We start from the raw sequence: 115,343 nt of genomic DNA, 5'->3' as shown, positions 1-115,343 counted from the left end.
TGTTAAAGAGCAGCGTGAATCACAAACGGCTTATAGGTTAATAGACTGTGTGAATGAAAATGGGCGCAATGGATATGATTTATTATATGTACCTAAAAAATAGAGTTAGTAGAGGAAGGAAGTTTTGACTCCTTCCTTTTTCTATGTGTAGATTGTCGAAAATTTTACCGAATATCTGTTCGTTTTTTTAGGTTTTTTATGGGCGTTCGTGGTAAAATAATAATACAGATTTTTATGAGGAGGTCGGATTTTACTTGGAACATCAATTTGAAATTATATCAGCGTATTCCCCGCAAGGTGATCAGCCGGTAGCTATAGAGAAGCTTGTAGAGGGAATTAATAGTGGAAAGAAAAAGCAAGTGTTGCTTGGAGCGACAGGAACGGGTAAGACATTTACGATTTCAAATGTCATTAAAGAAGTGCAAAAGCCAACACTTGTTATGGCTCACAATAAAACGTTAGCAGGACAGCTATATAGTGAGTTGAAAGACTTTTTCCCGAATAATGCAGTTGAGTATTTTGTTAGTTATTACGATTATTATCAGCCAGAAGCGTATGTACCACAAACAGATACGTTTATTGAAAAGGACGCGCAGATTAATGATGAAATTGATAAATTGCGTCACTCAGCAACGTCTGCATTATTTGAACGGGACGATGTAATTATCGTTGCGAGTGTTTCGTGTATATATGGTTTAGGTTCTCCTGAAGAATACCGCGAGTTAGTTGTATCACTTCGAGTTGGTATGGAGAAGGACCGTAATCAATTGCTTCGTGAACTTGTTGATGTACAGTATGGACGTAATGATATTGATTTCAAGCGTGGTACATTCCGTGTGCGTGGAGATGTAGTTGAAATCTTCCCAGCATCACTTGATGAGCATTGTATTCGAATTGAATTTTTCGGCGATGAAATTGATCGTATTCGTGAAGTAAATGCGTTAACAGGTGAAGTATTAGCAGAACGTGATCATGTAGCAATCTTCCCAGCATCTCACTTCGTTACACGTGAAGAGAAAATGAAGGTCGCTATTGAAAATATTGAAAAAGAATTAGAAGAGCGTTTAAAGGAGTTAAATGATAACGGTAAGTTGCTAGAAGCACAGCGTATAGAGCAACGTACACGTTATGATTTAGAAATGATGCGCGAGATGGGCTTTTGTTCAGGTATTGAAAACTACTCCCGTCATTTAACACTTCGTCCAGCAGGTGCAACGCCGTATACGTTATTAGACTATTTCCCTGAAGATTTCTTAATCGTTATGGATGAGTCGCACGTATCAGTGCCGCAAGTAAGAGCGATGTATAACGGTGACCAGGCGCGTAAGCAAGTGCTTGTGGATCATGGATTCCGTCTGCCATCGGCTTTAGATAATAGACCGCTTATGTTTGATGAGTTTGAGGAGAAAACGAATCAAGTTATTTACGTTTCAGCAACGCCAGGACCGTACGAGTTAGAGCAGTCGCCAGAAGTAATAGAACAAATTATTCGTCCAACAGGGCTTTTAGATCCACCAATCGATATACGACCTATTGAAGGTCAAATTGACGATCTATTAGGAGAAATTCAAGATCGTATTGCAAAAAATGAACGTGTACTAATTACGACTTTAACGAAGAAAATGTCAGAGGATTTAACGGATTACTTAAAAGATGTAGGAATTAAAGTGAACTATCTTCACTCTGAAATTAAAACGTTAGAACGTATTGAAATTATCCGTGACCTTCGCCTTGGTAAGTTTGATGTACTTGTCGGTATTAACTTATTACGAGAAGGATTAGATATTCCAGAAGTATCACTTGTAGCGATTTTAGATGCTGATAAGGAAGGGTTCTTGCGTTCAGAACGTTCGTTAATTCAAACGATTGGTCGTGCGGCGCGTAATGAAAACGGCCGCGTTATTATGTACGCAGATCGCATAACGAGATCGATGGGAATTGCAATTGAAGAAACGCAGCGTCGTCGTACTATACAAGAAGCTTACAATGAAGAGCATGGTATCACGCCGAAAACGATTCAAAAAGGTGTTCGTGATGTAATCCGTGCAACGACAGCGGCTGAAGAGACAGAAACATACGAAGCAACTCCTGCTAAGAAAATGACGAAAAAAGAGCGCGAAAAGACAATTGCGAAGATGGAAGCAGAGATGAAAGAAGCAGCAAAAGCGTTAGACTTCGAGCGTGCAGCTGAACTAAGAGATTTACTATTAGAATTAAAAGCGGAAGGGTGAAAAGAGTGAGTAAGAGCAAGGATTTTATCGTTGTAAAAGGTGCTAGAGCACATAACTTAAAAAATATTGATGTAACCATTCCGAGAAATCAGCTTGTCGTTGTAACGGGATTGTCTGGTTCGGGGAAATCATCATTAGCATTTGATACGATTTATGCAGAAGGGCAGCGCAGATATGTAGAATCGTTATCTGCGTATGCGCGCCAGTTTTTAGGACAAATGGATAAGCCGGATGTAGATACGATTGAAGGATTGTCACCGGCGATTTCAATCGATCAAAAAACGACGAGTCGTAATCCACGTTCAACTGTCGGAACAGTGACGGAGATTTATGATTATTTACGTTTATTATTTGCACGAATTGGTACGCCAATTTGTCCGAATCATGGGATTGAAATTACATCACAAACAGTCGAGCAGATGGTAGACCGTGTTCTTGAATATCCTGAGCGTACGAAATTGCAAGTGTTAGCGCCTATCGTGTCTGGGCGTAAAGGAGCGCATGTGAAAGTACTTGAAGATATTAAGAAGCAAGGGTATGTTCGTGTACGTGTTGATGGTGAAATGCTTGATGTGTCTGAAGAGATTACGTTAGATAAAAATAAGAAGCATTCCATTGAAGTTGTAATTGACCGTATTGTTGTAAAAGAAGGAATCGCAAGCCGTCTTGCTGATTCACTTGAAAGTGCATTAAAGCTTGGCGGAGGCCGAGTGTTAATCGATGTAATGGGAGAAGAGGAACTTCTATTTAGTGAACATCATGCTTGTCCGCATTGTGGTTTTTCAATCGGAGAATTAGAGCCGCGTATGTTCTCATTCAACAGTCCATTCGGAGCATGTCCTTCTTGTGATGGACTTGGTTCAAAGCTAGAGGTAGATTTAGAACTTGTTATTCCGAACTGGGATTTATCATTAAATGAACATGCGATTGCTCCATGGGAACCGACAAGCTCACAATATTACCCACAGCTTTTACAATCTGTATGTAATCATTACGGCGTTGATATGGATGTGCCTGTGAAAGATATACCGAAAGATTTATTTGATAAAGTGTTGTACGGAAGCGGTGAAGAGAAAGTTTATTTCCGTTATGTAAATGAATTTGGTCAAGTAAAGGAAAATGAGATTTTATTTGAAGGTGTTATTCCAAATATCGAACGTCGTTATCGTGAAACGAGTTCTGATTATGTCCGTGAGCAAATGGAAAAGTATATGGCAGAGCAAGCTTGTCCGAAGTGTAAAGGTGGACGCTTAAAGCCTGAGAGTTTAGCTGTTTTCGTTGGTGATAAAACGATTGCTGATGTAACGAAGTATTCTGTTCAAGAAGTACAGGAATTCTTCTCGAATGTGGAGCTAACGGAGAAACAACAAAAAATTGCTCATTTAATTTTAAGAGAAATCCAAGAGCGCGTTGGGTTCTTAGTGAACGTCGGTTTAGATTATTTAACGTTAAGTCGTGCCGCAGGAACTTTATCAGGTGGTGAGGCGCAGCGTATTCGTTTAGCGACGCAAATTGGTTCTCGTCTTACTGGCGTACTTTACATTCTTGATGAGCCTTCTATCGGTTTACATCAGCGCGATAACGATCGTCTTATTCGTACGTTGCAAGAAATGCGCGATTTAGGTAATACATTAATCGTTGTTGAGCATGATGAAGATACAATGATGGCTGCTGATTATTTACTTGATATCGGACCGGGTGCAGGTATTCACGGTGGGCAAGTTGTATCGGCAGGGACACCAGCTGAAGTGATGCAAGATGATAATTCGTTAACAGGAAAATATTTAAGCGGTAAAGAGTTTATTCCAGTTCCACTTGAAAGACGTAAAGGTGACGGACGTAAAGTGGAGATTGTCGGCGCAAAAGAGAATAACTTAAAGAATGCAAAAATGTCATTCCCACTCGGTACGTTTGTAGCGGTAACAGGTGTATCTGGATCAGGTAAAAGTACGATGATTAATGAAGTACTATATAAATCGTTAGCGCAAAAGTTATATAAAGCGAAAGCGAAGCCAGGTACTCATAAAGAGATTAAAGGTCTTGAACATTTAGATAAAGTAATTGATATTGATCAATCGCCAATTGGTCGTACACCACGTTCTAATCCAGCGACGTACACAGGTGTATTCGATGATATTCGTGATGTGTTTGCACAAACGAACGAAGCTAAAGTGCGCGGATATCAAAAAGGACGTTTCAGCTTTAACGTAAAAGGTGGCCGTTGTGAAGCGTGCCGTGGAGATGGAATTATTAAAATCGAAATGCATTTCTTACCAGATGTATACGTTCCGTGTGAAGTTTGTCACGGTAAACGTTACAACCGTGAAACGTTAGAAGTGAAATATAAAGATAAGAATATTTCTGAAGTGTTAGGGATGACAATTGAAGATGGAGTAGAATTCTTCGCCAATATTCCTAAAATTAAGCGTAAACTTCAAACGCTTGTAGATGTTGGGCTTGGTTATATGAAATTAGGGCAACCAGCTACGACTTTATCTGGTGGGGAAGCGCAGCGTGTGAAATTAGCTTCTGAATTACACCGCCGTTCTACAGGTCGTACGTTATACATTTTAGATGAGCCAACGACTGGTTTGCATGCACATGATATCGCGCGTCTTCTAGAAGTGCTGCAACGCCTTGTTGAGAGCGGTGAGACGGTACTTGTAATTGAACATAATTTAGATGTGATAAAAACAGCTGATTATATTGTTGACCTTGGACCAGAGGGCGGAGATAAAGGTGGACAAATCGTTGCTTCTGGCACGCCAGAGCAAGTAGTAAAAGAAGAGCGCTCGTATACTGGTAAGTATTTAAAAGAGATTTTAAATCGTGATAAAGCAAGAATGAAAGAGAAAATAAAAGAAGTAGAGTTATCGCAATAAGTGTATGAATAAAACCGGGTGGAAATGACACTCGGTTTTTATTGTATAGGGGGAGATGATGGAGTTTTTAGATGTGTTGCGAAAGAAGAATATGAAGGTAAGAAAGTTCCAAAAGTGGGGTGTATATTTTCGGAAGCGCTGGGAGAATAACTTTGCAAACCATTTAAGTGATGAAGAAAAAGAAGACATTTTTTTTTACGGAGATAAGTATGTATGTGGATATCTTTGGCACATATTTAGTTATGAGAAAAAGAAGTGCTTAGAAGGAATAGAAGCAGAGAGCGCGTTTCATAATGAAGTGAAAAAGGAGTGCTACATTTTCTACCAACACTGTGATGAGGTACTATTAATAAAGGATGCGAGTTTATTACATATGGATGATACATTGTGTGAGACAGATGATGCGTATAAAGGTGATATCTATATTGTAGATAAAGATTTCACCTGGACTTTTGTAAAAACTCATGAACATAGATGGTGTGGTCCCTATTTCACAAAGAAATGTTGGTAGGTATACAAGCGTGAAGAGTAGAATAAGTTGGTATAAGTATTTGTATGATACTTGCGTTTATTGTCTATTAGCGTATGATGAAATATATATGTTAAAAGGATGTGTAAGAAAATGAGATGGATTGTATCACTTCTTGTAAATAGCGTTGTGTTAATCGCTGTATCGGGACTTTTAAAAGGGATTGCACCAGACGCGTTTTACGTAGCAAATATACAAACTGCAATTATTGCGAGTATTATTTTGGCTGTTTTAAATGTGTTCGTAAAGCCGTTTTTAATTTTAATTACGCTACCAATTACTGTTGTAACTTTCGGCTTCTTCTTAATTGTTATTAATGCGATTACGTTAAAAATAGCAGATTCATTATTAGGAGATGCTTTTAATATATCAGGATTTGGTGTAGCGATTGTTGCGGCAATTTGTATTTCAATTTTTAATATGATTATTGAAAAGGCAATTGTGGAACCTCTATATGAAAAAAAGAGAAAATGACAAAAAGAAAAACATTTCATTATTCGTATGAAATGTTTTTTTCTATTTATCAGAAACCGTATTTCTTGTTTCCAGAAAAAAATGGTACAATATCCGGTAGAATGGAATTTTACATCAAACGAGACTGAACCCGCAGCGGAGTGGAGGTTTATACATATGCCAAAAGTAAGGACAAAAGATTTAATTGAACAATTTCAATTGGAGTTAATAAGTGGTGAGGAAGGAATTCATCGTCCGATTGATACAAGTGATTTATCACGACCTGGAATTGAAATGGCAGGATTCTTTACATATTATCCAGCTGATCGCGTGCAGCTTCTTGGAAAAACGGAGCTTACGTTCTTTGATACGTTAACGACAGAACAAAAACAAGAGAGAATGAAAGCGCTTTGTACCGAGGAGACGCCATGTATTATTATAACTCGTAATCAAGATGTACCAGATGAGTTATTACAAGCATCACGTGAATCAGGCATGCCTTTATTACGTTCTTCTCAAACGACAACGAGATTATCAAGTCGTTTAACCAATTATTTAGAAGGTAAGCTAGCACCAACAACTGCTGTTCATGGTGTATTAGTGGATATTTACGGTGTTGGTGTTTTAATTACAGGTCAAAGTGGTGTTGGTAAAAGTGAGACAGCTCTTGAACTTGTGAAGCGTGGCCATCGCCTTGTTGCGGATGATAGTGTAGAAATTCGCCAAGAAGATGAAGACACATTAGTAGGAAGCTCACCAGATTTAATTGAGCATTTATTAGAAATTCGTGGTCTAGGTATCATTAACGTTATGACGTTATTCGGTGCAGGGGCAGTGCGAAATTATAAGCGTATTACACTTGTTATTAATCTTGAAATTTGGGATCAAAAGAAAAATTATGATCGCTTAGGTCTTGATGAAGAGAAGATGAAAATTATTGATACAGAACTTACGAAGATTACACTTCCGGTTCGTCCTGGTCGAAACTTGGCTGTTATTATTGAAGTAGCAGCGATGAACTTCCGTTTAAAGCGTATGGGAGTCAATGCAGCACAGCAGTTCTCAGAACGATTAATGAGTGCGATTGAGTTAGGGAATCAGGAGTAAACATTGGAGAGGGAGGTCATACATATGCTGTTAGGTTCTGTACCGCAGCTTGACCGCGTAGCTGTCCAACTTGGGCCGTTTCCTGTTTATTGGTACGGGATTATTATCGGTACAGGTGTGCTATTAGGTCTTTGGCTAGCAACTCGCGAGGGAGAAAGGCTAGGTATTCCAAAAGATACATTTGTTGACCTTGTATTAATTGCAGTACCGATCGCTATTCTATTTGCGAGAATGTATTATGTTATTTTTGAATGGGAATATTACGCGCAAAAACCGAGTCAAATTATTAATATTCGTCAAGGTGGCTTGGCGATTCATGGTGGTTTAATCGGAGCGGTTATTACCGGAATTCTTTTTGCAAAGCGACGCGGGGTTTCATTCTGGAAGTTGGCGGATATTGCTGCGCCAAGTATTTTACTAGGACAAGCAATTGGCCGATGGGGAAACTTTATGAACCAAGAGGCACATGGTGATGAAGTAACGAGACAGTTTTTAGAAGGTCTTCATTTACCAGATTTCATTATTAATCAAATGTATATTGAGGGTGTGTACTATCATCCGACGTTTTTATATGAATCATTATGGAATTTTGTAGGTGTAATTTTACTACTTGCATTAAGAAAAGTGAATTTACGCCGCGGGGAATTATTCTTCACATATTTAATTTGGTATTCAGTAGGACGCTTCTTCGTAGAAGGCTTACGTACAGATAGTTTAATGCTAGGACCACTTCGCATTGCACAAGTAATGTCAATTGGACTTGTTGTTATTTCTATTATTTTCATTATTGTGAGACGAAAAATGGGGCAAGCTGATAAAAGATATTCGGAAAATTAGAGAAAAGTAGCATCTTATTGTAAGATGCTGCTTCTTTCATATTCAGGAAAGCGAAAGGACTAAGGCAATGAGAATAAATACAGTGTTATTTGATTTAGATGGAACTTTAATTAATACAAACGAACTTATTATTTCTTCTTTTTTACATACTTTACATACATATTATCCAAATCAATATAAGCGTGAAGATGTGTTGCCATTTATCGGTCCATCTTTGCATGATACTTTCAGCAAGATTGATGAAAGTAAGGTTGAAGAGATGATTACAAGCTATCGCGAATTTAACCATGATCATCATGATGAATTAGTAGAAGAATATGAAACTGTATATGAAACAGTTCGAGAGTTGAAGAAGCAAGGTTATAAAGTTGGTATTGTTACAACGAAAGCGAGACAAACCGTTGAGATGGGATTACAGTTGTCAAAGCTTGATGAATTTTTTGATGTTGTCGTGACAATTGATGATGTAGAGCATGTGAAACCACATCCAGAGCCACTTCAAAAAGCGCTTGAATTATTAGATGCAAAACCAGAAGAGGCATTGATGGTTGGGGATAATCATCATGATATTGTCGGTGGTCAAAATGCGGGGACGAAAACAGCTGCGGTTTCATGGACGTTGAAAGGTAGAGCGTATTTAGAAGCTTACAAGCCGGACTTTATGCTAGATAAAATGAGTGATTTGCTACCGATTTTGTCTAATATGAACCGTTCATAAAGGTCCAAGTAAGTTAGTAGAGGAGCGAGCTAAGTGCGACGGACAACGCGCTATCCTGTTTCAGGAGGAAATTCATTATGGAATGTGTATAAAACAGTGTCTTTTTGGAAGGTAATGAAAAACTTTATTATTATCCAAATTGCGCGTTACACGCCATTTTTATCTGTGAAGAATTGGTTGTACCGTACTTTTTTACGGATGAAAGTAGGAAAGAAAACATCATTTGCACTTATGGTAATGCCGGATATTATGTTCCCAGAAAAGATAACTGTGGGAGAGAATTCGATTATTGGTTATAACACAACGCTTTTAGCACATGAATATTTAATTCGTGAATATCGACTTGGGGAAATCATCATTGGAAATGAAGTGATGATTGGAGCGAATGTAACAATATTACCAGGTGTGAAAATTGGAGATGGTGCGACTGTCTCAGCTGGCACACTTGTTCATAGAGATGTACCGAGCGGAGCTTTCGTAGGTGGAAATCCAATGCGTATTATTTATACGAAAGAGCAAATGACCGCAAGAGAAGGTTCATGGTGAAAATGTAACATTTCTCTTCTTTTTTTATGAATAAAAAGGAAATAATTGAGTAGAATATACTGTTTTGTTTTTTACGGAATCGTTTATACTTATAGATAGAAGAATGTGTGAACGAAGAAAACAAAAAACTGGAGGATATATGGGGAAAAATCAAAGAATATATAAGGAGAACGGACAAGTTATCTCTTTTAATCAGCTAGCGGACTTCTTTTATAAAAAAGGGATGAGAGCTTACAAAGGGCAAAAATTGCAAGATGCAATTAAATATTTTCGAAGAGCGGCACAAAGTGAGAAGGAGCCGTTTATTTTATGTCAATTAGCATCAGTATTATCTGAGGCTGGTGAATATCAAGAATCGAATCAAATCTTCTTAAAGTTAGTTAGATCTAATCCAGAACTTGAACAGTGCTATTATTTTATTGCAAATAATTATGCATATATGGGGTTATTTCAACAGGCGAAGAAATATGCGGATCGCTATTTAGAATTTGCAAAAGAGAAGGAATTCGTAGAAGATACATTAGAACTTCTTGAGATTATGGAAGAAGAAGCAATGGGTGCGGAAGAGATTGAAGATGAAGATGATTTAATTGTTATGCAGGAAGAAGCGAATCGTTATATTCGTAATGGACAATTGGAAGAAGCGATTGCTACATTAGAAATTGTTACGAAAGATTATCCGGAATTTTGGTCAGGTCATAATAATTTAGCCATTGCACATTTTCAATCTGGTAATGTAGACAAGGCACTGAAGTTAACAGAAATGATTTTAGAGAAAAACCCTGGTAATATACATGCGCTTTGTAATACGCTTATTTTTCTATATTCAATTGGAGAGCATAAACAAGTAGAAGCGTTAGCGGGACAGCTAGTTTCAGTATATCCGATTTCATTTGAACATCGTTTGAAACTGGGAACCACACTTGCAACGATTGGTTATTTCGAGCATGCATATAAATGGTTCAAATTATTAAAGCGTCAAGGATACGAGGGAGACGTTAGTTTTTATTATTGGTTTGCATATTCTGCTTATATGGTGAAAGATCAGCAACTAGCTGAAAAAATGTGGCAACATGTCGTGGAATTGCACCCTGATAAAAAAGGAAAAGAGCCCTGGAATGCGCTGAATTTAGCAGATGAAGGACAAAGTTTGCTATTTGAAGAATTACGAAAATCATTTCAGCAAAGTGCGACGTTAGAAGAACAAATGCTGGCTTTATATTTAATGAATGAATTGTCAACGCCGGAGAAGGTTGGATTCTTCTTTGATATAACGCAAGCGAAGAACGGTGTTCCCATCGTATCACAACTTGCAAATTACTTCTTTTTACTTAATAGTCATAAGAGTATTCCAGCTGATTTACAACAATTTGAGCAGTGCGTACGAATCGCGGATGCATTATACAATTATACGAAAAAAGATGATGAATTAATTGAAGAGTGTTTACACTTTTGGTTTTGTACGTTCATACGTTTATATACATCTGGAGATATATTTACAAATGTGTACGGCTGGTCAGCTGCGATTGAATACATTGTACGCGGCGAACAAGGAAATAAAATGACACAGTCGGAGCTTGGAGATGTATATAATGTATCTGTAGCGACTGTCCGAAAGTATGTGCAAGCTGTTAAGCGTACGCACACATAAGATAAGCAAATCATTGGGAAAAAAATGATGCTAACAGTATAATGAGGGTAACTTAATTGTGTAGGAATGGATAGGAGTGAATAGTGTGTCAGAAGAAAAAATTTATGATGTCGTTATTATTGGTGCAGGACCAGCTGGTATGACAGCTGCAGTATATACATCTCGTGCAAATTTAAGCACATTAATGCTTGAGCGTGGTATTCCAGGTGGCCAAATGGCAAACACAGAAGATGTAGAAAACTACCCAGGTTATGAGTCTATTTTAGGACCAGACTTATCAAATAAAATGTTTGAGCATGCGAAGAAATTTGGTGCTGAATATGCATACGGTGATGTGAAAGAAGTCATCGATGGTAAAGAATACAAAACAATTATTGCTGGTAAAAAAGAATATAAAGCACGTGCAATTATCGTTGCAAGCGGTGCAGAGTATAAAAAAATTGGTGTACCGGGTGAAACAGAACTTGGCGGCCGTGGTGTATCATATTGTGCAGTATGTGACGGGGCATTCTTTAAAGAAAAAGAACTTATCGTAATTGGCGGCGGAGATTCTGCTGTTGAAGAGGGTGTATTCTTAACGCGCTTTGCATCAAAAGTAACGATTGTTCACCGTCGTGACACGCTTCGTGCACAGAAAATTTTACAAGACCGTGCTTTCCAAAATGAAAAAGTAGATTTCATTTGGAACCATACTATAAAAGAAATCAACGAAGCAAGTGGTAAAGTAGGAAGTGTAACACTTGTCGACGTAAACAGTGGAGAAGAGAAAGAAGTCAAAACTGACGGCGTATTCGTATACATCGGTATGTTACCATTATCAAAACCATTTGTTGAACTAGGTATTACAAATGAAAATGGTTACCTTGAAACGAACGAACGTATGGAAACGAAAATTCCTGGTATTTTTGCAGCTGGTGATGTTCGTGAAAAAATGCTTCGTCAAATTGTAACTGCAACAGGTGACGGTAGTATTGCAGCACAAAGTGCTCAACATTACGTAGAAGAATTATTAGAGGAATTAAAAACTGTATCAGAAAAATAAGGGATAATATACCTTGTGAGAAGAAAGCTACCGACAGGAGCTTTCTTCTTTTTTTGTTTGAAAATGTCAAAATTTTGTCAAAAAATATTAGGATTATAAGCTTTCTTATTGATATACTGGACTTTACGGAAAAAATCACTATAAGAAATGAGGAATTTATTCAGTATGGAATGGCGTAATATATATCGTGGATTTTGTATGGGCGTTAGTGATTTAATTCCTGGTGTGAGCGGCGGTACAATCGCTGTTGTGTTAGGGATTTATGAACAATTGCTTGCGGCAATTAGTGGATTCTTTAGTCGTGAATGGAAAAAACATTTAGGATTTTTAATTCCCCTTGCAGCTGGTGTGGCAGCAGCATTTTTAACGTTAAGTCACGTTATTAAATATTTACTTGCAAATCATTATGAACCGACTCAATTTTTCTTCCTCGGTTTAATTATTAGTATATTACCGATGTTAATGAGAGAAGCTGATGCAAAGTCATCGTTTAAAGGTAAGCACATTGTTTTATTAATAGTTGCAGCAATTCTTGTTGCGATTACAGCTTTCTTTAAACCAGATAAGGCAGCAGATCCAATTACGACGTTAACAATTTTAAATGCAATTGGTTTATTTTTCGCAGGATGGATGGCTAGTATGGCCATGCTGCTTCCTGGGATTAGTGGATCGTTTATTTTATTAATTATTGGTGTGTATCCAACAGCAATTAACGCTTTAACTACACTTAATTTACCTTTAATCGTGGTTATCGGTGCTGGTGTTATGGTCGGATTTGTTGTAAGTAGTAAAGGCATTAGTTTTTTATTAGATCGTTATAAAAGTATGACATTTGCGGCAATTATTGGACTTGTAATCGGTTCGATTGTAATTGTGTTCCCTGGGATTCCGACTGGCGGATTTTCAATTATAAGTTCGATTATTACCTTTATTTTAGGATTTGCGATTGTTACTTATTTCGGTAAGAAATAAAGGCTTTAATCCCCTTGGCGATAAAAATCGTTAAGGGGATTTTTTATGCTATTCATTGAAAGTCTAAGCATTTACATTGCTTGTTATAGAAAGCTTTTTTAAAATTGTTGAGTAGCATATGCTTAACGAAAGAGGACTGGCTCCTTCGTTGTAGCAAACTGTTTTTGATAGTATAATGAAAGAAGTATGCAGTGAGGAATTTTACTGCAAGTAGCTGAGGTGAAGAAACATGCAAAGAGTGACAAACTGTGTGTTAATTAGAGATAATGAAGTACTCTTACTCCAAAAACCTCGCCGAAATTGGTGGGTTGCACCAGGCGGGAAAATGGAGCGTGGTGAGACTGTAAGAGATTCCGTTGTTCGCGAGTATCGTGAAGAAACAGGTATTTATTTGAAAAACCCAGCGTTAAAGGGGGTCTTCACCTTTGTCATCCAAGAAGGTGATAAAGTTGTTTCTGAATGGATGATGTTCTCCTTTTTAGCGACAGATTTTGCAGGAGAAAACAAACTAGAGAGCGAAGAAGGCATCATTGGTTGGCATACATTTGACAAAATTGATGATTTAGCAATGGCGCCAGGAGATTATCACATTATTGATTACTTAATTAAAGGAAATGGCATAATCTACGGTACATTTGTATATACCCCAGATTTTGAGTTGCTTTCATATCGATTAGATCCGAGTTAAACCGTCAAGGAGAGGATACGATGACAGAGAATAATGATATAAAAATGGTAATTATTACAGGGATGTCTGGAGCTGGAAAAACAGTAGCTTTACAAAGTTTTGAAGATTTAGGATATTTTTGTGTAGATAATTTGCCACCGATGTTATTGCCAAAGTTTATTGAACTTATGGCGGATTCAAAAGGGAAAATGAATAAAGTGGCACTTGGTATTGATTTACGTGGCCGCGAGTTTTTCGAACATTTATGGGGAGCGCTTGATGATTTATCAGAACGTACATGGATTATTCCTCATATTTTATTTTTAGATGCGAAAGATAGTACGCTTGTAACTCGTTATAAAGAAACGAGACGTTCGCATCCACTTGCACCAACTGGTTTGCCGTTAAAGGGAATCGAAGCAGAGCGCGATTTATTAACAGATATGAAGGCACGAGCGAATATTGTGCTTGATACATCGGATTTAAAACCGAAAGAATTACGTGAAAAAATTGTTCACTTGTTCTCAACAGAAACTGAGCAAGCATTTCGTGTAAATGTTATGTCATTTGGATTTAAGTACGGTATTCCAATTGATGCAGATTTAGTATTTGATGTTCGTTTTTTACCAAATCCATATTACATTCCACATATGAAGCCATTAACAGGACTAGATGAAGAAGTTTCTTCGTATGTACTGAAATTTAATGAGACACATAAGTTTTTAGAGAAGTTGACGGATCTGATTACTTTCATGTTGCCTCATTATAAAAGAGAAGGCAAAAGTCAACTTGTAATTGCAATTGGATGTACAGGTGGACAGCATCGTTCTGTTACGCTTACAGAATACCTTGGGAAACATTTGAAACCAGAGTATAGTGTTCATGTATCTCATCGTGATGTGGAGAAGAGAAAGGGCCATTAAGGGATGAAAAAAGAGAGAAAGCCTAAAATTGTTATCATGGGAGGCGGAACTGGACTCTCTGTTTTATTAAGAGGATTAAAGCAATATCCTGTTGATATTACAGCAGTTGTTACAATCGCTGATGATGGTGGCAGTTCAGGTAGATTACGTGATGAGCTAGAAATTCCACCTCCAGGTGACATCCGTAACGTACTTGTTGCGTTATCGGATGTAGAGCCACTGGTGGAAGCTTTATTTCAGCACCGTTTCACAACAGGGGACGGACTGAAAGGTCATGCGTTAGGAAATCTATTGTTGGCAGGTATGACCTCAATTACAGGAGACTTTTTCCATGCAATTACGGAAACAAGTAAAGTATTAAATGTCAGAGGACGTGTATTACCAGCAGCGAATCAAAGTGCGGTACTTCATGCGGAACTTGAAGATGGAGAAATTGTAACAGGCGAATCAAAGATTCCTTATTACGGAAAGAAGATTAATCGTGTCTTTTTAACTCCAGAAGATGTAGAGCCATTGCATGAAACCTTGGCTGAGATTAAACGAGCTGATTTACTCGTTTTCGGTCCAGGAAGTTTGTATACAAGTATATTACCCAACTTAGTTGTTAATAAAATTGGGGATGCTGTTCTTGCTGCAAAGGCGAAGAAGGTGTATGTATGTAACGTTATGACACAAGCGGGTGAAACGATGGGATATACTGCTTTTGATCATGTGCAGGCTTTACACGATCATTTAGGGCAACCATTTATTAATACTGCAATTGTAAATAACCGTGATATTCCTTGTGAATTACGTAAGTTATATGAGGAAGAAATGTCTACACCAGTTGTAGTGGATGAAGAACGTTTTGCTGAAAATAATATTGATGTCATTCAAGGTGGATTAGCGAAGTATGATGATCGTGTTGTAAGGCATGATACGTTAAAGTTAGCTTCGATTTTATATTCATTGTTATAAATATGCGTTGCCTCGTTTGAGGTAGCGCTCCTCATTCATATAGGACAAGAATTTTGTTCCATAATAATCGTATAAGGAGGTGTTGACTGTGTCATTTGCATCAGAAACAAAGAAAGAGCTGACGAACCTTGAAATGAAGGAATGCTGTGAAAAAGCTGAATTATCAGCGTTACTTCGAATGAATGGATCGCTTTCTTTTTCAAACCGTCGTCTATCTATTGATATTCAAACAGAAAATGCGGCAATTGCAAGAAGAATTTATACGCTTTTGAAAAAGGGATATGACGTAACGGTAGAATTGCTTGTTCGTAAAAAAATGCGATTGAAGAAAAATAATGTATATATCGTAAGGCTTGTTGAGAAGTCTCGCGAAATATTAGCCGATCTTCATATCGTGCGAGATGACTTTTCATTTATTCGAAATATATCACAAGAATTGATTGAGAAGAAGTGTTGTAAACGATCGTATTTACGCGGTGCATTTTTAGCAGGTGGTTCAGTAAATAACCCAGAAACATCATCTTATCATTTAGAGATCTTTTCGTTATATAAGGAACATAATGATGCTATATGTGAACTGATGAACGGATTTGATTTAAATAGTAAGACGCTGGAAAGAAGAAAAGGGTACATTACGTATTTGAAAGAAGCGGAGAAAATTACGGAATTTTTAAATATTATTGGTGCTCATAATGCGCTTTTAAGATTTGAAGATATTAGAATCGTACGTGATATGCGTAATTCCGTAAATCGTTTAGTGAACTGCGAAACAGCTAATTTAAATAAAACAATTGGTGCAGCGCTAAGGCAAATTGAAAATATCCGCTATATTGATGAGACGGTTGGTCTTGATATATTGCCAGATAAACTACGAGAAATTGCGCAGCTACGAAGAGATTATCAAGATGTAACATTGAAAGAGTTAGGTGAGATGGTATCCGGGGGGAAAATTAGTAAATCGGGTATTAATCATCGTTTGCGTAAAATCGATGAAATTGCAGAGAAATTACGCGCGGGGGAAACGGTAGCAAAAAAATAAGAGGTTAAAGGGGAAATGGAGCTGTGGTTCAAAAACGAGTTCAGGTTTCATTAAAAAACGGTTTACAAGCACGTCCGGCTGCGTTGTTTGTACAAGAGGCAAATCGCTTTCATGCAGATATCTTCATCGAGAAAGATGGAAAGACAGTAAATGCAAAGAGCATAATGGGGATTATGAGCTTAGCAATTGGAACTGGAAGCATGATAACAATTACAACAGAAGGTTCAGATGCAGAAGAGGCTTTAGAAGCATTAGCTGCATATGTACAATAAAGAGCTATCGCGTATATGCGATAGTTTTTTTGTTTTGTTGTTTGTGCGGATTAGCGGGGAGGGGTATTTAGCTGGTTTGTCCTTGTCGGAGATTGTCGGTAAATCGATATGTTGTGTCGAACCGTTGATATATTAAAAAAATCGTTGATATAATTTGAGTTTTGTTCGATATAATTGAAAAATCGTTGATATATTTAGAGGGATACTGGATAGGGTATACAGACGGAGGTATATGATAATAAAAAAGCGCCCAATTATAGGGCGCTTCCGCTTTTAGTTGTATCCAGCTCCAGCGGCTAGAATGGTCGGTGGCTTCGCTTCTTCCGCCGAGGTAAAAAGCACCTCTTTGTCAGAAGCTCCATCCTCCTCCCATTCTGAACGAGCCGCTTCCGCTTTTAGTTATTAACGATTTGTAAAGATCTTATCGATTAAACCGTATTCTAAAGCTTTTTCTGCTGTCATGAAGTTGTCGCGGTCTGTGTCGCGTTGTAGTACTTCAAGTGGTTGACCAGTGCGGTCAGCAAGAATTTGGTTTAGTTTTTCACGTAAGAATAGGATACGTTTTGCAGCGATTTCGATTTCAGTCGCTTGACCTTGTGCTCCACCAAGTGGTTGGTGAATCATTACTTCACTGTTTGGAAGTGCATAACGTTTTCCTTTTTCACCTGCTGCAAGTAAGAATGCACCCATAGATGCTGCCATACCGATACAGATTGTTGATACTTGTGGTTTAATAAACTGCATTGTATCATAGATTGCCATACCTGCTGTGATAGAACCACCAGGGCTGTTGATGTAGATGTGAATATCTTTTTCTGGATCTTGAGATTCCAAGAATAAAAGCTGGGAAACGATTGAGTTAGCTACGTTGTCATCAATTGCACTACCAAGCATAATGATGCGGTCTTTTAATAGTCGAGAGTAAATATCGTAAGCGCGTTCTCCACGATTTGTTTGTTCAATTACTGTAGGAATTAAATTCATCTGTTATTTCCTCCTTCTAAAGCTTTCTTAGTCTTATAATACAATTATGGTCAATAAAGGTCAAACGAAACCACTTTAAATCAAAAAAATATGTAGTTGTATCATGAAATATTCGCTATGTTTTCGAAATTCCCTGCTTATGTATCTTCAACATCATAACCGAATTCCATAAATTTAAACGTTATGAAAAGTGGAGAAAAAAAGAAAAGAACGCCTTTTAACTGAAGCGTTCTTTCGATAGTTAGTCTTTTAAAAGATAGGTAACTCTATTTAAAATCTTTTCGATTTGTTTCGCGTTTTTACTATACATTTCGCTTGCTGATTTCGACTTTGTTTCTAGGGAAAATAGTTCAAGATCAGCATGACATTTTTTTAAAGATGCTAATAATAAAGGTTTGTTTTGAGGAGAAGGCATTTGGAGTTTGTCATTGTAAATGTCGATAGTAAGTTGTCCGTATGAATCCACTTGACCGAGAAAGACATTTTCAATAACAACACCGAGCTTTTCTAGTTCAGAATGTAGCCAAGCGCGGTTATGTCCACTAGAGGATAAAGGTTCATCTAAGACATTGCCATCCATAATAACAGTTTGCGGTTCTTTTTCATTCGGTACTTTTAATCCAAGGTCTTTTGCAGTAATGGGCTGAGAATCTTTCTTTAATAATACATTTAATTCTCCGCTCGGTTCTAAGACAGCAAATTCGACTTCAGCTATACTGAATGCACCATTTCCTCTAAGAAGCTCAAGTAACTCATCACTTGTATATTTTTCTTTCTTTAAATTATCCTCAAGTACTTTTCCATCTTTTATTAACACTGTAGATTTTCCTTCAAAGAAATCTCTAGCAGTTTTGTTTTTCAAGGAAAGAATTCCAACGAAAAAAGGTACGGAGGCGAAAATAAGTATAGCAAAGACACCATGGAAAAACTTTTGGTCAAGCCCTGTAGATATTTGAGCGGCGATATCACCGATTGTCATTCCTGCTATGTATTCAAAAAAGGAAAGCTGAGAGATTTGCCTTTTTCCTAAGCACTTTGTAATAGTGAATAAAATGATTAATATGAATACAGAGCGAATAATGACAAGTGTCCATTCCGGCAGGTGAGACATAGTCATTTCCTCCAGTCTACTTAAAACCCTTTATATTGAGGTTCTTCACGTTCTAATACTGAAACTCTATCCTTTAAATCAGTGATGACACTGTCCATTTCTAACATACATTCATGAAATACGCGTTTTGCTTCGTCATCTGTGGAATTTAGCGAAAGAGAGCTTAAACTTGCTTGAGCGCCCCTTACACTAGCAAGGCAAGTTTTTACGCTAGCAATAACAGTCATACAAACACCCCCTTATCCTTTCGGTTTGAATAGCAATGCGCCAATGAAGCCGAAAATAATAGCTGCAGATACGCCGGCGCTCGTTACTTTAAACATGCCGGTAATAACGCCAACGATACCATGTTTTGCAGCTTCTTCCATTGCACCGTGAACGAGTGCATTTCCGAAGCTTGTAATAGGTACAGTTGCCCCGGCTCCAGCGAAATCAATTAATGGTTCATACAAATTGAATCCATCTAATATAGCTCCAGCAACGACGAGTGTTGCCATTGTGTGAGCGGGTGTTAGTTTTACAACATCAAACATAAGTTGTCCAATTACACAAATAAGTCCACCAATGACAAAAGCCCAGAAAAAAATCATTGCGTTGCACCTCCAAATTCAATTGAAACGGCGTGAGCGATACACGGAATCGTTTCTTCTTGTTGGAATGTAAGTGGAGATAGTAAAGCACCTGTCGCAACGACAAGTATTTTTTTGAACTCTCCTCTTTTCATTCGATTTAATAAATGACCGTATACGACGGTTGCGGAACATCCTGGTCCACTAGCACCGGCTATGACAGGCTGTCCTTCTCTATAAATGAGGAGTCCGCAATCTTGAAACTGTTCGCTCATTACTTTTGTTCCGTGTTTATGTAGTAAGTCATAAGCAATTTCGCGTCCTACATGTCCGAGATCGCCTGTTACAATTAAATCGTAGTAAGAGGCATCAATTTGACGTTCGCGTAAGTGAGCTTCAATTGTGTCGACGGCAGCTGGAGCCATTGCACCTCCCATATTAAACGGATCCGTTAATCCCATATCAACGACTCGTCCGATTGTGGCAGATGTTACCCTAGGGCCGTGCCCAGTATCGCTTAAAATAGCGGCTCCTGCTCCGGTTACTGTCCACTGTGCAGTAGGCGGCTTTTGTCCACCGTATTCGGTAGGATAGCGGAACTGTTTTTCTACAGCGGTGTTATGACTTGAGGCACCAGTTAATAAATATTTTGCGCCCTTTGCGTTTACGATACTTGCCCCAAGTGCTAAACCTTCCATGGAAGTAGAACAAGCCCCGAATAATCCGAGATAAGGAGTGCCCAGTGTGCGGCAAGCAAAGCTTGTAGGGGTAATTTGATTAATTAAATCTCCTGCGAGTACGAATTGAATATCGTCTTTACGAAGTTCTGCTTTTTCAGTAGCCCGGCTACAAGCTTCTTCGAATAAAATTTTATGTGCTTTTTCATAGGAATCTTGTCCGAGCCATAAATCTTCATGAAGGATATCGAAGTCTTCTGGGATTTTCCCTTTTGCCTCAAAAGGTCCACCAACGACTCCTGTTGAAATAATAACGGGTTTGTTTTCAAATACCCACGTTCGGTGTCCTTGTAACATTTATAGCCCTCCCCATTGAACGAGAATCGTTTTAATAAGTGCGATGACAAAAGCCGAAAATACACCAAATAAAATAACAGAGCCAGCTAATTTAAACATGTTACCGCCAACACCAAGAACAAATCCTTCCGTTCGGTGTTCGATACAAGCTGCAATAACGGAGTTTCCAAATCCAGTAACAGGTACAGCTGTACCAGCACCAGCAAACTGCCCAAAACGATCGTATATACCAAATCCAGTTAGTAACATAGAAATGAAAATAAGAGTTGCGACGGTTGGATTTCCTGCCGAACGTTCAGTGAAATCAAAATATGTGATGTAAAAAGTAGAAATGAGTTGTCCGATGAAGCAAATAAAACCACCAACGAAAAAGGCTTTTATACAATTTTTTAAGACAGGTCGTTTCGGTTCGCGTTCTTGTTCGAATTTTTTATACTCCTGTTGTACAGGGGTTAAGTTTTTATCTTTACTAGACATTGCAATCCTTCCTTTTCTTTTAAAAAGCGTTAAGTGTTAGACTCCATTTTTTTACCAATGAGTTTTAATTGCTTATTAATCTCATCTTTAGATACTTTTTTTTCCTTAATCTTTCTTTCGAGCTTTTCGAGTAACATAAAGATTTTTTTATCTGTACTTACACGAACATCGAAAGTAGGGTGCTCATCACTTAGCTGCTTTTGAAGCTTTTTACGAAGCGGTTTTAATCCAAACCTTTCGTGATGCTCAGGTGTAACTGCTATGTAGAGATCTAAATTTGAATTCACTGCTGTGCTTTTTATAATTTCATCCATAGCGAGAGCTCTTTTCTTCGCTCCTTGTGATATAGATTGATTAAAGGATTCCGTACTCGTCTTTGTTAACTTTGGACCTTTTTCTTTCTCCGTTTGTTTTGCTTCTTCTTTCACTTTTTTATCTAAAGGACTATTATCACATCCGGTAAAAGAGCTAAATAGAAGTGCAAATAATGCGGTTATGAGGCCGAGTTTTCGCATAATTATCATTCCATTTCTATTGCAATATGTAATGTGATAGAAAAAGGATGACTGCATATCATCCTTTTTCTATTTCACAGCAAGATTGGTTCGTTATTGCTGTGAGTATTGTGGTTCTTCCTGTTGGACTTCTTCAACACGTGGGTTTAAAGAATCGATAATCGTTTGTGTTTGCTGCGCAGCTGTTTGAAAAAGTTGCTTAGCTTGTTGGTTATCCGTATCAAGAGCGAATCCCTCTAAGCTAGCTTGTGCACTTTTTAATCCAGAAACAGTTTGCTTTAGTTTCGTAATTACAGTCATTGAATGAAGCCCCCTTTGGAATATCAATTCATAGGTTATAATTTGTGAGTTGGGGAGAATTTATGATTGGAAAATTTAGGGGTGGAATAGATTTTATATGCTTTTAGCTAAGATGTATAAGGTATTACGGGGATATTTTTATTGATTTAGATGGATTTTATTGCTATTATTATGAGAAGAAAATGAAGTGTTTTCTATAATCATGCGCCCGTAGCTCAGTCGGATAGAGCGGTGGTTTCCGGTACCACGTCTGCCGGGGGTTCGAATCCCTCTGGGCGCGTCAAAAAGTCCTAACTTACGTTTTGTAGGTTAGGACTTTTTTTATTTCCCTCTTGTTATATCTGATAATAAGATTTACTATTAGTACTTGATAATAATTTTTATAACTTATTATTTTCTTTCAATATTATTCAAATTTCGGTTGTAAGTTGTAAATATCATTAATACATATAAATTAATAATATTTTGGAATGGGCGTCTGCGTGAGGATTCTCCTTTTACCAAACTTATTGTACAATAGAAACAAGGGGGAGATTAGTTTGAAGGCAAGTCTTTTACAAGAACAAAGCTTACGTTTGGCAATGACACAAGAGTTAAGGCAAGCGATTACAATGCTTCAGTATAATGTACAAGAATTATCGGAGTTTTTGTATGAGCAATCGTTAGAGAATCCCCTTATTGAGTTAGGTGGTTTTGAGAGGGAGAAGAAAAAGAGCTCTAACAACAGTAAAAGTACCAGCAAACAAGTCGAGAATCAGATGGAAATCTACAGTGTGGATTCTACAACGATTCAGCAACATTTATTAAATCAAATACAGTATTATAAAATAGATGAAGAAGAGCGGAAAGTGGCTTCTTTCATTATTATGAACATGGATGGAAACGGGTATTTACAAGAAACGAATGAAGAGTTAGCAGAGCTCCTTTCTGCGCATATTCATGTAGTTGACCGCTCTGTAGAGCTTGTCCAATCACTGGAGCCAGCAGGGGTAGGGGCGCGTAATATTCAGGAATGTTTAACCTTACAATTGAAGCGCTTACAAAGAAGGGATGGATTAGCGGAAGATATTGTAGAGGAGCACTTTGCTTATTTCGTGAAGAAGGATTGGCGAAAGCTCGTTCATGTGCTGAAGTGTAGTAATGAAGAATTACAATCGGCGGTGAACTGTATTACATCATTGCAGCCGAAACCGGGCCTTGCGTATTCTTCGGATAAACCACTGTATATTGTGCCTGACATGGCAGTGAAAAAAGAAGGCGATCGCCTCGTTTTACAGATGAATGAGAGAAATATGCCGAGAATTGAAATTCACTCTGAGTACAGTGCGCTTCTTAATAATAGTGAAAGTGAAGTAGCATCTTACGTTTCAGAAAAGTATCAGCATGTGCAATGGATTATGCGCAGTTTGAAACAGAGAAAACAAACACTTCTGCAAGTGATGACGATTATTATGGAAAAACAACGTGATTTCTTTTGGGAAGGTCCAGCGTATTTGAAGCCGCTCGCTTTAAAAGAGGTGGCGGAAGAGCTAAGTGTGCATGAGTCTACGATTAGTCGTGCAACAAGAAATAAGTATGTGCAAACGCCACACGGTTTATTTGAGATGAAATCGTTCTTTAGTAATGCAGTTTCGACGACAGAGGATGAGGCAGTTTCAACGAAGCGAGTGAAACAGTTTATTCAAACGCTTGTGGAAGCAGAGAATAAGAAAAAGCCACTCTCAGATCAAAAGATTTCAAAATTATTAGAAGAAGAGCATGAAATTGTTATTTCTCGAAGAACGGTGGCGAAGTATAGAGAACAAATGCATATCCCAGCTTCGTCATTGCGAAAAACAATCGGATAGGTGAAGAAGATGAAAGTTGTGCTGTATACAAAAAAGAATTGTGGTCTTTGCGTGCAGGCGAAACAAGTTTTGCAGGAAGTACAATGTGAATATTCTTTTCAAATCGAGGAAATAGATATATATGAAGATAATGACCTTTTAGAAAAATATCATTTAATGATTCCGGTTGTAGAAATAGACGGAAAACAAGTAGAATATGGTAACATTCACAAAGGTGTCATAATAAACTATATAAAGAATGCAGTTAAGAGTTGAATAAGTTTCTATCTCCTGTTACAATAATACACGTAGCAGGGATTATTTTTTTAACCTATGTGGGACACAAAATGTCACTACGGGACGTAAAGTGACCACCAAGGAAAAATGAACCAATGTAGTGAGGAGAAAAGATATGCGCTCATGGATTCAGAACACAAAAAAATTATTACCTGATCTGCTACCTGTTATGCAAACGAGAATGCAAATTCTTCAATACATTAGGCTCATGCAGCCGATTGGAAGAAGAAACTTATCAGCAAGCCTCGGTATGACAGAACGAGTATTGCGAAGTGAAGTTCAAGTTTTGAAAGAACAAAACTTAGTTCACGTCGCTTCTTCTGGAATGACTTTGACAGAAGAAGGAACAGCTTTAGTTCTTGCTTTGGAAGACTTTATGAAAGAAATTTCCGGGTTAAAGGTTTTAGAAAAGCAACTTAAGGAAACATTAGACTTGGATGAAGTTTTCGTTGTCCCTGGTGATAGTGATGAATCACCTTGGGTCAAACTGGAGATGGGCCGTGCTTGTGTGACTTGTATAAAAGACCGTCTGACAGCGAATAATATCGTTGCTGTGGCTGGAGGAACTACGCTAGCTGCTGCTGCGGACATGATGCAACTTGATTGTAAAGATTTACATATGCTATTTGTCCCAGCACGTGGTGGAATCGGAGAAGGTGTTGAATTAGAAGCCAATACCATTTGTGCCAAGATGGCGCAAAATACGATGAGTAATTATCGCTTATTGTATGTTCCAGACCATGTTAGTAGCGAAGCATATGCGTCTATTGTGACAGAGCCTTCCGTGAAAGAAGTTCTTGAGTTGATTCGATCTTCCAATATCGTCATTCATGGAATAGGTGATGCGTTAACAATGGCACGTCGCAGAAGTACTTCGGAAGCAGATTGGTTAAAGATTCAAGCAAGCGAAGCAGTTGGTGAAGCTTTCGGTTACTACTTTAATGAAGAAGGAAATGTTGTTCATAAAGTAAGAACAGTTGGTATGCAATTAGAGGATTTACAAAATGTATCTCACGTTGTTGCAGTCGCTGGAGGTTCTTCAAAGGCAAAAGCAATACAGGCTGTAATTAAACAAGGGCACACTTCAATTCTAATTACAGATGAAGGTGCAGCAAAACAGTTAACAAAGGGTTTTACCCTTTAATATAATCCCCCAAGGAGGAAATTCAAATGACTAAAATTGGTATTAATGGATTTGGACGTATCGGACGTAACGTATTCCGCGCAGCTCTTAACAACTCTGAGGTAGAAGTAGTAGCAATCAACGACTTAACAGATGCTAAAACATTAGCTCACCTTTTAAAATATGACACAGTTCACGGAACTTTAAATGCAGAAGTATCTGCTAACGAAAACAGCATCGTTGTTAACGGTAAAGAAATTAAAGTTATCGCTGAGCGTGACCCAGCTCAATTACCATGGAGCGACTACGGAGTAGAAGTAGTAGTAGAATCTACTGGCCGTTTCACTAAAAAATCAGACGCTGAAAAACACTTAGGTGGATCAGTTAAGAAAGTTATCATCTCAGCTCCAGCTTCTGACGAAGATATCACTGTAGTTATGGGTGTTAACCACGAACAATACGATGCAGCTAACCACAACGTAGTATCTAACGCTTCTTGTACTACAAACTGTCTAGCTCCATTCGCTAAAGTATTAAACGAAAAATTCGGCGTAAAACGCGGAATGATGACAACAATTCACTCTTACACTAACGACCAACAAATCTTAGACTTACCACACAAAGATTTACGTCGTGCTCGTGCAGCAGCTGAAAACATGATCCCAACATCTACTGGTGCAGCTAAAGCTGTAGCATTAGTATTACCAGAACTTAAAGGTAAATTAAACGGTGGCGCTGTACGTGTTCCAACTGCTAACGTTTCTCTTGTTGACTTAGTTGTTGAACTTGACAAAGAAGTAACAGTTGAAGATGTAAACGCAGCATTCAAAGCAGCAGCTGAAGGCGAATTAAAAGGTATCCTTGGATACAGCGAAGAGCCATTAGTATCTATCGACTATAACGGATGTACAGCTTCTTCTACAATCGATGCATTATCTACAATGGTAATGGAAGGTAACATGGTTAAAGTACTTTCTTGGTACGATAACGAAACTGGTTACTCTAACCGCGTAGTAGACTTAGCAGCTTACATGACTTCTAAAGGTCTTTAATTCTTAATTATATAAGCAATCAATGACAAAACGAGGGAGAGGGTTTGTTCCCTCTCTCTCTTCTTTCGTTTTAAAAGCAAATGTGTTAAGCTTTTGAATGGGTTTTGTCAATCCTAACTAGTAGTCGGAGGGAAATCCAATGAACAAAAAATCAATTCGTGACGTAGATTTAAAAGGTAAGCGTGTATTTTGCCGCGTTGATTTCAACGTACCTATGAAAGAAGGCAAAATTACAGATGAAACTCGTATCCGTGCAGCTCTTCCTACAATTCAATATTTAGTAGAGCAAGGTGCGAAAGTTATTTTAGCAAGCCACTTAGGCCGTCCAAAAGGTCAAGCGGTAGAAGAATTACGTCTTACTCCAGTAGCAGCACGTTTAGGCGAGCTTCTTGGTAAAGATGTTAAAAAAGCAGACGAAGCATTCGGACCAGTTGCACAAGAAATGGTTGCAGCAATGAACGAAGGCGACGTATTAGTTCTTGAAAACGTACGTTTCTATGCGGGCGAAGAAAAGAACGATGCAGAACTTGCGAAAGAATTTGCAGCACTTGCTGACATCTTCGTAAACGATGCATTCGGTGCAGCTCACCGTGCTCACGCTTCTACAGCAGGTATCGCAGACTACCTACCAGCAGTATCTGGTCTATTAATGGAAAAAGAGTTAGATGTATTAGGTAAAGCACTTTCTAACCCAGAACGTCCATTTACAGCTATTATTGGTGGTGCGAAAGTAAAAGATAAAATCGGTGTAATTCGTCATCTATTAGACAAAGTAGATAACTTAATCATCGGTGGCGGACTTGCTTACACGTTCGTTAAAGCTTTAGGTCATGAAATTGGTCTATCTCTATGTGAAGACGACAAGATTGAACTAGCTAAAGAATTTATGCAACTTGCAAAAGAAAAAGGCGTAAACTTCTACATGCCAGTTGATGTTGTAATCACTGAGGAATTCTCTGAAACTGCAACAACTCAAATCGTTGGTATCGACTCTATCCCTTCTAACTGGGAAGGCGTAGACATCGGTCCTAAAACACGTGAAATTTATGCAGATGTAATTAAAAACTCTAAGCTTGTTGTATGGAATGGACCAATGGGTGTATTCGAAATGACTCCATTCGCAGAAGGTACAAAAGCAGTAGGACAAGCATTAGCAGATGCAGAAGATACATACTCTGTTATCGGCGGTGGTGACTCTGCAGCAGCTGTTGAAAAATTCGGTATGGCTGATAAAATGAGCCACATTTCTACTGGCGGCGGTGCGTCATTAGAATTCATGGAAGGTAAAGAGCTTCCAGGTGTAGTTTGTCTTAACGACAAATAAGTAGCAGCCAAAGAAAAAGGACGGTGCAAAGCATGCGTAAACCAATTATCGCAGGTAACTGGAAAATGAATAAAACTCTATCTGAAGCAGTTAGCTTCGTAGAGGAAGTTAAAGGTCAAATCCCAGCAGCTTCAGCTGTTGATGCAGTAGTTTGCTCTCCAGCTCTATTCTTAGAGCGCCTTGTAGCAGCAACTGAAGGAACTGATTTACAAGTAGGTGCACAAAACATGCACTTCGAAAAAAATGGTGCATTCACTGGCGAAATTAGCCCAGTAGCACTTAGCGACTTAAAAGTAGGCTACGTAGTACTTGGCCACTCTGAGCGTCGTGAAATGTTTGCTGAAACAGACGAATCAGTAAACAAAAAGACTCTAGCAGCATTTGAACATGGTTTAACACCAATCGTATGTTGTGGTGAGACTTTAGAAGAGCGCGAAAGCGGAAAAACATTTGATCTAGTAGCAGGTCAAGTGACAAAAGCACTTGCAGGTTTAACAGAAGAGCAAGTTAAAGCAACTGTTATCGCTTATGAGCCTATCTGGGCTATCGGTACAGGTAAATCTTCTTCTTCTGCAGATGCAAATGAAGTATGTGCGCACATCCGTAAAGTTGTTGCAGAAGCTGTTTCTCCAGAAGCTGCAGAAGCTGTTCGTATTCAATACGGCGGTAGCGTAAAACCAGAAAACATTAAAGAGTATATGGCACAATCTGACATCGACGGCGCTTTAGTTGGCGGTGCTAGCTTAGAGCCTGCTTCGTTCTTAGGTCTTCTGGGGGCGGTAAAATGAGAAAGCCAACAGCTTTAATCATCCTTGACGGTTTCGGACTTCGTGAAGAAACTCACGGGAATGCTGTAGCACAAGCTAAGAAACCTAATTTTGATGGTTACTGGAACAAATTCCCTCATACAACGCTTACAGCTTGTGGTGAGGAAGTAGGTCTTCCAGAAGGTCAAATGGGTAACTCTGAGGTTGGTCACTTAAATATTGGTGCTGGCCGCATAGTATATCAAAGCTTAACACGCGTAAACGTTGCAATTCGTGAAGGTGAGTTCGATCAGAACGAAACATTCCAAAATGCAATTAAAAGCGTAAAAGAAAAAGGTACTGCTCTTCATTTATTCGGTTTACTTTCTGATGGTGGTGTGCACAGTCACATGAACCATATGTTTGCTCTTCTTCGCTTAGCAGCAAAAGAAGGCGTGGAGAAAGTTTATATCCATGCATTCTTAGACGGCCGCGATGTTGGACCACAAACAGCAAAAGGTTATATCGATGCAGCAAATGAAGTAATTAAAGAAACAGGAGTAGGACAATTCGCGACTATCTCTGGTCGTTATTACTCCATGGACCGTGACAAGCGTTGGGATCGCGTAGAAAAATGTTACAGTGCCATGGTGAATGGTGAAGGCCCTACTTATAAATCAGCAGAAGAGTGTGTAGAAGACTCTTATGCGAACGGTATCTATGATGAATTCGTATTGCCGTCTGTAATTGTTAACGAAGATAACACGCCAGTTGCAACAATCAATGATGATGATGCAGTTATCTTCTATAACTTCCGTCCAGACCGTGCAATTCAAATTGCTCGTGTATTTACAAACGAAGACTTCCGTGAGTTCGATCGTGGTGAAAAAGTACCTCACATTCCAGAATTCGTATGTATGACACACTTCAGTGAAACTGTGAATGGTTACGTGGCATTCAAGCCAATGAACCTTGATAACACTTTAGGTGAAGTTGTTGCGCAAGCGGGATTAAAGCAACTTCGCATCGCGGAAACCGAAAAGTATCCGCACGTTACATTCTTCTTTAGCGGTGGTCGTGAGGCTGAATTCCCAGGAGAAGAGCGTATCTTAATTAACTCACCGAAGGTTGCAACGTATGACTTGAAACCTGAAATGAGCATTTACGAAGTAACGGACGCTTTAGTAAATGAAATCGAAAATGATAAACATGATGTTATCATTCTTAACTTTGCAAACTGTGATATGGTTGGCCATTCTGGGATGATGGAACCAACAATTAAAGCAGTAGAAGCAACTGACGAATGTTTAGGAAAAGTTGTAGAAGCGATTCTTGCAAAAGATGGTGTAGCACTTATTACTGCTGACCATGGTAATGCCGATCAGGAGTTAACTGCTGATGGCGAGCCGATGACAGCTCATACAACTAACCCGGTTCCTTTCATCGTTACAAAAAATGATGTAGAGCTTCGTGAAGGTGGTATTTTAGGAGATATCGCTCCAACAATGCTTACACTTTTAAATGTGGAACAACCGAAAGAAATGACAGGTAAAACAATTATTAAATAATTTGCTTATATAAAAAGGAGAGAATTTATTATGTCAACAATTATTGATGTTTATGCTCGCGAAGTCCTTGACTCTCGTGGTAACCCAACTGTAGAAGTAGAAGTTTACACAGAAAGCGGTGCTTTCGGACGCGCTATCGTACCAAGTGGTGCATCTACTGGTGAGCACGAAGCAGTAGAATTACGTGACGGTGACAAATCTCGTTACCTTGGTAAAGGTGTTGTTAACGCAGTAAACAACGTTAACGAAATTATCGCTCCAGAAATCGCTGGTTTCGATGTAACTGACCAAGCTGGTATCGACCGTGCTATGATCGAATTAGACGGCACTCCAAACAAAGGTAAACTAGGCGCTAACGCTATCCTTGGTGTATCTATGGCAGTAGCTCACGCAGCAGCTGACTTCGTAGGTCTTCCATTATACCGTTACCTTGGTGGATTCAATGCAAAACAATTACCAACTCCAATGATGAACATCATCAACGGTGGTTCTCACGCTGATAACAACGTTGACTTCCAAGAGTTCATGATCTTACCAGTTGGTGCTCCAACATTCAAAGAATCAATCCGTATGGGTGCTGAAGTATTCCATGCACTTAAAGCTGTATTACATGACAAAGGTCTTAACACTGCAGTAGGTGACGAAGGTGGATTCGCTCCAAACCTTGGTTCTAACCGTGAAGCTTTAGAAGTAATCATCGAAGCTATCGAAAAAGCTGGTTACAAAGCTGGCGAGAACGTATTCTTAGGAATGGACGTTGCTTCTTCTGAGTTCTACAACAAAGAAACTGGTAAATATGACCTTGCAGGCGAAGGCCGTACTGGCTTAACTTCTGCAGAAATGGTTGATTTCTACGAAGAGCTTTGCAAAGACTTCCCAATCATCTCTATCGAAGATGGTTTAGACGAAAACGACTGGGATGGTCACAAATTATTAACTGAGCGTATCGGTGATAAAGTACAATTAGTTGGTGACGATTTATTCGTAACTAACACTCAAAAACTTGCTGAAGGTATCGAAAAAGGTATCTCTAACTCAATCTTAATTAAAGTTAACCAAATCGGTACTTTAACTGAGACTTTCGAAGCTATCGAAATGGCTAAACGTGCTGGTTACACAGCAGTTGTATCTCACCGTTCTGGTGAAACTGAAGATGCTACAATTGCTGACATCGCAGTTGCAACTAACGCTGGCCAAATCAAAACTGGTTCTATGAGCCGTACTGACCGTATTGCTAAGTACAACCAATTATTACGCATCGAAGACGAACTAGGCGAAATCGCTGTTTACGATGGTATCAAATCTTTCTATAACATCAAACGATAATTGTAGAAAATAACGACAGACCGTGAGAAATCACGGTCTGTTTTTTTTATGCTAAAATTGTTCGCCCGTCATAAGTGACATGAAATGTTTGAAGAAGCGGTTATAATCAAAATCAATTGCGATTTGATGACTCGGCCAATCAATAAATGGCTTAGATTCTCCTAAAGAGCGAAATTCTCCAATGCTTGCCCCCTGCGCATAAGATTCTGTCATGACAACGATAGGTGATTTGTGATAGGTAAACATAGAGTTATCAAGTAAAGCGAGTATTGGCATTGTGTCATGGAAGGGGCTACCCTTTAAATGTGGTAGGGCGTCTTTATAATATCCGTAGTAATAATGATCGAATAAAGGTTTGACAAGTGGGGCTTTTCCTTTTGTTTCAATATACTCCGCCATCTCGGGTGTAATGACGGAATATTGGGTGACGTTTAATGGGTATATGTACATGTTAGCTGTAGATTGGAGGACTATATTAGCAGCAGTAGGATCGCCATAAAAGTTTGCTTCGGAAATAGGGGTAACATTACCAGGGTGTAAAAAGGCACCGCCCATTACGTAGTAAGATTTAACTTGCTTCATTAACTGTTGACATACGATGAATAAAATTGCTAGGGAGGTAAGTCTTCCTAAACTTACAATGATTAATTCATCTTTATACTGCTCAATAAGAGGAATAACTTCAAAAAAATTCTCCATTTCTCCGTTAGTCACATTTACCTTTGGAATAATTGGCCCGAGCCCCTGTTTCCCATGTACATCCGTAAAAAACGCAGGTGGGGCACCAGTAAGAGGACGTTCTGAACCACCGAATATCTTGATATTTCTATTCTTTGTTTCGTTATTAAAAAAATGAGCATTTTGTACGGCTATTTTTTTCGGGACATTGCCGTAATCAGCAACAATACCGATAATTTCTATTTCATCAATAAAGAAAGCTAAGAGGAGAGCCATCGTATCATCAATCCCAGGATCACAAAAAATGAGAACTTTTTTTGGCATATGTTCACCACCTATCTTGTTTATCCCTTACAAACCCGCTTGATGAGGGCTAACAATCAGTATGGATGTGGGAATCCTCATGGATTAAAGTTTCACTTTATATATATGTAAGCTTAAGGATAAAAAGATTATTTTATTGAAATAATAGTCTTATAAATTCAGAAAATAAAAACTTTTTATATTAGGTCAAGGTTTTTGACGTAATTTTCGTTTGGAAATGCAGTCATATCAAGGTTGTAAGCGTATAACACAGGCTGTTTTTGCTGTCAAGTTGATAAATTGCAGCTTTTTACAATTTATACTATGATAAAGATATTAACAGAAGATCGTATAAACATGAGGGATGATGAACATGAAATTTACAAAGATTCTTGTCCAAATTGCTGCTCTTTACGTGTTTTATATGGTTGGAACTTGGGTGCAAGAAATGCTAAATATTCCAATTCCAGGAAGTTTGATTGGGATGTTCCTCTTACTTGTTTTACTTAGCCTAAAAGTTCTTCCAGTGAAATGGTTCGATTTAGGAGCAGAAACACTCGTTGCTATTATGCCGTTTTTATTAATTCCGCCAACGCTTGGCTTAATGAATTACGGTGCTTTTTTTATGAGTAAAGGAATTTCTCTTTTCATTACAGTTGTAGCGAGTACATTTTTAATTATTATTGTCGCAGGACATACAGGACAATATCTTGCGAATAGGAAGGAAAGAGAGTCGCGATGAGCCAAATATTAATCGGAATCGGTTGGGTTCTTTTTACGGTGCTATTATATCAATTATCTAAAAAAATCTATAAATTATTTCCAACACCATTCACCATTCCAATGCTTGTAGCAACAGGATTAATGGCTTTCCTATTTATCGTGCTTGATATACCATATCAACATTATATGGAAAGTGGTGGTGGCTGGATTGCAAAGCTACTTGGACCCGGTGTTGTAGCATTTGCAATTCCTCTTTATAAACAACGTCATGTTCTGCAAAAGTATGTTGTACCGATTGCCGGCGGGGTATTAGTAGGTACAACAGTTGCAATCGCTAGTGATTTTGCCATTGCTTCACTTATGGGAACAGATAAAAGCTTAATCTTATCGTCTTTACCAAAATCGGTGACAATGCCAGTTGCGATGAGCGTTTCTGAACAAGTTGGTGGTGTACCTTCCTTAACAGCAGCTTTCGTTGTTATCGCAGGTATTACTGGAACGATTACAGGACCTCTCTTATTAAAATGGAGCCGTGTTACAAACTCAGTTGGTAAAGGTATCGGATTTGGATGTGCTTCTCATATTATGGGCGTTATGAGAGCGATGAAAAATAACGAACATGAAGGTGTTATTGGATCGGTAACAATGACATTAACAGCAATTTTGACATGTTTACTTGGACCGTTATTTGCAATGATGTTTATGTAATGGAAGAAAAGCGGGAGCGACTCTATAGCTCTCGCTTTTCTATAGGATTTATGCTACAGTTACAATAACTGAATCTTTGTAGGAGGTACGCCAAGTGCATACGTTATTATCCGTTTTACTTATTACTGTATCAATTTTAATGATTGTTATGGTACTTATGCAGTCTAGTAATAGCTCAGGCCTTTCAGGTGCAATTTCAGGCGGTGCAGAGCAATTATTTGGTAAGCAAAAAGCACGTGGAATTGAAGCAGTATTAAACCGTATCACAATTGTTTTAGCTGTATTGTTCTTTGTATTAACAATTGCTGTTACGTACTTAAACTTATAGAATTGAAAGAAGAAGCGTTAGTAAGATGTACTAATGGTTCTTCTTTTTTGTTTTGCCATTTGAAAGATGTTTCTAATTAGATTATAGAAATATAAATATGGTACACTAGATATAGAAAGAATACGACTAGATTACAGAAGAGAAAGAGGAGAAGTACATGATGAAATTAGCATCTCCGAAACCATTTACATTTGAGGGTGGAGACCGCGCTGTTTTATTACTACATGGATTCACAGGGAACTCAGCTGATGTACGTATGTTAGGGCGTTTCTTAGAGAAGAAAGGCTACACTTGTCATGCGCCAATTTATAAAGGGCACGGTGTACCACCAGAAGAGCTTGTTCATACAGGCCCTACAGATTGGTGGCAAGATGTAACGGAGGCATATCAGCTTTTAAAAGATAAAGGTTTTGAGAAAATTGCTGTTGTTGGATTGTCACTTGGCGGCGTATTTTCTTTAAAATTAGGTTATACAGTACCGGTTTTAGGTGTAGTACCAATGTGTGCACCGATGTATATTAAGAGCGAAGAAACGATGTACCAAGGTATATTGGCATATGCCCGCGAATATAAAAAGCGTGAGCAAAAGTCACCAGAGCAAATCGAACAAGAAATGTTGGAATTCCAAAAGACACCGATGAATACATTAAAAGCATTACAACAATTAATTGCTGACGTACGTAACAATGTGGATATGATTTATGCACCAACATTTGTTGTACAAGCACGTCATGACGAAATGATTAATACAGATAGTGCTAACATTATTTATAACGGTGTAGAATCTACGTTAAAAGACATTAAATGGTATGAAGACTCTACGCATGTCATTACACTTGATAAACAACGTGATGAGCTACATGAGGATGTATATAACTTCTTGGAGCAACTAGATTGGTAAGATCTAGTTGCCTCTTTTTTTCATAAGGAATTTTTTGTGAAAACTGTAAAAATCATAAGGGGAGTATTGAAGTTTCGCTTTATACATCCCCTATCTTTCGGATACACTAAATAATATAAGGTTTTAAAGGAGGTATTTTTGCTTGGAAGAAATCACACAAGAACATATTGATAAGTTGTTATTATTTATGAGAGAAGAAGCGTATAAACCGCTAACGATACAAGAGTTAGAAGAGGCATTTGGAATTGAAGGTTCTGAGGGCTTTAAAGATTTTGTAAAAGCACTTGTAATGATGGAAGAGAAGGGACTTGTTATTCGTACACGTAGTAATCGATACGGTCTTCCTGAAAAGATGAATTTAGTACGAGGTAAGTTAATTGGACATGCACGTGGCTTTGCTTTCGTTGTGCCAGAAGAGAAGAAAACTGGAGACGATGATCTTTTCATCCCTCCTACAGAATTAAACGGTGCACTTCATGGCGATACAGTATTAGCACGCCTTAGTTCTCAATCGAGCGGTTCACGTCAAGAAGGTTCAATTGTACGCATTTTAGAGCGTGGAACGAAAGAACTTGTTGGTACATATACAGAATCGAAAAACTTTGGATTTGTTATACCTGACAATAAGCGCTGGACGAGTGATATCTTTATCTTGAAAAGTGCATCAATGGGTGCTGTAGAAGGTCATAAAGTAGTTGTGAAAATTACGAGCTATCCAGAAAACCGTTTAAGCGCAGAAGGTGAAGTTATTCAAATTCTAGGTCATAAAAATGATCCAGGAGTAGATATTTTATCTGTCATTCATAAACATCATTTACCTTTAGCATTCCCTGAAGAAGTGATGGAGCATGCAAACAGTGTACCAGAAACGATTTCAGAAGAAGATTTAAAGGATCGTCGTGATTTACGTGATCAAATGATTGTAACGATTGATGGTGCAGACGCGAAAGACTTAGATGATGCTGTTACAGTAACGAAGCTTGAGAACGGTAACTACAAGCTTGGTGTTCACATTGCGGATGTAAGTCATTATGTTCAAGAAGGTTCTCCAATTGATGTAGAAGCAGCGGAAAGAGCGACGAGTGTGTATCTTGTTGACCGTGTAATTCCGATGATTCCACATCGTCTATCTAACGGTATTTGCTCATTAAATCCGAAAGTAGACCGTCTGACATTATCTTGTGAAATGGAAATCAACAACTTAGGTGATGTTGTTAAACACGAGATTTTCCAAAGTGTGATTAAAACGACAGAGCGTATGACGTATGCTGACGTAAGAAGCATTTTAGAAGATGAGGACGAAGAGTTAATTAAGCGTTATGAGCCATTAGTACCGATGTTTAAAGAGATGGGTCAATTGGCACAAATTCTACGTGAAAAACGTATGCGCCGTGGTGCAATTGACTTTGACTTTAAAGAAGCGAAAGTATTAGTAGATGAAGAAGGAAAACCGACTGATGTTGTTATGCGCGATCGTTCTGTATCAGAGAAGTTAATTGAAGAATTTATGCTTGTTGCGAATGAAACAGTAGCAGAGCACTTCCACTGGATGAACGTACCGTTTATGTACCGTGTCCATGAAGATCCGAAAGAAGATAAGCTTGAGCGTTTCTTCGAGTTTGTAACGAACTTCGGATATGCGGTAAAAGGACGTGCGAATGAAGTACACCCTCGTGCGCTGCAACAAATTCTTGAAATGGTTCAAGGACAGCCTGAAGAAGTAGTTATTTCAACGGTTATGCTTCGTTCTATGAAGCAAGCTCGTTACGATGCGGATAGTTTAGGGCATTTCGGTTTATCAACTGAGTTCTACACACATTTCACATCACCAATTCGTCGTTACCCAGATACAATCGTTCATAGATTAATTCGTGAATACATTATTAATGGTAAAGTCGACAATGAAACGCAAGCAAAATGGCGTGAAAAATTACCTGAGATTGCAGAGCACTCTTCTAATATGGAACGCCGTGCTGTTGAAGCAGAGCGTGAAACAGATGAGATGAAAAAAGCAGAGTATATGGTTGATAAGATCGGTGAAGAGTATGACGGTATGATTAGCTCTGTAACAAACTTCGGTTTATTCGTAGAGCTTCCAAATACAATTGAAGGTCTTGTACACGTTAGCTACTTAACGGATGATTACTACCGTTATGACGAGCAGCATTTCGCTATGATCGGAGAGCGTACAGGAAACGTATTCCGCATCGGTGACGAAATTACAATTCGTGTTATTAACGTAAATAAAGACGAGCGTGCAATCGACTTTGAAATCGTTGGCATGAAAGGTACACCTCGTCGTAAGTTCAAAGATCGTCCAGTCGTTATCGAGCAGCCAAGAACAGGCAGAAAGAAACGCGGTGGACGTAGCGAGCGCAGTAATGAGCGCGGCGGTGAACGTGGCACAGGTAGAAAGTTTGACCGTGGTGGCAAAGGTAAAAGCACAGGAAGAGGATCCGCATCAGCAACAGCATCCACGTCTGCTAGTCAGCCAGGGAAAAAAGATGGTAATGGCAAGAAGAAAAAAGGATTCTTCGAAAACGTACCAGGATTCAAGAAGAAAAAGAAAAAGCGTAAGTAAGAAAAGGATGGCTTCGCTTTGATGAAAAGCGAGGCTTTTTCTTTTTTTATTAGTGGCTTGAGAGCGAGCCACTTTCGCTTTCTAATGGAATCCAGCTACAGTGGCTAGAATGTTTGGCGGCTTCACTTCTTCCCGAGAGGCAAAGAGCGCCTCAAGGTCAGAAGCTCCATCCACCTCACATTCTGAGCGAGCCACTTTCGCTTTTTATTAACATTTGTTACAATAGTAAAAATAGAGGAGGGACGTTATATGCCAAAGGGTACAGGTAAGGTTATTGCACAAAATAAAAAAGCATTTCATGATTATTTCATCGAAGAAACATACGAGGCAGGGCTTGTCCTTCAAGGAACGGAAATTAAGTCGATTCGCGCTGGTCGCGTGAACTTGAAAGATGCGTTTGCACGTATACATAACGGTGAAGTATGGGTTCATAATATGCACATTAATACATACGAACAAGGGAATCGTTTCAACCATGATCCACTTCGTACGAGAAAATTACTTCTTCATAAAAAAGAAATTGATAAGCTAGCGGGCGCTGCAAAAGAAACAGGTTACGCATTAGTTCCACTTAGAATCTATTTGAAAAATGGATTTGCAAAAATGGCACTTGGTTTAGCAAAAGGTAAGAAACAATATGATAAACGTCACGATTTAAAAGAGAAAGAAGCGAAACGTGAAATTGCACGCGTGTTCCGTGATCGCCAAAAGATGTAATACAGATATTTACATTTGTAAAACGGCGCGCGTATGATATAATAACTTATGTAAGGTTGTTGCACATTGAAAAACAGCTCTTAGTAGCTATCACGATATTTTCTTCGTATGCTCCATTTTTATCATGGGGACGTTACGGATTCGACAGGGATAGTTCGAGCTTAGGTTGCGAGTCGAGGGGATCGGCCTCGTTAAAACGTCAAAGCCTATAATTGGCAAACAAAACAATCTTTCTTTAGCTGCTTAATTGCACTAAAGGTTCCTCCCTCCATCGTCCATGTGGTAGGGTAAGGGACTCAAACTAAGTGGACTACGCCGGAGTTCGCCGTCTGAGGGCGAAGGAAGAGAACAATCAGACTAGCAACTTGGAAGCCTGTCGATAGGCCGAAGAGTTCGCGAAATGCTAATATATCGACTACACTCGTAGAAGCTTAAGTGCCGATATTTTTGGACGTGGGTTCGACTCCCACCGTCTCCACCAATACATATTTGGTGGTTTTTTTATTTTGTATGATATGAACCATAACTTTGCCAGATTGGCGAGGTTATGGTTTTTTTGTTTGTGGTTTTATAGAATGCTGAAGTTGATGGGACGGTATCCTTGAAACAGAGAATAAAAAAATGGTTATTGATGATAAGTAGGGAGGTACTATAGCTGCTAGTAAACGCCCAACTGGTGAGTTTGTATTAAAATTTTAATTTATTACAATCTTCATATGTTTTGTGTTTTTAACCATACCTATTGTAAGATTATATAGAGTTCTCCTAATAAGCTGTTTTAATGGATTATTTAGGAATCTTAAATTTATAAATCTTAAATTGTTTTTTCGGGATAATTTTTTATCTAAATAAGTTATATTGAAGTAGAGGTGAACCATCGGTGAGGCAGGTGTTAGTAATTAAGAATGAAAGGTCTTTAGCGAAGAAAATCGTAAGCGGTCTAACGCAAGAAGGCTATTTCATTTTAAAACTTCACAATGAAAACGAAGGTTTAAATATAATATATGAACAAGATTGGGATATTATCGTATTGGATTGGGATTCATTAAGTATATCGGGACCGGAAATTTGCAGACAAATACGACTTGTTAAAACGACACCGATCATTATTGTGACCGACAATATTTCTAGCGAGGATTGCGTGGCAGGGCTACAAGCAGGTGCAGATGATTATATAAGAAAACCATTTGTGAAAGAAGAATTAGTAGCAAGGGTTCAAGCTATTTTAAGGAGAAGTGATTGTAACCAGCAAAATGAGACGAATTTTTTTCAGTTTAAAGATCTCTTTGTTGATGCATCTAGCAATATTGTGAAAAAAGGTGGCGAAAATCTCTCGCTTACTAAGCGCGAGTACGATTTACTTGTATTTTTAATCAAGAATAAAAATACAATATTGAGCCGTGAAATGCTTTTGAATCAGGTTTGGGGATATAACGTAGTAGTAAATCCAAATGTAGTAGATTTATATATTGGGTATGTAAGAAAAAAGTTAAAGTGCGATAAGAAAGAAAGATATATTCAAACGATACATGGTAGAGGTTATTCAATGATTGAATGATAAAATAAGGTAATAGAAAAAAGAGTAAAACTGTTTCATTCAGTGAAGTGACCCCTAAAAGTTAGACACGGTTATTTGATTAGGCAGCTTGATAAAAGTGAGTCCGGTATTGTACCGGGCTCATTTTTAATTTTGCCTTAATCCGTTTCGTATTATAATAATCTATATATTTTTCTAATTCTATTTTAAAGTGCTCTACATTTTCAAATTCTTTTATGTAGAGGAACTCCGATTTCATAATCCCAAAGAAATTTTCTATTACTGCGTTGTCGTAACAGTTGCCTTTTCGAGACATACTCTGGACGATAGCTCTTGATTCTAGTGTACGGACGTATTGTCTCATTTGATAATGCCATCCTTGATCCGAATGCATCAGTAGCTGGTGCGTTTCAGGTAAACGTTCCAATGCTTTCTCTAACATGTCTGAAACAAGCGAATACGTCGGTCTAGAACCAATTGTATAGGTAATAATTTCACCATTATACAAATCTAATACAGGTGATACATACAGTTTTTCTCCAAACAATTTAAACTCTGTGATGTCTGTTACCCACTTTTGATTCGGTGCATCTGTATGAAAATTACGCTCTAAAATATTAGGTGCAATTCTACCGACTTTTCCTTTATAGGATTTATATTTCTTCATACGCACAACACACTTTAACCCAAGCTCTTTCATAATGCGCTGAACCTTCTTGTGGTTCACTTTCTGGCCACGATTCGTTAATTCATCACGAATGCGACGGTAACCATAACGACCTTCATTTTCCTCATAAATCGCTTTAATCTCAGCTTTCAAATCGGCATCTACATCTGGACGATTCATTTTCTTTACTAAATCATAATACGTGCTTCGAGGAATAGTAGCTAGCTCCACGAGTGCCTTCACCGAATATTTATGCCTTAATTCATAGACTACTTGCGCTTTGTCTTGTTTTGTGATTTTTCCTTGTTTTGAACTAAGGCATTTAACTTTTTTAAGTACTCATTTTCCATCTCAAGCTGTTTAATGCGTGCTTCAAGTGCTTCGACTGACCCTTCAGCTAAATGTTGTTTTAATTGTTTATTTGAATCTTTTTTCATGGATGGACGCCCCTTTTTCTTAGATTGAAGGGCATCAATTCCTTGTGTTTCGAGCTGTTTTTTCCAAACAGAAATCGTTGAAGGGGCAGGAATATTAAAGATAGCTGCCGTCTCAAATAAGGACATACCGTTTTCAATCATAAAGTTTAGTACGTCTAGTTTAAATTGTTGTGTGTAATTTGTACATCGTTTTAGAAAAGCTTCCAGACCATTCTGTTTATATTGGTTTACCCAATTCAAAATGATTGTGTCACTTATACCGAGCGATCTACCCATTTCTCGATAACTTTCATTTCCGTTCAAATAACGTAGAACGATTTGTATTTTTTCATCAGCTGTAAATTTAGCCATAGAAAAACTGCACCTCCAATTGTTAGACTGTGTCTAACAATTGGGGTGCAGTTCACAGTTTTACTCTTTTTTCTATTGAATCTAATAATCAAATAGTTTCTTAGAAGTATTAAAAGACGTAAAAAAATGGATTATAAAAATATTAGCTATTAATGAGCGTGTTTTGTAGAGGAAATCATGATTAATCAACACGCCTGAATTCACATATTACTTTTGGTGCCTGATTTTATGAATTCACACCATTCACAAGATTTTCACAGAATTAATGACTATACTAATTAACAGGATGTTCAAATGAAAATGATTATCAATAGCGATTCAATTGAATAAAAGTTAATTTCTAATTCAATCTATGGATGTCATCATTTTCGAAATAAATTACACTATAAGGAGTATACATATGAAAAAATCTATGCTTTTAAAATTAGTGAGTATTCTAGCAATTTTTACTTTAATGTTAGTAGCTTGCTCAAATCCAAGTAATGATACTAAAGAGTCAAAAGCTAATAAAGATAATGGTAGTGATAAGACAAAAACGGTTGAAATCACTGATGCTCATGGAACTGTTAAAGTCCCTGTAAACCCAAAGAATGTAGTTGCTTTGGATAACAGAACTTTTGAAACTTTATCTGATTGGGGAATTAAATTAGCGGCTGCTCCAAAGGATATCATGCCTGCAGATTCAGCATATAAAAAGGATGATTCAGTTCAAAACATTGGAAATCACCGTGAACCAAATCTTGAAATTATTGCAGCTGCAAATCCTGAACTTGTAATCGTTGGTCAAAGATTTGCTGGTCATTACGAAGAAATCAAAAAATTAGTACCAAATGCAGCTGTTATTGATCTTAATGTTGATGTATCTGAGAAGGCTACTAAGCCTGGCGAAAACTTAGTAAAAGGACTTAAAGATTCTACAGTTACTTTAGGGAAAATCTTTGATAAAGATAAAGAAGCTAAAAAATTAGTAGCTGATTTTGATAAATCTATTGAAAACGCAAAATCTGCTTATAACGGAAAAGATAAAGTTATGAGTGTTATCGTTACTGGTGGGAATATCGGTTTTGCTGCGCCGCACTCTGGTCGTGTTTGGGGACCAATGTATGAAATTTTCGGTTGGACTCCAGCATTAGAAGTTTCAAATTCTACTGCAGGTCATAAAGGTGACGACGTTTCTGTTGAAGCTATTGCACAAACAAATCCTGATTGGATTTTCGTATTAGATCGTGATGCTGCAACATCTGATGCAGCCACTTCAGCTCCAGCTAAGGATGTTATTTCTAAATCACCTGCTCTTCAAAACACAACTGCTGTTTCTAAAAACCAGGTTATTTATGCACCAGAAGATACTTACACAAATGAATCAATTCAAACTTATATAGAGTTATTTGGAAATATTTCAAAAACTTTAGCTAAGTAGTGTAAAGGAGTACGAAGCAGTGTCAAAAAATATAATTTCTAGGGTTGAGAATATTTCTCAACCCCAGTTTTATAATCACAATAAATTATGGACAAAACCTTTTATAATAGCGATTATAGTTGTTCTAATTTTAGGGATTATATCACTGTTTACTGGAGTTTATGATATACGTGGACAAGAGGACGGAATGGAGATGTTTTTCATCACTCGTGTTCCAAGAACAGTTGCATTAATGCTTACTGGAGCTGCAATGGCGATGGCAGGGCTCGTAATGCAACTCATTACACAGAATCGCTTTGTTGAACCTACTACAACAGGGACTATTGAATGGTCAGGCTTAGGCCTGCTTTTTGTGTATTTACTATTTCCTGCCCCAACTTTAGTTCAAAGAATGACTGGTGCAATCATTTTTTCTTTTATAGGAACTATGATTTTTTTTCTATTTTTAAGAAGAGTTAAGCTTCGTTCGTCTTTAATTGTCCCGATTATTGGATTGATGCTTGGAGCAGTTATTTCTGCAGTGTCTACTTTTTTGGGACTCCTTTTTCAAAAGACGCAAAGTATTGAAACTTGGTTCGTAGGTTCATTTGCGAACGTTCAGGTAGGAAGATATGAATATTTATGGCTGATTGTTATCATTACTTTTCTTATTTTTATGTATGCTAATAGATTGACTTTAGCTGGACTAGGAGAAGATGTCGCAACAAGCCTTGGAGTTAATTACAATAGAATTGTTCTTTTTGGGACTGCTCTTATATCTGTTGCAGTTGGAATTGTTGCAGCTGTTATTGGACACTTACCTTTCTTAGGATTAATTGTGCCAAATATCGTTTCAATGTTTAGAGGTGATGATCTTAGGAGTAATTTACCTTGGGTTTGTGTGATCGGAATGGGGTCAATAACTGCCTGTGACATCATTTCTCGAACAATTATACAGCCTTTTGAATTACCTGTTTCTTTAATACTTGCAACAGTGGGAGCAGTCGTGTTTATTACTATTTTATTGAGACAAAGAAAACCAAGGAGGCTACGATGATCACATTAGAATATAGAAAAAAAGAAAATGTCGAAATCGATTCTAGCCTTCATAATGAAAGTAGATCAGCTAGCGCTTTTCGGTCTAAGAAGGAAGCAAGACGTTATTGGATTTTACTGATTACATTGATTGCTTTAGGTCTCCTTTCTTCATATGGACTTTTAGTTTATAACAATCCAGTTCCGATAGATTCACCTTCTTTTATCCCAGTCGTTAAGAGAAGGATAGTAGCTATTGTTGCAATGATTATCGCTGCAGTTTGCCATAGCTTGTCGACAGTTGCTTTCCAATCTATTACGAATAATAAAATTATTACTCCATCGCTTTTAGGTTTCGAATCACTTTATTCAGCAATTCAAACGAGTACAATATTCTTCTTTGGTGCTAGTGCATTAATAAATTTTAATGGAATTGGATCATTTTTATTCCAAGTTGTTGTTATGGTCTTCATGAGTTTGATACTTTATGGATGGTTACTTTCCGGTAAATACGGGAATTTACAACTTATGCTTTTAGTTGGAATTATTATTGGTACCGGGCTAAATTCAGTGTCAACTTTCATGAGAAAACTACTTGCGCCTTCAGAATTTGATATTTTACAAGCAAGATTATTTGGTTCTGTTAATCATGCAGATCCTGCATATTTTCCTATTGTAATTCCTATGATCATAATTGTAGCAGTATTAATTTTGGCTCATTCTAAGAATTTGAATGTTTTGTCACTAGGAAAAGATGTTGCTACTTCTTTTGGTGTTAAATATCAACCTAGTGTAATTTATACGCTTGTATTAGTAGCTATTTTGATGTCCATTTCAACAGCTCTAATTGGACCACTTACTTTCTACGGCTTTTTAGTAGCAACTTTGAGTTATCAGGCAGCGTCAACTTATGATCATAGATACATTTTTCCGATGGCTTTTGCTATAGGATTTTTAATAATGACGAGTGCATACTTTTTAATGTATCATGTATTCCATGCTCAAGGTGTAGTTTCAGTTATTATTGAATTATTTGGTGGAATCATATTCTTAACTATAGTTTTAAGGAAGAGGGCTTTATGATAAAAATTGATAATGTTAAAAAGTTCTATACTGATAAGGTGAAGATAGGACCTTTGGATATTGAAATACCAAAAGCAGGCTTTACTTCTTTAATTGGACCAAATGGCGCTGGAAAGTCTACGACACTTTTGATGATTGGAAGACTTTTAGATATGGATGAAGGTCAAATTCAGGTAGCAAATATGGATGTTTCTGAATCCAAATCAAAAGACTTAGCAAAAATTTTGACTATATTGCGACAAGAAAATCATTTTGTAACTAGGCTTACTGTTAGACAATTAGTTGGATTTGGGCGCTTTCCTTATTCAAAGGGAAGATTGACTAAAGAAGATGAGGTTATCATTTCTAAATATATCGATTTCTTAGATTTAACTAGTTTAGAGAATAGATATTTAGATGAGCTTTCTGGTGGTCAAAGACAAAGGGCATATGTAGCGATGGTATTGTGCCAAGAGACGGAATATGTACTTTTGGACGAACCTTTGAACAACCTTGATGTTGCTCGTTCTGTTCAAATGATGGAGCATTTGAGACGTGCAGCTAATGAATTTGGACGAACAATTTTGACTGTCATGCATGACATAAATTTTGCGGCTAAATACTCTGATAAAATTTGTGCTATGAAAGATGGACAAATTGCTGCTTTTGGAACAGTAGAAGAGGTTATGGATCCAACACTTTTGACAGATATTTTTGAAACAAAAATAGAAATTATTAATGGTCCTTATGGGCCAATAGCAGTTTATTAGTTATAAAATGTCTTGCGTAGATTATGCAAGACACTCTAGTTGAAGTTGCTGTCTATATTTTATAGGCAGCAACTTTTTTTATGTGATTACTCATAAAATGCAAAAGAATGCTTCACCTTTTCAAGTATGTACCAAACGAAAAAAATATCTCTGTATAACTTTTTAAAAGAATTCAGTTTGTTTTTGATATGTAATATTGCATATCAGAGTGTATTGATAAAAGTGTAAGGTGTCACTATAATGAGGGCATAAAGATAAACCACATTATCGTAGCAAGAAAAAGGAGGAAATAATATGGAAATCGCAATGGCAGTTTTAAAATTTGTAGGTGGCGTAATCCCGTTAATTCAAGAACTTTTAAAAGCATTTATGTAAGTTTATTAATTAGCTATCATTTATCAATCATTATCATATTTTACTAAAAAAAGAACGGGGTGATTTTTCTGAATATTAAGAAAAACACTAAAAGAAGAAAGTTCCTTGCATGTTTATTAGTTAGTTTATGCACTATTAATTATTCATCTATTTCCTTCGCAGAAACACAAGCAAGCAATGTAACTGATGTAACTAAAAATGCTAGTGGCATTGATACTGGTATAGCAAATCTTAAATATAATAATCAAGAGGTTTTAGCTGTAAATGGTGATAAAGTAGAGAGTTTTGTTCCGAAAGAAAGTATCAATTCAAATGGTAAATTTGTAGTAGTGGAACGCGAGAAAAAATCACTTACAACGTCACCGGTCGATATTTCAATTATTGATTCTGTAGTGAATCGCACGTATCCAGGAGCTGTACAACTTGCAAATAAAGCTTTTGCAGACAATCAACCGAGTTTATTAGTGGCTAAGAGAAAGCCTTTGAATATTAGTATAGACTTACCTGGCATGAGAAAAGAAAATACAATCACTGTTCAAAATCCGACATATGGTAATGTAGCTGGAGCAGTAGACGATTTAGTATCTACTTGGAATGAAAAGTATTCTACAACACATACGTTACCTGCAAGAATGCAGTATACAGAATCTATGGTTTATAGTAAATCACAAATCGCAAGTGCTCTTAATGTTAACGCTAAATATCTTGATAACAGTCTAAACATTGATTTTAATGCGGTTGCAAATGGAGAGAAGAAAGTGATGGTAGCGGCATATAAGCAAATATTTTATACGGTAAGTGCTGAACTACCTAACAATCCATCCGATCTTTTTGATAATAGTGTTACTTTTGACGAGTTAACTCGTAAAGGTGTAAGTAATTCGGCTCCACCTGTTATGGTTTCAAATGTAGCTTATGGTAGAACCGTTTATGTAAAATTAGAAACAACATCTAAGAGTAAAGATGTACAAGCTGCTTTTAAAGCCTTACTTAAGAATAACAGCGTCGAAACGAGTGGACAGTATAAAGATATTTTTGAAGAAAGTACCTTTACTGCTGTAGTATTAGGCGGAGATGCGAAAGAGCATAACAAGGTTGTTACTAAAGATTTCAATGAAATCCGAAATATCATTAAAGATAATGCTGAATTAAGTCTTAAAAATCCAGCATATCCAATTTCATATACAAGCACTTTCTTAAAAGATAATGCAACTGCCGCTGTTCATAACAATACAGATTATATTGAGACGACAACTACAGAATATTCAAGTGCTAAAATGACACTTGATCATTACGGTGCTTACGTTGCTCAATTTGATGTATCTTGGGATGAATTCACATTTGACCAAAAGGGTAACGAAGTACTAACACATAAAACATGGGATGGTAGCGGAAAAGACAAAACGGCTCATTACTCTACAGTTATCCCTCTTCCACCGAACTCAAAAAATATAAAAATTGTAGCAAGAGAATGTACAGGTCTTGCATGGGAATGGTGGAGAACAATTATTAATGAACAAAACGTTCCATTAACAAATGAAATAAAAGTTTCAATTGGAGGAACAACATTATATCCAACTGCTAGTATTAGTCATTAGTTATAAAAAAAGCGCCCTATAAGTAGGGCGCTTTTTACTCTTTCCAAAATTGTTCTAATAGAATGACAAGCATGGTACCCACAAGTAAGCCATTACTTAAAACATATTGTAAGGAAGAAGGAACTCCGCTAAATGCACTTTCTGGAAGAAACAATATTCCCAAACTGATTAATAATGAAATTCCTAATATAGTTAATCGGCGTTGATTTAAATCTTCACGTAAAATGGATTGAAATGAAATGCCTATTACTTGGACAAATGTAGCTAAAAGTGCAGCATTAGCAATAGGTCCTGGTAGCAAGGATATAAAGTTTACAATTGAGGGAATAAAAGAAATTCCTGCTAATATAAGACTTGCTATAAGGAACGACTTCACTTTTCTTTGTCCTGTTAGTTGGATAAATCCTGCTGATGCAGGTAATGGTACAATTCCAATTGTAGAGAACAACGACGAGATAATATGTGATATACCTCCGACCCATACACCACGGTTCAGTGTTTGCTTTTCATTTTCTTTAGATAATGGAGCCACTTGTTTTACAGCCGAAATAGCAGCGATTGTATTTGCAACTAAAAGAAATGTAAATAAAGTTGCAGTTAGAGTCATTCCAATATCGAATCTAGGTGTGCCCCAAGCAAATATCTCTGGTAACTTAACTAGCGTTGTATGCGAAGGGATATGAGATGATTTTCCTAATACTGCATACAAAAGCCAACCACATGAAATTCCAAGTAACACAGCGTAACTTTTCATCCATCCTTTCCCTTTAATTGATAAGAAAGTAATAAGGGCAAAAACAAAGAGAGCAATAGTAGCTGTTGTATAGTCTGGATGGGTTGCAGATCCTTGTAATCCTATCATTCCTTTTAGTAACACACCACTAAGCTGAAGAGATAATATTAAAAGAAAGGTTCCTGTAACCAAGGGTGTAAATAAGCGTAAGATTCGATGAACAAGCCCTGTTATACCAAGAAAGAAGAGTAATATACCTGCAATAATTAATCCGCCTTCTAAAAGTTGCAATACGTCTTTTGCACTTTGTCCCTGATGCATAGCGACTTGTCCCAATATGACAAATATACTTACCCATGAACCGGCTGGCCCGTCCGCAATGGGGTAACGATGCCCAAACCACGCTTGTAGAAACGAACTTACTCCCACGACTAAAAAAGTCCGCTGCATTAATGTTGAGACATCCTCTATTGGTAAATGGAATATGCCACCAATAATGATAGGTAACGCAATTGCATTTGCTAATAAAAATACAAACCATTGTAGAATACTAAAACTCGTATCAAAGTGTTTTTTATTCATATTATTCTCCTTTGCCGAAAAAGAATCTCATAGTAAAAATCCATCCTTTCTACACAGTTAGATTAAAAAGGATGGATTTATTAAATCTATAAAATTATTTTAATTATATAGATAGATTTTTAATTATTTACCATGTACGGAATGGTAAGAATTTCCCATTAAGTGTAATCACGATACGAGGATCGCCACCTTTTGGATCTTCTTGTGTATCCACACCTAGGTTGAAGTTAATCGCACTCATTACACCTTCGCCCGCTTTTTCTAAGATTAACTCTCTAATAGTTGGTGCATATTGTAACATCATTTCATATAAACGATATGCAATCGGGTCCGTAGGAGGCATTTCCATCACTTGGCCGCGAAGTGGAACTACTGTCAATGCTTGAACTACTTCTTCATCTAATTCTAATAGTTTACCAATTTTTTCTGCTTCTGGACGTGTCATTGTAGCTTGTCCTAATAACGCTGTTACAACCCAAGTCTCAGAGTTTTCACTTACTTTTGCAATTTCTTCCCAAGTTAACCCTTTTTTAATTTTTGCCGCTAAAATTTTTTGCGTAGCTTCTTGTCTATTCATATCTAATACTTGTTTTTTCATATCTCATAACTTCCCTTCATATACGTGATAATTATTATTTTGTTTTACTATTTAACGCTTTATATCCATCAACCACTACATCTAATTTACCTGTGTGAGGGTCAATAACTAAACCATGTACAGGAACATCTTTTGGGATAAGTGGATGATTTCTTACTAAATCAACATTAGCTTGCGTTGAGTCGCAAACATCATCGAATCCGAATAACCATTTTTCAAGGTCAATACCAGCATATTCAATTGCTGATAAAATTTCTGATGAAGCTACTCCGCGATCTAATATTTTTTGAAGTGTTCCTTTTGGATTCGTTTGGCTCGCGCCACATCTATGGTGTCCAATAAGGAAGATTTCATCTGCATTTAAATCGTATACTGATGCTACAACACTTTGCATAACACTATCGAAAGCAGAAGCAATTTTACCACCTGCATTTCTGATAACTTTTGCATCACCATCGTGTATATCTAAAGCTTTTGGAAGTAGCTCAATTAAACGAGCATCCATGCAAGAAACAACAACCATACGTTTTTTAGGCATTTTTGTCGCTTCACGAGGAGCGTATTCCTTATTTTCTACAAAATGTTCATTGAACGATAGAATTTCTTGTAATAACATATTTGTAACCTCCTTTAAATCTAGATGTATTTTTTTGTTGTGTCCTCTGTGTTATAAGTAAATATAGCTGATAAATAATGTGATGTAAGAGGATAAACTAAGTATAGTGAATTGTATCGATAAGCAGAATAAGTTGGCGAAACACTTTCGGGCTTTCTACTTTCACGGTGAAAGGATTGGTTTATATCATTGATCAAACAGATTTTGAGATACTGAAATTATTAGGAGAAAACTCAAGAATACAATGGAAAGAACTTGGCCAAAAAATACATATGACGGGGCAAGCTGTAGGAAATCGAATTCGAAGATTAGAGGATTTAGGGATTATTGAACAGTATACAATTGCAATAAACCGAATCAAATTAGGACAAGTAGTGACTGCATTTGTTACTTTGTTCGTAACAACAGCTAATCACCAAGAGTTTATGAATTTCTTTCAAGGAGAAGAAGGGATTTCTGAAGTACACCGTATAAGTGGTGAGGGGTGTTATTTATTAAAAACACATTTTGCTTCCAACGAAGACTTAGATAACTTTCTAGGACGACTATTAAAATACGGGAACTATCGTGTTAACTTATCAATAGGAAAGTTGAAATAAGGTTTCTTTTCTTTGGAGGAGATAGTAACGTTATTTGCTAAACTTTATTTGTATAGAGATAATGAAGTCGTTTAATGTTTATCTTAAATAGTCAGAGCCTTACTACAATTTATGTGTAGTAAGGCTTTTTAAAGTTGTTATATTCAACAATTAAGCTGAAGTGTTGAGGGGGGATATGAGACGATTTCTTTCAAGAGAATCATAAATGATTTTGTCTTAAGGAAGATCTTGCAACTCAGTACAGGATCTTTAATTAAACGTTTTTAAAAGCTAAATTGTGGTTTCATATCCCCTTTATAAGGTTCATGTTCAACGAATATAGTTATATCCTTACCAGCTTGGTCTTTACCAGTTCTTTTATACGTAAATTTATTCTTATTTAGTTCAGTAAGTTCAAGAGCAGCACCATATTTATTATTTCCAATTGAAACATGGGCTCTTATTTTATTTTCATGTACAACATCGAAGTAGCCATAATCACCGCGGCTTTGACCTGTTTCGCTATTGAAGAACTCATATTTATTAGATTTGTCATCAAATTTTGCTAGACTTATAAAATTCGAATTAAATTGTGTTACATCGTTACCAGCTTCGTCTAATACCTTTGTTCCGTGCCAAAGGGTACCGCCTAAAATTTTATCTCCATCAACATTTTTAACAATATCTCCTGTAGTCGTGTTCAGCTGCTTGTCCGGATCAGTGAAAGAAAGTTCTTTTTCTTTATATGGAACATGTTCAACGAAAACTTCTACATCTTTACCGTTAGCGTCTTTCCCCATTCGTTTATAAGTAAATACATTTTTATTTAGTTTTGTCATGTCAACGACAGCTTGATACTTCATTGATTCTGAAATTAATATTCTCTTCTTCCCATCATTTGTGACAAAGAAAGTTCCTTTATCGCCACGACTTGCACCTGTTTTAGCATCAAAAAATTCATATCTGCCTGACTTCGCATCATATTTTGCAAGACCAATGAAGTTTGCATTCTCTTTTGTTAAGTCATTCTTATCTTTGTCATACACTCGTGTACCTTGCCAATTTGTCTTGCTAAGAATATTAGCCATTTTTTGCCCTTTAGTTAATTTATTTTCCTTTTTTGTTTCTTTAGCAACTTGTTCTTGTTTTTGTTTACTATGATTTTCTTCAGCTTTAGTACCAGCACACCCTGTTAATGCTAATGTGAATCCGAGCAGTACGGATGATAGTGCTTTTGTTTTTTTGTTCATGTTTTATCGTCTCCTTATTTTAGTACGGTTTGCGATTATAGTAGCAGTGCGTCATATATGAACTTAGTTGCTACGTTTCTTATGTTAATACCCGACTATAAACTGCCTCTAAATAAAACATTAAAAAAAGATAAACTAATTCCTAAAAAATGTTCATATTTATAAAAAATCGCTAGCTTGTTGTAGTGCCTACGAGTAATCCAACAAATACATTGTAATGAAGAAGGAAAGTCGTTAACAATAATGTAATTCCTAATGGAGCCAATCGATTGTATTGCAAAATTTTCGAGCTAAACTGTAGGGGAAATGAAGATTTTATAGAATTCGTTTCGTATAGGAAGGGGATGTCCATGTTTGATTCAACAGATTTTAAGATTATACAATTACTACAAGAAAACGCTAGAATGAACTGGAAGGAAATTGGGGAGATAGTACATTTGACTGGTCAGGCTGTCGGGAAACGAATTCATAAATTAGAAGAGGCAGGTGTCATTCAAAAATATACGATAAATATCAACAGGGCTAAGCTAGAAGGATCTATTATGACCTTTGTTACACTATTTTTGCATGCACCGCACTATCATAATCAAATTCAAAAATTTTTTGAAAAAACGGACGTAATTACTGAAATGTATCGTATAAGCGGCGATGGGTGCTATGTCATGACTCTTCACACATCTTCGCATCAGCAATTAGAAGAGACTCTTGCAGATGTTTTACATTATGGTGATTATCGTATAAATACTGTCATTAAGACAATGGAAAAAAAGAAAGAATAAGATACTTATCCTTTCTTTTTTTTTGAACTGTAATTTTTTATTTGCTCTTGTTTATAAAACAGTTTGCTGACATGACTGTTGCATAAATATCACCAAACTCTAATGCACTCATGAACGATTGATGAGCGTGTACTGCGGGGATTAGATTTCCTTGAAATTCTAAATCTTTTGTTGTACAAGCATCTTCAATTACAATACATTGAAATCCGAAGTCACTGGCAGCGCGTACTGTTGCATCAATACATACATGAGTCATCATACCGCAAATGACTAGTTGATCTATTTTTTCTGTCTTTAATGTTTCTAATAAATTTGTTCTTAAAAAACTGTTAGGGTGATGTTTTTGAATGACTCTTTCGTTAGCAATCGGTTGTACATCATCATAAATTTGAACACCTACTGTATCGGGTAAGAAGAAAGTAGCCCCTTCGTTGTTCGCAATATGTTGTACGTGAATAACTGTTTTATGCTTTTCGCGAAATACTCTCAAAACTTCTTTCGCTTTTTGTGCGGCTTTTTCAGGTTGATGTAATTCCATATTGCCACCTTCAAAGTAATCATTTTGTATGTCGACTAATAGTAACGCTTCGTTCATAGTTAATCCCCCACATATATTTGTACAGTACGTTGTTTGTACTGTACCGTTATTATATAAAGTGTAGGTATGCGGAAGTAATAGCGTTATGAAACGATTTTAACGTATATAGTTTCATTATGAAAAAGGTGAAAGTTGGTATAGGCACAAATGGATTTTGTGGAATTCACGGCAAAGTTATAGGTAGAGTGGCGTTGTAGGATAAAAACCATAACTTTGCTGGAGGATCGGGTTATGGTTTTTTTTATGAGGAAATGCGATTTTAAGTTTTTGCTGAAGATGTTTTTCTAGGATATGCTGTGAGTGATTGAAGTGAGGTAGTGTCGGATATTGTCGACCGATCGATATATTAGAAAAATCGTTGATATATTGTGAGTTATGATAGATATATTGGAAAAATCGTTGATATATTGCTAGTTGTGATAGATATATTGAAAAAATCGTTGATATATTTGTAAAGGGGTGTTTGAGGTGATTGTGAAAGAAAGAAAAATACCGATTTATATAAGACAGTTAGAAGCGCTTCTTAGAAGGTTACCTGTACATCATCCGAAACGAAATATAATTGGAGAAAACTTGGCAAAACACATGGCGGGGTATAAAGGGGAGCAAGCGATTGATTATCCACTTAGTTTTATTTCTGAGAAAGAGTACAGTGTTTTACATGATGTTCGCTTATCTAATCATGATCAATACTTTCAAATTGATACTATTATCATTTCCACAAAGTTTCTTCTGTTTCTTGAGATAAAAAATATAGCAGGTACATTAATATTTGATACAAAGTTTAATCAACTTATCCGAATAACAGAAGGAAATTCAGAGGGATTTCCAGACCCTGTTTTACAAATAAAAAGGCAGGAAATACAACTTAAAAAATGGTTAAGCTTACATGGATTTTCTTCTAGTCTTCCAATCGAGTCCCTCGTTGTTATTAGCTCGCCTCGTACCATTATAAAATCTTCAGATGACAATCTTCTTCATACAATTATTCATAGTGCAAATCTACCTCATAAAATAAAGTGGTTTGAAAGTAAATATAAGAAAAAAGTTATAGATAATGTAGATAGGCTCATTCATCAAATAATAGCGGAGCATTCTCCACTTCAACAAAATATACTTGAGCAATATAAAATAGAAAAAGAGGAGTTGCTAAATGGAGTACAATGTGAGAAATGCTTAGTTATTCCAATGGTTAAAGTTAAGAAGGGGTGGCGTTGTACAAGTTGTAAAGATTTTTCAAAAGTGGCACATGAGGGTGCTATACGAGATTATGCATTGCTCATTAGTACGACATGTACGAACGGTAATTTGAAAGAGTTTCTCCATGTTTCGTCAGGTATGGTTGTAAACAGAATTCTCCACACACTAAATCTGGCCTATACTGGCAACAACAAAGGACGAATATATGATTTAACTTCTTTCCAATCGTAATTTTGCTATAATAAATAAGTACTCATACGAAGGGGAGTTTAAAGATAAAATGAAGTCGTTTAATATCGATCATGTTATAGCTAGTATTTTGCAATGGATATTAAATATAGCTTTAATTATATTATCCATTGTGTTATCGATTTTCTTAGTGAATGAGACGATCACGTTTGTGCAGTATATTTTTTCGTCAAAAGAGTATACGTCTTATAAATTGGTTGAAAGTATCATCGTCTATTTCTTATACTTCGAGTTCATTGCATTAATTATTAAGTATTTTAAATCGAATTATCATTTCCCGTTACGTTATTTTATTTATATCGGAATTACGGCTTTAATTCGGTTGATTATTGTGTCTCATGAGGAACCGATGGAGACGTTATTATACGCAGGAGCAATTCTTGTTTTAGTTATTGCTTTATACATATCGAATATGAGAGATTTGAGAAAAGAGTAGTAGTGCAGACGTAAGTTTGCACTACTTTTTTACATCTTGACCTTCAAGTTGCTTGAAAGTTTACAATGAAATTAGGGCGTTTGAAATCGAAAAAAATTGAGAAATTAAGTGAAGAGGTTTCTTTTACTTGGAGGTTATAGGAATGAATCAGGAATTGAAGTTACGTCCATTAGAACGAGAAGATTTAAAGTTTGTACACGAACTGAATAATAATGCCCATATTATGTCGTATTGGTTTGAAGAGCCGTATGAGGCATTTGTGGAGCTGCAAGACTTATACGATAAACATATACATGATCAAAGCGAACGCCGATTTATCGTTGAGAAAGACAATGAGATGGTTGGATTAGTTGAGTTAGTAGAAATCGATTATATTCATCGTAGAACAGAATTCCAAATTATTATTGATCCAAATTATCAAGGATATGGTTATGCAGCAGAGGCGACGCGTTTAGCGATGGATTATGCTTTCGCTGTATTAAATATGCATAAGATATATTTAGTTGTGGATAAGGAAAATGAGAAAGCAGTCCATGTTTATAAAAAAGTTGGATTTATGGTAGAAGGTGAGCTTATCGATGAGTTTTTCGTTGATGGTAACTATCATAATGCGATAAGAATGTGTATGTTTCAGAAGCAATATTTTGAAAGCAAGTAGTTGAAAGATTCGGAAGTAATGTTGACGCTTCGTAAAACCATATGCTAAAATCCCTTTTAAGTATTAAGGAAGGTGCAGAACATGCTTTATATAAAATTTGTAAAACTCATTAGAAAACTTTGCTCCGCACAAATGTATACGGTGAAGCGTTGTACGGAGCTTAATCAAGGGGCATAAATCCCTATATTCATCGACTGAATAACTTTTCTAAAAAAGTATAGTTTATCTATGCTTATTTGGTTATGGTTTTTCAGTTGATGTATAAAATAGATTAAGGGGCCATAGACAATGCTTTGTCTATGGCCCTTTGTGTATATTATTCCGATGAGCTTTTACTGTAAATTGGAGTAGTATGGGAAAAACCACGAAGCAGAGGGCTAGTGTCGAATGATGCTATCTCTCTGCTTTTTTTAATTTCAGGAAAGAGGAATAAAAATGAGTTTACTTAAAGTTGAAAGTTTATCACATAGTTTTATTGATAAAGTATTATACGAAAATGCTTCTTTTGATTTGCATAAAGGCGAGCATATGGGAATTGTTGGACAGAATGGTGCAGGGAAAAGCACATTAATGAAAATATTGGTGGGAGAAATTATTTCTGATAAGGGAGACATAAAGTGGCAACCCAATATTCAAATTGGACATCTTGATCAATACGCAGAAATTGATGAGGGTTATACCATTTCACAATATGTAAAGAGAGCCTTTTATGATTTGTATGAAATGGAAAAGAGAATGAACAAGTTATATGAAGAAAGTGCGATGACTGGAGATGAGAATCAACTATTGAAAGCAGCTGAAATACAAGAACAGCTTGAGGCTCGTGATTTTTATTCAGTAGACAGCGTAATAAATAAGGTGGCAGCCGGTTTAGGTATTGATGCGATTGGGATGGATCGTGTTATTGGTGAATTAAGCGGAGGGCAGCGTGCAAAGGTAATTTTAGCAAAGCTTTTATTAGAAGAGCCTACTATTTTATTACTAGATGAACCGACGAATTTTCTCGATAAGGAGCATGTGGAGTGGCTTGCTAATTATTTAATGAATTTTGAAGGAGCGTTTATTGTCGTATCACATGATTTTGATTTTCTGGAAAAGGTAACTTCTTGCATATGTGATGTAGAGTTCGGAACGGTTAAGAAGTATTACGGAAAATACTCAGATTTTGTAAGACAAAAGGAGCATTTGCGAAAAGATTATATTCGCCAATATTATGCACAGCGAAAGAAAATTGAAAAAACGGAAGAGTATATTCGTAGAAATATTGCTGGGGTGAATTCAAAAATAGCGCAAGGTCGTAGAAAACAATTGGAGCGTATGGAAAGAATTGCGCCACCAAGTTTTACTCATAAACCGTCTATTCATTTTCAGGAACTTCCCATTTCAGTTCAGACAGTTCTTGAAGTAAATAACCTTGAAGTTGGTTACGATTTCGCTCTCTTACCAAAGTTAAATTTTTCAGTAATGGGTGGGCAAAAACTTGTTATTACAGGTTTCAATGGAGTAGGGAAATCTACTTTATTAAAAACAATCGTTGGAAATATTGCTAGCATTTCTGGAGAGTTTCACTTTTCAGAGCAAATAAAGATTGGATATTATGAGCAAGATTTAAATTGGAGCAATGATTCTTTAACGCCGCTTCAAATTATTTCAGAACAGTTTCCTAAACTGAATATGAAGGAAATACGCCATCATTTAGCTGCGTGTGGTGTGAAGGATACGCACGTTTCGCAAGAAATTCGGACGTTAAGTGGTGGTGAACAATCGAAGGTGAAACTGTGCGGATTATTACTATCACCTTGTAACTTCTTAATTTTAGATGAGCCGACAAATCATTTAGATGCAGAAGCGAAGGAAGCTTTGCAAAAGGCGCTAATTCAGTTTAAGGGCAGCATTATACTCGTATCTCACGAAGCAAGTTTTTATCTTGATTGGGCAGATAGCATCTTTGATATAGAGACAGGATTAGTTAAGGGGGTGTGAAACATATGAGTGAAAACAATTGGAAAACGAAAATTATATTATTTTTGACCGCTCAAACTATTTCGTTGTTCGGTTCCTCTCTCGTGCAATACGCGATTATATGGTATATCACCCTTACAACATCATCAGGAGTGATGTTGACTATTTCAACTGTTTGCGGTTTTCTACCACAAATTGCGATATCTTTGTTTGCAGGTGTTTGGATTGATCGTTATGACCGTAAAAAGATGATTATGTTATCGGATGGGGTTATAGCGATTGCGACGTTAGTTTTAGCAAGTTTATTTTTAACAGGATATAAAAGTATTTGGTTACTTTTTATTGTGTTACTCATTCGTTCAGCTGGAACAGGAGTACAAACGCCAGCTGTGAATGCATTAATTCCGCAAATCGTTCCGAAAGAGTATCTTATGAAAGTAAATGGAATAAATAGCAGTATTACATCTTTAATTATGTTTCTTTCTCCAGCAGTAAGTGCTGCGATTCTTTCTATTGCCAGCATTGAAACAACATTTTTTATTGATGTTATTACAGCCATGTTTGGAATTAGTATTATGTTTGTTATTCAGGTCGAAGGACATGTGAATGTAGAGAGTAAGCAAAAATCTAATCTACAAGGAATTAAAGAAGGGTTCTCTTATTTAAAAGAAAATGTATTTATTAAAAGGCTAATCCTTTTATTGATTATCGTCATGATTTTAATAAGTCCAGCTGCTTTTTTAACGCCTTTAATGGTAACTCGTTCTTTCGGGGCCGAAATGTGGAGACTTACTGCGAGTGAGATGACCTTTAGTGCGGGTGCGGCAGCTGGTGGCGTATTGATTGCGGCGTGGGGTGGTTTTCCTAATCGTATGCATACAACAGCGCTAGCTTGTGCATTATATGGACTGCTTATGATTGGACTCGGAATAGCACCGATATTTACTATGTATTTAGTATTTAATTTTTTAATTGGTATAACAATGCCGTGCTTCAATACACCAGTTACTGTGTTATTGCAGGAGAAAGTAGAACCATCGATGCACGGGCGGATGTTTAGCCTTGTACAAATTGCGAATTCATGCGCGCTTCCTTTAGGAATAATAATATTTGGTCCATTGTCGGATATGTTTAGTGTAGAGATTTTATTAATTTATGCTGGGATATTCGTGCTATTTTGCGCAATGTATGTTGTATTAAGCAAGAGGTTTGAAGTGTAAATATTTATGATTTAGAAGGTTTGCGAAGTGATTTAAGATGCTTCGTAAACCTTTTTGTTATTAGTTTAGTTAATAAATATTTATTGTTAAACAATAAATATTTATTGACTGTTAATGTTGTTTTAGATAATATGATGTTAACGATCTAAGGAGAATTACATGAGTAGAGGAGAATGTGAAATGAAAAATAAATACGTAGTAGCTATTTCTTTAATGATTTTAGCGATTATTTCTTTAACTATACATGCTTCAAACAGTAAAATAGGAGCGGATGGATTCCTTGAAGAACCTTTCTTTTTCCTAGTACCGATAAGTTATGTATTGTTCCTTAGTGGTATTGGTGTATTACTATTTGGATTTATTACTTCAAAGCTGAAAAAGGGCAATAGATAGGAGCTACCAATAGGGACAAAACACTCACTATGAAATAGAAACATACCATATGGAAGAAAAAGAATAAGTGAGATGAATCATGATGAATCATTATTTTTATAATGGTAGACAAGTAGGAGCAGCTATTACGCTGGCTGGGGCACAAGGGACAATTCATGCTGTGAATCAGGCTATTCAAATGCAACAACAAGCATATTTTGCACAAATGATGCAAAGTCAGTATATGCCGTATTCACAACTTCCGATGCAAATTGTACATTACGATGTACATCCAGCTGGTTTATTTTCCATTCCATATGGCGGGACATACTTCTTATGAAAGAAAGCGACTGGTTAGAGTCGCTTTTTTTTATATTCCGCCTAGCTTCATTCCAAGGAAGGCAAAGGCGATACCAATTATGTAAGTAGCACTTAAATATAAAAGGAAGATGTACAGTTTTTTACGATTGAGAAGCTGAACAGATTCTAATTTAAGCGTAGAAAATGTAGTGAATGCGCCCATAAATCCAGTACCTAATAATAGTTGCCAGCCTGTAGTGACTCCGTTGCCAATTATATATCCAAGTAAAAATGCCCCTGTTATATTAATAAGGAATGTAGCAATTGGAAATTGTGTTTTATTTCTTTTCTTAAACCAATTGCTAATTGCAAATCGTGTAATCGCGCCGAAAAATCCACCTGTTGCCACTAATAAAGCTTCTATCATAAGTGATCACCTTCCGTAAGATGTTTCTTAATTAAGAAATCACCTAGTGTATAGCCAAGACCAGACATAATGAGACCACCAAGTATGCTGCATGATACATATAAGAAAGCCGTATCCCATTCAGAATGATTGATTAGTTGCACAGTTTCTACACTAAATGTTGAAAACGTCGTAAAGGAACCAATGAATCCAGTCCCAATGCCTGTGATAATTTCTAATGGTAAGATGTTTCGCCGAGCGATATAGGTAGTTAGCCACGCTAATAGGAAGCAGCCGAGTAAGTTGATGAGCAATGTAGCTAGCGGAAATGAATGATTCCATGAAGTATGAATAGTAAGACCTAAATAATAGCGAGAAAGGGCTCCTAATATACCGGCTATGCCAACGATAATATAAATCAATTTCTTCACCTCTTTAAATAGCTTGCTCAAAAAAATAGACTCCTACCAGTAGTTATACTGGTAGGAGTCATTAGCTAAGCAGCAGTTATGGCGAACTCCATCGCCTCTGATTATTACATATAGTGTACTAAATATACCGTTTAATTTCTAGTGAGGAGGTGGGTGTAACTTTTCTTTTTTTGATGTCTGAAGGTTTTTTAGTAATTAAAATGAGATCGATTACTTATCAACTAAATATAGTGATATACAGTTTTAATTATGATAAAATGTTTCTTATGTGTGTCGTTTTATTTTATTTGACTGAAAATAAAGAAAAATAAATTCGCGTGAAAAGGAGTCATTTATTTGAAGAAATTTTTAAAAATCGTATTTATATGTGTTTTAGTATTAGCGGGCATTGTAGGAGGATTTCTAGCGTATATGACACTTACTAAAGAACAGCCTGCTGATGTTATAAGCTTGAAGGTGGAGAATAATAAGGAGCGCGTATTAGCGACTGGAAATGAATTTAAAGTTACAACATTTAATATTGGATATGCTGGGTTAGATAAGGATCAAGATTTCTTTATGGATGGTGGAAAGGGATCTGGTTCAAGTAGTAAAGAGCAAACGGAAATTAATTTAAAGAATATGCTTTCGTTTTTACAAAATGAGAATAGTGATTTTGCGCTATTACAAGAAGTTGATATAAAGTCACTTCGTTCATTTGATGTAAATGGACATGAATTTTTGAAAAAAGGATTACCTGATTATGTTTCGTCATTTGGCAAGAACTACGATACGAAATGGGTTCCAGTGCCAATAACAAATCCAATGGGATATGCGGAGGCTGGATTAAGTACGTTTTCTAAATACACTGTTCAAGAAGCGAAGAGGTTCCAGCTGCCTGGAATGGAGCCTTGGCCAAAGCGTTTGTTTGATTTAGATCGAGCAATTGTGGAATATAAAATTCCTGTTAATAATGGGAAACATGTTAGACTCGTAAATCTACATTTGTCTGCTTATGATGAAGGCGGGAAAATTAGAAAACAGCAAGTAGAGTATTTAAAAGAATATATGAACAAGCATTATGAAAATGGTGATTACGTAATAATGGGCGGAGATTGGAATCAATTAGTTTCGAACGCTCAATTAAGTGATCCGAAGTTTGTGAAAGAGCGTCCTGAGTGGTTAGTAGAGTTACCGAAGGATTTTACGGACGGTGGCTTTAAGTGGGCTGTAGATCCGTCTGTTATGACTGTGAGAGATGATGTAAAGAAATATGTCGAAGGTGAAAATTTCGTCACTATTATTGATGGCTTTATCGTTTCACCGAATGTAGAGATTGTAAATGTACAAGGGAAAGATTTAAAGTTTGAAAATAGCGATCATAACCCAGTGAGTGCGGTATTTAAACTGAAGTAATTGATATGTATAAGTAGAAGGTGGGGCTTCATATGGAGTGGTTAAAGAGGACTTGTTTTTCTAACCTTGAGAAAGAATCACAGAAAAATCATTTATTACTGTTTATAACGATTTGTAGTTTCTGCCTTGGGATAATCGCGATTGGGTATTATGGATATATTTTTACAGAGAGAGCAATAGCGTTTTGGATTTGTGGTATTTCTGTCGTTGCATTTGGAACGCTTTTTACTTTTATAAAAAATATGGAATCAGCGTATAAATATATCATGACATTTATGTTGCTTACCATGTCTTACATCATGGTACAAGCTTTTAATGAAAGCCCGGCTGTATTTCAAATGGTTTATTTTACATTAGCTGTTTCACTTATTTACTTAAGTGAGCGCCTCATTTTAATTCTTGGCGGGGTAGCTGTTGTGATCACATTTATTCTTTGTAGCTATTGGCCGAAGCAATTTTTTGCTTATACAGCCTCGTCTGAAGCTGCTAATTTTGCAAGTTTGTTAGCGATTGTAACAATTGCTATGTGGGGCGTCACGAAAATCGGTTCTAATCTGCTCCTTCATTTAAGTGATGAGAAGCAAGAAGTAATGAGAAAAGCTCAGGAGCTAGAAGAGACGCAAAGGCTTATTGAAGAAACAGTTGTGAAACTAGATAGTAATTTCAATCATTTAAGGCAAAATATGAACACGTCGATGGAATCGATGAGTGAAATTAATTTTGCCTTTGAAGAGGTAGCAGTTGGTACGCAATCACAATCAGAGATGATGTATCGTTCGGTAGAGGTATTGAATGATATGGAGGGAAATATTGAACAAATCATCTCTCAAGTAAGAACTGCATCGGCTCGTGTGGATGAAAGTTTAGACATTTCAAAAGGTAGTGTACATACTTTAAGAAATTTTGAAGCTAACATGAGAAGTTTAAATGATGTTGTTTCACAGTCTGGAATTATATTTAGAGATTTAATGATGCAATCGAAACAAATTAATGAAATTGTAGATGTAATAACGAATATTTCAAGTCAGACGAGTTTGCTAGCTTTAAATGCAAATATTGAAGCTGCGAGGGCAGGTGAGCATGGAAAAGGTTTTGCTATTGTAGCGAGTGAAGTGTTAAAGCTTGCTGAAGAATCAAATCGTTCTGCGGGAAGAATTCAGGGGATTTTGAAGGAGTTTAGTAATCAAGCAAGTAAGGTAGAAGTGCAGGTAGAGAAGTCAGAAAGAGTACAAGAAGAGTGTAACGAAATGTTAGCAAGCGTTTTAACAAACGTAACTGATTTAGGGAAGTTTATTGATGCGATTAATAAAGTAATGCGAGAGGTTGTTATTCATCAAGAAAGTTTCCAAGTTAAAACGACGAATATTGTAAAGGATGTTACGCATGCTTCTAACGTAATTCAGCAAACTTCTACAGCTACAGAAGAAGTGCTAGCGAGTGTGGAAGAAGAAAAACATCGAAATGATATATCGGTGAAGACGTTACATACTGTTAGCGAGCAAGTGAAGTTGCTAGAAGATATTCTAGAAAAGTAATATTTCTTGAAAAGGGCACACCATGTGTGCTCTTTTTTCATTTAAATGAATACTTGATAGTAATTTAATTGCTTTTCTGCGTGTTTTCTGCCAAGCTTAAGGAGATAAAGTGAGACTAATACCTACTGATTATTAGTTGAACCTCGCAAATAGCGGGATAAAATACTTCAAAGAAAGAATTATATAGGTGACGAATATGATTGAAGTTAAGACTTCTGAACTTAGTGATGGAGAATTTAATAGAGGTGTATTTGCAACTCGTGATATTAAAAAGGGTGAGTTGATTCACTCAGCACCAGTTATCTCTTATCCGAATGAACAGCATGAACACATTGAAAAAACGTTACTTGCTGACTACGCATTTGAGTATGGGGTAAATCATACGGCATTCCTGTTAGGATACGGCATGTTATTTAATCATGCATATAATCCGAATGCAACGTATGAAATTGTCTTCGAGAATCATACTTTTAACTTCTTCGCGTATAAGGATATAAAAGCGGGAGAAGAAATTTTAATCAATTATAATGGTGAAGTTGATGACGATGAGCTATTATGGTTTGATAAGGAAAAAGAAGAGAACGAAAAATAATTTAATGAGTATAGAAAGAGCACATTCTGTGGAATGTGCTCTTTTTTCATTGATGTAAATAAAGTAAAAAGTACAAAAAAATACCACTTTCTTTTTGTATGGTATAGTAAGATACTGAGGGATAGTGTTTTGAAAAAGTCACATATTTTACAAATTGTTGTCTTTCTGATGACATGTCAAGTTTAGTAGTCCATTTGGGTTGCTTTATTATGCAATATATATTTTAATATGAGTGGCACCTCTTATAAATTAAGAGGTTTATAGGTGTCTCGAATTGATTTTGGGTACACTGTATCCACCACTTTAGGTTCTTTCATGTACGTGGGGATATTATGGGCCCGTATAACGGGATAAAATGAATATAGAAATAGAGGAATCGTAAAATGAATATGCAAGAGGTTTATAAATATTTAAGTACGGTATTGCCTGAAGGACATGTTAAACAAGATGAAATGTTAAAGAATCATACGCATATTAAAGTTGGCGGAAAAGCAGATGTTTTCGTTGCGCCTACAAATTATGATGAAATTCAAGAAGTTATCAAATATGCGAACGAATATAATATTCCAGTTACGTTTTTAGGAAATGGATCGAATGTCATTATTAAAGATGGTGGAATTCGCGGGATTACAGTAAGTTTAATTCATATTACAGGTGTTACTGTAACAGGAACGACGATTGTAGCACAGTGTGGCGCAGCAATTATTGATGTATCACGCATTGCATTAGATCATAATTTAACGGGTCTTGAGTTTGCTTGTGGTATTCCAGGTTCAGTTGGCGGAGCATTATATATGAATGCTGGTGCATACGGCGGTGAAATTTCGTTTGTATTAACAGAAGCTGTCGTAATGACAGGTGATGGAGAGCTACGTACTTTGACGAAAGAAGCATTTGAATTTGGATATCGTAAGAGTGTATTTGCGAACAACCATTACATTATTCTTGAAGCGAGATTTGAACTTGAAGAAGGTGTACGTGAAGAAATTAAAGCAAAAATGGATGATTTAACGTTTAAGCGTGAGTCAAAACAGCCTCTAGAATACCCTTCTTGTGGTAGCGTATTTAAGCGCCCACCAAATAACTTTGCTGGTAAGTTGATTCAAGACTCAGGACTACAAGGTAAGCGAATTGGTGGAGTAGAAGTTTCTTTAAAACATGCTGGATTTATGGTGAATGTTGATAACGGAACAGCACAAGATTACATCGATTTAATTCACTTCGTACAAAAGACAGTTGAAGAGAAATTTGGCGTGAAGTTAGAGCGAGAAGTAAGGATTATTGGAGAAGATAAGGAATAACGAAATACGTATGAAGATATGAATTATTTTAAAATAATATTTGGGTATTGTTGACAATTTTTTTTCAATTCAATATAATGGCTAATAATTTAACAAATAACATACGTTGAAAGAGCCCAGTAGCAGTTTGTCACTGTTAACGAGAGAGCTAGGGGTTGCTGGAACCTAGCACAAACAAACTTGCGAATTACACTCTGGAGTATCTTAGGTAATGCTAAGCGGACTAGCAATCGATATTATTGCTAAGAGTGGTATGAGTAGCTATGCTATTTATGCAAACTGGGTGGTAACACGGTGAATAATCGTCCCTATGTCTATCGTAGACATAGGGGCTTTTTTGTTTTTAAAAAATAAAGGGGATGACAAAAGATGAATATTATTGATGAATTAGAATGGCGCGGCGCCGTTAATCAGCAGACTGACGAAGAAGGCTTACGTAAGCTAGTAGAAGAGAAAAAGATTTCACTATACTGCGGAGTTGATCCAACTGGTGATAGTATGCATATCGGACATTTGATTCCGTTTATGATGATGAAGAGATTCCAATTAGCTGGCCATCATCCTGTTATTTTAATTGGCGGGGCAACAGGAACAATTGGTGATCCGAGTGGACGACAATCAGAGCGTCAACTTCAAACGTTAGAAGTGGTTCAGCATAATGTAGATGCGTTAACAGCACAAATGAAAAAGCTATTTGATTTTGGTGGAAATAGCGAAGTGAAGATGGTAAATAACTATGATTGGACACATGAAATAAATATTATTGAGTTTTTACGTGATTACGGGAAAAACTTTAGCATCAATAGCATGTTAGCGAAGGATATTGTAGCAAGCCGTTTAGATACAGGTATTTCTTTCACAGAATTCACATATCAAATTTTGCAAGCGATGGATTTTCACCATTTATACACGAAAGAGGATGTTCAACTTCAAATTGGTGGTAGTGACCAATGGGGAAATATTACGAGTGGTTTAGATTTAATTCGTAAGTTAGAAGGTCATGAGGCTAAAGTATTCGGATTAACGATTCCGTTATTATTAAAATCGGACGGTACGAAGTTTGGTAAATCAGCAGGTGGTGCAGTTTGGCTTGATCCTGAAAAAACGACACCGTTTGAATTTTACCAGTTCTGGGTAAATACAGATGACCGTGACGTAATTAAATACTTGAAATACTTTACGTTCTTAAAGAAAGAGCGTATTGATGAATTAGCAGCGAAGGTAGAAGTCGAGCCTCATAAACGTGAAGCGCAAAAAGTGCTAGCGGAAGAAATGACGAAATTCGTTCATGGAGAAGAGGCGTTATTACAAGCTGAGAAAATTACAGCAGCGTTATTTAGCGGAGATATTAAATCGTTAACAGCTGATGAAATTGAACAAGGTTTTAAAGAAATGCCAACATTCCATTCTTCAAAAGAGACAAAAAATATTGTAGAGTGGCTAGTTGATTTAGGAATTGAACCATCCAGACGACAAGCACGCGAGGACATTAATAATGGTGCGATTTCTATGAATGGTGAGAAAGTAACAGATGTGGGTACGGATGTTACTGTAGAAAATTCATTTGATGGAAGATTTATTATTATTCGTAAAGGGAAGAAGAACTACAGCCTTGTGAAGTTAGGCGAATAGTTTGTGTGAAAGGGGTGGGAGTAGGAAGAATACTTCCACCCCTTTCATATACACAATTTGGACATAAAATAATCAGTAAATTTAGATAATTAAAAGGGTTATATTATTCTTCTGCCGAATATATAAGTTAGAGAAAATTACGGATAAAGTGAAACTTTAATCAGTGGGGGGATTGTTCCTCCCCACTGATTATTAGTTGAACCAATCGGGCTTTTACGGGCAGTTAATCTTCCGACTTCATCCCTGCATTCACTGGATTTTAAGGTGGAGGTTTTACTGCCCGTTAATGCGGGATAAAAATAGCCCGAACCATGCTGGGCATGATTCGGGCTTATATTCAGATTAGTAAGCTAAGCTGAATAGACCTTTAATATGTGATAAGTAACGAACGTTACTTGCTTCTTTCATTAATGATGCTGGTAAGCCTTTAAGTGGAGTATTGCTTGCTCCAATTGTAGCAACCGCATCTTTACGTCCTAGACTAGCAAGTGTTCCAGAGTTTACAGGTGCGAACTCTTCGAATGCTTTGCCTTCTAGTGCTGCGTATAAGTTGTATCCAATTAACTCACCCATTTGCCAAGCGATTTGTGCAGTTGGTGGGTATGGACGACCGTCTGGAGAGAAGACAACAGCGCTGTCTCCAGCAACGAATACGTCTTTGTGAGAAGTAGATTGCAGGTATGCATCAACTGTTGCACGACCACGGTTAACTTCAAGACCTGATTCACCGATTAATGGGTTACCTTGTACGCCACCTGTCCAAACGAATGTGTTAGCAACAAGTTTTTGACCGTCTTTTAAGTCGATCTCATTGCCAGCAACGTTTGTTACAGGAAGACCTGTTAAGAATGTAACACCGCGTGCTTCTAGGCTAGTAGTTGCACGTTCGATTAAGTGGTCTGGTAATACTGGAAGGATTTTTGGACCTGCTTCAACAAGAAGAAGTTTAACTTCTTTTGGATTTACGCCGTGGCTTTTTGCAAGTTTAGGCATAATGTCAGCAAGCTCACCAACTAGCTCAACGCCAGTTAATCCGCCACCACCGATTACGATTGTAGCATCAGCTTCGTTTTTCGTTTTCGCGTATTCACGAATACGGTCTTCAACGTGTTTGTAGATTTTGTTTGCATCAGCAGCAGATTTTAATACCATGCTGTTTTCTTCTAGTCCTGGAATACCGAAGTAAGCAGTTTTACTTCCTAAAGCAACTACAAGTGCATCGTAAGATAAAGTAGTGCCACCAGCTAGTTTGATTTCTTTGCTATCAACAGAGAATGACTCAACTGTTGCGATTTTAAGATCGATATCTTTGCCTTTGAAAAGCTTTGTAAGTGGCATTGCAATTGCTTGCTCAGACACGTTACCAGCTGCTAGGCGGTGTAATTCAGTGATGATTTGGTGTGTTGGGTATTGGTTAATCACTGTAACTTGTGCTTCTGATTTGCTGTAATATTTACGTACGTTTAAAGCGGCAAGAAGACCGCCATAACCAGCGCCTAAGATGACAATTTGTTTTGACATAGTATGATATCCCCCGTCTTTACTAATTGTTGTTATAAGTTAAATTATTTATTGTTACGTTCTGCACTAATTTGAAGATATGCGTTCACAAAGCGGAACATTTTTTGTGCTTGTGGATCTTTTAGTAATTTTAATAGACCGAATAGGCCGATAACTTCAGTACTTTCGTCAGCACGATCTTTCGCTTCGATTGCAGTTGCAGCCATGCTTTTCACTGTATCTTTTACAGGTTCTACAAGCTCTGTAATTGCACCAACAGTGTCGCTTTTTAATACTTCATCAGTAGCAACAGTTTGAGCGAAGTCATAAGACTTAGTTAAAATGTTAACAAGCTCAGTTAATTTTGGAAGCTGTTCTACTAGTGTTGTTAATGATTCTTGTACCTCAGGTTTTAACAACTGATCAAGTACATCAAGTTGTCCTTGGCTAGCAGAAATTTGTACAGTTTCTTGTTCTGGCTTTGTTTGAGTCATAGTTTCTGGCATCTCCAATTCTCCTTTACGATAGCAATACTCTTATTTTTTATAAGTAAGATAGTAAACGTTTACGAAACTTTATGCAAAGTTTCACAAAACACAATAAAATGCCTTTAAATATATGGCAGCAAACAAGCTGACATAGATCTAAAACCACATTTTCTTACCTATTGTTTATGAACTGTCCGATACATGGCTTGTCCGCATAATGGAAAAGCTCCGCTACCGGAAAGTGTATATAATATATATCCTATATTATATACTATATGCACCTATGTTAACATAAAAATGATTCCTAATTATTTGATATTGAGTGTATAACCTAGTGCTGACAAGGTATGAAAGCGTATAAAATATTTTGTTTTAGTTAGAAATGTACATATATATATAGAAAAAAAGGAAAAAACGAACAAATTCATGTTCGTTTTTTCCTTTTTTCCTATTATTCACCTTCTGCAATTAGCATCGATGTATTACCTTCTTTTTCAAGATGACATTCGCCCCAAGTACAAAGAGAGTCAAGAATTGATTCTAAAGACCAACCGTAATCAGTAAGGGAGTATTCTACTTTTGGCGGGACTTGGTTGTAGACTTTTCTTTGAATGACCCCGTCGTCCTCTAATTCGCGTAATTGCTGAGTTAACATTTTTTGTGTAATACCAGGCATTAAACGTTTTAGTTCACTCGTTCTTTTTGTGCCTTTCGTTAGATGACAAAGGATAACAACCTTCCATTTTCCACCGATAACCTCTAAAGTCGCCTCTACAGGAATATTGTATTTCTTCATATGAAACCCTCCTTTTATGAGTAAAGTAAGCTTAATAATACAAATGTTACTTTTTAGTACCTATAGCACTTTAAAGTACGTACTTTTTATCATGTTAAATATGTTTCATAATAGCACATGTGAGAAGCAAGTGAGTAGTACGGTACCAAAAAGTGACTATGTTACTTTTTAGTGCCTATCGTACTTTAAAGTGCGTTCTTCAAAAAAGGAATGAAACCATTCATAATAGCATTTGTAAGTATAAAATATATTTTTTAGAAGATAAAAGGGCCTTTTTATCACACTATTATGATTGGATTTCTTGTAATAAGGAGGAATTCAATTGAGTTCATATACAGTACCATCTTCAGAAGTTCAGACGAATCGAAGAAGTATGTTTGCTTTATTAGCACTAGCAATTAGTGCATTTGGGATTGGTACGACCGAGTTTATTAGTGTCGGTTTACTACCATCTATTTCGAAAGATTTAAATGTTTCGGTTACAACAGCTGGTTTAACCGTTTCTTTATATGCATTAGGAGTAGCGTTTGGTGCTCCAGTATTGACGTCATTAACAGCTAGTATGTCGCGAAAGACGTTGTTAATGTGGATTATGATTATTTTCATTATTGGCAATGGTATTGCGGCAGTAGCAACAAGTTTTACTGTGCTACTTATCGCGAGGGTTGTATCTGCGTTTGCGCATGGGGTTTTTATGTCAATTGGATCTACAATTGCGGCTGCGCTTGTACCTGAGAATAAACGTGCAAGTGCAATAGCATTTATGTTTACTGGTTTAACTGTTGCGACTATTACAGGTGTACCAATTGGAACATTTATCGGTCAACAATTTGGCTGGAGAGCATCGTTTATGGTTATTGTGGCAATTGGAGTCGTTGCTTTAATCGCCAACAGTATGCTAATTCCTTCTAACTTAAAAAAGGGTACGTCTGTATCATTTCACGATCAATTTAAGTTGATTACGAACGGAAGACTATTACTTGTATTTATCATTACTGCATTAGGATACGGGGGAACATTCGTAACATTTACGTATTTATCTCCGTTATTACAAGAAGTAACAGGATTTAAAGCAAGTACCGTTACAATTATTTTGTTAGTATACGGAATTGCAATTGCGATTGGGAATATGGTCGGCGGAAAATTATCAAATTATAATCCGATTCGAGCGTTATTTTACATGTTCTTTATTCAAGCGATTGTATTATTTGTTTTAACATTTACAGCGCCATTTAAAGTTGCTGGATTCATTACAATTATTTTTATGGGACTATTTGCGTTTATGAATGTCCCAGGGCTACAAGTGTATGTCGTTATCTTGGCTGAGAGGTTTGTACCTAGCGCTGTTGATGTAGCATCAGCGATTAACATTGCAGCATTTAACGCAGGAATTGCTCTTGGTGCTTACTTGGGCGGTATTGTAACGAACTCGTTAGGATTAATTCATACGGCTTGGGTAGGCGGAATTATGGTAGTAGGTGCTGTGATTTTAACAGCGTGGAGCATGACATTAGAAAAAAGAGATCAAGTAAAATAAAAGGAGAGAAAATAAAATGAAAAACTTACAAAGTAAAACAGTATTAAATAATGGTGTAGAAATGCCTTGGTTCGGTTTAGGTGTATTTAAAGTAGAAGAAGGACCAGAACTTGTAGAAGCTGTAAAATCAGCGATTAAAGCAGGATACCGTAGCATCGATACAGCTGCAATTTACGGAAATGAAAAAGCTGTAGGTGAAGGAATCCGTGCCGGTATTGAAGCGACTGGTATTTCAAGAGAAGAATTATTTATCACTTCAAAAGTATGGAACGCAGATCAAGGATACGAAGAAACAATTGCTGCATACGAAGAGAGCTTAAAGAAATTAGAACTAGATTATTTAGACCTATATCTTGTTCACTGGCCTGTAGAAGGAAAATATAAAGATACGTGGAGAGCGCTAGAAACACTTTATAAAGAAGATCGCGTACGTGCAATTGGCGTAAGTAACTTCCAAATTCACCACTTACAAGATGTAATGAAAGATGCAGAAATTAAGCCAATGATTAACCAAGTAGAATACCACCCTCGTTTAACACAAAAAGAATTACAAGCTTTCTGTAAAGAACAAGGTATTCAAATGGAAGCATGGTCACCACTTATGCAAGGTCAATTATTAGATAACGAAACATTACAAGCAATTGCTGAGAAACACGGTAAAACAACAGCACAAGTGATTTTACGTTGGGATCTTCAAAACGGAATAATCACAATTCCAAAATCAACGAAAGAACACCGCATTATTGCAAACGCGGATGTATTTAACTTTGAATTAACAAAAGAAGACATGGAAACAATCGATGCGTTAAACGAAAATCACCGCGTTGGTCCAGATCCTGATAACTTCGATTTCTAAGATTAAAGTAAGAAAGAAAAAAGAGTGCTTTTATGCACTCTTTTTTTGTGCATAAAAATATTTTCTAATTAAATACTACTTAGTATTAAGTTTGTTATTAAGGGGCTGTAAATATGAATATAAAGCAATCGTTCAAACTTTTAGCTATGTTTTTAAGTGTCTTATTTGTATTATTCCCACTTCAAAAAGCATTCGCAGAGGTTATGGACCATACAAAGTATGAAATGGATTGGAGTTATAGTAGGTCAAAGAAGAAACCAATCCGAACAGAACTTATTAAAACGGCAGATGGAAAAATTGCATTTTGCTTAAATGTAGACTTAAAATCTCCGAGCGGTCAAGACTTACCAGAAATGGGTAAAGTAGATATTAACGTGTACCGTGTACTGTTGAATGGATATCCACAAAAGAGCCCACAAGAATTAGGGGTATCTGATTGGAGAGAGGCGCATTACGCAACGCAACTGGCAGTGTGGAATGCGTTAAAACAAATTGATGTTAATGATTTAGATTTCCGCAATAAAAATGTAGAGAAAGTAACGAAAGACATCGTTGCAAAAGCAAACGCTAGTGAAGAGTTACAAGAAATTACGATGAGTGTAACTCCTACAGAAGAACAAGAAGCAGTATTAAAAAATGATTTCTTTGAAACAGGTTTATATACAGTAGAAACAAATGCAAAAAGCGGAACGTATAAAGTGCAAGCAACAGGTGCACCAGCGGGCGTGAAGTTTGCAAATGAAAAAGGCGAAACAAAAACAGAATTTAATGTAGGAGAGAAGTTCCGCATTTTAATTCCGAAACAAACACCAGCTGGTGGATTTAGCTTTAAAGTATCAGGAAATTTAACGAAATTACAAGGGATTGCGCATAAAGGTACACCGACTATTCAAAATGCAGTAGTATTACTTGAGCGTAGTGAAGAGAAAACGAGCCCTGAGTTAGCGGTAAGTTGGAAAAAGGCTGAGGCTCCAAATAAACCAAATAAGCCATATACTCCAAATGAACCGCATAAACCGAATCAATATAAAAGGTAAATAAAAGCATTGGCCTATGCCAATGCTTTTTGTATGCAAGGATTAAAGTTATATTAAGAAAATAATAAAATAGATAAAATAGTGTTTTTACAGAGTAAATTATATTTTAAAATAATATAAATATAATTAAATCCTAACGTTACGATTAATAGATTAAATTCACAAAATTGTAATATTATTCTTGGGGGGAGGCTATTAAATACAGGTAAAAGCGTGTAAAATTCAGTTGGAAAAACTACCTATAGATGGTCATATATGAAGAAAATGTAAGGTTTTATTTTTAGATGTATAGATGACGAGACTAAAATATATCTTTTACTATTTTCCTTTTATGTAAGAAGAGAACTCATCACAAGTAGAGCGAAGTGAGGAGGGCGTAATACATAAAAAAATTTACAATATAAGAAAGCGAATACATTTAGAGAAATGCGGTAGTAATTGATATAGGTGCGAGAGGTGTTAGTCTATTCAATAAATGTTTTTATAAAAATAATAGGATTTCTTATTAAATGAATATATAGGATGGTTTGTCTAAAAAAAGGACAGGGGACACAGATTATGTCAAAGCAGAAAAAGAGTAGGGTATTAGTAGCTGGTATTTGTATATCTACATTATTATCACCAGTAGCTTTCGAAGCATCGAAAGGATATGCGGCGCCTTTGGAAGAGAATAAGGGCGGGCAGTTGGAAGAGAGTAAAGAGAATCGTTTGGAGCAGAGAACGTTTCATTTGCCTGGGAAAGGTAGTGTTGAAGAAGAGCAAAAACGCTTAAAAGTACGTTATGTACTTTCAACAAATGAACCAACTGGAATTTATGCTGGTCCAAATGAAGAAATTAAAATTGAAATAAAAGGAACGCAATCTATTAAAGCGTTCATAGGAACGAAGTCATATGATGAAAAAGGGTTTGAAGAATTTGAGTTAAAACCTGGTGAAAATAATATTTCATCTTCAAGAGGTGGAATACTATATTTTTATAACATGAATAATGATGGCGAAGTAACAGCTTGAGTTATTCATGGAGGAAGTCATTTTCCATTATTTGTATTAGGGAAACACACAAAAAAAGATTGGGATGCAATGTTAAAAAAGTATAAAAATCCTTATGCAGTTGAATTGAAGGGTGAGAGAAGTTTAATTACTGCAAGTCCTGAAGCAGTGGCAAACTATATGGGAGAGACGGATCCAGTAGAATTAATGAGGCTACATGATAAGATTATTCGCTTTGAAAATTCTGTAGCAGGATTATCTGAAGATGGTATAGGGGTGTCAAAAGCTCCAAACCACTATATCCAATTTGTTGAAAAGAGAAAACCAGATAAAGATGATTGGATGTTTGCTACTCATTATCATACAGGGTATGTTCCAGAGACTATGGATAGGGTTTTAAATATAAAGAGATTACAAGGAGATGGCTGGGGACCGTGGCATGAAGTAGGGCATTTACATCAGCAAGCTCCTTGGTTTTGGTCAGGTGTAGGAGAAGTAACAGTAAATATATATTCATTATCGGTTCAAAGAATGTTAGGCAATAAATCAAGTCTAGAAGAAGATGGTCATTATAAAAAAGCTTTTGCTTACTTAGATAATCCTGATGCTCAAAAAAGATGGAAGAATTCGAGAAACTAGTAATGTTTTGGCAACTTGATTTAGCTTATGGAGAGCATTTTTACCCTAATTTACATCAAATGTATCGCTTATTACCAGAATCTGAAATGCCTGCTTCAGATGAAGATAAAAAGCAAATGTTTATTTATATGGCATCGAAAGCGGCTAAACAAAACTTAGTGCCGTTTTTTAAGAAATGGGGATTAGGTCCAAATGATGAGGTTAGAGGGAAAATCGAAAATTTAAATTTACCTAAATTAGAAAAAGAAATATGGAAAGCAACAGATAGTAATATTATTCGTGAAAAACAAGTGAAACCATACGGCGGGCTTCCTTATGGTGAAGCGTCTACTGTGGTACAAGATCTCATCGTTGGTGCGAATTTTAATGAAAATCTAGCAAATAGTCTTGTTCAAAATTTAGGTGAAAATGTAAAAGTAACAGGTAGAATTATGTGGCCGTATTTAGAGGTTGGAAAAAGAGCGGTATTAGTAGAAATTGAGGATGAGAAAGGACAGAGAAATTTCATTTCTGTTCCAGTTAACAGTCTTTATGGAGATACTATGGTATTTAAAGGTTACGGTGATGAGGTAAATTCTGTTATAACGCTCCTTCATGATGAAAAGAAAATCAACGTTTCTTTCGTTGGTAATGAGTTTCATGAGCGCTTTAAAAATGAAAAGTATGTAGGGATTACCTTATATGATAAGGATGGAAATGAAAAGAAAAATATTTCTATAGAAGGGCAAGAAAATTCTAAAAAAGTTGCTTTGCAACTTGAAGGTGTTGAACTTCAATATGGCGATATTATGAAAGTATATCATGCAGAACCAAGTCGTTTCGATTGGTATCAAAGTAATAAACTTGTAGATCAAGGTGGAGCTAAGAATAAAAAAGAAAAGTTCTTTAAGATTACTCCACAAGGATATGAACTAATAGACGGTATACAGGAAGTAGAAGCAGTACCGCAAAAAGTATTAATCGGGGCAGACGCTGAAAAATTAGAAGCGAAAAACTTTGTTCAAGTAAAAGGTGGAGAAGTAATTGGTTTTGTAGAAAAACCGAATACAATGAAAATCGGTGAACAAAAAGTAAAAGTAGAAACGAAAGATCGTTTCGGAAATAAGAAAGTGACGGAAGTGCCAGTAGAAGTAACTTATGGAGATAGCCTATTTGTATATGGATTAAGTTATGGTAGTGACGATATGAAATCGATTATAACGTTACATCATGATACGAAAAAAATGAGTGCGACAGATACGGATAATTTGATTCATGATTACTTTGGAGATGAGAAGTATTTTGAATTCACCTTGTACAATAAAGAGGGAAAAGAGAAGAAAAATATAGAGGTAAAAGGCTTGGAGAATACAGAAGCTTTTGCCAAGGAAGCAAATGGGTTAGCATTTGAATATGGAGATGTGGTGAAAGTATACCATGCAGAGTCTTCACGTTTACATTGGTATCAAAAAGGTTTATATGTGGGAGAAGGAAAAAATAAAGAAATAAAAGAATTATTCTTCGAAATTACTGAAAATGGATTTGAAAGATTAGAAGCTCTGCAAGAAGTAACAGCAGTACCACAAAAAGTAGTTATTGGAACTGACGTTGAAAAATTAGAAGCAAAAGATTTTGTGCAAGTCAAAGACGGAGAAGTAGTAGGATTTGTAGAAAAACCGAATACGACAAAGATTGGTGAACAAAAAGTAAAAGTAGAAACGAAAGATCGCTTTGGTAATAAGAAAGTGACGGAAGTTTCATTAGAAGTGGTTTATGGAGATAGCATTGCATATGCAGGAAATGGCGATGATATTGCTTCAATTGTAACTTTAAGGCACGAAGAGAAGAGATTCCATGCAACTGATATGGATAGCGAAATTCATGAGTATTTTAATAAAGAGCTATACATGGGGATCGCGTTATACGATGGAGAAGGAAAAGAGAAAAAACATGTAACAGCAGAGGGACAAGAAACATCAGAGAACTTTGCGAAGCAAGTGAATGGTATACAGTTCGAGTATGGAGATGTAGTGAAAGTATTCCACGCAGAACCGGATCGTTTGAAATGGTATCAAAATAATACACTTACTGGTCAAGGTGAGAAAAAAGGAACAAAAGAACTATTCTTCAAAGTGACAGAAAAAGGTTTTGAGAGAATGGACATGTTGCAAGAAGTCACAGCGAAACCTCAACAAGTAGTAATCGGAACAGATGTTGAAAAATTAGAAGCGAAAAATTTTGTTCAGGTGAAAGACGGAGAAGTAGTAGGATTTGTAGAAAAACCAACTACAGCAAAAGTTGGAAAACAAACAGTAAAAGTAGAAACGAAAGATCGCTTTGGTAATAAGCAAATAACAGAAGTGCCAGTAGAAGTGATTTACGGAGATAGCATTATGTTCTTCGGTACATGGCACGACGAAACGAATATTAAATCGATTGTTACATTAAATCATGAAGAAAAGAAATTCAGTACAACAGATTCAGAAGGTCCAATGCATACTTCATTTGCAGATGAGAAGTATATGGGAATGACTGTGTATGATAAGGATGGAAAAGAGAAGAAAGATTTATCAGTAAAAGCATCGGAGAATACGAAAGTATTTGCAGAACAATTTAATGGAATGACTTTTGAATACGGTGATGTAATAAAGGTATATCAAAGAGAGTTTGATAGATTTAAAGTGTATAAAAAGAATGAACTAATGAATGCGCAGTATGGTGTTCATGAAGTGCTCTTTAAAGTGACAGAGCAAGGTTTTGAGAGAATGGAAGCACAACAAGAAGTAACAGCTATACCGCAAAAAGTAGTAATCGCAACAAACGCTGATAAATTAGATGCAAAAAACTTTGTTCAAGTGAAAGATAGAGAAGTAATTGGATTTGTAGAAAAACCAAATACAACAAAAATCGGTAAACAAACAGTAAAAGTAGAAACGAAAGACCGTTTTGGAAATAAGAAAGTAACGGAAGTACCAGTAGAAGTAACATATGGAGATAGTCTTGTATACCAAGGGCTGGGTGATGATATTCGTTCTATTGTAACGTTAAATCATGATGATAAGAAACTACATGTAACGTCTACAAATGAACAAATTCATAGTTACTTTAACAATGAATTATATATGGGAATTACCCTATATGATCAAAATGGAACGGAGAAAAAACATGTAACAGCAGAAGGACAAGAAACTTCAAAGAATTTTGCTGAGCAAGTAAATGGTATGATGTTCGAGTATGGTGATGTAGTAAAAGTGTATCATGCAGAATCTGATCGTTTAAGTTGGTATAAAACTGGTGAGTTAATTGGAAAAGGGGATGCGAAAAAATTTAAAGAGATTTCCTTCAAGATTACTCAAAATGGCTTAGAGCAAGTACGATAATAAGAAAAAGCTCGTAAAACATTATGTTTTACGAGCTTTTTTATTATTCAGCTTCAGAAACAACTGTGAAGCGTTCGTTTACATGTTTTGGATTTTCGATTTCATCAAGTGCTGCAACTGCGAAGTCCTCGTAACTTACGTAGCTATCACCTTTTGAGTTAACAAGAAGATTGTCTTTGCCAGCTTTGTAAGAACCAGTGCGTTTTCCTAATGCGAATAGTGCAGAAGGGCTGATGAATGTCCAAGTGATATCATTTGTTTGTTGCAAGATTTCTAAGTTTTTACCTTGGTTTTGAGCTGTTGCAAGGTATTCGCCTGGGAAACCTGGTGTATCAAATACACGTGTTGTTTTTTCTTCGTCTACAAATAAGCTTCCTGCTCCGCCAACTACAAGTAATTTTGTATTTGGTGCACCTTTCACAGCTTCAATAAGTACGTTTCCTGCATCTACGTGAAGGTGTTCTTGCCCTGCTGGAGCGCCAAATGCATTTACAACTACGTCGAATGCTTGTAGGTCGTTAGATGTAAGAGAAAATACGTCTTTTTCTAAAACTTCTACGTTTTCTTCTGTAATTTTTGCAGCGTTTCTTACGATTGCAGTTACTTCATGTCCACGATCTAATGCTTCTTTTAAAATACGACTTCCTGCTTTACCAGTTGCTCCGATAATTCCGATTTTCATAATAAATCCCTCCAAAGTGTTTTGTTAAATTGTATATCTGAAAGTGAATGAATGTATTGTAATTAGGTTTGTTACAACCTGTTGTAATCATTATAGTTACAGGTAGGTGTTTTTGTCAATGGGGTAGTTTGTAGATTTATTTTTTGTTTTAGTATGCACAGTTAGAGGGAGGAGAGTCATAAAGATATTGTTACTTCGCGCTTGGCTAATATTTGGAAATTGCAAATTGTCGAAAAATGTTGATTTTTGAATGTTTTTTAAATATAATTCGTTTTATGGAGAAAAGGAGGGGTTAATTGTATGAATATTTTGGAACAATTCGTTTCATCAACGAATACGATTCTTTGGTCATATATTCTTATTGCAATGTTAATTGGTTTAGGGCTTTATTTTTCTATTAAATTGAAATTCGTACAGCTTACTCATTTAGGAGAAATGATTCGTTTAATGAGTGATGGACTAACTGGCAAGACACGTAAAAAGGGCAGTGTATCATCGTTCCAAGCATTTTGTATGAGTTCTGCAGCTCGTATTGGTATCGGGAACTTAGCTGGTGTAGCGTTAGCTATTTCTATGGGAGGACCTGGAGCTGTATTTTGGATGTGGGTTATTGCGATTATCGGTGCTTCTTCAAGTTTCGTAGAAAGTACGCTTGCGCAAATTTATAAAATAAAAGATGGCAGTGGCTTCCGTGGTGGTCCTGCTTATTATATGGAAAAAGGTTTAAATAAACGTTGGATGGGGATTTGGTTCTCTATTCTGATTACAATTAGTTACGGTTTAATTTTCAACTCAGTACAAGCAAATACAGTAACATTAGCATTTGAAAATGCATTTGGCTTAGAGCGTTATATTGTTGGTATTGTATTAGCTGCATTAGTTGCGGTTATTATTTTTGGTGGTGTAAAAAGTATTGCACGTATGTCGGAAATGATTGTTCCGCCAATGGCGCTTATTTATATTGCCGTAGCTATTTTTGTTGTCATTAAAAACTTCTATTTAATACCAGATGTATTTACGGAAATCTTTAAAGGTGCATTTGGTTTAGATTCAGCTGTAGGTGGCGGTATCGGTGCTGCGATGAAATATGGTATTCAGCGCGGATTATTTGCGAACGAAGCAGGTATGGGTAGTGCGCCGAATGCGGCAGCAACAGCTGATGTAACGCATCCAGCGAAACAAGGTTTTATTCAAACGATTGGAGTATTAGTAGATACATTCTTAGTATGTACATCAACAGCATTTATCGTACTATGTTCTGGTGCATATAAAGCAACGAATTTAGAAGGTATTGAATTAACACAAAATGCATTAAGTTCACAAATTGGCCCATGGGCGAGCAGTTTCTTAGCGATTATTATTTTCTTATTTGCATTTAGTTCACTTCTAGGAAACTACTATTATGGTGAAACAAATATTGAATTCATTAAGCAAAGCAAAACGTGGTTAACAATTTATCGTATTGCGGTAGTTGGAATGGTATTATTCGGTTCTGTTGCGACGCTTCAAGTTGTATGGAATATGGCGGACTTATTTATGGGGCTAATGGTAATCACGAACTTAATTGCGATTACACTTCTCGGCCGATTTGCGTATGCTGCATTGGCAGACTATGTAAGGCAAAAGAAACAAGGAAAAGATCCAGTCTTCAGTGCAGATTCTATTCCTGGTTTAACGAATACAGAGTGTTGGGATAAGTCAGCGGTAACAGATAAAGAAAAAGCAGTGTAAATGAAAAGGCGAGCATCGAGGTGAATTCGATGCTCGCCTTTTTTGTTGTAGGAAATGATGAAAAGGGTGAGAGGTAATTATTAATATAATTTTTTTGTTTATTTCTCTCTCGTTATTTGTGGGGAACGTGCTGTATTAAAAGTATGACTGGTCGAAGAGGATAAGTGATTGAGTATTGGATAAATGTATGTAATGGCTATATTTTTATGTAAAAAAAACACGTATGTTAATTTTATTAACATATTCATGTTATAAAACCTTACATAAAGTTCTTGATTACTTAAAGTTTTTAGAATATAATTTTCTTATTGTTAGGAAGAGGGGGCAATGCAAATATGGATTTTTTAGCTAGGGTAATTGGGGATGTAAATAATATCCTTTGGTCATATGTCATTATTGCGATGTTAATTGGGTTAGGGCTCTATTTTTCATTTCGTGTGAAATTTGTCCAAGTTCGTTACTTCGGTGAAATGATTCGTTTGCTTTGGGATGGAGCAAGCTCGAAAACGAGAAAAGCGCAAAAAGAGAAGAGCGGCGTATCATCATTTCAAGCGTTTTGTATGAGTACAGCTTCTCGTGTAGGTACTGGTAACTTAGCTGGTGTAGCTATTGCAATCTCAGCAGGTGGTCCAGGAGCAGTATTTTGGATGTGGTTAATCGCGGTAATTGGGGGTGCTTCTGCATTTGTAGAGAGCACATTAGCGCAAATTTATAAAGTAAAAGATGGGAATGCATTCCGTGGGGGCCCAGCGTATTATATGGAAAAGGGTTTAAAGAAACGCTGGTTAGGTGTTGTGTTCTCTGTTCTAATAACAGTAAGTTTCGGATTGATTTTTAACGCTGTACAGTCTAATACTGTAGCGGCTGCCTTTGATGGGGCGTTCAAAACAGATAGTAGATTAGTAGGTCTTGTTATGGCTGGTTTACTTGCAGTTATTATTTTCGGCGGAGTAAAACGAATTGCTCGCGCGGTTGAAATGATTGTTCCAGTAATGGCAATTATTTATGTAGCAGTGGCATTATTCGTTGTTGTAACAAACATTACGGCAATTCCATATGTATTTAAAGAAATTTTCTTACATGCTTTCGGAATTAAAGAAGTAGTAGGTGGAGGATTAGGAGCTGCGATTTTATTAGGGGTAAAACGTGGATTATTCTCAAATGAAGCAGGTATGGGTAGTGCGCCGAACGCAGCAGCGACTGCAAACGTAACGCACCCAGTTAAACAAGGTTTCATTCAAACTTTAGGGGTATTTACAGATACATTATTAATTTGTAGTTGTACAGCATTTATTATTCTTTTATCAGATGTGCATAATGCAGCTGATTTAAATGGAATTCAATTAACGCAGCAGGCGTTAAGTCAACATATCGGTCCATGGGCTTCTATATTTGTAGCAGTTGCAATCTTCTTGTTTGCATTCAGTTCATTAGTAGGTAACTACTACTATGGTGAAACGAATATTGAGTTCTTAAATGGAAGTAAAGTGCTATTAAATGCATACCGCATTGCTGTACTTGGTATGGTTATGCTAGGGTCCGTGGCGACAATTCAAATCGTTTGGGATTTAGCAGATTTATTTATGGGAATTATGGCTGTTATTAACTTAGTAGCAATTGTATTCCTTTCTAAGTACGCTTTCGCAGCGTTATCAGATTATATTAAGCAAAAGAAACAAGGGAAAGATCCAGTCTTTTATGCGGAGTCTATTCCAGGTTTGAACAATACAGAGTGTTGGGATAAGCCAGAGGTAGCTGATAAAGAAAAAGCAGTATAATGAGGTGAGCATCAAGTGAAACTTGATGCTCATTTTTTGTTGGTTCAGCTATTTGTGTGAAGTGAAACTCCCGTTCATTAAAGTTTCGCTTTATAATGAAAAAGACGAACATTCATGAATGTTTCATAATAAAACGTATTTTTTTTAAGAAAAATGCGGATATGAATTATGATTTATGTTAGAATGGAAAATGCCTTTGAAATAAGAGGTTTTATGATCTTTCCTATCCGATTGAAGGTTTTGGAGGAGAAATGGAAAGTTCGGATTATTTCTTGTTTCGAATGGTCAGACGTTCAACGTTAATGAAGAGTTAAATGGAGGATTTTATTAATGAAGTTTGTTATGTTCCTTGTAGGATTACTCGTTGTATTTGTACTCGGTTTTCTTATAAGTGCCGATCGAAAGAAGATTAAGTATAAACCAATCGCAATTATGCTTATTATTCAGCTAGTATTATCTTATTTCTTATTAAATACGCAAGTTGGTTATATTTTAGTAAAAGGAATTTCAGATGGATTTGGCGCACTTCTTGGATATGCGGAAGCTGGAATCGTTTTCGTATTTGGTGGTCTTGTTAATAAAGGAGAGGTTTCATTCTTCTTAACAGCGCTATTACCAATCGTATTCTTTGCGGTTTTAATCGGAATTCTGCAACACTTTAAAATTTTACCAATATTTATTCGTGCTATTGGTACGTTGTTAAGTAAAGTAAATGGTCTAGGAAAACTAGAATCATATAACGCAGTAGCAGCTGCCATTGTTGGACAAGCAGAAGTATTTATTACAGTAAAAGATCAATTAAGTAAAATCCCAAAACATCGTTTATATACATTATGTGCATCTTCTATGTCGACAGTATCGATGTCAATTGTTGGTTCTTATATGAAAATGATTGAACCAAAATATGTAGTAACAGCACTTGTATTAAATTTATTTAGTGGTTTCATTATCATTCATATTATTAACCCGTACGATATTACAGAAGAAGAAGATACACTGAAATTAGAAAATAAGAAGAAACAATCATTCTTTGAAATGCTAAGCGAATATATTATGCTTGGTTTCACAATCGCGATCACAGTAGCGGCAATGTTACTTGGTTTCGTAGCATTAATTACAGCAATCAATAGCTTGTTTGATTCAATGTTCGGTATTACATTCCAAGCTATTTTAGGATATATTTTCTCACCATTAGCATTCGTAATGGGCATCCCGCAAGCAGAAATGGTAACAGCGGGACAAATTATGGCAACAAAATTAGTATCAAACGAGTTTGTTGCGATGCTTGATCTTGGAAAAGTAGCTGGTGATTTATCGGCTCGTACAGTTGGTATTCTTTCTGTATTCCTTGTATCATTTGCGAACTTCTCATCTATCGGAATTATCGCAGGTGCAACGAAAGGTATCGATGAAAATCAATCAAATGTTGTATCATCATTCGGCCTACGCCTTGTGTACGGTGCGACATTAGTAAGTATTTTATCAGCGATTATCGTTGGTGTTATGTTATAAAGTGAAACTTTAATTAGTGGGGGGAGCTTTATCCCCCGCTGATTATCAGCCCTCACCAATCGGGCTTTTATGGGCAGTTAATCACCCATCTAACTTCTTTGTTTTCGCTGAATGTTGAGATGGGGGTCTTACTGCCCGTTAAAGCGGGGTAAAAAAAGGATGGCTCTAGCTCATAGCTAGGGCTATTTTTTTATGGTAAATTTGCATGAAAAAACCAATTAATTAGGAATATATTAACATATAAAAATCTTTTAAAATTTATATTGCATTTCACCTAGATAACGCTTACAATTTGATTTGTAGGTGGTATCAATTTCAGACTTTCAAGTATGGTAGGAGAGAAGAAGCTACCTTTTATAAATTGCAATTTATGTAAACGCTTACTGATTTTAGATGACAGTTGAATAGTTTTTAGGGGTTTTAAATTTTTTTAACAACAATGGTCAGACGTCATTCGTTATACGTTATACGACCAATAACTCGTGGGAGAAGTGGGGGATTCACATATGAAAATAGTAATGTTTCTAGTCGGTTTACTTGTAGTGTTTGTACTAGGTTTCCTTATCAGTTCAGATCGTAAGAAAATTAAATATAAACCAATTGCACTTATGCTTGTCATTCAATTGGTACTTGCGTATTTCTTACTAAATACAAAGGTCGGATTTGTATTAGTAAAAGGGATCGCAGATGGATTTGGTTCTATTTTAAAATTTGCGGAAGCTGGGGTTAACTTCGTATTTGGTGGTCTAGCAAACGATGGACAAGCACCATTCTTCTTAACAGTATTATTACCGATTATTTTCTTAGCAGTATTAATCGGGATCCTGCAACATATTAAAGTTTTACCGATTATCATTCGTGCAGTCGGTTTCCTATTAAGTAAAGTTAACGGTTTAGGAAAACTAGAATCATATAATGCGGTAGCGGCTGCAATCGTTGGTCAAGGGGAAGTATTCATTACAGTAAAAGATCAACTAAGCAAATTACCGAAAAATCGTTTATACACACTTTGTGCATCTTCAATGTCTACAGTATCGATGTCAATCGTCGGTTCTTATATGAAAATGATTGATCCAAAATATGTAGTAACAGCACTTGTATTAAACTTATTCAGTGGATTCATTATCGTTCATATCATTAATCCATATGAAGTAAAAGAAGAAGACGATATTTTAGAATTACAAGAAGACAAGAAACAAACATTCTTTGAAATGTTAGGCGAATATATTATGCTTGGTTTCTCTATCGCTGTAACAGTAGCGGCGATGTTAATCGGTTTCGTAGCATTAATTACAGCAATTAACGGTGTATTCGATTCAATTTTCGGAATCACATTCCAAAGCATTTTAGGATACATTTTCTCACCATTAGCATTCGTAATGGGTATTCCAACATCAGAGATGCTACAAGCAGGACAAATTATGGCAACAAAATTAGTGACGAACGAATTCGTTGCAATGCTTGACCTTGGAAAAGTAGCTGGCGATTTATCAGCTCGTACAGTAGGTATTTTATCTATCTTCCTTGTATCATTTGCGAACTTCTCATCTATCGGAATTATCGCAGGTGCAACGAAGAGTATCGATGGCAAACAAGCAAACGTTGTATCATCATTCGGTTTAAAACTTGTATACGGTGCAACGTTAGTAAGTATATTATCAGCGATTATCGTTGGGGTTATGCTTTAATAAATTAAGAAAAGCAATGAGCGTAAGCTCATTGCTTTTTTGTTTAACTTGCTTTATCCAAATCTCTTTTAAAACGTGGTTTCTCTAAATAAGTTCCCAGTCTCCACACATATTCCACTGGACCCATCCGGTATTTCTGGAGCCAATAGGTGCTAACGAATAATTGAATCGTATAAATTCCGATGGTTAAAAGAATACCGAAGAAATAACCGATTTTACCGTATAGGCCAAATCCATATGCGTAAAAAATAGTTGTTGCAATAATAGATTGTGCTAAGTAATTACTAACGGACATTTTTCCCATGTTCGCCATGTATGTTAGTAGACGAGATGCTTTTTTGTAATGGAATAATAAAATAATCGTACTTCCGTAAAAGAAGGTCATAGTTACTGGTGTAAGGCCATCTTGTAACATAATTAACATCGGATGCTTTACGAACATAGCTAAGGTTTTAATTGTAAAAGAGAAGAGACCGGTGGCAAACCATATTTTTTTGACAGCAGGTATATGTTTATTGACCTCAAATAGCCAGCCTTTTTTCCCTACATACATTCCGAGTAGGAACAGTGGAGACATAAAAATTATTGCGAAAACTGATATGAAAAATAATCCGAATGCACCGTCAATTCCCATGTAATCAAAAGGATTTTCAGTCAATCTAAAGTTGACGTGATCCATATAGCCTCCGGTTTGATGGACTTTATGTTCTTTTTCAGTATAAGGTGCGAAATCATTTATATTTGTAGATGGATCAGTTTGATAGGACATAAGTGTAATAAGTGCGAGTAGAATAATCGCCCAAATGAGCAAAGTTTTCGGTTTTCGATTGATGAACATCATTAAGAAAATCCCGATAACTCCGTATGCAAATAAAATATCTCCCTCCCAAACAAAAGTGCCGTGAATGTAGCCAAGTAGTAAAAGAATGATAATACGTCTTATGTATGTAGGGAAGAATTTTTTTCCTTTTGCGATAATACTTTTTTGTAACAAAATAATGCTAAGCCCAAATAGAAAAGAAAATAGGGATATAAAATTGTGTGTGCCGAAAAATTGAATAAACCAATTAGCGCCTTTATCAAGATTGCCGAATAGATAAGTGGGTTTTTCACTGGTGAAGAACCCAAATTGAATTAATGTCATATTGACTAGTAAAATGCCAAACAAAGCGAAACCACGAATTGCATCGACAGCTTCTACACGTTGATTCATTTTTTCTCTCCTCGTATATTGTTTTTATATTGAAAATAATACCATTTTATAGCTGGCGCTATGTCAAATATGAGGAAATTTAAGGTGATTTTAAGATAGAGAGCAAATAAAAAATCACCTTAATACATGTATTAAGGTGATTGAAATATTATTGAGCTGGAGGTGTAAATGTACGTTTCTCTAATTCAGCATCTAGCATAAATAGTGCGTTTGAATCACTTGTAATACGTTTTAGTTTTTGGATGATGCTATCAAATGAAGCTTCTTCTTCTACTTGCTCATCGACGAACCATTTTAAAAATGTAATTGTTGCGTGTTCACGCTCATCCCAAGCGATATCAGATAAGTTATAAATACGCTTCGTTACTTCACGCTCGTGCTCAAGTGCCACTTCAAAAGCGTTCAATACAGATTCATATTCGTTATTTGGATTATCAAATCCAGTAATAATAGCACGCTCACCACGGTCATTAATATAGTTGTAAAGCTTCATCGCGTGGAAACGTTCTTCTTCAGCTTGTACAAGGAAAAAGTTAGCGAATCCATCATAGCTCTCGGCTGTACAGTAAGCAGCCATTGCCATATAAGCATGGGCAGAGTAAAATTCAAAGTTCATTTGTTCATTTAATGCGTCGTGTAATTTTTTTGATAACATAAAATCCCCCTTAATATTGTGACAAGAACATTATACCATAATTGATAATATTCTCATTTGGATACTTCGAACCTTTTCGAAAGCTTTGTGACGTGTGCCTCCATAATGTCTTGTAAATCTAAATCATATTTTTGTGAAAGAATAATAAGATTAGATAGTACATCACCAAGTTCTTCTTTTAACTCTTGTTTTAGTTCTTCTTCTGTTTTCACTTTTTCGTCAGGACGATCACGGCCAATTTCGATTGCACGAACAACGCGTGAAACTTCTCCAACTTCCTCTGTTAAGAAATTTAAGCGAATAAAGGAATTATACTGTGACCAGCTTCGTTTTTCGTAAAATTCCTCAACCCATCTTTGAAATGCAACGATATCCATTTCTTCCTCACCTCCTCAATATGTTGTACAATGTTCATTGTAACATAACAATATATAGTATCGGGGTGTAGAGATGAGAAAGATTTGTGTGTTTGCAGGTTCTAATTTAGGGGAGAGACCAGAATTCAAAGAGCAGGCAATTCAGTTAGGTAAAATGTTTGTTGAGAACGACTATGAGCTCGTATACGGTGGTTCATGTGTCGGATTAATGGGAGAAGTAGCAAACGAAGTTCTTCGTTTAGGTGGACGTGTAACAGGGGTTATGCCGCGCGGTCTATTTCGAGGAGAAATTGTACATACAGGATTAACAGAATTAATTGAAGTAGAGACAATGCATGAACGTAAAGCGAAAATGGCAGAGCTTGCGGATGCTTTTATTGCGCTTCCAGGCGGATACGGAACGTTTGAAGAGCTATTTGAAGTAGTATGTTGGTCACAAATTGGTATACATAATAAGCCAGTTGGTTTATTAAACATAAAAGGTTTTTACGGACCAATTTTGCAAATGGTTGAACGTTCAGCTGAAGAAGGATTTATGAATCCATCAAATAAAGAATTGATCGTTTCAGCTGAGACGGCAGATAAACTAATTCATGCAATCCAAAATTATGAGCGTCCTGTTTTGGGAACGAAGTGGAAGCAACTATCATAGCAAATACGGAAACACATGTCGTTTTAATTTAAGATGGCATGTGTTTTTAATTTGGTTAAATATGTTAATGTTTAGATGTAATGTTTTGGGGAAAGGAGAAATAGATGGAGGAGTTCGTATATTTACGTCCGGTTTTTAAAAGTATTTTAGCAGCATCTATTCTTGTTATGCTAATTGTTTTGAGACAGAAGAAAGAGTTGATTAATGAATTTTCGCTTTGGTTTATCTCGGTATTGTGTATCGGTGTTTCCGCGATAACGTTGTTTATGTCCGGATTTATCGTTGATGAGTATAATCTAGGTGGAGATCCACAATCGTTTTGTATGTTTATTGCGATTGGTTGTATTAGTGGTCTGAATTTCATTATTTATTACAGAAGGCAATAAAAGAGGCATTCCATATTACTTTGGAATGCCTTTATCATTTTGATTGCTTTGTTTTTTATACAGGTACCAGCCACCCCAGCCGCCACCAATTGCTACGACAACGAGGAAAGCATAGTCCTTAACCTCGACACGTATATTGAAAATATTAGCTATAAGTAAGAGAATCCCAACTGTTATTAACGCAAAAAACGCTCTAATTAAGTAGTCTTTCAACTGAACCACTCCCGTCATTTAAGTAGTAAATGATGAATTTGGAAAAGCCTTTTGGATCTATGATACTAAAGGGTGTTTCCTATATTTTAACATAAAAAGGATTGTAATATAGTGATAAAAGTGGGGGCGAGTTGTGTGTTAATACTGTCGTGATTTGTCGGTAAATTGATATCCCTTGTCGAATCGTTGATATATTGAGGGTAATGATCGATATAATGAAAAAATCGTTGATATATTAAGGGTAATGATCGATATATTTGAAAAATCGTTGATATAATTTCGTGTACCGTTAAGTGCAACCATTACAGAAAAAAGCGACTCTGAGCGAGCCGCTTCTGCTTTTAATGATATCCAGCTCCAGCGGCTAGAACAGTCGGTTGTTTCACTCCTTCATTCGAGGCAAAAAGCGCCTCGTAATCAGGAGTTCCAACACCCTCCTGTTCTGAGCGAGCCGCTTCCGCTTTAAAGTCTATTATTGATTCAAGAACGCGCGTAGCATCCAAGCGTGTTTTTCTAGTTCTGTGTAGATGCCTAGTAGTAGGTCAGATGTCATTTCGTCGTCAGAGTCTTGAGCGATTTCCATGCCTTTTTTCAGTTCGACTAGCATCATTTCGTAGTCTTTCATAATTGCTTCGACCATCCCTTCTGCAGTTTCTCCGTATGCTGCTTCTTGAATAGAAGATAGTTCTAAGTATTCTTTCATTGTTGCTACTGGTTTGCCGCCAATTGCTAAAATGCGTTCTGCAATTTCATCGATGTGAGTAGCTGATTCTGTGTAAAGTTCTTCGAATTTCTCGTGTAATGTGAAGAATTGAGGCCCTTTTACGTACCAATGGAAGTTGTGAAGTTTTGTGAATAAAACGCTCCAGTCTGCTACTTGTTTGTTTAATACCTCGATTACTTGTTTGTTCATTATGATCAATCTCCTTTTGAGTTGTTATGTTATATCAATTACTAATTTATAATTATTATAATCTAGTAATTGATATAAAACAACCCTTTTGCTGAAATTAATTTGAACAAATTATGAACTGTTGTAAATAAAAATCCCTATTACGGTGAGGTAATAGGGATTTTGTTTGATATATAGCTCTTGTTCTAAATGAGCCGCTTGTGCTTTTAATGATATCCAGCTCCGGTGACTAGACCAGTCGGTCATTTCGCGCCTTCCTGTGAGGCAAAGAACGCCTCTTCGTCAGGAGCTCCAATGCCCTCCTGTTCTGAGCAAGTCACCTCCGCTTTTAATTAATATCCAGCTCCAGCGGCTAGAATCTCCGGTCATTTCGCTCTCTCGCTCGAAGCAAAAAGCGCTTCAAGGTCGAGAGCTTGAAGTGTCCTGCGATTCTGAACGAGCCGAATCCGCTTTTAATCATTACACAGCCTTCTGTTTTTCTTCTACATCCTGTCCATCCCAGCACTCTGTATTCTGTAAACCAGGGATAGAGCTTGCAACGAAAACTGGATCTTTTCCTTGTTTCTTTTGCTTCAAATAGTCTACTAATGCAGCGTAAGCAAATTTGCTAAGGAATGAGATGGCAATTAAGTTTGTGAATACCATTAGTCCCATGAATAAATCAGCTAAACTCCAAACTGTTTTAAGAGCAGCGATTGATCCGAAGAATACCATTCCGACAACTGCAACACGATAAATCATTAACCATGTTTTGCTTTCTTTAATGAATGCAATATTTGTTTCACCATAATAGTAGTTTCCTAGTAGAGAACTGAAAGCGAATAGGAAAATAATAATCGCTAAGAAAGTGCTTGCCCACGGTCCGATTTGTGAACTTAAAGCGTTTTGTGTTAATTCGATACCTTCTAAATTTGATCCTTTGTAAAGTCCAGAACATAATACGATAAATGCTGTTGATGTACATACTAAGAATGTATCTACGAAAACACCTAATGCTTGAACAAGTCCTTGTTTTACAGGGTGAGATACATCTGATGTTGCTGCTGCGTTAGGAGAGCTACCCATACCTGCTTCTGTCGCGAATAAACCGCGCTGAATTCCGAACTTGATTGCTGCTCCAATACCACCAGCGATGGCTTGGTCTAAACCGAATGCACCGTTAAAGATTTCCATGAAAATGCTTGGTAACATATTGAAGTTGTTAATAACGACAAAAATAGCCACGCCGATATAAACGATTGCCATTGGCGGAACAATCATTTCTGTAATACGTGAAATGCTCTTAATACCACCAAAAATAATGACTGCAACTAATAAGGCTAATAGAGCTCCTATGATTGTTCGCTCTAGTCCAAAAGCATTTTCAAACGCTATTGTTACTGTATTCGCTTGTACTGAATTGAAAATTAATCCGTACGCAACTGTAATAAGAAGTGAGAACCAAACACCCATCCAGCGTTTGTTTAATCCTTTTTCCATGTAATATGCCGGCCCACCACGGAACCTGCTACCATCTTTTACTTTATAAATTTGAGCGAGCGTACATTCTACGAAACTAGTAGCTGCTCCGATAATTGCGATAAACCACATCCAAAATATTGCGCCAGGTCCACCCATTGAAATTGCTAGTGCTACACCGGCTAAGTTCCCGATACCGATACGTGCTGCTGCACTTAAGCAAAATGCTTGGAATGGAGAGATGCTATCTTTCTTTTTTTCTTTTCGATTAAACCCTTTACTAATTAAGCTGACCATCTCACTGAAATGAGTAATTTGGACAAATTTTAATTTAAAAGAGAAGTAAAGACCGAAGCCGATTAGCATTGCAATAAGAATATATGACCATAAAATATTATTCGTTACCTCAAGGAATCTGCTAAAGATATCAACCATATAATACACTTCCTTTTTTTCGTAATAAGAAAATTATATGCAAAAAATATACGAGAATCAATTTTTCTAAAAAATTATGTTACTTAAATCAATTTTGTGTTATGATTATGTTACATCGTAATATTTTTAGAATTATTTACATTTTAAAAAACTAAATTTAAAGCGAGAAAGTGGGGATAATTTGAAAGAAGATTCTTTATTGAAAGTAAGCCTTGAGAGTTTGAAAATGAGAAGTAATATATTTTTTATCATTACATCTTTAAGTATCTTTTTAGGGGCAACTTATTATTACAATAAAAGATTTCCAAATCACAAATATCCTGAGTGGTTAGAATTTCTAAAGTTGATTGGATGAATAAAAGACAGAAAAACAGAAAATTAAAATAAATAAGTTATGGAGGAGCTAAAAATGAATATTAGAGAAAGTGAACTTCCGGGTATTGGTTATAAGTTTCAAATCGTTACGAAAGGTAACGAAAAGATGGTAATTGTCATTCATGATGATGGGCGTAGAGAAATGTATCATTTTGATTCAGACCATGAAGAAAGCATCTCAAGTATTTCACTACGTGACTCAGAGGCAAGGCAAATCGCAGCAATATTAGGTGGAATGGTATATAAGCCTAGGGCGTTAGAAAATGTTGAGATGGTTTTTGAAGGTTTAGCGATTGAGTGGTTCAAAGTGGAGAATACAGCTCCAGCAATCGGAAAAACAATTGGCGATCTTGAAATAAGAAAAACATATAGCGTAACGATAATCGCAGTTATGAAGAAGAACATGAAGAAGCTATTTAATCCAGGGCCAGAAACAGTAATTGAAGAAGGAGATATGCTTGTAGTTTCAGGTGAGAGAGAAGAAATTAAAAAAATCATTAATGAATTACTTTCAAATAGGGGGGACTGACTAGATGGATACGTTAATTTTTGAAGTTGGTACAGCTTTAGTTTTAGTGGCAATTGCAGCGGTAATTGCTGGAAAATTTAAATTCTCAGTAATTCCTTTTCTAATTGTTCTCGGAATGTTAGTAGGACCGCATGCACCGACAATAGGTGTTATCGATCTCAAATTTATTGAAAGTGCAAGTGTAATTTCCTTCCTTGGACGGATTGGGGTTCTATTCCTTCTATTCTATCTAGGATTAGAATTTTCAATGAAAAAACTAATTAAATCTGGACGCTCTATTGCGATTGGCGGAACGATTTATATTTTAATTAACTTTTCACTTGGTTTGTTATACGGATTTATAATGGGATTCCCATTACTAGAAATCTTAATTATTGCGGGTATTATTACGATTTCTTCTAGCGCTATCGTTGCTAAAGTGTTAGTGGACTTAAGAAGAACTGGTAATAATGAAACCGAATTAATTTTAGGAATTATTATGTTTGAAGATATATTCCTTGCTGTATATTTATCAGTTGTTTCTGGTTTAGTACTAGGAGATCACGCTTCCTTCTTGGGCGCCCTTACTTCAATTGGAATTGCTTTAGGATATATGCTTCTATTCTTTATAGTAGCTAGAAAGGCTACGCCGTTATTAAATAAATTGCTCAATATTAGCTCAGATGAAATCTTTATTATTGTAGTATTTGCTTCGTTATTCTTCATTGCTGGTTTTTCAGAAACAATTCACGTTGCAGAAGCGATTGGGGCACTTCTTCTAGGATTAGTTTTCTCTGAGACAGAGCATAGTGATCGAATTGAACATCTTGTTGTTCCATTTAGAGACTTTTTCGGAGCTATTTTCTTCTTCAGCTTCGGGTTAAGTATTGATCCGTTCTCATTAGGAGGAGCGATATGGTTAACGTTAGGTGCTGTCCTTCTTACAATAATCGGCAACTTTGTAGCAGGAATGATTGCAGGAAGACAAGCAGGGTTATCTCATAAAGCATCAACAAATATCGGATTAACAATCGTTTCACGAGGAGAGTTCTCCATCATTATGGCTAATATCGGTATCGCCGGTGGTTTAATGTCAGTACTGAAACCCTTCTCAGCACTATACGTGCTTATACTATCCATTTTAGGCCCACTTCTGACAAAGGAGTCGAAGAATGTATATAAATTCTTAAATAAAATCTTTAAGTGGGATACGAAGACTAACTAAATTTTAAAAAATAAAGTACAAGATATTTCCTGCTTGTACTTTTATTTTTGTAATGAAAACAGTAAAGAGAGGTAAATGATGTTAGGAGAGTTGATTCATTCGGTTTTAGTTTTTTTAGAAGGACTTGGTTATTGGGGAATTATGCTTGGATTAATGCTAGAGGTTATTCCAAGTGAAATCGTATTGTCTTATGCAGGTTATTTAGTATCAACAGGAAGCATTACATTTTGGGGCGCTGTCGCGTTTGGTACAATTGGTGGTGTAATTGCACAACTATTCATTTATTGGATCGGTCGATACGGAGGAAGACCTGTTCTTGAGCGATATGGAAAATATATTTTAATTCAGAAGAAACATATTGATTATGCTGAAGATTGGTTTAATCGTTACGGAACTGGCGTTATCTTTACCGCACGTTTTATTCCGGTTGTGCGTCATGCTATTTCGATACCGGCGGGTATTGCAAAAATGTCACATGCTAAGTTTATTACGCTAACTACATTAGCTGTTATTCCGTGGTCAATTGTGTTTGTATATTTAGGGTTTAAATTAGGAACAGAGTGGGAAAGCATTAATAAAGTTGCGGGGCCATATGTGAAATACTTTGCACTTGCTGCTATTGTTTGTGCAATTGGTTATTTTGTATTAAAAAAAGTGATGAAAAAAAAGTGATTACGGAAAAGGAATCTATGTCGACATAGGTTCTTTTTTTATTGGCATTTTTTCAAGGATGAAAGAATACGTTTAATATTTACCATATTGTGGCATACATATAGAAAAAGGGTGCTTGGAAAGGGGAATAAAGAGAAATGGAACTCCAGTTTCAAAATGTATATCAACAGGTAGAGAATTGGTATGTGTTGGATTCGGAGCTTCATTGGGATGTCAAAAAGCTGAGAGAGGATTTGTTCTCTCTTATTGAAGCATGTAAAACGCCCGTTATTTTTTGTGATACGTGTGATGCAAACGATGTGCTTCTATCATTAGGGGAAGAGGAAGAAGAATTCCTATTCCCAGTAGGTGGTTTTTATCATAAAGAAAGACAATTAATTTTTGTTTGTATGTGGGAAGAGTATGAGCAGGTGCTCAAAACACTACTGCATGAGTTTCGTCATGCGATGCAGCATAAGAGAGAAGTATTGTATGTTGGAAGTGAAGTGTACGAAGATAGATGGATTGAAAAAGATGCGAGGAAGTTCGCGGAGAGGAAATTGGATGAATATAAGAATAGAAAGTTAATGTAAAGCATAGTGGAGAAATAGCGCTGTGCTTTCTTTATACTTATTAAAAATAAGTATTTGACTTTTATAAAGTTCAGTTCTAAACTAATGATATGAAACGAGCGAGGTGATGAAATGAAAACAGAAGATAGACTCGGATTACTATTATGGTTTCGTTTATCACGCTTTTATAATAAGAGTATTCGTGAGACGAATCAGCATTTGAAAGAATGGAATGTATCTGCCGCTCAGTTTGATGTACTAGCTCAAGTTGGAGGGCATAATCGTCTAACGCAGCAAGAGCTTGGAAATAAGCTATTTGTTACGAAGGGAAATATCACGCAGCTTTTAAATAAAATGGAGCAGCTAGAGTGGATTCGTCGTGAACAAGAAGGTACTACAAAATATATTTCGTTAACAGAAAAGGGAAAAGTTTTATATGAAGAAATCGTCCCGCCTCAAGAAACATTCCAAGCGGAGCAGTTTCAAAAATTAAATGTAGAAGAACAACATCAATTATTACAATTACTAAAAAAATTACAGTGAGAAAAAATTTTAAAATAAATCTCGAATTCGATATAGTATGAGGTGAAGGATATGTTTAGAAAAGTTGATCATAAAAATATGGGCAGAGCAAATCATGGTTGGTTAAATACACATTTTCATTTTTCTTTTGCCAATTACTATAATCCAAATAACATGAACTTCGGAGCGTTACGTGTTATTAATGATGATCTAGTAGCGGCACAAACTGGTTTTGATATGCATCCGCATCGTGATATGAAAATCATTTCGTACGTTGTAGATGGTGCTTTAACACATGAGGATAGCATGGGGAACCGCGGAACAATTGAGCGAGGACATGTTCAATATATGAGTGCTGGCACAGGTGTATTTCATAGCGAGCATAATTTAGGAAATGAAACACTACGTTTATTACAAATTTGGATTTTACCAGATCGTGCGGATCATAAACCAAACTATGGTGAGTTTAAATTTGATTGGAGCGAGCGTGAAAACGAATGGTTCCATATGGTATCTCCAGTAGAAGGAGAGGCACCAATTCAAATTCACCAAGATGCAAATTTATATTCTTTATCGTTAGATGCCGGAAAAGAAATTCATTTTCCTGTGCGAGAAGGCCGTCAATTGTATCTTGTTCAAATTGAAGGAAGCAGTGTAATAAATGGTGAAACGTTTGTTATGCGTGATGCAGCAGAATCTGTAGAAGAAGATACTCACATTCAAGCGAAAGAGCAATCACACTATTTAGCAATTGAATTGAAAAAACAATAAAAGGCTTGTAGAAAAGAGGACATCTGATAGGATGTCCTCTTTTTTGATTGGAATTATCTGAAAAATGTTTCTCAAATTTTCGGTAGAGGTATCGGCTGTAAAAATCAGAATTTTATAAAAGTGTCAAAAATCTTTATGGGAATGGGGAATGTTATAGTGAAAAAGCAAGTCATTTCATCAGCATTAGCGTTAACTGTTATCGCCGGGGGATTTGGAGCGTTTGGGGCAACGACAACGAAAGCGGAAGAACAAAAAATTCAATATCATCAAGAATTTAAAACACCTGCATACATAGGTGAAGAATGGAAAGCACCGGAAGGACTAGATAAAAAAGAGACGGTCTTTCAATACTTAGAGAGTAAGAAAGATATGTTTAAATTAGCAGGAAATATTGAAAAGCATTTTAATATCGTTGGAGAAGAAAAAGACGCTGAATCTGACACGACACATGTGAAGCTAGTTGAGAAACATAATAACATTCCTGTGTACGGTTCTGATCAAACTGTTACACTTGATAAAGAGAATAATGTAAAAGCATTCTTCGGACAAGTTATTCCGAATTTAGATGATAAAAATATCCCTGCATCTGCAAGCATTAGTGCGGAACAAGCAGAAACAATTGCAAAGGCAGATATTGAGAAAGAAATTGGTAAAGTAAAGAATTATGATGGTGTGAAAAAAGATTTATTTGTATATGAAAAGGACGGTAATTACTACCTTGCATACTTAGTTAAGGCATCGATTTCAAAACCAGCTCCAGGGTATTGGCATTATTTTGTTGATGCAACAAATGGAAATGTTATTGAGAAATATAATGCTGTAGATCACGTTACAGGGTTTGGCTACGGAGTATTAGGTGCTAGACAATCATTTGAAATTGCCCAAGATGAAAAAACGGGAGTATTCAACTTATTTGACGGTAAACGAGGACAAGGTATTCACACATTTGATGCAGAAAATATGGATGAAAACTTGTTTAATTTATTCTCACAATGGCTTGGATATACAGGCGAAGAAGTTGAAAGTAAATCTAAGTTCTTCGAAGATAAAGCTGCAGTTGATGCGCATGTAAATGCAGGAAAAGTATATGATTACTACAAAAAAACATTTAATCGTAACTCTTTCGATGATAAAGGTGCGAAGCTTATTTCAACTGTTCACGTAGGGGAGAGCTGGAATAACGCAGCTTGGAACGGTGTGCAAATGATGTATGGTGATGGCGATGGAAAAACATTCATTCCATTATCTGCTGGACTTGATGTTATCGGTCACGAATTAACGCATGCTGTAACTGAACATACAGCAAACCTTGTTTATAAAAATGAGTCAGGGGCGTTAAATGAATCGTTATCCGATATTATGGGTGTTATGGTTGAGAAGAAGAGCTGGGATTTAGGTGCTGACATTTATACACCTGGTAAACCAGGCGATGCACTTCGTTCACTAAAAGATCCAGCGTCTATTCCAAACCCATTAAAACCAGGTGAAGGTTACCCAGATCACTATAGTAAACGTTATACTGGAACAGCTGATAATGGTGGCGTTCATATTAACAGTAGTATTAATAATAAAGCTGCTTATTTAGTATCTGAAGGCGGAGATCATTACGACGTGAAAGTAGCTGGAGTGGGCCGTGAAGCGACAGAAAAAATTTACTACCGCGCTCTTACGAAATATTTAACTGCAAACTCTGACTTCAAAATGATGCGTCAAGCTGCTCTTCAATCAGCCGAAGATTTATACGGTAAAGATTCTAAAGCTGTACAAGCTGTAACGAAAGCTTATGATGCAGTAGGCGTAAAATAATAGGAAAAAAACCTGACTAGAATGTCAGGTTTTTTTCTTTATCCCGCTATTTGCAGGGCAGTAAGACCCCCACCTCAAAATTCATCGGAAGCAAAGAAGTTAGGTGGGGGCCCTGCTGCCCGTAAAAGCCTGATTGGTGAGGGCTGATAATCAGTGGGGAATGAACAAAACCCCCACGGAATAAAGTTTCACTTTATTCCGCTAGTCGCGAATACCTAATGCGATTTTCGCCATACGTGACATACGTTCTTTCGACCACGGTGGATTCCAAACGACATTTACTTCTATTTCATTAACTTCAGGTACGTTTGTTGATAATACTTTTTTAACGTCTGATACGATTTGCCCAGCCATTGGACAACCGATAGAAGTCATAGTCATCGTAATGACAGCATTATTATTTTCATCTGCTGTAACATCATACACTAATCCAAGATTAACGATATCAACACCTAGTTCAGGGTCAATAACAGCTTCTAAATTATCCAATAATTTATTTTCAAATGCTTCTTGTGACATAAGCAGCCCCTCCTATATTTTAATGATATCGATTCTCATTATAACGGAAATGAGCATAATGTGCAGGAAATGAGCTCAAAAAAAATATCCCTCTTTGAAAGAGGGATATTTTTTGAAAATCTATTCTGTTTTAAAATGAGATACGAGTTGATCTAACTCTTCAACTGTTTGTTTCATTTTTCCAGCAGTTACTGTCATTTCATTCATAACGATAACTTTCTGTTCAGCAGATTGTGCCGTTGCGGCGGTTTCGCTGGATACTTCAGTCGAGATAGAAGCGATGTTATTAAGTGAAGCATTCATTTCTTCAGCACTTGCAGCCATCTCTTCAGCAGTTGCTGATATGTCTTGCATTTGAGTAGATACTTTATTTACTTGTTCTACAATTGTTGTGAAAGAAGTACCAGCTTCACGAATAACATGAATGCCTTCAAATGCTTCAGAACGGCCTTGAGACATCATAGAGCTAGCAGTTTCTGTATCATTTTGAATTTGATGTAGTAATTGATTAATGTCTGTTGCAGCTGTTTTAGATTGTTCAGCAAGCTTTCGAACTTCGTCAGCTACGACAGCAAATCCTTTTCCTTGCTCGCCAGCACGAGCTGCCTCAATAGAAGCATTTAAAGCAAGTAAGTTTGTTTGCTCAGCGATATTAGAAATAGATTGTACAGCAGTATCGATATATTTCGTATGAGTGATTAGACGTTCAACCACTTCTGACGTAGCATTTACAGCTTCGTGTATCGTTGTCATTTGTGAAACGGATTTTTGGATAACGGTACTTCCATCGCTAGCATGTTCAGATGTGGCAACAGCAAGTTCCGCTACAGATGAAGCAGATTCAGCAATACGTTGAACACTTACTGCCATATCGTCCATTGCAGTTGAACTTTCTTCCATACTAGAAGCTTGTGATTGAATACTTGCGTTTAAGTTAGACATTGAGCTTTGGACTCTTACTGTCGCCTCACGTGATGTATTCGTTTTTTCTAGCATGTTTTCAGAAGCGGTTTGTACTTCCACTGATGTTTTTTGAACACGATTAATAATATGTTGTAGGTTTTCTAACATTTTATTAAATGATGCTGCGATAGCACCGATTTCATCGTTGCTATTTACTTGTAGACGTGCCGTTAAGTCACCTTCTTGAGAAGCTAACTCTTTTAGTTTCGTGTCAATTTGTTGAATTGGTTTCACAAGTTTACCAGAGAACCACCATGCAAGAATAATTGCAGCGACAATACAAATAACAAGTGATAAGAAAATAACATATTCGATTAAGAGTGCAGATTGGTCAATTTTTTCAATAGATTGTTCACGTAATGTAGCTTGTTCATTACTATAATTTGTGAAGTCACCAATTACTTTATAGACAGTTCCGTTTTCTGAAGAAGCTACTTGTAAAGCTTCTTCCCATTTTTGTTCTTTTGCAAGAGTGAATACTTTTTCTTCAACGAACTTTCTCCAAGTAGACCCTAATTCCATTGTGCTTTTTACGGACGAAGAAAGATTTGGATTAGAAAGAAGTTTATCTTTTGAATCCTCAAGACGTTTACTCATCTCATTAAACTTGTCTAATTCGACTTGATCATGTTGTAGTAAATAACCTCTTAGAGCAGAGAGCTGTACTTGATAAGCGTCTCCACGCTCTTTTAATTCTGTTGCCAGTGGAGAAATTTCTTTTTGTAATGTTTCAGCTTTACGAGATTGGTCAATAGCAAAAAATAAAATAAATGCTAAGGCGATACCGAATAAAGCGCAAATCGTTCCCATCATGAACATAAGTTTTTTTCTGATACTTACAAAATTCATATGATAAAAAGCCTCCTTTGTGAAATCTTAGTATTAGAATTAATAAATGTAAAAAATTGAAAGAAAGCTTTACTCCAGTTGGAATAAAGCTTTCTTATTTCCTTTAGGAATTATAGCAGACGGAATGAGAGATAGAAAGAGATATTTTAAAGTGAAAAAAGAGAGACTGTAAAACTTTCTTTCTTATACCTTTGAGCTTGTGTCATTTTCACTTTAAGCGTTTGTTTTGAAATGAGAAACGAGAATTTCAAGTTCTTGTACGATGGTTTTCATTTCAGATGATTTGTTAGCCACGATACTCATTTTGTTTACTTGATCACCAGCCGAATGTGCTGTTTGTGATGTTTCTGCAGCAACTTCGTTTGAAATAGAAGCGATATTATTTAAAGCTGCGTTCATTTCTTCAGAGCTTGCAGCCATCTCTTCAGCAGTTGCAGACATTTCTTGCATTTGCGTAGAGACTTTGTTAATGTGGTTAACAATTTCTGAGAATGAAGATCCAGCGGTACGAATAACCGTAATTCCTTCAGAAGCCTCTGCTTGACCTTGTGTCATCATGTCATTTGCTATTTTTGTATCGGCTTGAATTTGATGCAGTAAATGGTTAATGTCAGTTGCGGCTAGTTGAGATTGTTCAGCAAGTTTTCTAACTTCATCAGCAACAACAGCGAATCCTTTGCCGTGTTCACCAGCACGAGCTGCTTCAATAGAAGCATTTAAAGCGAGTAAATTTGTTTGCTCGGCGATATTAGAAATAGATTGAAGTGCAGTATCGATATGATTTGTATGTGTAATGAGTCGCTCAACTACTTGTGATGTAGCGTTAACAGCTTCGTTAATTGTATGCATTTGTGTAATAGATTTCTCAATGACTTTATTCCCATCATCTGCTTTTTCTGAGGTTGTGACAGCTAAACTAGTAACAGAAGAGGCGGCCTCAGCAATACGCTGAACACTCGTTGCCATGTCATCCATTGAGGTTGAACTTTCTTCAATGCTAGAAACTTGTGAACGAATATTGTGTTCAAGAGCATTCATAGTTTCTTGTGTCCTTGCGGTATTTTCCATAGAAGCGGTTGTTTCGATAAATACATTTTCGGAAGCTTCTTTTACAATTGTTGATGTTTGTTGAACTTGTTTTATTATATGCTGTAAGTTAGTGAGCATTTGATTAAAGGAATTTGCAATGTCACCAATTTCATCTTTACTCGTTACGTGTAATCTAGCCGTTAAATCTCCATCTTGAGAAGCTAATTCTTTCAACTTCTCATCAATTTGTCGAATTGGTTTAACGAGTTTACCAGAGAACCACCATGCTAATAAAATAGACGTTAATGTACATGTAATGAGTGAGAAGAAAATAATATATTGAATAAGTGATGAAGAAGACTCGACGTCAGCAATTAATGCGTCACGTTTCTCATTCTCTTCATTTGTATATTTATTAAAACGACCTAACAGATCATTTACATAATCTGTTTGTGCTAAAGCAATTTTAGATGCTTCGTCCCATTTTCCTTCATGCGCAAGAGGTAGTACCTCATTATCTATGACGCTACGCCATTTTCCTCCCATTAAAATGGCTTCTTTCATTCCTTCTGGGAGCTTCTTGTCACTTGTTACTTTCTCTCTAGTATCAGCTAATTTTTTCCCTTCTCGGTTGAACTTATCTAATCCTTTTTGATCATGTGATAGCAATTATTCTTGTAAACCAGCAACTTGTGCCTGGAACCAATCGCCACGTTCTTTTAAAATCGTCGCTCTTTTCGATACATCATTTTTTAACGTTTCGATTTCACTTGCTTGATTCATGGCGAATGAAAGAATAACAATAAGAGCAATGCTAAATAAAGAAGAAATGCTTAAGAGTGTGAACAGTAGTTTTTTTCGAATACTAACATATTTCATCGTTACCCCTACCCTCATTTAAACTGTTTATTATGATTTATAGATATTTGAAGCGGAATTAATAAAAACATTATTATGAAGTTATTAATCTGTTCAATGAAAATTATAGCAGATAATGGAAGGAGTCAGATTGGTATTAGAAAAAGTTCTTAAAATGTATACATTTGTATATCATAAAATCCATAAATAAATATTAGAAATGCTATTGAAATTTGAAATAACATCATGTATACTTCTAATTAGTTGATAACGATTATCAGTATCAACTAAAACATTACTCTTCGTTATGTTGGTCATACCCCTTTTTGACGACGTAAGTCAGAGACGAAATGTTGAAATATCTTGTGTCCTATTCTACAGAATTATGGTAATCTCCAACCTCAACTTATATGCGCGAGCATGCAAAAAGGATCCTATCCGTGAAGGGATCCTTTTTTGCATGCTCGCGCAATTATTGTATATAGACCGGGTATTTGTTCTTCAATTCCTTCTGGGGCAGTAGAAGGGAAGACCCACTTTTGATGAGGTCCCTGTTCTTCAATTAGTTTTTCAATCTTAAAATGTTCTTCGGCGAGTGTTGTAATAATTTCTCCTAATGTCCAGCGACGGATGGTTGTTTTCGGTAACGATTCTTTCTGCGCTTCTGTAAGAAGAATGCTATAAGCAACATCATCTTCAATCAATTCTTCATCGAAATAATTTCCACTTGCTCGAAACGATGGGTGGTCTACTCCTAATAGCTTTGTGTATATTGGATGGTAATCGCGAAGGATAAGTATTCCACCTGGCTTTAGTAGTTGAGAAATTTTTTTGAAAAGTGGTTTTAAATCTAGAAAGTAATGAAGTACACCAAGCTCCAGTAATACGATATCAAATGATTTGGAGAGATTTACATCTAGTACATCAGAAACGATGTAATGAATAGAGACGTCTGCGGCGGCAGCAAGTTCATTTGCATATTTTGCATTACTTGCTGAAATATCAACAACTGTTACGTCAGAGCCTAAAAGGGCGAGAGCAACGGCCTTATTCCCTTTTGATCCTAGTAAATTAATAATATGTTTTCCTTTCGGAGATTGTATGTAAGGTAAATAGTGATCTACCTCGCGCATAGGGTCTTCCATGATTTTTTTCGCATAATCCTCCGGTGCCCCATGGCGATTCGTCCAAGCTTCATAAGCAGCTGTATTCCAGCTTTTTTCATTAATAGTGCTTAGTTGTTTTTGGTTCAATGTTATCACTCCTTTTGTGAACGTATAGTTATTCGGCAGGGGGATGGGATTTCCTTTTCTTTCTGAATAAAAGTTTGATTTTTCTGTGATTAAGTCGTACAATACTTTTTATACGTAAAAGCGTTGAAAAGGAAAAGTAGGATGAACACATTCTTTCCAGAGAGCTTCGGTAGCTGAGAAGAAGCAAGAATATTCATTTGAACAATGGCCTTTGAGCTTCGTCCTGAACTTATCAAATGATAATAGTAGGCGGCGACGAGAGTTGGTACTCGTTATCAAAACCACAGTATAAGAGCATATAGCTCCGTACTTGTTAAGGCTAATTATGTGAGTAATTGGCGAAATAAGGTGGTACCGCGACTGTTTATAAAGCCCCGCCCTTATCTTTTTTAAGATAAGGGCGGGGCTTTTTTATATTTAAAAGGAGGAATGTAAGATGAGTATTTTTATTGGAGGCGCTTGGCCGTATGCAAATGGCTCGTTACATCTTGGTCATATTGCGAGTTTGTTACCTGGAGATATTTTAGCACGTTATTACCGGGCAAAAGGTGAGAATGTGTTGTATGTTTCGGGCAGTGATTGTAATGGAACACCGATTGCAATTAGAGCAAAACAAGAAGGTGTGACAGCAAAAGAAATTGCTAATAAGTACCATGAAGAATTCCAGCGATGTTTTCGTGATCTCGGTTTTACGTATGATTGCTATACACGTACCGATAGCGAGCATCATCATGAAACTGTTCAAAAAGTTTTTTTACGTTTATTGGAAGAAGGCTATATTTATAAAAAAACAGTGGAACAAGCGTACTGTAAAACGTGTACGCAGTTTTTACCGGATCGTTATGTAGAAGGAATATGTCCACATTGCCATGAAGCAGCAAGAGGCGATCAATGCGATGCGTGTTCAGCTATTTTAGATCCACTCGATTTGTTAGAAAAGACATGCAAGTTATGTGGTAGTACACCATCTGTAGAGGAAACAGAGCATTTTTATTTTGCATTGCATACATTTCAGCAGCAAATTAAAAAAGTTGTAGAAATCGCAAAAGAAAAAGGAACATGGCGTGATAATGCAATTCAATTAACGGAAAGATATGTAAAGGAAGGGTTACAAGATAGGGCTGTATCAAGAGATTTACCAATCGGGGTACCAATTCCAGTGAAAGGGTATGAAGATAAGAAAATTTACGTATGGATAGAAGCAGTGGCAGGATATTATTCAGCGAGTAAATATTGGGCTGAAGAAACAGGAAAAGATGATCATGAGTTTTGGAATAGCGATGCGCAAACATATTATGTACACGGCAAGGATAATATTCCATTTCACTCCATCATTTGGCCAGCGGTTTTACTTGGAATAGGAGAGGAAGCAATCCCGCGTCATATCGTTTCGAATGAGTATTTAACAGTTGAAAAAAGAAAGTTATCTACGAGTAAAAACTGGGCAGTATGGGTGCCTGACATATTAGAACGTTACAATCCAGATTCTATTCGTTACTTTTTAACAGTAAATGCACCAGAAAATCGTGATACTGATTTTTCATGGCGTGAATTCATTTACAGTCATAATAGTGAACTGTTAGGTGCATACGGGAACTTCGTGAACCGGACATTAAAGTTTATTGAAAAATATTATGATGGCATTGTGCCGCAGGGAACTATCAATGTAGAACTGAAGGATAAAGTAGAAGGATTATATAAAAATGTAGGAGAGGCGATTGAGCAAACTACATTTAAGGTGGCGCTAGAAACAATATTCGATGCCGTACGTTTTGCAAATAAATACTTTGATGAGAGGCAGCCTTGGAAAGAAAGAGAAGATAATCCAGTTTCATGTGAAGAAACGATTTATAATTGTATTTATCTTATTGCTAATTTTGCAAATCTCCTTGAACCATTTTTACCATTTTCAAGTGAAAGAGTTCGAAGCACATTGTCGATTGTGAACCGAAATTGGGAACCGCAAAATACGTTGCCGAATAGAATTGATAGCGTGCAGCCATTATTTGAGCGAATCGATGTAAAACAAATTGAGCATGAGATAGAGAAGCTGTATGTAGCGGCAAAATGAGATAGAGAAAAAGACCTTTCAAGTAAATGAAAGGTCTTTTGTTATGCAGTATGATTCTCTTTCTTATCTTTCAAAAAGAAAAGTACAGCAAGGATTACAAGAATAATAGCTGCAATATCATACGTTATTTTAAATGTAGTATTAAAGTTTAAGTACTCTACGAAAGGAGTTTTCACTGCTCCTGCATATATACAAACGGGAATGAGAAGTAAATCGTAAAATTTCTTTTCTTTCATATATCTTATTAGGAAGAAGATACACATAATAGCAAAAAATACGATGCTTAAAATAGTCATTTATACCTCCCGATAAATTTACTTATTTTAATTGTAGTTATATTTTTATCCCGCATTAACGGGCAGTAAGACTCCACCTCAAAATTCAGCGAAAGCGAAGAAGTTAGGTGGGGATCAACTGCCCGTAAAAGCCCGATTGGTGAGGGCTGATAATCAGTGGGGGATGAACAAAACCCCCACTAATTAAAGTTTTACTTTATATAAATTCTGTATTTTTTTCAAGCGCTATGCACGCGATTATGTTTCCTTTCTTTCCTAGCCGTAAGCAGCTGGGGAGTGAAAATTCCAAGCAATATAAAAATAATTCCAATCCACTGCATGAAGGTTACGACTTCATGTACAAGTGTAATAGAAGCGATAATAGCAGTTGGTAATTCAGCTGCACCTAATATCGTGCTAAGTCCTGTTCCAACTTTTGGTACACCGATTGAAAAACAAATGACAGGTACAACAACGCCGAATAATCCGAGGAAGAAAGCATATTTCCATAGACCAGCTTGCAGGGCACCATCTGTTAAAAAGGTCGGCGGGAAGAATAGGCATACGATAAGAGTTGCACTTGTTGTCATAAGAAAGCTTTTCGTATAAGGGGGAACATCTGTAGCAACGCGTCCGCTTGCAAAAACATAGAATGAAAAAGAGACAGCAGCTAATAGTCCAAAGATAATCCCTTTCGTAGAAAAACTTTGTCCGAGGCCTTCAAATATACCACCTGCAAACAATGTACCAGCAAATAAAATAAGGATAGATATGATCTTATCGCGGCTTGGAAATATTCGATTTGCAATTGCTTCGATAATGACACCAATCCAAGTGAACTGAAAGAGTAGGACGACAGCGATAGATGCGGGTAGCTCTTCTACAGAAATAGCGTAGAAAATTCCAGTCATACTCATTGTTGTTCCGACGGTTAGTAATGAAAAGAATTGTTTTTTTGTTACTTTATGACGTGAAAAGAAAAGAACGAGTAGAAATAGTCCAATCCATCCGAAGACATATTGTCCCCCTAATAGTTGATGTGCTGAAAATCCACTTAGGAATCCGAGTTTGAAAATAGTTGAAAGTATGCCGTAGCTGCAAGCACCGAATAAAACGAGCAATGAATATTTAAACTTATCCATAAAAAATCCTCCTTTTAAGTAATAAAAAACGCCCGCTATCCAAATAAGGATAACGGGCGAACGAAACAGAGTAAGACACTCTACAAAATTCCGCCACTCACACATAAAGTATGAGTTTGGGGTATGTAATTATAGTGAATGCTACATTGCTTTTGGGAATACAATGGAGCATTTTACACCTTGAGCTGTGTTTTGTATTCCGTAAGGAAATTGATGTTTATCTAATATTTGTTTCACGATATATAATCCAAGACCGCTACCTTGTACTAAACCGTGTTTATCAGGGTTTGCACGATAGAAAGGCTCAAATAAATGAGCAAGTTTATCTTCATCAATTTGTGAACCTGTATTTAATACTTCTAATGCGTAACCGTTTGGTTTTTCATAAAGCTTTATATATACGTGCTGGTGGTCAATTGTATAATGAATTGCATTTGAAATAATGTTAAAAATAGCAGTTTGAATAAATTTAGGATCAGCTAAAATTTGTACGTCGTGTTTAATATTAGATTGTACATTTAATTGTTTTACAGATACAAAGTAATCTACTTTCTTCATAACATCCTCAATAATATTAGATAAAGAAATGACTTCTAAATTCGGTTTAAATTGAGGGTTTTGTATTTTGGATAATTCCGACATTTTTTCCGTTAATATGTTAATATCTTGCATCATTTCATAGGAACGTTTTAAATATTTATCTCTATCTTTATAAGCTCCAATTCCGTGAATCATGCCATCTAGTTGTCCCATAACGGCTGCGATTGGTGTTTTTAATTCATGGGATACCATAGACATAAATTCTTTACGAGATTGCTCTAATTGTTGTTCCTTTTTGAGCTCATTTCTTAAATCTTGATTGCTTGCATGTAAATTCTTCACAATATTTGGTACTTGTGAAGCGGCTACTTGCAAATTAAAATCTGTTTGATCTGTATTTTTGTTAAGTAGTTTTTTATCTGAGAAATCAAGATTCATAATATCTTTTAAAGCATCGCTCATATATTGAAAAGGTTTGGCAATTAGTTTTGTATAAATTAAAGATCCGAGTAGTGATAATGCAAGCATTGTCGCGCCAATATGTGGAGCTAATTGCTGCAACGCATCTGCTAACTTTGGATTATCATTTATATCATTTATTTTACTTGCTGCATTTTGTGTATGTAAGGCATCATTATTAGCGGCTTTCTTTTCTGCTTCTGTAAGCGGATTAGAAGTGCTATTTTTCCCCGAAAGGTTTTGTGTATGTTCTTTTGCTTTTGCAGTTTGGCTAGGCTGCAAAAGGTGATTGATAGCTGTAGAAAGAGATTTATAATCTATAATAGAAGATTGGAAATTGGAAATACTTCCCTCTGACACAGCTTTATTTTGATTCGTTTTACTTTGATTGTTTTGCTTATCTAAATCCGCCTGTTCTGTAGTCGGCGTTCCATTTTCTTTCGCAAAATGTTCTTTATCGTAGTTTGAAGCTAGAAAGTAAATAATTTGATAAAGACAAAGTGATAAAAGAATACAAAATAATAAGGTTTTGATGAAAATATTTTTGGTGATGTTGTCTTTGCTACGATTCGATTTTGTAGCCAATGCCTTTCACCGTTTTAATATAAGTAATTCCTAATTTTTTTCTTAAGTTTTTAATATGTGTATCTATAACTCTTACATCACCATAATGTTCATAGCCCCATACCTTATTCAACAAATCACTTCTTGATAATACTTTTCCTCGATTTTGCAGTAAAGTATAAATAATTTCAAATTCTTTTGTTGTCAATTCAATTTGATTACCATGAACATAAGCTGCATATGCTGTAGAGTTTAACATCAATTCATGGAATTGTAGTATAGTTGCAGCTTCTGCTTCCTTCGTTGCTGCCCTTCTTAATACAGCCTCTACACGCTTAATAAATACAGTGTAATGGAACGGTTTCGTAATATAGTCATCAATACCTAACTCAAATCCTTTAATTTCACTTTCTTCATTATGTAAGCCTGTTAACATAATGATTGGTACATCAGATTGTCCTCGCATAATTTTACAAATACTATAGCCATCTATATCTGGTAACATTACATCGAGGAGGACAAGATCGTATGAATTTTTTTGGAAAAGAAGAATACCTTCTGTTCCAGCACCAACTACATCAACAGTAAAGTTTTGTGCCATTAGAAATTCACGAATTAGTTCTTGTATATCTGGGTTGTCTTCAATCACCAGTATATGCGTCATAGTAACACCTCCTAAATAACGCTTTTTACTGCAATATTCGAATTCATCATTTTTCGAGTGACTCAGATTGTTTATACATATAATAAGCCCCCGCTATAAAATAATCATGAAGGTAGCAAGGGGAATAGTTTAGTGTTACTGAATAGTTCAGAATTACAGTAGTTCTATTATAGTATGTATTATAAAATTTATAAAACATTATAACTGTATAATTTTAATATCTACGTTTATCAATGTTTAAATATCAGCTAATCAAATCTATTCCTATTATATATGTAAATACAGTTGTTTTGCTACTGTAAATGAATAAATAAAATAAGCCAAGACATAAAATTCTTGGCTACACATAAATCTTGTTTTTAGGCTATTTTACAGTGACAGTAGCTTGCTGCTGAACGCGCTCAAATAACCAGTGTATATCATTGTTATACATACGAATACAACCAAGTGTTGTTGCTTTGCCGATTGCTTGATTATTGTTAGTTCCGTGAATTGCATAAGTTGTTCCGTAAGTTCCTGCCATATTTAATCCGAGCCAACGGTCACCAAGTGGATTACGTGGATCGCCGCCTTTAATTTTGCCTGTATAATAAGGGCGGTTTTTAATTTTATTTACGATTTGAAAAGTTCCTTTAGGTGTAGGTGTTGCTGCTTTTCCAGTAGCGACAGTAAAACTTTTTATAAATTTTCCATCCTGATAATAATCCATTTTATTTAACTGAGTGTTTACGATTAATTGATCTTTCGTTGTAGCGGCCTCTGCGCTAGCGAATGGAAGAGTTAAAAATCCTAATGATAATAGTGCGCTTAATAATAATTTTTTCATTGTTATTCTCCTTTTACTATCGTAATAGTCTTACATACAATGAAGTTGTAATCCTCGTAAAGCTTTATTTACATTTTCATCTAATGTTTCAAAGAATGCAGTGATTTTGCTGTTGTGTTTGTTGTTTTTATCAATAAGTAATCTTTCATTTAATAAAAGCTCACCACGTAGTCCAAAACTTTGAACTTGAATATTTAGCTCATCTTCATTTTCAGAAATGATTGGTAAGAAATAATGAAAAGCTTTTGTTGGAATGATGTAGCTTTTGCCAATCATGCTTTCTTGATTTGAATTAATCCATTTTTTCGTGACAATTTTAATATTCTTTTTTGAAACGATAAAAGATAGTGTTGTAGATTTTGTTAAACTTACGTCAAATTCACTTGTTTCACACATGTGTAAATTAAAAACGGTTTCATTTTGATGAGATTCAACATTTGTATTAATAAAATCGTGCATTTTATATGCTTCCATTTCGTATTCACCCTTTTTTCAATTTCGAAAACGACTTATATTTATTCAAATTAATGCTTAGTCATATATTGGTTAAATTTTTCAACAAATTCCGATATAATCTTACAATACGTATATGAAGCTAATATGAAGTTAGGATGAGTTTGTGGTGGTTTTTTATTGAGAACAAAATTAGAGGGGTTTTTAAGTGTTAAAAAATGGATAAAACTTGCATGATATTAATGCGTCTTTTTGTTATTTCGACTTAAAAAATGATTTTTACTAATTAATAAAGAACGGAAATCATTAGTGTGCCCCTTACAAAAATGTAATAAAAATGTAAGCTATTGTGATAGTTATTTCGACAATTTTTTTATACAATAATAGTAAGAAGTTGTACGTGATTGAAAGGAGAGATGACATGGAATGGATTCATGAATTATTTCAGCAATACGGGTACTATGTTGTACTTGTCGGCTTGCTGTTAGAATATATTGCACTTCCGTTTCCGGGAGAGCCCACATTAGCATATGCGGGATTTTTAGCGCAGAAGGGTGATTTAAGTTTACCGATTTTAATCATTCTATCCTTTATTGGGACAAGTGTAGGAATGACGATTCAATACTTTTTAGGAAATAAATTAGGTATGCCTTTCATTCAAAAGTATGGAAAATACGTATTTTTAACACAAAGAAAAATTGATTTAACGAGAATGTGGTTTGATAAGTATGGGTACTTCCTGATTTTTATTGGTTTCTTTATTCCTGGTGTACGTCATTTCACAGGATACTTTGCAGGAATTATTAATTTACCATTCCGTCGTTTTGCCATTACAATTTATTCAGGCGCTCTATTTTGGGTATCATTCTTCTTAATCGGTGGTTACTGGTTAGGTGGAAACTTACATGACATCTTTGGAGTGCTAGAAGATCATATCGGTAAAATCATTGTTGGAGTTATCGTTATCGTAGCAATTACGTTAGGTGTTCGTTTCCGCAAACAGTTAAAACGAGTATTACTACAAAACGCAAGCTAATATGAAATCCATTCTATGTCAGAATTTAGGAAGGCAGTGCAAAAGCACTGCCTTTTTTATTTTATTGTTAAGACTATGTTTAATGCACATTTTACATTCTTTATAGGAATTTGATACAGGATAAGAAATAAGTATCTTGTCAATTATTATAGTCGTAATGACAATTATAATTGACAAAAATAAGGATATTATTTACAATTTTAATTAAATAAATGAAAAAGAGGGAAGACATGAAGCTTCAAAATCGAGTGAGGGAATTGCGAGCAAAGCATCGTTTATCACAAGGGGATTTAGGGAAAGCGATTGGATCATCACGGCAAACGATTAGTTTAATTGAGCGCGGGGATTATGCACCATCTATTGTATTGTCGTTAAAAATCGCACAAATTTTCAATGTATCGGTGGAGGAAATATTCACGTTAGTGGAGGGGGAAGAGGATGATGAAGAGTAAACGAAAAAAACAATTTGATTCTGTGGGGAAAATAGCATTAAGTATGATGGGTGGCTTTTTAACGTCTTATATAGCTTTAAATTTACTCTCGGATGAACCGAGAAAATTATCATCCAATACATTTATAGGCATATGTACTATTTTTGGAATCTTAATGATGTACTACACTTGGAAGAATACGCGTATGTTAGCGGAGGCACGCGATGAAGAAGAGAGCGTACAAGGCAGAAAATTAGGCATTATAAGTATATATTTACGTGTAGGTGATATAGTGACGCAGGCATGGTTTGTATATGCAGTTATTACATGTAGACGTGCACTGTTGCAGGATACTAATGTTTCATTTGCGGTGTGGAATTTAGTAGCTTCTATTGTTTGTTTAACTACTGTAGTGATTATCGGGCTCATAACAAAAAATCGTTATAATAAGCTATACCCTGAACAAGGTGTAACGTATATGGAATCTATGAAAATGTGGACGAAAAACGCAGATGAAGGATTAAAGCACATTGTGCATGAGGCTGGATATAAAGCGTATGAATTTACGAATACAATATTGGCATATGTATGGTGGGCTGCCGTTATATATACAGCTGCTAGTGATATCGATTTTGTATTAATTGGCTTAATCTCATTTATTTGGATATTGCATCTCGGGAAGTTCATGTACGAAATGCAGAGAAAAATGATTTATTAAGGGGAGAAAAAGGTGGATATTTTAAGAAGGCCAGCTGGCTCAATGACAGTGGCGCTAATTCTGTCCATTTTATACGGAGTAATCCGAACTGGGAAATTAGAAGTAATTTTGAACCTATGGGCAATAGTTGGAATTTCATTGTTAGTGTTAGCCATTCATGAGCTAGGACATGTAGTATTTGGTGTAATAGGTGGTTTAACATTTAAATTTATGACAGTAGGACCCATTACTATTCAAAAAGAAAAGGGAAAATTACGCATTCGAGAAAATAAATTATGGGCGTACTTTGGAGGTGTTGCAACATTAGTACCACCTTCTATAGAGACACCGAATCTTTCGAAAAAGTGGGCGTGGCTCACTTTAGGTGGACCGATTACGAGTTTACTATTTGGTATTACTTCCGGTTACATATACATGGTGAGTTATTATCAATATCTTTTATATTTTTCCTTTTTCCATTTTGCGATCTTTGCGGTTACAATTGTGCCGATAAAAGGAATGCTTATGAGTGATGGGATGCAATTTCTTATTTTAATTAAAGATGATGAAAGAGCTAGAAATCACTTATATGAGATTCAAATATCGAGTGAGTTATTTAGTTATAAAAGACCGAAAGATTGGGATGAAAGATTAGTAGAACTTAGTGAGGAGAAAATAAAAGAGAATAAAGGGATAAGGGAGATAATGAGTAGACTTATGCTCGTCTTTTTTGCTCGTGCAGATCAAGAGGGAATGGAAAGAGCGATACCGTATATAGAACGAATTGTTCAATTACCTGTAACGAAAGAAAATAAGTTTTTCGTTAGTAGTTTTCATAGTTGGTACCTTTTATATAAAGCCCTTTATCAGATGGATAGTCTTTCTTTGCAAGAAGCAAAGGAACATGCAAAGGCTATTACAAAAATGGACCTAAGTGGATATTACCGTACACAAGGGATTATTAAATATGTAGAGGGCAATATGGAAGCGTCCCGTACTTATATGAAGAAAGCCGATCAAGAATTAAAGAGCGCTGAGAAGAGTGAGATGGGATATTTACAATTAGAAAGAGAATGGTTTAAGCAGCTGAAAGAGAGGGTATCTTACGATGGGTGAGGTATCCTCTTTTTTATATGTCATCTTATGCCGTTCCATAAACAGCCTAGGGCGAGTAAAATGAGATAAGAAGAGCAAAGCTTGGAGGAAGTAAATATGGAAATCTTATCAATTATTTTGATAGTCTTGCTCATTTATGTTGTTTTTAAAGTGGCATATGTAGCATTAAAGATACTCGCGATCCTATTAATTATCTTTTTAATCGTAGAGTTCGGCAGTAAGTTGCTTGGGGGATAGGGTATGTTGTACGTTTTGGATGTCTAAGGTTGTCGTTAAATCGATATCTTGTGCCGAATCGTTGATATAATGAAAAAATCGTTGATATAAGTGGAGAAACGATCGATATATTTGAAAAATCGTTGATATATTTAAGTGAATACGAAGTGGGGTATGTGGAAAAGAAGTTGCCGTTGGGTAGCTTCTTTTTATTGTAGTGCCGGTGTATGCAAACCAACACAAAAAAGCTGGAAGAATTCCTTCCAGCTTAAGAGTTACTTTCAATTTGGCGACCGCTATCTTCTTCATTGTCTTGTAATAGGTTGAATACGTCTGCTAAGCAGAATGCAATGAACCAAGTCCATAGACCGTGGAAGAAAGCTGAGCTTAATTGAAGTGGTAATGTATAGTTTGTCATTGAGTAGGAAATACATCCACCAACGATTCCAATCATTGTTAATAACATTGTTTTCTGAGCATTTTCTTCTGGATTGAAGAGGAAGTAAATGTATCCGCCTAAAATTGAAGCGCTTACAAGTGTTTCGATTCCATTAAAAATGATATTCTCTCCAAGCTGTGTGTTTGTCCAGAAACAAATCGTACCGCCGATAATAGCAAACAGGACAGCTATTGTATATCGTATATATTGATTCATATGTTCATCTCCCTATGTAATAAGATGATTTGGAAGTCAAAAAGGTAGGTATAGTATATTGAAGTGAGTTTTAATTGTACGTATCTTTTTATAAAAAGATCATTGAAGAGTAACTAAGATGATCGGTTGTTTAAACCGTTACGTGTATGGTGTCTGAAATATACCCGACTGCTCGTTTCTTTTTGCTTGTAAAATAAGAGAAACTTCCAAGTCTATATACTCTTTTTTGTGAGTCTGCTTTCATTATAACACATTTAGGGACATAATAATAGAATTATCTGATTTTGTAATAAGTGTAAAAAATAAAAAGCGTAAGGAAATACCATTAACAATGCAGTTTAGTGGAAGAAGGATTTTAATTTATTATGATGAAATATGTAATCAAGGTGAGATCTAAGAAGGAGGCTTAAATACAATAAAAAATGTTTTGTAGCATGAATGTAAGGGAGGGGAGCTAACTTGGAGATCACAACAGAAAGATTAATAATTAGACCTTTTAAGAGTACTGATTTACAGGATGTATTTGCTATTTATAATAATGATGATACATGTAAGTCCCTATTACATAATAAGTGGACTCATGAAGACATGCAGAAAAGATTTAATAAGAAGCTAGCAAATAATGTACTTACTAAAGAATCAATATTAAGTTTGGCAGTTATATACAAGACTAAAGTAGTTGGTGATTTATCCGTATGGTACACAAATATGAAGGATACTGTTGAGATTGG

At 36.3% G+C, this 115,343-nt stretch carries 112 protein-coding genes, 1 tRNA gene, 1 other RNA gene, 2 pseudogenes, 1 riboswitch and 2 other annotated features (2 of these 119 cut by a window edge); of the genes and pseudogenes, 77 read left to right on the top strand and 39 right to left on the bottom strand.

The genetic code is table 11. From position 1 onward, the window contains the following. The 17 genes from NZ044_RS25440 to NZ044_RS25360 all read left to right on the top strand — a co-directional run. A protein-coding gene (locus tag NZ044_RS25440) for a DUF4362 domain-containing protein (RefSeq protein WP_016099278.1) crosses the window boundary here: on the top strand, positions 1–103 show its final stretch. 329 nt of this gene lie to the left of the window's left edge; 103 of the gene's 432 nt are visible here — the last part of the coding sequence; its start codon lies beyond the left edge, outside the window; its stop codon occupies positions 101–103. A 151-nt stretch (positions 104–254) separates the two neighbouring features. Beyond that, entirely contained in the window at positions 255–2,231 is a 1,977-nt protein-coding gene (gene uvrB / locus NZ044_RS25435; RefSeq protein ID WP_044783072.1) for an excinuclease ABC subunit B, read from the top strand. A gap of 5 nt (positions 2,232–2,236) precedes the next feature. After that, positions 2,237–5,113, top strand: a complete 2,877-nt coding sequence (gene uvrA / locus NZ044_RS25430) for an excinuclease ABC subunit UvrA (RefSeq protein ID WP_000045589.1) — start codon at positions 2,237–2,239, stop codon at positions 5,111–5,113. Positions 5,114–5,171: 58 nt separating this feature from the next. Continuing rightward, complete coding sequence (locus NZ044_RS25425) at positions 5,172–5,624, top strand: DUF4275 family protein (protein WP_000394721.1); 453 nt, start codon at positions 5,172–5,174, stop codon at positions 5,622–5,624. A gap of 111 nt (positions 5,625–5,735) precedes the next feature. Continuing rightward, on the top strand, positions 5,736–6,116 hold the full coding sequence (locus tag NZ044_RS25420; protein WP_001267308.1) for a phage holin family protein: 381 nt from the start codon (positions 5,736–5,738) through the stop codon (positions 6,114–6,116). Between the two features lie 156 nt (positions 6,117–6,272). Further along, positions 6,273–7,202: an HPr(Ser) kinase/phosphatase gene (gene hprK, locus NZ044_RS25415; RefSeq protein WP_001127251.1), complete on the top strand. Its 930-nt coding sequence runs from the start codon at positions 6,273–6,275 to the stop codon at positions 7,200–7,202. A 24-nt stretch (positions 7,203–7,226) separates the two neighbouring features. After that, entirely contained in the window at positions 7,227–8,039 is an 813-nt protein-coding gene (gene lgt, locus NZ044_RS25410; protein WP_098505603.1) for a prolipoprotein diacylglyceryl transferase, read from the top strand. 67 nt (positions 8,040–8,106) lie between these two features. Then, complete coding sequence (gene ppaX / locus NZ044_RS25405; protein WP_003256046.1) at positions 8,107–8,757, top strand: pyrophosphatase PpaX; 651 nt, start codon at positions 8,107–8,109, stop codon at positions 8,755–8,757. Positions 8,758–8,790: 33 nt separating this feature from the next. Further along, complete coding sequence (locus NZ044_RS25400) at positions 8,791–9,303, top strand: acyltransferase (RefSeq protein WP_001255086.1); 513 nt, start codon at positions 8,791–8,793, stop codon at positions 9,301–9,303. 139 nt (positions 9,304–9,442) lie between these two features. Then, entirely contained in the window at positions 9,443–10,954 is a 1,512-nt protein-coding gene (locus tag NZ044_RS25395) for a tetratricopeptide repeat protein (protein ID WP_000517718.1), read from the top strand. 85 nt (positions 10,955–11,039) lie between these two features. Then, positions 11,040–11,996: a thioredoxin-disulfide reductase gene (gene trxB / locus NZ044_RS25390; RefSeq protein WP_001288077.1), complete on the top strand. Its 957-nt coding sequence runs from the start codon at positions 11,040–11,042 to the stop codon at positions 11,994–11,996. 165 nt (positions 11,997–12,161) lie between these two features. Then, positions 12,162–12,968, top strand: coding sequence for a DUF368 domain-containing protein (locus NZ044_RS25385; RefSeq protein ID WP_000455196.1), 807 nt, complete (start codon positions 12,162–12,164; stop codon positions 12,966–12,968). A 229-nt stretch (positions 12,969–13,197) separates the two neighbouring features. Beyond that, positions 13,198–13,656, top strand: a complete 459-nt coding sequence (locus tag NZ044_RS25380) for an NUDIX hydrolase (RefSeq protein WP_001190080.1) — start codon at positions 13,198–13,200, stop codon at positions 13,654–13,656. A 20-nt stretch (positions 13,657–13,676) separates the two neighbouring features. Next, the gene (rapZ, locus tag NZ044_RS25375; RefSeq protein ID WP_000138458.1) at positions 13,677–14,558 is read left to right on the top strand and encodes an RNase adapter RapZ; all 882 of its coding nucleotides are present in this window, start codon (positions 13,677–13,679) and stop codon (positions 14,556–14,558) included. A gap of 3 nt (positions 14,559–14,561) precedes the next feature. Further along, entirely contained in the window at positions 14,562–15,515 is a 954-nt protein-coding gene (locus tag NZ044_RS25370; RefSeq protein ID WP_000712185.1) for a gluconeogenesis factor YvcK family protein, read from the top strand. An 88-nt stretch (positions 15,516–15,603) separates the two neighbouring features. Beyond that, entirely contained in the window at positions 15,604–16,554 is a 951-nt protein-coding gene (gene whiA, locus NZ044_RS25365) for a DNA-binding protein WhiA (RefSeq protein WP_000006563.1), read from the top strand. A 23-nt stretch (positions 16,555–16,577) separates the two neighbouring features. Then, positions 16,578–16,826 carry an HPr family phosphocarrier protein gene (locus NZ044_RS25360; RefSeq protein ID WP_000250307.1) on the top strand — a complete coding sequence of 83 codons (249 nt, stop codon included), beginning with the start codon at positions 16,578–16,580 and terminating at the stop codon, positions 16,824–16,826. 402 nt (positions 16,827–17,228) lie between these two features. Here the strand turns inward: NZ044_RS25360 and clpP are convergent, their stop codons facing one another. The 8 genes from clpP to NZ044_RS25320 form a co-directional block, all read right to left on the bottom strand. Then, positions 17,229–17,810 (bottom strand): ATP-dependent Clp endopeptidase proteolytic subunit ClpP, encoded by a 582-nt coding sequence (gene clpP / locus NZ044_RS25355; RefSeq protein ID WP_001049162.1) that lies wholly within the window; start codon positions 17,808–17,810, stop codon positions 17,229–17,231. Between the two features lie 241 nt (positions 17,811–18,051). Beyond that, positions 18,052–18,921, bottom strand: a complete 870-nt coding sequence (locus NZ044_RS25350) for a DUF421 domain-containing protein (RefSeq protein WP_000018891.1) — start codon at positions 18,919–18,921, stop codon at positions 18,052–18,054. Between the two features lie 20 nt (positions 18,922–18,941). After that, complete coding sequence (locus NZ044_RS25345) at positions 18,942–19,148, bottom strand: DUF1657 domain-containing protein (RefSeq protein ID WP_000215918.1); 207 nt, start codon at positions 19,146–19,148, stop codon at positions 18,942–18,944. A gap of 12 nt (positions 19,149–19,160) precedes the next feature. Beyond that, complete coding sequence (spoVAE, locus tag NZ044_RS25340) at positions 19,161–19,511, bottom strand: stage V sporulation protein AE (RefSeq protein WP_000575924.1); 351 nt, start codon at positions 19,509–19,511, stop codon at positions 19,161–19,163. Next, the gene (gene spoVAD / locus NZ044_RS25335; RefSeq protein ID WP_000938953.1) at positions 19,508–20,524 is read right to left on the bottom strand and encodes a stage V sporulation protein AD; all 1,017 of its coding nucleotides are present in this window, start codon (positions 20,522–20,524) and stop codon (positions 19,508–19,510) included. Before spoVAD ends, spoVAE begins: the two co-directional genes overlap by 4 nt. Beyond that, entirely contained in the window at positions 20,525–21,001 is a 477-nt protein-coding gene (gene spoVAC, locus NZ044_RS25330; RefSeq protein WP_000095399.1) for a stage V sporulation protein AC, read from the bottom strand. Between the two features lie 29 nt (positions 21,002–21,030). Beyond that, the gene (locus NZ044_RS25325) at positions 21,031–21,516 is read right to left on the bottom strand and encodes a YhcN/YlaJ family sporulation lipoprotein (protein ID WP_001228537.1); all 486 of its coding nucleotides are present in this window, start codon (positions 21,514–21,516) and stop codon (positions 21,031–21,033) included. A gap of 93 nt (positions 21,517–21,609) precedes the next feature. Beyond that, entirely contained in the window at positions 21,610–21,816 is a 207-nt protein-coding gene (locus tag NZ044_RS25320; protein WP_000216166.1) for a DUF1657 domain-containing protein, read from the bottom strand. Positions 21,817–22,020: 204 nt separating this feature from the next. Here NZ044_RS25320 and NZ044_RS25315 point away from each other — a divergent pair. The 9 genes from NZ044_RS25315 to eno all read left to right on the top strand — a co-directional run bounded on the left by NZ044_RS25315 (position 22,021) and on the right by eno (position 31,078). After that, positions 22,021–22,096: transfer RNA gene (locus NZ044_RS25315), tRNA-Arg, on the top strand. Positions 22,097–22,355: 259 nt separating this feature from the next. Further along, positions 22,356–23,663 carry an RNA polymerase factor sigma-54 gene (gene rpoN / locus NZ044_RS25310; RefSeq protein WP_000647951.1) on the top strand — a complete coding sequence of 436 codons (1,308 nt, stop codon included), beginning with the start codon at positions 22,356–22,358 and terminating at the stop codon, positions 23,661–23,663. A 9-nt stretch (positions 23,664–23,672) separates the two neighbouring features. Continuing rightward, entirely contained in the window at positions 23,673–23,918 is a 246-nt protein-coding gene (locus NZ044_RS25305; RefSeq protein WP_000869737.1) for a glutaredoxin family protein, read from the top strand. Between the two features lie 136 nt (positions 23,919–24,054). Continuing rightward, positions 24,055–25,083 carry a gapA transcriptional regulator CggR gene (cggR, locus tag NZ044_RS25300; RefSeq protein ID WP_001258185.1) on the top strand — a complete coding sequence of 343 codons (1,029 nt, stop codon included), beginning with the start codon at positions 24,055–24,057 and terminating at the stop codon, positions 25,081–25,083. Between the two features lie 26 nt (positions 25,084–25,109). Beyond that, a complete protein-coding gene (gene gap, locus NZ044_RS25295; RefSeq protein WP_000161234.1) occupies positions 25,110–26,114 on the top strand; it encodes a type I glyceraldehyde-3-phosphate dehydrogenase in 1,005 nt (334 codons plus the stop codon). Between the two features lie 139 nt (positions 26,115–26,253). Further along, positions 26,254–27,438, top strand: coding sequence for a phosphoglycerate kinase (locus tag NZ044_RS25290; protein ID WP_001036332.1), 1,185 nt, complete (start codon positions 26,254–26,256; stop codon positions 27,436–27,438). A gap of 32 nt (positions 27,439–27,470) precedes the next feature. Next, a complete protein-coding gene (tpiA, locus tag NZ044_RS25285) occupies positions 27,471–28,226 on the top strand; it encodes a triose-phosphate isomerase (protein WP_001231042.1) in 756 nt (251 codons plus the stop codon). Then, positions 28,223–29,752, top strand: coding sequence for a 2,3-bisphosphoglycerate-independent phosphoglycerate mutase (gene gpmI, locus NZ044_RS25280; RefSeq protein WP_001231141.1), 1,530 nt, complete (start codon positions 28,223–28,225; stop codon positions 29,750–29,752). Before tpiA ends, gpmI begins: the two co-directional genes overlap by 4 nt. Before the next feature lie 30 nt (positions 29,753–29,782). After that, the gene (gene eno / locus NZ044_RS25275) at positions 29,783–31,078 is read left to right on the top strand and encodes a phosphopyruvate hydratase (RefSeq protein ID WP_000103951.1); all 1,296 of its coding nucleotides are present in this window, start codon (positions 29,783–29,785) and stop codon (positions 31,076–31,078) included. 51 nt (positions 31,079–31,129) lie between these two features. Here eno and NZ044_RS25270 read toward each other — a convergent pair whose 3' ends face one another. Further along, positions 31,130–32,080, bottom strand: coding sequence for a nucleoside hydrolase (locus tag NZ044_RS25270; RefSeq protein ID WP_001125038.1), 951 nt, complete (start codon positions 32,078–32,080; stop codon positions 31,130–31,132). 352 nt (positions 32,081–32,432) lie between these two features. Here NZ044_RS25270 and NZ044_RS25265 point away from each other — a divergent pair, with 352 nt between their 5' ends. From NZ044_RS25265 to NZ044_RS25230, 8 genes are all read left to right on the top strand, one after another. Continuing rightward, complete coding sequence (locus NZ044_RS25265; RefSeq protein ID WP_000673222.1) at positions 32,433–32,801, top strand: CidA/LrgA family holin-like protein; 369 nt, start codon at positions 32,433–32,435, stop codon at positions 32,799–32,801. Further along, a complete protein-coding gene (locus NZ044_RS25260; RefSeq protein ID WP_000078304.1) occupies positions 32,798–33,490 on the top strand; it encodes an LrgB family protein in 693 nt (230 codons plus the stop codon). Before NZ044_RS25265 ends, NZ044_RS25260 begins: the two co-directional genes overlap by 4 nt. A gap of 94 nt (positions 33,491–33,584) precedes the next feature. Beyond that, complete coding sequence (gene secG, locus NZ044_RS25255; RefSeq protein WP_000557266.1) at positions 33,585–33,818, top strand: preprotein translocase subunit SecG; 234 nt, start codon at positions 33,585–33,587, stop codon at positions 33,816–33,818. Positions 33,819–33,978: 160 nt separating this feature from the next. Continuing rightward, complete coding sequence (estA, locus tag NZ044_RS25250) at positions 33,979–34,719, top strand: carboxylesterase (protein ID WP_000761986.1); 741 nt, start codon at positions 33,979–33,981, stop codon at positions 34,717–34,719. A gap of 142 nt (positions 34,720–34,861) precedes the next feature. After that, a complete protein-coding gene (rnr, locus tag NZ044_RS25245; RefSeq protein ID WP_000391343.1) occupies positions 34,862–37,300 on the top strand; it encodes a ribonuclease R in 2,439 nt (812 codons plus the stop codon). Positions 37,301–37,549: 249 nt separating this feature from the next. Then, positions 37,550–38,017, top strand: a complete 468-nt coding sequence (smpB, locus tag NZ044_RS25240; RefSeq protein WP_001123917.1) for an SsrA-binding protein — start codon at positions 37,550–37,552, stop codon at positions 38,015–38,017. Between the two features lie 126 nt (positions 38,018–38,143). Continuing rightward, positions 38,144–38,498: a transfer-messenger RNA gene (gene ssrA, locus NZ044_RS25235) on the top strand. Between the two features lie 399 nt (positions 38,499–38,897). After that, the gene (locus NZ044_RS25230; protein ID WP_001250259.1) at positions 38,898–39,575 is read left to right on the top strand and encodes a response regulator transcription factor; all 678 of its coding nucleotides are present in this window, start codon (positions 38,898–38,900) and stop codon (positions 39,573–39,575) included. A 79-nt stretch (positions 39,576–39,654) separates the two neighbouring features. Here NZ044_RS25230 and NZ044_RS25225 read toward each other — a convergent pair. Then, positions 39,655–41,009 (bottom strand): IS3 family transposase gene (locus NZ044_RS25225; RefSeq protein ID WP_085959122.1). Its coding sequence is split into 2 segments (ribosomal slippage): positions 39,655–40,556 and positions 40,556–41,009, totalling 1,356 coding nucleotides; the frame shifts between segments, so codons are not numbered across the junction. A gap of 400 nt (positions 41,010–41,409) precedes the next feature. Here NZ044_RS25225 and NZ044_RS25220 point away from each other — a divergent pair. The 5 genes from NZ044_RS25220 (at position 41,410) to alo (ending at position 47,248) form a co-directional block, all read left to right on the top strand. Beyond that, positions 41,410–42,429 (top strand): siderophore ABC transporter substrate-binding protein, encoded by a 1,020-nt coding sequence (locus NZ044_RS25220; RefSeq protein WP_000749440.1) that lies wholly within the window; start codon positions 41,410–41,412, stop codon positions 42,427–42,429. Positions 42,430–42,448: 19 nt separating this feature from the next. After that, positions 42,449–43,465, top strand: coding sequence for an ABC transporter permease (locus NZ044_RS25215; protein ID WP_000041823.1), 1,017 nt, complete (start codon positions 42,449–42,451; stop codon positions 43,463–43,465). Further along, positions 43,462–44,526, top strand: coding sequence for an iron chelate uptake ABC transporter family permease subunit (locus NZ044_RS25210; protein ID WP_000631243.1), 1,065 nt, complete (start codon positions 43,462–43,464; stop codon positions 44,524–44,526). The genes NZ044_RS25215 and NZ044_RS25210 overlap by 4 nt, the downstream gene beginning before the upstream one ends. After that, complete coding sequence (locus NZ044_RS25205; RefSeq protein WP_000590056.1) at positions 44,523–45,275, top strand: iron ABC transporter ATP-binding protein; 753 nt, start codon at positions 44,523–44,525, stop codon at positions 45,273–45,275. The genes NZ044_RS25210 and NZ044_RS25205 overlap by 4 nt, the downstream gene beginning before the upstream one ends. Before the next feature lie 434 nt (positions 45,276–45,709). Next, on the top strand, positions 45,710–47,248 hold the full coding sequence (gene alo, locus NZ044_RS25200) for an anthrolysin O/cereolysin O family cholesterol-dependent cytolysin Alo (RefSeq protein ID WP_000576735.1): 1,539 nt from the start codon (positions 45,710–45,712) through the stop codon (positions 47,246–47,248). 34 nt (positions 47,249–47,282) lie between these two features. Here alo and NZ044_RS25195 read toward each other — a convergent pair whose 3' ends face one another. The 3 genes from NZ044_RS25195 to NZ044_RS25185 form a co-directional block, all read right to left on the bottom strand. Further along, positions 47,283–48,563, bottom strand: coding sequence for a purine/pyrimidine permease (locus NZ044_RS25195; protein ID WP_001034722.1), 1,281 nt, complete (start codon positions 48,561–48,563; stop codon positions 47,283–47,285). Between the two features lie 127 nt (positions 48,564–48,690). Next, entirely contained in the window at positions 48,691–49,140 is a 450-nt protein-coding gene (gene cynS, locus NZ044_RS25190; RefSeq protein WP_029443571.1) for a cyanase, read from the bottom strand. A gap of 55 nt (positions 49,141–49,195) precedes the next feature. Next, on the bottom strand, positions 49,196–49,777 hold the full coding sequence (locus tag NZ044_RS25185; RefSeq protein WP_000926482.1) for a beta-class carbonic anhydrase: 582 nt from the start codon (positions 49,775–49,777) through the stop codon (positions 49,196–49,198). 167 nt (positions 49,778–49,944) lie between these two features. Between NZ044_RS25185 and NZ044_RS25180 the strand changes: the two genes are divergently transcribed. Beyond that, a complete protein-coding gene (locus tag NZ044_RS25180) occupies positions 49,945–50,376 on the top strand; it encodes an Lrp/AsnC family transcriptional regulator (RefSeq protein WP_002008929.1) in 432 nt (143 codons plus the stop codon). Between the two features lie 263 nt (positions 50,377–50,639). Here NZ044_RS25180 and NZ044_RS25175 read toward each other — a convergent pair whose 3' ends face one another. Continuing rightward, the gene (locus NZ044_RS25175; protein WP_042596471.1) at positions 50,640–51,605 is read right to left on the bottom strand and encodes a DUF4822 domain-containing protein; all 966 of its coding nucleotides are present in this window, start codon (positions 51,603–51,605) and stop codon (positions 50,640–50,642) included. A 350-nt stretch (positions 51,606–51,955) separates the two neighbouring features. Between NZ044_RS25175 and NZ044_RS25170 the strand changes: the two genes are divergently transcribed. Beyond that, positions 51,956–52,384 (top strand): Lrp/AsnC family transcriptional regulator, encoded by a 429-nt coding sequence (locus tag NZ044_RS25170; RefSeq protein WP_000460473.1) that lies wholly within the window; start codon positions 51,956–51,958, stop codon positions 52,382–52,384. A 37-nt stretch (positions 52,385–52,421) separates the two neighbouring features. Here NZ044_RS25170 and NZ044_RS25165 read toward each other — a convergent pair whose 3' ends face one another. Further along, entirely contained in the window at positions 52,422–52,979 is a 558-nt protein-coding gene (locus NZ044_RS25165) for a cysteine hydrolase family protein (protein WP_001001093.1), read from the bottom strand. Positions 52,980–53,456: 477 nt separating this feature from the next. Between NZ044_RS25165 and NZ044_RS25160 the strand changes: the two genes are divergently transcribed. The 7 genes from NZ044_RS25160 (at position 53,457) to NZ044_RS25130 (ending at position 59,419) form a co-directional block, all read left to right on the top strand. After that, positions 53,457–54,413: a nuclease-related domain-containing protein gene (locus tag NZ044_RS25160; protein ID WP_002181000.1), complete on the top strand. Its 957-nt coding sequence runs from the start codon at positions 53,457–53,459 to the stop codon at positions 54,411–54,413. A 49-nt stretch (positions 54,414–54,462) separates the two neighbouring features. Beyond that, a complete protein-coding gene (psiE, locus tag NZ044_RS25155) occupies positions 54,463–54,867 on the top strand; it encodes a phosphate-starvation-inducible protein PsiE (protein ID WP_000834707.1) in 405 nt (134 codons plus the stop codon). 142 nt (positions 54,868–55,009) lie between these two features. Then, complete coding sequence (gene speG / locus NZ044_RS25150; protein ID WP_061666149.1) at positions 55,010–55,525, top strand: spermidine N1-acetyltransferase; 516 nt, start codon at positions 55,010–55,012, stop codon at positions 55,523–55,525. A gap of 435 nt (positions 55,526–55,960) precedes the next feature. Further along, positions 55,961–57,508 (top strand): ABC-F family ATP-binding cassette domain-containing protein, encoded by a 1,548-nt coding sequence (locus NZ044_RS25145; RefSeq protein ID WP_044783103.1) that lies wholly within the window; start codon positions 55,961–55,963, stop codon positions 57,506–57,508. Positions 57,509–57,513: 5 nt separating this feature from the next. Next, positions 57,514–58,707 carry an MFS transporter gene (locus NZ044_RS25140; protein ID WP_118961885.1) on the top strand — a complete coding sequence of 398 codons (1,194 nt, stop codon included), beginning with the start codon at positions 57,514–57,516 and terminating at the stop codon, positions 58,705–58,707. A gap of 159 nt (positions 58,708–58,866) precedes the next feature. Further along, positions 58,867–59,100 carry a DUF3955 domain-containing protein gene (locus tag NZ044_RS25135; protein WP_000086300.1) on the top strand — a complete coding sequence of 78 codons (234 nt, stop codon included), beginning with the start codon at positions 58,867–58,869 and terminating at the stop codon, positions 59,098–59,100. A 79-nt stretch (positions 59,101–59,179) separates the two neighbouring features. Next, on the top strand, positions 59,180–59,419 hold the full coding sequence (locus NZ044_RS25130; protein ID WP_000980956.1) for a DUF3947 family protein: 240 nt from the start codon (positions 59,180–59,182) through the stop codon (positions 59,417–59,419). A 30-nt stretch (positions 59,420–59,449) separates the two neighbouring features. Here NZ044_RS25130 and crcB (NZ044_RS25125) read toward each other — a convergent pair whose 3' ends face one another. Together crcB (NZ044_RS25125) and crcB (NZ044_RS25120) are read right to left on the bottom strand one after the other, a co-directional pair. Beyond that, positions 59,450–59,806 carry a fluoride efflux transporter CrcB gene (gene crcB / locus NZ044_RS25125; protein WP_000568584.1) on the bottom strand — a complete coding sequence of 119 codons (357 nt, stop codon included), beginning with the start codon at positions 59,804–59,806 and terminating at the stop codon, positions 59,450–59,452. Next, the gene (gene crcB, locus NZ044_RS25120; RefSeq protein ID WP_000639338.1) at positions 59,803–60,207 is read right to left on the bottom strand and encodes a fluoride efflux transporter CrcB; all 405 of its coding nucleotides are present in this window, start codon (positions 60,205–60,207) and stop codon (positions 59,803–59,805) included. Before crcB (NZ044_RS25120) ends, crcB (NZ044_RS25125) begins: the two co-directional genes overlap by 4 nt. Positions 60,208–60,261: 54 nt before the next feature. Further along, a riboswitch (Fluoride riboswitch) is annotated at positions 60,262–60,321 on the bottom strand. Positions 60,322–60,552: 231 nt separating this feature from the next. On the opposite strand from crcB (NZ044_RS25120), the gene NZ044_RS25115 reads away from it, so the two are divergent. From NZ044_RS25115 to tyrS, 5 genes are all read left to right on the top strand, one after another. Then, positions 60,553–61,611, top strand: a complete 1,059-nt coding sequence (locus tag NZ044_RS25115) for an endonuclease/exonuclease/phosphatase family protein (protein WP_000714043.1) — start codon at positions 60,553–60,555, stop codon at positions 61,609–61,611. Between the two features lie 32 nt (positions 61,612–61,643). Continuing rightward, entirely contained in the window at positions 61,644–63,146 is a 1,503-nt protein-coding gene (locus tag NZ044_RS25110) for a DUF4077 domain-containing protein (protein ID WP_000455070.1), read from the top strand. 196 nt (positions 63,147–63,342) lie between these two features. Beyond that, positions 63,343–63,738, top strand: coding sequence for an SET domain-containing protein (locus NZ044_RS25105; RefSeq protein WP_000573651.1), 396 nt, complete (start codon positions 63,343–63,345; stop codon positions 63,736–63,738). A 383-nt stretch (positions 63,739–64,121) separates the two neighbouring features. Continuing rightward, a complete protein-coding gene (gene murB, locus NZ044_RS25100; RefSeq protein ID WP_001057103.1) occupies positions 64,122–65,039 on the top strand; it encodes a UDP-N-acetylmuramate dehydrogenase in 918 nt (305 codons plus the stop codon). Positions 65,040–65,136: 97 nt separating this feature from the next. Beyond that, positions 65,137–65,352 (top strand) — a binding site (T-box leader). A 56-nt stretch (positions 65,353–65,408) separates the two neighbouring features. After that, on the top strand, positions 65,409–66,671 hold the full coding sequence (gene tyrS / locus NZ044_RS25095) for a tyrosine--tRNA ligase (protein ID WP_001021089.1): 1,263 nt from the start codon (positions 65,409–65,411) through the stop codon (positions 66,669–66,671). A gap of 342 nt (positions 66,672–67,013) precedes the next feature. Here tyrS and NZ044_RS25090 read toward each other — a convergent pair whose 3' ends face one another. From NZ044_RS25090 to NZ044_RS25080, 3 genes are all read right to left on the bottom strand, one after another. Then, complete coding sequence (locus tag NZ044_RS25090; protein WP_000043199.1) at positions 67,014–68,192, bottom strand: NAD(P)/FAD-dependent oxidoreductase; 1,179 nt, start codon at positions 68,190–68,192, stop codon at positions 67,014–67,016. A 44-nt stretch (positions 68,193–68,236) separates the two neighbouring features. Then, positions 68,237–68,677: a DUF1641 domain-containing protein gene (locus tag NZ044_RS25085; RefSeq protein ID WP_001115310.1), complete on the bottom strand. Its 441-nt coding sequence runs from the start codon at positions 68,675–68,677 to the stop codon at positions 68,237–68,239. Between the two features lie 433 nt (positions 68,678–69,110). Next, positions 69,111–69,455: a winged helix-turn-helix transcriptional regulator gene (locus tag NZ044_RS25080; RefSeq protein WP_000760473.1), complete on the bottom strand. Its 345-nt coding sequence runs from the start codon at positions 69,453–69,455 to the stop codon at positions 69,111–69,113. A 373-nt stretch (positions 69,456–69,828) separates the two neighbouring features. On the opposite strand from NZ044_RS25080, the gene NZ044_RS25075 reads away from it, so the two are divergent. The 4 genes and pseudogenes from NZ044_RS25075 to NZ044_RS25060 all read left to right on the top strand — a co-directional run bounded on the left by NZ044_RS25075 (position 69,829) and on the right by NZ044_RS25060 (position 77,873). Beyond that, on the top strand, positions 69,829–70,992 hold the full coding sequence (locus NZ044_RS25075) for an MFS transporter (protein ID WP_164852167.1): 1,164 nt from the start codon (positions 69,829–69,831) through the stop codon (positions 70,990–70,992). 16 nt (positions 70,993–71,008) lie between these two features. Next, positions 71,009–71,848: an aldo/keto reductase gene (locus NZ044_RS25070; RefSeq protein ID WP_000793558.1), complete on the top strand. Its 840-nt coding sequence runs from the start codon at positions 71,009–71,011 to the stop codon at positions 71,846–71,848. A gap of 113 nt (positions 71,849–71,961) precedes the next feature. Continuing rightward, on the top strand, positions 71,962–72,885 hold the full coding sequence (locus NZ044_RS25065) for a thioester domain-containing protein (protein ID WP_001022528.1): 924 nt from the start codon (positions 71,962–71,964) through the stop codon (positions 72,883–72,885). A gap of 558 nt (positions 72,886–73,443) precedes the next feature. Then, positions 73,444–77,873, top strand: a pseudogene (locus tag NZ044_RS25060) (putative mucin/carbohydrate-binding domain-containing protein). 43 nt (positions 77,874–77,916) lie between these two features. Here NZ044_RS25060 and NZ044_RS25055 read toward each other — a convergent pair. Further along, complete coding sequence (locus tag NZ044_RS25055) at positions 77,917–78,555, bottom strand: NAD(P)-dependent oxidoreductase (RefSeq protein ID WP_000689884.1); 639 nt, start codon at positions 78,553–78,555, stop codon at positions 77,917–77,919. 300 nt (positions 78,556–78,855) lie between these two features. Here NZ044_RS25055 and NZ044_RS25050 point away from each other — a divergent pair, with 300 nt between their 5' ends. The 4 genes from NZ044_RS25050 (at position 78,856) to NZ044_RS25035 (ending at position 85,264) form a co-directional block, all read left to right on the top strand. Next, positions 78,856–80,286, top strand: coding sequence for an alanine/glycine:cation symporter family protein (locus NZ044_RS25050; RefSeq protein WP_001022952.1), 1,431 nt, complete (start codon positions 78,856–78,858; stop codon positions 80,284–80,286). Between the two features lie 335 nt (positions 80,287–80,621). Next, positions 80,622–82,064, top strand: a complete 1,443-nt coding sequence (locus NZ044_RS25045; protein ID WP_340950023.1) for an alanine/glycine:cation symporter family protein — start codon at positions 80,622–80,624, stop codon at positions 82,062–82,064. A 330-nt stretch (positions 82,065–82,394) separates the two neighbouring features. Continuing rightward, on the top strand, positions 82,395–83,576 hold the full coding sequence (locus NZ044_RS25040) for a NupC/NupG family nucleoside CNT transporter (protein WP_000673845.1): 1,182 nt from the start codon (positions 82,395–82,397) through the stop codon (positions 83,574–83,576). A 506-nt stretch (positions 83,577–84,082) separates the two neighbouring features. Beyond that, a complete protein-coding gene (locus tag NZ044_RS25035) occupies positions 84,083–85,264 on the top strand; it encodes a NupC/NupG family nucleoside CNT transporter (protein ID WP_000706853.1) in 1,182 nt (393 codons plus the stop codon). Positions 85,265–85,307: 43 nt separating this feature from the next. Here NZ044_RS25035 and NZ044_RS25030 read toward each other — a convergent pair whose 3' ends face one another. The 3 genes from NZ044_RS25030 to NZ044_RS25020 form a co-directional block, all read right to left on the bottom strand. After that, the gene (locus NZ044_RS25030; protein WP_098578425.1) at positions 85,308–86,477 is read right to left on the bottom strand and encodes a DUF418 domain-containing protein; all 1,170 of its coding nucleotides are present in this window, start codon (positions 86,475–86,477) and stop codon (positions 85,308–85,310) included. A 148-nt stretch (positions 86,478–86,625) separates the two neighbouring features. Further along, entirely contained in the window at positions 86,626–87,132 is a 507-nt protein-coding gene (locus NZ044_RS25025) for a ferritin (protein ID WP_044783112.1), read from the bottom strand. A gap of 53 nt (positions 87,133–87,185) precedes the next feature. Then, positions 87,186–87,509, bottom strand: a complete 324-nt coding sequence (locus tag NZ044_RS25020) for a MazG nucleotide pyrophosphohydrolase domain-containing protein (RefSeq protein WP_000355764.1) — start codon at positions 87,507–87,509, stop codon at positions 87,186–87,188. Between the two features lie 73 nt (positions 87,510–87,582). On the opposite strand from NZ044_RS25020, the gene NZ044_RS25015 reads away from it, so the two are divergent. Continuing rightward, complete coding sequence (locus NZ044_RS25015) at positions 87,583–88,161, top strand: LOG family protein (RefSeq protein WP_001225753.1); 579 nt, start codon at positions 87,583–87,585, stop codon at positions 88,159–88,161. A gap of 104 nt (positions 88,162–88,265) precedes the next feature. Then, the gene (locus NZ044_RS25010; protein WP_000390910.1) at positions 88,266–88,547 is read left to right on the top strand and encodes a hypothetical protein; all 282 of its coding nucleotides are present in this window, start codon (positions 88,266–88,268) and stop codon (positions 88,545–88,547) included. Positions 88,548–88,562: 15 nt separating this feature from the next. On the opposite strand, the gene NZ044_RS25005 is transcribed toward NZ044_RS25010, so the two are convergent. The 4 genes from NZ044_RS25005 to NZ044_RS24990 all read right to left on the bottom strand — a co-directional run bounded on the left by NZ044_RS25005 (position 88,563) and on the right by NZ044_RS24990 (position 91,566). Next, entirely contained in the window at positions 88,563–88,760 is a 198-nt protein-coding gene (locus NZ044_RS25005; RefSeq protein ID WP_000656312.1) for a hypothetical protein, read from the bottom strand. A gap of 341 nt (positions 88,761–89,101) precedes the next feature. Then, positions 89,102–89,263: an NADH dehydrogenase gene (locus NZ044_RS25000; protein ID WP_080786474.1), complete on the bottom strand. Its 162-nt coding sequence runs from the start codon at positions 89,261–89,263 to the stop codon at positions 89,102–89,104. Beyond that, complete coding sequence (locus NZ044_RS24995; protein ID WP_001041895.1) at positions 89,233–89,673, bottom strand: Dps family protein; 441 nt, start codon at positions 89,671–89,673, stop codon at positions 89,233–89,235. The genes NZ044_RS25000 and NZ044_RS24995 overlap by 31 nt, the downstream gene beginning before the upstream one ends. Positions 89,674–90,132: 459 nt before the next feature. Further along, positions 90,133–91,566, bottom strand: coding sequence for an alanine/glycine:cation symporter family protein (locus NZ044_RS24990; RefSeq protein ID WP_340950021.1), 1,434 nt, complete (start codon positions 91,564–91,566; stop codon positions 90,133–90,135). Positions 91,567–91,975: 409 nt separating this feature from the next. On the opposite strand from NZ044_RS24990, the gene NZ044_RS24985 reads away from it, so the two are divergent. The 7 genes from NZ044_RS24985 to nprB all read left to right on the top strand — a co-directional run bounded on the left by NZ044_RS24985 (position 91,976) and on the right by nprB (position 97,996). Beyond that, complete coding sequence (locus NZ044_RS24985) at positions 91,976–92,470, top strand: cation:proton antiporter regulatory subunit (RefSeq protein WP_001026075.1); 495 nt, start codon at positions 91,976–91,978, stop codon at positions 92,468–92,470. A gap of 4 nt (positions 92,471–92,474) precedes the next feature. Next, the gene (locus NZ044_RS24980; protein ID WP_000380223.1) at positions 92,475–93,674 is read left to right on the top strand and encodes a cation:proton antiporter; all 1,200 of its coding nucleotides are present in this window, start codon (positions 92,475–92,477) and stop codon (positions 93,672–93,674) included. A 78-nt stretch (positions 93,675–93,752) separates the two neighbouring features. After that, entirely contained in the window at positions 93,753–94,346 is a 594-nt protein-coding gene (locus NZ044_RS24975; protein ID WP_000900216.1) for a DedA family protein, read from the top strand. Positions 94,347–94,483: 137 nt separating this feature from the next. Further along, positions 94,484–94,918 (top strand): DUF3920 family protein, encoded by a 435-nt coding sequence (locus tag NZ044_RS24970; RefSeq protein WP_000422792.1) that lies wholly within the window; start codon positions 94,484–94,486, stop codon positions 94,916–94,918. A 111-nt stretch (positions 94,919–95,029) separates the two neighbouring features. Further along, positions 95,030–95,440 carry a MarR family winged helix-turn-helix transcriptional regulator gene (locus NZ044_RS24965; protein ID WP_000845462.1) on the top strand — a complete coding sequence of 137 codons (411 nt, stop codon included), beginning with the start codon at positions 95,030–95,032 and terminating at the stop codon, positions 95,438–95,440. Between the two features lie 51 nt (positions 95,441–95,491). Beyond that, positions 95,492–96,190 (top strand): pirin family protein, encoded by a 699-nt coding sequence (locus NZ044_RS24960; RefSeq protein WP_340950020.1) that lies wholly within the window; start codon positions 95,492–95,494, stop codon positions 96,188–96,190. A gap of 156 nt (positions 96,191–96,346) precedes the next feature. Then, positions 96,347–97,996, top strand: a complete 1,650-nt coding sequence (nprB, locus tag NZ044_RS24955) for a neutral protease NprB (protein ID WP_000745125.1) — start codon at positions 96,347–96,349, stop codon at positions 97,994–97,996. A gap of 201 nt (positions 97,997–98,197) precedes the next feature. Here nprB and NZ044_RS24950 read toward each other — a convergent pair whose 3' ends face one another. The 4 genes and pseudogenes from NZ044_RS24950 to NZ044_RS24935 all read right to left on the bottom strand — a co-directional run bounded on the left by NZ044_RS24950 (position 98,198) and on the right by NZ044_RS24935 (position 103,467). Next, on the bottom strand, positions 98,198–98,515 hold the full coding sequence (locus NZ044_RS24950; protein WP_000076424.1) for a metal-sulfur cluster assembly factor: 318 nt from the start codon (positions 98,513–98,515) through the stop codon (positions 98,198–98,200). Between the two features lie 120 nt (positions 98,516–98,635). Continuing rightward, positions 98,636–100,327 carry a methyl-accepting chemotaxis protein gene (locus NZ044_RS24945; RefSeq protein WP_001012200.1) on the bottom strand — a complete coding sequence of 564 codons (1,692 nt, stop codon included), beginning with the start codon at positions 100,325–100,327 and terminating at the stop codon, positions 98,636–98,638. A gap of 213 nt (positions 100,328–100,540) precedes the next feature. Beyond that, positions 100,541–102,235: pseudogene (locus NZ044_RS24940) on the bottom strand (methyl-accepting chemotaxis protein). Between the two features lie 413 nt (positions 102,236–102,648). Then, positions 102,649–103,467, bottom strand: a complete 819-nt coding sequence (locus tag NZ044_RS24935; protein ID WP_001072254.1) for a class I SAM-dependent methyltransferase — start codon at positions 103,465–103,467, stop codon at positions 102,649–102,651. 114 nt (positions 103,468–103,581) lie between these two features. Further along, positions 103,582–103,852, top strand: a binding site (T-box leader). 51 nt (positions 103,853–103,903) lie between these two features. Here NZ044_RS24935 and metG point away from each other — a divergent pair. Continuing rightward, entirely contained in the window at positions 103,904–105,538 is a 1,635-nt protein-coding gene (metG, locus tag NZ044_RS24930; protein ID WP_000021589.1) for a methionine--tRNA ligase, read from the top strand. Positions 105,539–105,579: 41 nt separating this feature from the next. On the opposite strand, the gene NZ044_RS24925 is transcribed toward metG, so the two are convergent. From NZ044_RS24925 to NZ044_RS24900, 6 genes are all read right to left on the bottom strand, one after another. After that, positions 105,580–105,834 carry a hypothetical protein gene (locus NZ044_RS24925; RefSeq protein ID WP_000154129.1) on the bottom strand — a complete coding sequence of 85 codons (255 nt, stop codon included), beginning with the start codon at positions 105,832–105,834 and terminating at the stop codon, positions 105,580–105,582. A gap of 218 nt (positions 105,835–106,052) precedes the next feature. Then, positions 106,053–106,955, bottom strand: a complete 903-nt coding sequence (locus NZ044_RS24920) for an EamA family transporter (RefSeq protein WP_000357149.1) — start codon at positions 106,953–106,955, stop codon at positions 106,053–106,055. A gap of 141 nt (positions 106,956–107,096) precedes the next feature. Then, the gene (locus tag NZ044_RS24915; protein WP_000201948.1) at positions 107,097–108,539 is read right to left on the bottom strand and encodes a sensor histidine kinase; all 1,443 of its coding nucleotides are present in this window, start codon (positions 108,537–108,539) and stop codon (positions 107,097–107,099) included. Further along, on the bottom strand, positions 108,517–109,182 hold the full coding sequence (locus NZ044_RS24910) for a response regulator transcription factor (RefSeq protein ID WP_000148834.1): 666 nt from the start codon (positions 109,180–109,182) through the stop codon (positions 108,517–108,519). The genes NZ044_RS24915 and NZ044_RS24910 overlap by 23 nt, the downstream gene beginning before the upstream one ends. 364 nt (positions 109,183–109,546) lie before the next feature. After that, positions 109,547–110,008, bottom strand: a complete 462-nt coding sequence (locus NZ044_RS24905; RefSeq protein WP_000735061.1) for a L,D-transpeptidase — start codon at positions 110,006–110,008, stop codon at positions 109,547–109,549. Positions 110,009–110,038: 30 nt separating this feature from the next. After that, positions 110,039–110,482: a DUF3978 domain-containing protein gene (locus NZ044_RS24900; protein WP_000388763.1), complete on the bottom strand. Its 444-nt coding sequence runs from the start codon at positions 110,480–110,482 to the stop codon at positions 110,039–110,041. Positions 110,483–110,882: 400 nt separating this feature from the next. Between NZ044_RS24900 and NZ044_RS24895 the strand changes: the two genes are divergently transcribed. The 5 genes from NZ044_RS24895 to NZ044_RS24875 all read left to right on the top strand — a co-directional run bounded on the left by NZ044_RS24895 (position 110,883) and on the right by NZ044_RS24875 (position 113,978). Beyond that, a complete protein-coding gene (locus NZ044_RS24895; RefSeq protein ID WP_000454764.1) occupies positions 110,883–111,497 on the top strand; it encodes a DedA family protein in 615 nt (204 codons plus the stop codon). A 230-nt stretch (positions 111,498–111,727) separates the two neighbouring features. Then, positions 111,728–111,949, top strand: a complete 222-nt coding sequence (locus NZ044_RS24890) for a helix-turn-helix transcriptional regulator (protein ID WP_000776170.1) — start codon at positions 111,728–111,730, stop codon at positions 111,947–111,949. Next, positions 111,939–112,646 carry a DUF3169 family protein gene (locus NZ044_RS24885; RefSeq protein ID WP_000837717.1) on the top strand — a complete coding sequence of 236 codons (708 nt, stop codon included), beginning with the start codon at positions 111,939–111,941 and terminating at the stop codon, positions 112,644–112,646. The genes NZ044_RS24890 and NZ044_RS24885 overlap by 11 nt, the downstream gene beginning before the upstream one ends. Positions 112,647–112,688: 42 nt before the next feature. Then, entirely contained in the window at positions 112,689–113,741 is a 1,053-nt protein-coding gene (locus NZ044_RS24880; RefSeq protein WP_002083694.1) for a hypothetical protein, read from the top strand. 96 nt (positions 113,742–113,837) lie between these two features. Beyond that, the gene (locus tag NZ044_RS24875; RefSeq protein ID WP_000404758.1) at positions 113,838–113,978 is read left to right on the top strand and encodes a DUF3985 family protein; all 141 of its coding nucleotides are present in this window, start codon (positions 113,838–113,840) and stop codon (positions 113,976–113,978) included. Between the two features lie 247 nt (positions 113,979–114,225). On the opposite strand, the gene NZ044_RS24870 is transcribed toward NZ044_RS24875, so the two are convergent. Next, positions 114,226–114,612 (bottom strand): DUF3938 domain-containing protein, encoded by a 387-nt coding sequence (locus NZ044_RS24870; RefSeq protein ID WP_001077773.1) that lies wholly within the window; start codon positions 114,610–114,612, stop codon positions 114,226–114,228. Between the two features lie 459 nt (positions 114,613–115,071). Here NZ044_RS24870 and NZ044_RS24865 point away from each other — a divergent pair, with 459 nt between their 5' ends. Further along, on the top strand, positions 115,072–115,343 hold the 5' portion of the coding sequence (locus NZ044_RS24865) for a GNAT family N-acetyltransferase (RefSeq protein WP_098506686.1). It continues 250 nt past the right edge of the window; only the first 272 of its 522 coding nucleotides appear in the window; its start codon is at positions 115,072–115,074; its stop codon lies beyond the right edge, outside the window.

Origin of the sequence: Bacillus sp. FSL K6-1338, assembly GCF_038006965.1 — a bacterium.
Lineage (GTDB): Bacteria > Bacillota > Bacilli > Bacillales > Bacillaceae_G > Bacillus_A > Bacillus_A thuringiensis_S.
This window is presented reverse-complemented; position numbering and strand designations above follow the sequence as displayed.

Coding starts and splice junctions, on each gene's coding strand:
- NZ044_RS25210 (WP_000631243.1), top strand. CDS start 43,462: ATGATCACATTAGAATATAGAAAAAAAGAAAATGTCGAAATCGATTCT.
- metG (WP_000021589.1), top strand. CDS start 103,904: ATGAGTATTTTTATTGGAGGCGCTTGGCCGTATGCAAATGGCTCGTTA.
- NZ044_RS25175 (WP_042596471.1), bottom strand. CDS start 51,605: ATGAACAAAAAAACAAAAGCACTATCATCCGTACTGCTCGGATTCACA.
- NZ044_RS25080 (WP_000760473.1), bottom strand. CDS start 69,455: ATGAAGAAATACAATATTCCTGTAGAGGCGACTTTAGAGGTTATCGGT.
- clpP (WP_001049162.1), bottom strand. CDS start 17,810: ATGAATTTAATTCCTACAGTAATTGAACAAACAAATCGTGGAGAACGC.
- rapZ (WP_000138458.1), top strand. CDS start 13,677: ATGACAGAGAATAATGATATAAAAATGGTAATTATTACAGGGATGTCT.
- NZ044_RS24985 (WP_001026075.1), top strand. CDS start 91,976: ATGAATATTAGAGAAAGTGAACTTCCGGGTATTGGTTATAAGTTTCAA.
- NZ044_RS24870 (WP_001077773.1), bottom strand. CDS start 114,612: ATGAATCAATATATACGATATACAATAGCTGTCCTGTTTGCTATTATC.
- NZ044_RS25320 (WP_000216166.1), bottom strand. CDS start 21,816: ATGACTGTAATTACGAAACTAAAGCAAACTGTTTCTGGATTAAAAAGT.
- eno (WP_000103951.1), top strand. CDS start 29,783: ATGTCAACAATTATTGATGTTTATGCTCGCGAAGTCCTTGACTCTCGT.
- NZ044_RS24995 (WP_001041895.1), bottom strand. CDS start 89,673: ATGAACAAACAAGTAATCGAGGTATTAAACAAACAAGTAGCAGACTGG.
- NZ044_RS25075 (WP_164852167.1), top strand. CDS start 69,829: ATGTTTGCTTTATTAGCACTAGCAATTAGTGCATTTGGGATTGGTACG.
- NZ044_RS25070 (WP_000793558.1), top strand. CDS start 71,009: ATGAAAAACTTACAAAGTAAAACAGTATTAAATAATGGTGTAGAAATG.
- NZ044_RS25260 (WP_000078304.1), top strand. CDS start 32,798: ATGAGCCAAATATTAATCGGAATCGGTTGGGTTCTTTTTACGGTGCTA.
- NZ044_RS24970 (WP_000422792.1), top strand. CDS start 94,484: ATGGAACTCCAGTTTCAAAATGTATATCAACAGGTAGAGAATTGGTAT.
- NZ044_RS25045 (WP_340950023.1), top strand. CDS start 80,622: ATGGATTTTTTAGCTAGGGTAATTGGGGATGTAAATAATATCCTTTGG.
- speG (WP_061666149.1), top strand. CDS start 55,010: ATGAATCAGGAATTGAAGTTACGTCCATTAGAACGAGAAGATTTAAAG.
- NZ044_RS25385 (WP_000455196.1), top strand. CDS start 12,162: ATGGAATGGCGTAATATATATCGTGGATTTTGTATGGGCGTTAGTGAT.
- NZ044_RS25350 (WP_000018891.1), bottom strand. CDS start 18,921: ATGTCTCACCTGCCGGAATGGACACTTGTCATTATTCGCTCTGTATTC.
- lgt (WP_098505603.1), top strand. CDS start 7,227: ATGCTGTTAGGTTCTGTACCGCAGCTTGACCGCGTAGCTGTCCAACTT.
- spoVAE (WP_000575924.1), bottom strand. CDS start 19,511: ATGATTTTTTTCTGGGCTTTTGTCATTGGTGGACTTATTTGTGTAATT.
- gap (WP_000161234.1), top strand. CDS start 25,110: ATGACTAAAATTGGTATTAATGGATTTGGACGTATCGGACGTAACGTA.
- NZ044_RS25090 (WP_000043199.1), bottom strand. CDS start 68,192: ATGTCAAAACAAATTGTCATCTTAGGCGCTGGTTATGGCGGTCTTCTT.
- NZ044_RS24990 (WP_340950021.1), bottom strand. CDS start 91,566: ATGGTTGATATCTTTAGCAGATTCCTTGAGGTAACGAATAATATTTTA.
- NZ044_RS25205 (WP_000590056.1), top strand. CDS start 44,523: ATGATAAAAATTGATAATGTTAAAAAGTTCTATACTGATAAGGTGAAG.
- psiE (WP_000834707.1), top strand. CDS start 54,463: ATGAAGTCGTTTAATATCGATCATGTTATAGCTAGTATTTTGCAATGG.
- cggR (WP_001258185.1), top strand. CDS start 24,055: ATGCGCTCATGGATTCAGAACACAAAAAAATTATTACCTGATCTGCTA.
- NZ044_RS25370 (WP_000712185.1), top strand. CDS start 14,562: ATGAAAAAAGAGAGAAAGCCTAAAATTGTTATCATGGGAGGCGGAACT.
- NZ044_RS25030 (WP_098578425.1), bottom strand. CDS start 86,477: ATGAATCAACGTGTAGAAGCTGTCGATGCAATTCGTGGTTTCGCTTTG.
- NZ044_RS25065 (WP_001022528.1), top strand. CDS start 71,962: ATGAATATAAAGCAATCGTTCAAACTTTTAGCTATGTTTTTAAGTGTC.
- NZ044_RS25140 (WP_118961885.1), top strand. CDS start 57,514: ATGAGTGAAAACAATTGGAAAACGAAAATTATATTATTTTTGACCGCT.
- NZ044_RS24975 (WP_000900216.1), top strand. CDS start 93,753: ATGTTAGGAGAGTTGATTCATTCGGTTTTAGTTTTTTTAGAAGGACTT.
- NZ044_RS24905 (WP_000735061.1), bottom strand. CDS start 110,008: ATGAAAAAATTATTATTAAGCGCACTATTATCATTAGGATTTTTAACT.
- NZ044_RS24885 (WP_000837717.1), top strand. CDS start 111,939: ATGAAGAGTAAACGAAAAAAACAATTTGATTCTGTGGGGAAAATAGCA.
- cynS (WP_029443571.1), bottom strand. CDS start 49,140: ATGAATAGACAAGAAGCTACGCAAAAAATTTTAGCGGCAAAAATTAAA.
- gpmI (WP_001231141.1), top strand. CDS start 28,223: ATGAGAAAGCCAACAGCTTTAATCATCCTTGACGGTTTCGGACTTCGT.
- NZ044_RS25270 (WP_001125038.1), bottom strand. CDS start 32,080: ATGCCAAAAAAAGTTCTCATTTTTTGTGATCCTGGGATTGATGATACG.
- NZ044_RS25145 (WP_044783103.1), top strand. CDS start 55,961: ATGAGTTTACTTAAAGTTGAAAGTTTATCACATAGTTTTATTGATAAA.
- NZ044_RS25135 (WP_000086300.1), top strand. CDS start 58,867: ATGAGTAGAGGAGAATGTGAAATGAAAAATAAATACGTAGTAGCTATT.
- NZ044_RS25425 (WP_000394721.1), top strand. CDS start 5,172: ATGGAGTTTTTAGATGTGTTGCGAAAGAAGAATATGAAGGTAAGAAAG.
- NZ044_RS24965 (WP_000845462.1), top strand. CDS start 95,030: ATGAAAACAGAAGATAGACTCGGATTACTATTATGGTTTCGTTTATCA.
- NZ044_RS24980 (WP_000380223.1), top strand. CDS start 92,475: ATGGATACGTTAATTTTTGAAGTTGGTACAGCTTTAGTTTTAGTGGCA.
- NZ044_RS25040 (WP_000673845.1), top strand. CDS start 82,395: ATGAAGTTTGTTATGTTCCTTGTAGGATTACTCGTTGTATTTGTACTC.
- tpiA (WP_001231042.1), top strand. CDS start 27,471: ATGCGTAAACCAATTATCGCAGGTAACTGGAAAATGAATAAAACTCTA.
- NZ044_RS24910 (WP_000148834.1), bottom strand. CDS start 109,182: ATGACGCATATACTGGTGATTGAAGACAACCCAGATATACAAGAACTA.
- spoVAC (WP_000095399.1), bottom strand. CDS start 21,001: ATGTCTAGTAAAGATAAAAACTTAACCCCTGTACAACAGGAGTATAAA.
- NZ044_RS25185 (WP_000926482.1), bottom strand. CDS start 49,777: ATGTTATTACAAGAAATTCTATCGTTCAATGAACATTTTGTAGAAAAT.
- NZ044_RS25130 (WP_000980956.1), top strand. CDS start 59,180: ATGATGAATCATTATTTTTATAATGGTAGACAAGTAGGAGCAGCTATT.
- NZ044_RS24900 (WP_000388763.1), bottom strand. CDS start 110,482: ATGGAAGCATATAAAATGCACGATTTTATTAATACAAATGTTGAATCT.
- NZ044_RS25055 (WP_000689884.1), bottom strand. CDS start 78,555: ATGAAAATCGGAATTATCGGAGCAACTGGTAAAGCAGGAAGTCGTATT.
- NZ044_RS25025 (WP_044783112.1), bottom strand. CDS start 87,132: ATGTTATCAAAAAAATTACACGACGCATTAAATGAACAAATGAACTTT.
- NZ044_RS25195 (WP_001034722.1), bottom strand. CDS start 48,563: ATGAATAAAAAACACTTTGATACGAGTTTTAGTATTCTACAATGGTTT.
- NZ044_RS25265 (WP_000673222.1), top strand. CDS start 32,433: ATGAAATTTACAAAGATTCTTGTCCAAATTGCTGCTCTTTACGTGTTT.
- NZ044_RS25165 (WP_001001093.1), bottom strand. CDS start 52,979: ATGAACGAAGCGTTACTATTAGTCGACATACAAAATGATTACTTTGAA.
- NZ044_RS25110 (WP_000455070.1), top strand. CDS start 61,644: ATGGAGTGGTTAAAGAGGACTTGTTTTTCTAACCTTGAGAAAGAATCA.
- estA (WP_000761986.1), top strand. CDS start 33,979: ATGAAATTAGCATCTCCGAAACCATTTACATTTGAGGGTGGAGACCGC.
- hprK (WP_001127251.1), top strand. CDS start 6,273: ATGCCAAAAGTAAGGACAAAAGATTTAATTGAACAATTTCAATTGGAG.
- NZ044_RS25220 (WP_000749440.1), top strand. CDS start 41,410: ATGAAAAAATCTATGCTTTTAAAATTAGTGAGTATTCTAGCAATTTTT.
- NZ044_RS24880 (WP_002083694.1), top strand. CDS start 112,689: ATGACAGTGGCGCTAATTCTGTCCATTTTATACGGAGTAATCCGAACT.
- NZ044_RS24950 (WP_000076424.1), bottom strand. CDS start 98,515: ATGTCACAAGAAGCATTTGAAAATAAATTATTGGATAATTTAGAAGCT.
- NZ044_RS24875 (WP_000404758.1), top strand. CDS start 113,838: ATGGAAATCTTATCAATTATTTTGATAGTCTTGCTCATTTATGTTGTT.
- murB (WP_001057103.1), top strand. CDS start 64,122: ATGAATATGCAAGAGGTTTATAAATATTTAAGTACGGTATTGCCTGAA.
- NZ044_RS25380 (WP_001190080.1), top strand. CDS start 13,198: ATGCAAAGAGTGACAAACTGTGTGTTAATTAGAGATAATGAAGTACTC.
- NZ044_RS25105 (WP_000573651.1), top strand. CDS start 63,343: ATGATTGAAGTTAAGACTTCTGAACTTAGTGATGGAGAATTTAATAGA.
- spoVAD (WP_000938953.1), bottom strand. CDS start 20,524: ATGTTACAAGGACACCGAACGTGGGTATTTGAAAACAAACCCGTTATT.
- NZ044_RS25020 (WP_000355764.1), bottom strand. CDS start 87,509: ATGGATATCGTTGCATTTCAAAGATGGGTTGAGGAATTTTACGAAAAA.
- NZ044_RS25345 (WP_000215918.1), bottom strand. CDS start 19,148: ATGACTGTTATTGCTAGCGTAAAAACTTGCCTTGCTAGTGTAAGGGGC.
- NZ044_RS24945 (WP_001012200.1), bottom strand. CDS start 100,327: ATGAATTTTGTAAGTATCAGAAAAAAACTTATGTTCATGATGGGAACG.
- NZ044_RS25420 (WP_001267308.1), top strand. CDS start 5,736: ATGAGATGGATTGTATCACTTCTTGTAAATAGCGTTGTGTTAATCGCT.
- NZ044_RS24960 (WP_340950020.1), top strand. CDS start 95,492: ATGTTTAGAAAAGTTGATCATAAAAATATGGGCAGAGCAAATCATGGT.
- tyrS (WP_001021089.1), top strand. CDS start 65,409: ATGAATATTATTGATGAATTAGAATGGCGCGGCGCCGTTAATCAGCAG.
- NZ044_RS24920 (WP_000357149.1), bottom strand. CDS start 106,955: ATGGATAAGTTTAAATATTCATTGCTCGTTTTATTCGGTGCTTGCAGC.
- NZ044_RS24890 (WP_000776170.1), top strand. CDS start 111,728: ATGAAGCTTCAAAATCGAGTGAGGGAATTGCGAGCAAAGCATCGTTTA.
- smpB (WP_001123917.1), top strand. CDS start 37,550: ATGCCAAAGGGTACAGGTAAGGTTATTGCACAAAATAAAAAAGCATTT.
- NZ044_RS25395 (WP_000517718.1), top strand. CDS start 9,443: ATGGGGAAAAATCAAAGAATATATAAGGAGAACGGACAAGTTATCTCT.
- NZ044_RS25015 (WP_001225753.1), top strand. CDS start 87,583: ATGAGAAAGATTTGTGTGTTTGCAGGTTCTAATTTAGGGGAGAGACCA.
- NZ044_RS24925 (WP_000154129.1), bottom strand. CDS start 105,834: ATGACTATTTTAAGCATCGTATTTTTTGCTATTATGTGTATCTTCTTC.
- NZ044_RS25050 (WP_001022952.1), top strand. CDS start 78,856: ATGAATATTTTGGAACAATTCGTTTCATCAACGAATACGATTCTTTGG.
- NZ044_RS25010 (WP_000390910.1), top strand. CDS start 88,266: ATGGAGGAGTTCGTATATTTACGTCCGGTTTTTAAAAGTATTTTAGCA.
- NZ044_RS24895 (WP_000454764.1), top strand. CDS start 110,883: ATGGAATGGATTCATGAATTATTTCAGCAATACGGGTACTATGTTGTA.
- NZ044_RS25290 (WP_001036332.1), top strand. CDS start 26,254: ATGAACAAAAAATCAATTCGTGACGTAGATTTAAAAGGTAAGCGTGTA.
- NZ044_RS25085 (WP_001115310.1), bottom strand. CDS start 68,677: ATGCCAGAAACTATGACTCAAACAAAGCCAGAACAAGAAACTGTACAA.
- ppaX (WP_003256046.1), top strand. CDS start 8,107: ATGAGAATAAATACAGTGTTATTTGATTTAGATGGAACTTTAATTAAT.
- NZ044_RS25325 (WP_001228537.1), bottom strand. CDS start 21,516: ATGCGAAAACTCGGCCTCATAACCGCATTATTTGCACTTCTATTTAGC.
- NZ044_RS25305 (WP_000869737.1), top strand. CDS start 23,673: ATGAAAGTTGTGCTGTATACAAAAAAGAATTGTGGTCTTTGCGTGCAG.
- NZ044_RS25170 (WP_000460473.1), top strand. CDS start 51,956: ATGTTTGATTCAACAGATTTTAAGATTATACAATTACTACAAGAAAAC.
- crcB (WP_000568584.1), bottom strand. CDS start 59,806: ATGATAGAAGCTTTATTAGTGGCAACAGGTGGATTTTTCGGCGCGATT.
- NZ044_RS25035 (WP_000706853.1), top strand. CDS start 84,083: ATGAAAATAGTAATGTTTCTAGTCGGTTTACTTGTAGTGTTTGTACTA.